Here is a 113,096-nt window from a genome sequence, read left to right on the forward strand (position 1 = left end):
CCGTTCCCGGCCAGACGGTGGCGGTGCGGCACGTCCTGCTGCATCCCTTCGTCGGCATCGCGCTGATCGACATCGCCCCGGATGCGGCGCATGGCGCCGAGCCGGCACTGCGCGCGCGACTCGATGCGGCGCACTTCAGCGCCATCTTCCCGGGCCATCTGCCGGTGGTGCATCTGCAGGTGACGCCGCAGGAGCTGCGTCTGCTCGACACCATCCTGCCGGCCGCCTTCGCCAACCTGCCGCCGATCAGCCTGCCGGGGGGCGATGGCTGGGTCAGCGTGGTGCGGCGCGCGCTGACGCCGCGCAGCCCCGGCCGTGGTCCCTCCCCGGCGGCGCCGGGCCGGGCCGGCCGGGCGCCGATGCTGAACCGCGAGGTCGCGGCCCAGCGCGTCGGCCTGCCGCCGGCCTCCGTCCGCCTGCCCATGCAGCCCTATGGAGCCGGCGGCTCGCGGCGGTCCGGCTTGCTGGTGGCGCTCGCCCTCGGCAGCGTCGCCGCCGTCACCGCGGCGGTCGCCGTGCTCTGGGGTGGCACGCCGGCCACCGAGCCGGCCCCTGCCCCTCTCGCGGCGGCGCCCGCGCCGCAAGCCGCGACCCCACCAGGCGCGACGCTGGGCGCGTCTCAGGGCACGACCCAGGGCACGACGCAGGCCGGCGCGCCGGGCATCGCATCGGCGCCGAGCTCGGCCGGCGGCGCAGCCACCAACCCGGCGACGGCCACCGCGCCCGCGGCGCCGACCGGGCCCGCGCCGGCCGCCGAGCGCCCGGCCACGGCCGCAGCAACGCCGGCGCCCGCCCCGGCCCCCTTCCCGGCCCAGGCCTTGCGCGACCGCGCCCCCGCCCCCGCGGCACCGGCCCGCGAGCAGCTCGCCACCGCCGCGCCGGCGGAGACCGCCGGGCCCGGATGGGTGACGCCGCGCACCGGCACCAACCTGCGCACCGCGCCGAACAACAGGGCCAGCGTCCTGCGCACCGTGCCGGCCGGCGAGGTGATGCAGGAGCTGGAGCGCAGCGCCGATGGCTGGGTGCATGTCAGCAATGCCCGGTCGCAGGGCTGGATGTTCGGGAAGTTCCTGGTCCCGGCGAAACCCTGAGCCCTGAACCCTGGCGGCCTCAGCCCTCAGGGGCCAGCGCCGCCGCGATGCCACGGGTCCAGGCGCCGGCGCCGGCGAGCAGCAGGCCGAGATCGGTCTGGGTGGTGAGGAAGCGGGCGCCGCGCCGGATCATCGCCGCCTGCGCCGCCGGGTCGCGCTGCCCGCCGCAGCCGACATGCCGGCCATGCGCGTGGCAGGCGGCGAAGACCCGGTCGAGCGCCACTTGGAAACCCGCATCCTCGTAGCGTCCCGGCATGCCCATATCGGTCAGCAGGTCGTTCATGCCGACATGGATGACGTCGATGCCGGGCACCGCGGCGATCGCCTCGATCGCCTCGACGCCGGCACGGGTCTCGATCATGCAGACGAGCAGCGTCGACGCCTCGACCGCCGGCAGCGCCTCGGCCGGCGGCACGGCGGCATAGTCGAAATGCGGATAGCCGCCGGTCACGCTGCGCCGGCCGAGCGGCGCGAAGCGCACCGCCTCCACCGCCGCCCGCGCCTCCGCCGCGCTGCCGATATCCGGGAAGACGATGCCGGTAACGCCGTTGTCGAGCAGCGCCTGCACGTCCGGGTCGCGCACCGAGCGCAGCCGCGCGACCGGTGCGACGCCGAGCGCCGCCGCCGCCTGCGCGATATGGCCGATGGTGGCGAGGTCGTAGAGCCCGTGCTGCACGTCGATGAACAGGAAGTCGTGCCCGGTGGCGCGGGCGATGCGCGCGATCTCCGCCGAGCGCATCAGCCGCAGCCCGAGCCCGAGCGCGGTGCCGCCGGAGGCCAGCTTCTCCTTCACCGGATTGCCGATGCGTGGCGTCACCATGCGCCGTTCCCTCCCCCGATCCCGGCGGACATGCCAGCATCGCCGCGGGCGCGCCGCAAGGCAGCCAATGGGGGAAACAGCGATGCGCGTGACGGTGCTTCGCGCGGGGCAGTCGGCGGCAGGCCGGCGGCGAGGCTGGCGCGCGCCGGCCTGTCGGTCGCGGTGCTGGCCGGCCTCCACGGGCTGGTCCGGCTGCTTGCGGCGAAGGCGGTCGGTCGGATTAGAGCGTGATCGCTCGAGGTGAAAACACCGAAAAGCGTGACTCACGCGATCAAGCAACGGCCTGGACCATGATCCGTGACCCTGTGTGAGCGGATCATGGTCCAGGCCCGCCTTCGAGCGAAGCGGTTCACCGACCGCTGCTTGCGATCAGCGTTCCTGCTCGACCACCGGTGCCTCGGGATCGCGCGGCGTGCCGGTGCTGCCGGGCGGCGCGGGCGCATCCTCGGCCGGCGTGACGACCATGGGCTCGGCGGGAGGCTTGCCGGGCGCGGCGCGGCCCGGATCGTCGGGGGCCTCGCCCGGACGGATGGGCTTCGGTGCGGTGCTGTCGGTCATGCCGGGGCAACGCCGCCCGACCGGGCCGGGTTCGCCGCCTTGACCCGGCGGCGAGGGCTGCGGAGGCTGCGTCTCCCGCTGGGAGGATAACGCCATGCTCGAACTCCGCCCCTGCTGCGAGTGTTGCGGCACCGACCTGCCGCCCGCCAGCCTCGCGGCGCGCATCTGCTCCTTCGAATGCACCTTCTGCACCGCCTGCGCCGAGGGCGTCTTGCAGGGTCGTTGCCCGAATTGCAGCGGGGAGCTGGTGCGGCGGCCGGTGCGCCCGGCCGACCGGCTGGCGAAATTCCCCGCCAGCACGGCGCGGAAGGTCAAGCCGCAGGGCTGCGTCGCGGCCTGATGGCGCCGAGGGCCGAGCAGCGGCGCCCGGCGCCTCCTGCCGCTACAGGCCGGCGAGCGGCGTCGCGCCGAGGCCGAGCGCGGCGCGCAGCCGCGTCGCGGCTAGGCGCTGCGCCTCGACCGCATCCGGCACCACCGGGGCGAGGCCGAAGAACTCATGCGTCGCGCCCGGCCAGGTGCGCTGCTCCGCGGCCACGCCGGCCGCCCGCAGCTTCTCCGCCAGCATCTCGCCATCCGAGCGCAGCGGGTCGATCCCGGCATTGATGATCGTCGCCGGCGGCAGGCCGCGCAGATCGGCCTTGCCGATGACGTCGAGGCGCGGGTCCTGCAGGTCGAGCGGCGAGCGGGTCAGCTTGTCGACGAACCACAGGATGTCGGCGCGGCCGAGCGGCACGGCGGCCGTGTTCTCGAGATAGGAGGGCGTGCGGGTATCGGTCCCCGCCACCGGATAGACCAGCAGCATGTGCGCCGGCATCGGCATGCGCTGGTCGCGCGCCCCGAGCGCCGTAGCGATGGCGAGGTTGCCGCCGGCGCTCTCCCCCGCCACGGCCACGCGCCCACGATCGGCGCCGAGCCGTTCGGCATGGCCCACCGCCCAGGCATAGGCGGCGAGCGCGTCGTCATGCGCGGCGGGGAATTTGTGCTCAGGCGCCTGGCGGTAATGGCAGGAGAGCACGATGGCGCCGGTCTCGGCGGCGAGCGCGCGGGCCGAGGCGTCGTAGGTGTCGAGATCCGCGATCACCCAGCCGCCGCCATGCCAGTAGACAATGAGCGGCAGCCGCTCCCGGCCGGCGCCGCCCGGATTGTAGAGGCGGGCCGGGATGCGCCCCTTCGGCCCGGGGATCATCAGCTCGGCCACCTGGGCCACCGGTCGCGGCGTGATCGGCATGCCTTTCTGCTGCATCACCCGGCGGGCCGCATCAGCCATGCTCGGCTGCCGCCGCGCCTGCTCGACGGTCAGGGTGGAGACCGGCTTGGCGCCGAGATCGATCAGCGCCTGCACAACCTGGCCCATCGGCTGGTCGGCCTTGTTGGCCGAGAGCAGGGCGGCGGGCCTGCCGGCCCCGCTGCTGGCACCGGCGACGGTGCCGGTTCCGGAAAGATCCATGGCCGTGGTCTGGCAACCCGCGAGGGCGAGGGCGCCGAGCAGCGTGCCGCGACGCGAGAGGCGGGGATGAGTCATGCAGGCTCCGAGAGGGTTCGGCGGGAGCAACGCCGCGTCTTCGGTCCGGTTCGGCATCGGCTCCGTCACGCGCCCGCGGCCATTCGGTTGCCGTGACGGTGGTTGGATCGTCAGCGCAGGATGCGCCGCACCAACCGTCGCGCCGACGCGCCACGCGGCGGGTCGAGCAGCCGCGCCAGGCTCCAGCGGCCATGCGCCACCCGGCTGCGCAGCAGGCTGAACTCGCGGAAGCCGGCCTCGCCGTTGCGCCGGCCGAAGCCAGAGGCGCCGCTGCCGCCGAAGGGCAGGTCCGGGAAGGCGGCGAAGTCCAGGCACTGGCCGTGGAGGATGGCGCCGCTGCGCGTGCCGGCGGCGACCGCGTCCTCCTCCGCCCGCGTGGCGCCGAACAGGGAGATGGCGAGCGGGCGCGGCCGGGCGGCGATCCAGGCGATGGCCGCCGTAAGGTCCGGCACGGGCTGCAGGGCGAGCGCCGGGCCGAAGATCTCGGCCGCATGCAGGGGATGCCCGGGCGGCGCCTCGGCGAGGACCAGCCCGCGCCGGCGGCCGGGTCCGTCGGCGGCGAGCGGCGTCAGCGCCGCCCCGGCCAGCAGCCCGTCCAGCCGTGCCGCCTGCCGGTCGTTCACCAGCGCCGTCTCCGGCTGTCCGAGGCCGCTGGCGCGGCAGGCCGCGACGAAATCGGCTGCCGCATGCCCGACCAGCAGCACGGTGTCGGGCGCGATGCAGGTCTGCCCGGCATTCACCTGCTTGCCGGCGAGGATGGCCCGCGCCGCCGCGGCGAGGTCGGCGCCGGGCAGGACCAGGGCCGGACATTTGCCGCCGAGCTCGAGGGTCAGCGGCACCAGATGCTCGGCCGCCGCTCGCATCACCCGCCGCCCTGTCTCGGTGCCGCCGGTGAAGACCAGATGGTCCCAGGGCTGCGCGGCGAAATCCGCCGCGACGGCGGGCCCGCCCTGCACCACCCGGGCGATGCCCTCGCCCCAGGCCTCGGCCAGCAGATCGGCGAGCAGCGCGGCGGTGCGCGGCACGGCTTCCGAGGGCTTGATCGCCACGCGGTTGCCGGCCCCGAGCGCATCCACCGCCGGCCAGAGGGCGAGCTGCAGCGGGTAATTCCAGGGCGCCATGATGCCGACGACGCCCTTCGGCACCGGTTCCACACGGGCGCGGGCCGGGCGGAAGGGCAGGGGCACGCCGGCGCGGCGCGGCCTCGCCCAGCGCGGCAGATGCGCCGCGGCGTGGCGGGCGGCATCGACCACCAGCTTCACCTCGGCGAGCAGGGTTTCCTCGGCGCAGCGCCCGCCGAAATCGGCATCGACCGCGGCGGCGGCCGCCTCGGCGCGACGCAGCAGCACCGCCGCCAGGGCGCGCAGCAGCGCCTGCCGGCGGGCGAGATCGAGCATGCCCTCGCGCGCCTCGGCAGCGCGCAGCCCGGCGAGGGCGGCGGCGGGGTCGTCCTCCGGCGGGGCGAGGCCCGGCAAGGCCTAGCCCGCCGCCAGCAGCGCCTGCGCCGCCGCCTCGCCGCTGCGCACCGAAGCTTCGATGGTCGCGGGCAGCGGCGGGTCGGTCCAGTCACCGGCGAGGGCAAGGTTGCCGAGCGGCAGGCGCGGCGGGCGCAGCGCCGTACCCGGCCGGTGGCGCGGCGTCGCCCGCCGCTCCTTCACCACCCGGCAGGGTGGCGCCGCCTCCGGCCAATCGCCGGGGAGCCCGAAGGCGAGCGCCGCCCGGCGCAGCTCGGCCCAGGCGCGCGGGCCAAGCGTCTCGGCCTCCTCGCGCACCGCGGCATCGCCGGCGCTGACCGTGACGCTGACGCCAGCCGGGCGCACCAGCACCCATTGGCAGAGCGCCTCCAGCATCCCGAGGAAGCGCAGCGGCCCCGGCGTGGGATGGGCGAAATGCAGGTTGACGATCGGCACATGCGCCGCCGGCGTCTCGAGATGCGGCAGCAGGCGCTGCGATTCCCAGGGCGGCGTCGCCAGCACCGCCGCATCCCCCGCCCCGAGGGCGATGGCGTCCTCGCCGAAATCGAGCCCGGTCAGGCGCCCCTCCGCGCTCTCCAGCCGGCGCAGCCGGGCGCCGAAGCGGATCGTCGCCCGCAGCCGGGCCAACCGGGCCAGCGCCGGCGCCACCAGATCCGGCCCGAGGCCGCGCCGCGCCACCAGCAGCCGCGTCGCGCCGCGGCCGCCGAGGCGGCGCAGCACGGCGCCGAGCCGCTGCGCCGAGGCGTCCTCGCTCGGCGTGTTCAGCGCGGCGATGACCAGCGGCTCGACGAAGCCACGATGGAATTCCGGATAACCCGCCATGGCGGCGCCGACCGCGCGGTCCCGCCCCGGCAGGGCAAGGCGCGCCAGCGCCAGCAGCGCCCCGGCGGAGAGGCCGGGCGGGCGCAGCGCCGGATTGCCCCAGGCGAGCGGAGAGAGGGCGACGCGGAAGGCGCGGCCGTCGCGGAGGTCGAGCACCGGCAGCCCTTCCGGCTCCGGCTCCACCCAGCCCCCGCGCGCACCGATGCGGGCGAGGAAGCCGAGCGCCGCATGGTTGGCGCCGAGCAGCGCATGGGTGCCGTTGTCGGTGCCGTCCGGCAGGGCGCGGCAGCGGCCGCCGGCGACCGGCGCCGCCTCGTGCAGGGCGACCGCCCGGCCGGCCTCGGCCAGCGTCAGCGCCGCGGCGAGGCCCGCGACGCCGGCGCCGATCACATGGATGGTCATGGCGCGGCGACGGTCTCCCCGGCGGGCAGGGCTGCCGTCATGCCGCCCGTCCGAAGCCGAGCGCCATCCAGGCCATGCGCAGCTTCTCGGCCTTGCCGAGGCTCGGCCGCGGCCTCTCCCCCGCCCAGCCGCGCGCCCGCATGCGGTCGAGCAGCCGGCCATAGCCCCACATCATCACCGCCGCCGGCAGCAGCGCCTGGCGGTCGAAGCGGGCGATGTCGCGCCGGGCGCGGGCGAAGCCGGCCTCGGCCCGCTCGCCGAGCCGGGCGCAGATGGCGGCGAAGCGCGGATGCGCGACGATCTCCCGCGCCGGCCCGTCCGGGATGCCCTCCGCCGCCAGCAGGTCGCGCGGGATGTAGACCCGCTCGCGCAGCGCATCCTCGTCCACGTCGCGCAGGATGTTGGTGAGCTGGAAGGTGTGGCCGAGATCGAGGCCGAAGCCCTCGGCCTCCGGCGCCCCGAAGATGCGCACGCTCATCGCCCCGACGCTGCCGGCGACGCGGCGGCAATAGAGGTCGAGATCGGCCTCGGTCGCCAGCCGCAGCCGGTCGGCGCTGTCGGTCTCCATGCCGGCGATCATCGCCTCGCATTCGGCGAGCGGCACGCCGTAGGCGGCGCGCGCCCAGGCGAGCTCGCGCGAGAGGATGCAGTCCGGCCGCTGCAGCTTGCCGCGCCAATCGGCGAGGAAGCGGCGCTTCTCGGCCTCGGGCATGGCGCCGTCGGCGATGTCGTCCACCGCGCGGCAGAAGGCATAGACCGCCCAGAGCGCCCGCCGCCGCTCGCCGCGCAGCGCCGCCATGCCGCGGGCGAAGGAGGAACCGGCGCGGGAGACGCGGCCGGCGACCACCGCCGCATCGGCGGGGCCGCGCCGCAGCGCGCCGGCGAGCGCCCCGGACAGTGCCTGGGCGAAATCCGCCTTGCCGAGGGCGACGCGGCCGGTGACCGGATCGCCGCGCCGCAGCCGCGCCAGCAGCCGGCGGGCACAGCGGATGGTCATGGCGCTCTGCACGGCGAGCCGGCGCGAGCGCAGCAGCCGCGGCAGGATGGCGGCGCGGTCGAGCTGCTCCTCCACCCGGTCGAGCGCGGCGTCCAGCACCTCGCGCCGCCGTGCGGCATTGGCCGGGTCGAAGAAGCCCGCCTCGCCGCCGGCGAGCGCCATCCAGCATTGCGGCAGGTAGATGCGGTCGAGCGCGTCGCGGTCCGGCACCAGGTCCTGCAGGTGGTTCAGGACCTGCAGCGCGGTGCAGAGCGCGTCGGCCGCCGCCTCGGCCGGGACATTGCCGCCATCGCCGTGCAGCCGCAGCAGCATCCGCCCGACCGGATCGGCCGAGCGGCGGCAGTAATCGACCAGCTCCTCCCAATCGGCATAGCGCCGCTTCACCGCATCCTGGCGGAAGGCGGAGAGCATGCGCCGCGCCTCCTCGGTGCCGGTGCCGGCGCGGTGCAGGGCGGCGGCCTCGGGCACTGCGGTCGCCGGGTCGTCGAGCGCAAGCTCCATCGCATCCAGCCGGCGCAACTTCTCCTCGGGCGCGAGGTCCGGGCTGTCGCCTATGTCGTCGGCGGTGCGGACGAAGCGGTAGAACGCCATGACCTGGGCCCGCACCGGCCGGGCGAGCAGCAGCGAGGCGGTCGGGAAGTTCTCCGTGTCATGGTCACGGGTCGGCGCCGCGGAGACGGCCAGACTCGATCCCCCAGGAGGGGTGGGCGCAACGGGGGCGTTCATGCCGCCTTTGTGGCGGGATATGCGCGACCTTTCCAGCCCGCCGGCCGCCCCAGCAGCCAGCGGCCGAGCGCCCAGTACTGGATGGCCAGGGCCACCAGCATGGTCGCCGGGTGCAGCGGCACGGTCCACCAGGGCTCCCGCGCCCGGCGTGTGACGGCGATCCGCAGCCCGAAGCCGAGCAGCAGGGCGAGGGCCGCCGGCCAGGCGGGCAGCAGCGCCCAGGGCCAGAGATGTGCGCCGCCCAGCATCACCGTCCAGACCGGCAGGCCGAGCGGGGTCGCCATTCCCTCCCGGGCATTCTTCAGGAAGCCGGCCCAGCACTCGGCGAAGCCACGATACATGCGGCATTCGGCGAGCGGGGCGCCGTCCACCACCTCGGTCCGGTGCCCGGCGGCGCGAAAGCGGCGGGCCAGGGCCAGCCCCTCATGCAGCACGCCGCGCACCGCCCCATGGCCGCCGACCGCAGCGTAGGCACGGGCCTCGCAGAGCAGGAGCTGGCCGCAGGCGGCGGCGAGGCCGGGCTGCCGGGTCTCCGCCCTGCCGCCGCCGGGGAGATAGCCGAGGAGGAGGAAGTTGATGGCTGGCACGGTCAGCGCCTCGCCGAGCGAGCCGATCCGCTGCCGCGGCACGGCGCTCGCCATGGCCAGGCGGTGGCGGGCGGCATGCGCGGCCAGCGCCGCCGCCGCCTCCGGGGCGAGGCGGACATCGGCATCGAGGAAGAGCAGCCAGTCGCCCCGGGCCGCCTCGGCCAGCCGGGCGCAGGCATGCACCTTGCCCGTCCATCCCGGCGGCAGCGGCGGCGCGGCGAGCAACCGCAGGCGCGGGTCGGCCGCGGCGCGGCGGCGGACGATCTCCGGCGTGCCGTCGGTCGAGCCGTCATCCATCACCACCACCTCGATGGCGACGCCCCGGCTGGCCAGGGCGGCATCCAGGCAGGCCTCGATATTGGCCGCCTCGTCGCGGGCGGGGATCAGGATGGAGACCAGCCCCGCCGCCCCCTCCGCCCGCGGCCGGGGAAGCCGCCAGAGGTTGTGGGCGCCGAGCGCCGCGGGCAGCGCGGCGAGGCCGAGGCTGATCAGGCCCCATTCCATCAGCCCGCCTCCCCCGCCGAGGGATCGTGGCGCGGGTCGAAGCGCCGGCCGCGCAGCAGGGCCCCGGCATGCCGCCAATGCTGGTAGAGGCCGCCCATGCCGGCGCGGCCCCGCAGCAGCGGCTGGAAGCGCGCCGGGTCGCGCGCCATGGCATCGCCGGCGAGCCGGTCCATCGCCGCCTCCAGCGCCCGGGCCAGGCTCTCCGCCCGCGCCTCGCGCGGCTGGCCGGCGAGCGCCGCGCCCTCGAGCGGCGGACCGAAGCCGGCCAGCATCTCGGGCGCCCGTTCCGACCAGAAGGGATATTCCAGCGCCAGCGGCAGGAAGCGCGCCCGCGGCGCCAGCTCGGCGAGGCGGACGAGGCCGGGCGCCACCGGCACCGGCCGCTCCCGCACATCCATGAAGCGGCCGGGCGCGTTCATCCAGAGCATGTGCGAGGGCTCGGCCAGCACCGCCCCGGCGGCGCGGAGAAAGGCGACGGCGCCGCGCGGCGAATCCCGCTCCACCCCGAAGACGCCGAGGCGGCACATGAAGCGGTAGCGCGCCAGCGCCGCCGCCTCCATCGGGATGAACATGCGCCGGCCCGGAAACAGCGCCGTCGCGTAGAGCATGAAGGCGACGCCGTCCCACCAGGAGGGGTGGTTAGCATAGACGACGAGCGGCCGGCCCGGCTCCTCGGGCGGCGGCGCGCCCCAGCGGGCGAGGCGCACCGCCCGCAGGTGGCGTCGGGCGAAGCGGGCGAAGATGAAGTGGAAGAAGGCGTGGCGCGCCGGCGAGAAGAGCTCGACCGGCGATGCCTCGGCCGCCGCCACCGCGCTACTCGGCCGCGAGGCGGGGGCGCAGCGCGTCGCGCTGGCCGGCCTGCTCCGCCGCCTCGCCCATGCCGCGGCCGCCGAGGTCGCGGTCCAGCGCATCGGCGGCGATCCAGCCGCTCATCATCACCATCGGCATGCCCGGCCCGGGATGCGCCGCGCCGCCGGCGAGATAGAGGCCGCGCACCGCCTTGGAGCGGTTGCCCGGCTTGAAGGCGCCGGTCCAGCGGCCATGGCTGGCGAGGCCGTAGATGGCGCCGTCCAGCACCTTGTAGCGGGCATGGATGTCGGCCGGGGTCAGCGCCCGCTCCACCACGATGCGCTCCTCGATATCCTCCATGCCGGCGCAGCGCTTCAGCTTGTCGAGGATCACCTGCCGGTAGGGGGCCAGCATGCGCGACCAGTCGTGGTGCGGCCGCAGCCAGGGGGTGTGGACCAGCACGTAGAGCGCCTCGCCGCCCTCCGGCGCGACCTCGGGATCGGTCGCCGAGGGCGCGGCGAGATAGGCGGTCGGGTCGGCGGCCGGCTCGCCGCGGCGGTAGATGGCGTTGAACTCCTCCTCGGCATCGCGGGAGAAGACGAAGTCGTGGTGCGCCAGATGCTCGTAGCGGCGGCTGAGGCCGAGATAGAGCACCACGCCGGAGCAGGCGGGTTCGTAGCCCTTGCGGGCATAGCGGCGCCCGGGCGCGCCGCCGACCAGCTCGGCATAGGTGCGGATGGCGTCCATGTTGGAGATGACGGCGTCGCAGGCGATCCGCTCGCCCGCCGTGGTGCGCACCGCCCGGACGGCGCCATCCTCGATGTCGAAGCCGTCCACCTCCACCCCGGTGCGGAGATCGGCGCCGAGCCCGGCCGCGAGCTCCGCCAGGCCGAGCGCCACGGCGCGGGTGCCGCCGACCGGGTACCAGACGCCCTCGCTCGCCTGCATGTCGCCGATGGAGCAGAGCACCGCCGGGGCGAGATAGGGGCTGGAGCCGACATACTGGCAGAAATGGTCGAGCATCTGCGCCAGCCGCGCATCGGGCACATGGCCGCGGATCACCTTCGCCACCGTCCGGCCCATGCGCAGCGCCAGCACGTCGCGCATGGTCGAGGGGTCGAAATTGGCGCGCAGGTCCATGGTGTCGGCGATGCTCTCGACCGACTTCCAGAAGAAGAACTTCTCCGAGATGCCGTGCAGCGTCTCCGCCACCTGCTGGAAGCGGCGATAGCCCTCGCCCTGGCCGGTGCCGGGCGCGAACGCGTCCATCGCCCGCGCCATCGCCGCGACGTCCTGGCACAGGTCGATCCGCGTGCCGTCCGCGAAGAAGCAGCGCCATTGCGGGTCGAGCCGGATCAGCGGCAACTCCCGCGCCTGGTCGCGCCCGGCCTCGGCATAGATGCGGCGCAGCACCCGCGGCATGGTGAGGATGGTCGGGCCCATGTCGAAGCGGAAGCCCTGGTTGCCGCGAGGGCGTGAGGGATCCTCGAGCCGCAGCTCCGCCGCCTTGCCGCCGAGCCAGGGATTCTTGTCGAGCAGCGTCACCCGGTGGCCGCGCGCCGCCGCCGTCGCCGCCGCGGCGAGGCCGCCGAGGCCGCCGCCCACCACCACCACATGCGAGGTCATGGTCATGTCCTCCGCTCCCCCGTCATGCCGATGGCGTTGCCTGCAGGGCCGGCGACAGCCCGCCGAGCGGCTGCGGCGTCGCGCCCGGGCGCAGGCCGAGATCCTGCGCCAGCAGCCGGGCGGTGATGCGCGCGCCCTCGTAGATCACCGGCAGGCCGCTGCCGGGATGCGTGCCGCCGCCGACGAGATAGACGCCCTCCGCCCCGGCGAAGCGGTTCTGCGGCCGGAAGCAGAGCATCTGCCCCAGGTCGTGGCTGAGGTTGAAGGTGGCGCCATGGCCGACGGCGTAGCGGTCCCGCCAGTCCTGCGGCGTGACCATGCGCTCGTAGCGGATGCGCGGCTCGATATCGCCGAGGCCGAGCTGCGCCAGCCGATCGAGCACCAGCCGGCGGAAGCGCGGCGCCTCCTCCTCCCAGTCGAGCCCGCCCTGCCGCCGCGCATCGCGCAGGTTCGGCACCGGGACAAGGAGGTAGAGGGCGGAATGGCCGGGCGGCGCCATGCTGCGGTCGAGCAGGCTCGGATTGTGCAGGTAGAGGCTGGGCTCGTCCGGCAGGATGCCGGTCTCGAGCTGGCGGATGTTCCGCGCATAGCCACGGGAGAGCATCACCGTGTGATGCGCGAGCGTCGGGCAGTCGCCCTCGATGCCGAGATAGAGCATGAAGGTGGAGCAGGAATAGCGCGCGCCGGCGATCTTGCGGTCGTTCCAGCGCGGCCGCAGCGCCTCGGGCACCAGCCCCGGCATGGCATGCGCGAAATCGGCGTTGACGATGACGGCCTCGGCCGGGTGCCGCCGCCCGCCGGCCTCGACGCCGCGCGCCCGGCGCCCCTCGAAGGCGATGCGCTCGACCGTGGTGCCGAGGCGAAGCTCGACGCCGAGCCGCTCCGCGACGCGCGCCATCGCCTCCGAGATGGCGCCGCAGCCGCCCTCGATATGCCAGATGCCGTGCTCGTATTCGAGGAAGCTGAGGATGGTGAAGAGGCTGGGGCAGCGGAAGGGACTCATCCCCAGGTATTTCGTCTGGAAAGAGAAGGCGAGCCGCACCAGCGGATGCCGGAAATGCCGCGCCAGGTCGCGGTCTACCGTGCTGTGCGGCCGCAGCAGCGGCAAGGCCCGCACCATCTCGGGATGCAGGAAGCGGAGGACGGAATCGAAGGGCTTCTCGAGCGCCGGGCGGAAGGCGGCGAGCTTGGCGCGGTTCTCGGCGAGGAAGGGCCGGAAGCCAGCAGCATCGGCGGGGCAGAGCCGGGCGATCTCTGCCTCCATCCGCTCCGGCTCGGCCGAGGCGTCGATGCGGCCCGCCCCCTCGAAGACGAGGCGGTAGAGCGGGTCGACCCGCATCAGCCGCACCTCCTCCTCCAGCCGCGCGCCGACGCTCTCGAAGATCTCGGAGATGACGCGGGGATAAAGGAAGAAGGTCGGGCCGAGGTCGAAGCGGTAGCCCTCGGGCGTCGCCAGGGTGCGGGTGCGGCCGCCGACCACCGAGTCCTTCTCGATGATGGTGACCTGCGCGCCCTGCGCGGCAAGGATGATGGCGGCAGCGAGGCCGCCTGGACCGGCCCCGACGATGATGATGCGGGGACGGCCGGTCCTGAATGCAGGGGCGGCAAGCGGGGCGTTCATGCGCGTCGTGCGGTCCTGCACTTTAGTAGGATGTAGCGCAGATATGGCCGAACCGGTTTCGCGCAAGGCGCACCGCCGGTGCGGCATTCGACCGTTCCGGCGGCGGCCGGCGCGGGCCGCGCCGCATCAGGCACAGGGGGCAGGCACCGGGGTCAGGCGCCGGGCATGAGGGCGAGCAGGCTGTCGGCCGCCTCGATCTCGGCGAGCCGCGCCGAGGCCCGCGGCAGCAGCCGGGCCAGGTAGAAGCCGGCGAGCGGCGCGTAGCGCGGCTCGGCCGCGGCGGCGCGCGCCAGCATCCAGCCGCCGAGCGTCCAGCCAGCCGCATCGAGATAGGCGGCGGCCGAGGCTTCGGCCGCCGCGGCATCCCGCAGGCCGCGATCGAGCATCCAGTCGGTCGCGCGCGCCATGGCCGCGACGGCGGGCTCGAGGCGTGGATCGGCCGCCGCCACTTCGGCGAGCAGGCCGCGCATGGCCGCGCCGCCGTCGCGGAAGAGCTTGCGGCCGACGAGGTCGAGCGCCTGGATGCCGTTGGTGCCCTCGTAGATCGGCGCGATGCGGGCATCCCGCAGCACCTGCGCGGCGCCGGTCTCCTCGACGAAGCCCATGCCGCCATGCACTTGGATGCCGAGCGAGGCGCAGTCGACGCCCCGATCGGTGCACCAGGCCTTGACGATCGGTGTCAGCAGCGCCACGCGCGCCTCGGCCGCCGCGTCGCCGAGCAGCCGGGCGCGGTCGAGCGCCGCGCCGGCCTCGAGCGCCAGCAGCCGCCCGGCCAGGGTGATGGCGCGGATCTCCGCCAGCATGCGCGCGACATCCGGGTGGCGGGCGATGGGCTGGCCGCCCTGGCTGCGCTCGGCGGCGAAGGGCTCGGCCAGGGCCAGCGCCCGCGCGCCCTGCGCCACGCCCTCGACGCCGACGCCGAGCCGGGCGGCGTTCATCATGGCGAACATGGCATTGAGGCCGCGATTGGGCTCGCCGATCAGCTCCGCCTCGGCGCCCTCAAAGAGCATCACGCAGGTCGGCGAGGCGTGGATGCCGAGCTTCTTCTCGATGCCGCCGCAGCGCAACGCGTTGCGGCTGCCATCGGCCAAGCGCTTCGGCGCGGCGAAGAGGGAGATGCCGCGAGTGCCCGGCGGCGCATCCGGCAGCCGCGCCAGCACCAGGTGCAGCGTATTCTCGGCGAGGTCGTGCTCACCCCAGGTGATGTAGATCTTCTGGCCGGTGAGGCGGTAGATCCCCTCCCCCACCGGCTCGGCGCGGGTCCGCACCTGCGAGAGGTCGCTGCCGGCCTGCGGCTCGGTGAGGCACATGGTGCCGGTCCAGGCGCCGGAGACGAGCGAGGGCAGCCAAGCCCGCTGCTGCGACGGCGAGGCGAAGCGGGCAATGGCCTCGATCGCCCCGGCCGAGAGCAGCGGGCAGAGGCTGAAGGACATGTCGCCGGCGGTGACGAGCTCGGAGACCGCCATCCACAGCGCCTGCGGCAGCTCCTGCCCGCCGGTCTCGACGCCGTTCACCTCGGCCGGCGCGGCCAGGCCCTGCCAGCCGCCCTCGCGCCAGGCTTGGTAGGCGGCGCGGTAGCTTTCCGGCACCCGCACCACGCCATTCTCATAGACCGCGCCCTCGCGGTCGGCGGCCTGGGCATGCGGCCAGAGCAGCTCGCGGGCGAAGCGATCCGCCTCGCCGATGATGGCGGCGATGTCCTCGGCCGAAAGCGGCGCCCCGCCCGCCGCGGTCAGCCCCGGCAGGTCGATGACGCGGGTAAGGCCGAAGACGAGATCCTCGGCTTGGGTGGTGGCGGCCATGATAGTGTCTCGACCCCTCCAGCGGACGATCCCGGGGCCGGACGGCCCGGGCGGGCGCCCACCATGCCTCTTCGGCCCCGAGGTGCCAATGCGGCAGCAGGGGCCGGAGGGAAGGCAATTGAGGGGGCGCCCGCGGCCGGGCCGGCCGCGGGCGCCCCTCGCCTATTTGCGGCTGCGGCTGGTCGTGCCGCGCCGCGTCCCACTTGAGCGGCCGCCCTTGGCCGCCGCCGAGGTGCGGCCGGCGGCGCCGCGCTTGCGGGTCGCGCCGGTGGCGCGCTTGGCCGCGGTGCCGGTGGCGCGCTTCGCCGTCGCGCCGGTGGTGCGCTTGGCTGCCGTGCCCGTGGCGCGCTTCGCGGCCGCGCCGGTCGCCCGCTTGGCGGTGGCACCCGTGGTCCGCTTCGCAGCCGTGCCGCTGGCGCGCTTGGCGGTGGCGCCCGTCGCGCGCTTGGTCGTGCTGCGCGTCGTCCGCTTGGCGGCCGTGCCGGTCGAGCGCTTGGCGGTCGCGCCGGTGGCGCGCTTGGTGGTCGCACCGGTGGTGCGTCTGGTCGCGGTTCCCGTCGCGCGCGCCGTGGTGCTGCGGGTCGTGCGCTTCGCGGCGGCGCCCGTCGCGCGCGTCGTGCGCTTCGCGGCGGTGCCGCTGGCGCGCTTGCTGGCGGTGCCGCGCGTCGCCGTGCTCTTGCCGGCGGCGTTGCGGGTGGTCTTGCGAGCCGTTCCCGTGGCCCGGCCCGTCGCCGCCCGCTTGGCGCCCGTGCCCCGGCTCGCGGTACCACGGCTGGAGGCGCGACCGCCCTTGGCGGCGGCGGCGGTGCGGCCGGCGGCGCCGCGCTTGGGCGCCGCCTTGGCCGCCGTCGTGCGGCGCGGGCGCCGGGCCGGCGCCTCCTCGTCGTCCGACTCCGTCGTCGCGGCGCTGCGGCGTTGGCTGCTGCGCGGCTTGGTCTCGCCATCCGTCGCCGCCGTGCTGCGGCGGCTGCGGCTCGGGCTGGCGCGGCGGCGGCGCGGCGCCTCCTCGGCGGCCGGCTCCTCCACGGGGGTGTTCTCGGGGCTTTCATCCTGCATGGCATGTTCCTCCTCGGCCTGATCGTCATCCCGGCCGGCTTTGTCGTCCTCGCTGCTGCCGCGCCCCGCGCTGTCCTGCAGCGGGTCATGGCCCCAGTTCATCAGCGAATAGCGCCAGCGCGTCTCGCTGACATCGCCCTCGGGCCGCTGCGCGAGATGACGCCGGATGTAGCCGACCACCTTCTCCAGGAAGTCGGCATCCTCCGCATCCGGCGCGCCGCGCTCCAGGATCTCGAGGATCTTCCGGCCGGACTGGTGCCCGACCGCCTCATCCTCTCCCTCATGCGTCCAGCCGACGCTCCGACTGTCCTCCGTCTCGAGCCAGTCGCGCAGTGCCGCGGCGCGCATGTTCACCAGTTCGCGGAACGCGCGCGCGGTCGTATCCTCCTGTTCGTCCATACCGTGTCCTTTCGCCTGCTGGGCGCGCCCGCGCCGCTGCTTGCGTGCCGCCGCCGCCTTCGCGGCGACGTCGTCGGGCTGCGCCGAGTATTGCCGCCCCTGCCGCAGGTCGCGGCGCTTGGCGGCCGTGCTCCGGTCGTATTCCTCCGGCGAGAGCGCTGCGCGCGCGGCCTGCGGCAGGTAGCGCTCGCCGCTCTCGAGCGAGTCCTGGCCCGAGCGCGTGCCCCACGCCTCGTCGGTCCATGCGTCTAGATGGTTGTCCGCCGCCTTGCGGCCGACATAGCCGCCGCCGCAGCGCTGGTATTCCTGCGCGGCCATCTGCGCCTTGCGCGCCGACCATTGCCCCGGCTTGCCGCCCTTGTCGCCTTCGGTGATCTCGGACTTCACGCGGTCCCACAGCGCAGGATCGGATTTGCGTGCAATGCCGGCCATGCTGGGTTCCGTGTCGGGCGGTTGCGGCAGGGAACGTCACGACACGGCAAGCGTTCCCGCGCGCCGCCCGATGCGGCACGGCACCGCCTCAGCCGTTGCGCGCGATCCGCAGCGCGGCATCGAGCGACTCGCCGGGCGCGAGCAAGGCCAGCGGACCGAAGCGCGCGAAGTCGGGTCGGTTCGGCGCATCGGGCACATGGCTCACCGGCTCGACGCAGAGGATGGAGCTGCCGGCAGGCGCGAAGACCTGCAGGTTGCCCGCCCAGGCGCCGCGCGCGACGAGGCGGAGTGCGAGATCAGGCCGGAGGATCTCGGCGATGCCGTCCCAGCCGGCGAAATGCGTGTCGAGTCCCTCATAGGCGGACTCGTCGCCATCCAGCCCGCCGCAGGGCTGCGCCGCGATGGGCAGGGTGCGGGCATCGCGCGCGAAGCGCGTGGTCGCGGCGAAGCGCAGCCGCGTGCCGGCAGGCCGCAGGAAGAAGGGGTGCCAGCCGCAGCCGAAGGGAAAGGGCATGTCGCTGCGGTTCGTCAGCGTCAGCGCGATCGCCAGGCCCGCCGCGTCGAGCCCGACCTCGAGTCGCGCCTGCCAGCGCCAGGGCACGCCGACCGCCGCCGCATCGCCGGCTTGCGTCAGCACGACGCGCGCCGGCGCGGCCTCCTGCACCTCCCAGGCGGCGTCGCGGACGAGCCCGTGGATGGCGGTGTCGTCGATCGGGCGGTTGATCGGCAGGCGATAGACGGTGCCGCCGACCGGCAGCCTTCCGCCATCCAGCCGGTTGGTCCAGGGCGCCATGAAAAAGGCGCCGGCGAAGCTCGCATTCGGATCGGCGCCGAGCGGCAGCGGCGTCAGCACCTCGATGCCGTCGCAGGCGAGGCGGGCGAAGGCGGCGCCGTGCCCGGGCAGCAGCACTGCCTCCCAGCCGCCCTGCGCCAGCGCCAGCCCGCCGGGCACCCCATTGGGCACCCCATTGGGCGGCGCCATGGCTGCCGGGCCGTCCATCAGTCGAGCGCGAAGGCGTCGCGGGGCGAGGGCGTGTCGCGCGAATAGTCCTTCGCCGTGTAGCCGCCGCCCTGGTAGCGCTCGGTGACCGGATTGCCGGAGGTGATGCCGCCGACCTTGTCGCGCCAGGCTTCGGCGCTGTCCTGCGGCTGCCAGCCGATACGCGCGCGGTGGTCGGCGCCCCAGAAGCTCGCGGGGTTGTCGGAACAGGCCCAGATGACGCAATGGCCGGTACGCGGCGCGGTGACCGCCGCCTCGCAGAGCCGCAGCAGATCGGCATAGGACAGCCAGGTGGAGAGCATCCGCGCATCGGTCGGCTCGGGGAAGCAGGAGCCGATGCGGAGATTGACGTTCTCGACCCCGTGCTTGTCCCAGTAGAGCCGGCCCATCAGCTCGCCATAGGCCTTGGAGAGGCCGTAGAAGCTGTCCGGGCGGAAGGTGCAATCGGCCTCCAGCCGGTCATTCGCCTGGCCCGGCCGTTCGTGGAAGCCGATGGAATGGTTGGAGGAGGCGAAGACGACACGCGCCCCCTCCCGCCGCGCCGCCTCGTAGACATGGTGAAGGCCCTGGAGGTTGGGGCCGAGCACGGTGTTGAAGGGCTGGTCGGTGCTGACGCCGCCGAAATGCAGGATGGCGCCGCAGCCCTCGGCGAGATGCAGCAGGTCGACGCCCTCGGCGAGATCCATGCGCTCGAAGCGCGCCCGCTCGGGCAGCGGATCCGGGAAGGGCGCGATATCGGTCAGGCGAAGCGTCCAGCCGCGCTCGGCCAGCCCGCGCGCCAGGGCGCGGCCGAGATTGCCGGAGGCGCCGGTGAGAAGCACCGGCCGGGCGGGGGCTGCTGGCATCGAATCGTCTCCCTGAATGGCTGCTAGACTGACTCCCGCGCGCCGTGGGGAGAAGGGCAACCGGCGCTCAGCCGGCACGCCCGGCGAAGGCCGCGGCCAGGGCATGCCACATCGGCTTGCGACGCCCTTCGGCATCCAGCGGCAGGCCGCGATGCGCGGCGCCATCGCGTCGCGCCACCTCCTTGTCCCGCACCAGCCAGCTATCCTTGTCCGACAGCCCCCAGGTGAGGACGGTGCGGCAGCCCGCCTGCAGCGCGGTGCCGACCACGGCCTGCACCCGGGCCGCCACCAGCGCGTCGCGCGCCGCCAGATCGGCCGGGATGGTCTTGGCCTCGCGCAGGTCGAGCTCGGTGATCAGCACGGCGAGGCCGAGGCCGCGCACCTCCTTCAGGAAGGCGGCGAAGGGCTCGGGCCGGAAGGGCTCGTCGAGCTGCAGATGCGCCTGCAGGCCGAGCGCGTCGACCGGCACCTGCGCCTCCACCATGCGCCGCAGCAGGCGCAGCACCCGCCGGCGCTTCTCCTCGGCGAAGGGATTGTCGCCCTCGAGCCCGTAGTCGTTGTAGGTGAGGCGGAGCGTCGGGTCGCGCTCGCGCGCCAGGCGGAAGACCAGATGCACGTAATCCGGCCCGAGCGCTCGCAGCCAGGGCGTGTCGCGCAGATCCCCCACCGCCGGCGTCTGGTCCAGGAAGGGGCCGCCGGGATTGGCGACCGCTTCGTTCACCACGTCCCAGTCGCGGATCACCGGGGCGGTGCGGGAGAGCACCACGTCCAGATGCGCGATCAGCGCGCCATGCGAGCGCGCGGGGCCGGAGGCGAGGGCGGCGGTCAGCCAGGCCGGCATGGCCTGGTGCCAGACCAGCGCATGGCCGCGGAGCTGCTGGCCGTGCCGGCCGGCGAAGTCGATCAGCGTCTCCAGCGGGGCGAAGTCGAAGCGCCCCTCCTCCGGCTGCAGCGCCGCCCACTTGCCCTCCCATTCCGGGACCAGCAGCCGCGCCTCGCTGCGGACCTGCCGGGCATAGGCGGCGTCCTGCAGCCTGCCGCTATCGACCGCGGTGCCGAAGAGGATGCCGGATTTCCAGGCCAGGGCGCCGAGCCCCTCGCTCGCCTCGGCCGGAGGGGCGGGCCACAGGGCGCCGGCCCCGGCCATCCCGGCCAGCAGCGCGCGCCGCGGAAGGGAAAGCAGGGTCAGGCCGCCCGCGCCAGGACCGGCGCCGCATCCTGCGCCAGCGCCGCACGGAAGCGGTCGCGCCGCCAGCACAGGAGCCGCCAGGCGCCGCGCGCCGCGAGATCGGAAAGCCGGCCGCGAGGCTCGAGCCCCACCGCCTTGAAGACCATGCCCATGCCCCGCTCGATATGCCGGAAGCGGTAAAAATTCATGGCACGTCCCATATAGCCGGCGATGCAGCGCTGATGGCTGTAGGGGGTGGCGGGGTCCTCGTTGGAGCAGTGATAGGCAAAGGCGAGCTCGTCATCCTCCGACTCGCCGATGCGCCCGGCCGCCACCCGGAGCCGTTGCAGGAAGGAGAGATCCTCCCGCGCCAGGTAGCGCTTCATGTGGTCGTAGAAGAGCTTGAAGTGCCGGTACTCGTCGGCGGCGATGAGGCGGCAGATCTCCTTCAGCACCGGCTCGGCGGTCGCCTCGCCGAGGGCGGTGTAGTAGCTGCTGGTCCCGGTCTCGACCATGCAGCGGGCGATCAGCTCGCCGGTGCGGGAGCCGCGGATCGAGGCATTGGCGTCGAGGTCGATCTTGTAGCCGGCGCGATAGCGGGCGAAGGCCTCGGCATAGTCCCAGCCGGGATCGGCGAGCTCGCCCCAGCGGCCGAGCGCGTCGCCGTGCTGGATCTCCTCCACCGCCCAATTCTCGGCCGCCGCCTGGAAATCCGGATCGTCGCCGAAGACGCGCTTGAGATAGATGGCGTAGTCATCGCCGTTGCGCTCGACCATGGCGGCCGACTTCACCAGCGGGATGATCTCGGAGTCCAGTTTCGACGGATCGAAGCGGTCCCAACTCACCTGCTCGACGCGCCAGTGCTTCATGCTGTCCCCGCGGCCGGCCATCGGCCAGACCGTTCCTGTTCCGTGATGGCGATCCTCGCCACCAGGATCGCGGGCAATGTCGCCCGGCCGTGCATGTTCGCCGCTGCGGCGCTGGATTCAAGGCATGTGTCGCCCCGGACACAGCATGGCGCGCAAAAAGGCAGGGCTGTGGCAAACAGGCATCGCCCGGCCTGCAACGCGCAAGGCCGGAGCGTCGCCGCCCCGGCCCATCCTCCGCCGTGCCGTGAGGCTCTCAGGCGGCCTGGGCGGCGTCCAGCATGGCACGGGCCGAGAGCACGCGCTCCAGTGCCGCGTCGCGCCGGGTCTCGGTATCCGCCGCGGTGACCTCGCGCAGCGCCGCCTCGGCCTCGGCGATGCGGCGCTCCGCCTCCGCGCGCGACAGGTTGGCGAGCGGCGTCGCCTCGTCGGCCAGCACGGTCACGCGCTCCGGCGACACCTCGGCGAAGCCGCCGCCGACGAAGAGGCGCTCGGTCTCGGCGCCGTTCTCGCGCACCCGGATGACGCCGCCGCGAAGGGTGACGATCATCGGCGCATGGCCGGGCAGCACGCCCATCTCGCCCTCGGCGGCGGGAATGGTCGCCATCTCCACCTGGCGGGAGAGCAGCAGCCGCTCCGGCGAGACGAGTTCGAGCAGGAAGGTGGCCATCAGTCAGATCCTTGGGCTACCGGACGCATCCTGCGGCACGGGCCGTGGCCCGTGCCGAGGCCGCTTCTGCGGCCCGCCGCCAGTGCGGCGAGAGCCAAGGGCGCGGATGCGCCCGCCCGGCGTTTGAGGGCACCGAACAGTGCAAGGCCGCCGCTTAAGCGGCGGCCTTGAGCGTCTCGCCCTTCTTCACGGCCTCCTCGATGGTGCCGACCATGTAGAAGGCGGCCTCCGGCAGGTGGTCGTATTCGCCGGTGGTGATGGCGGCGAAGCTGCGGATCGTGTCCTCGAGCTTCACGAAGACGCCCGGCGTGCCGGTGAAGACCTCGGCGACATGGAAGGGCTGGCTGAGGAAGCGCTGGATCTTGCGGGCGCGCGCCACGACCAGCTTGTCCTCCTCCGAGAGCTCGTCCATGCCGAGAATGGCGATGATGTCCTGCAGCGACTTGTAGGTCTGCAGGATGCGCTGCACCTCGCGGGCGACCCGGTAGTGCTCCTCGCCGACGATCCGCGGATCGAGGGCGCGCGAGGTGGAGTCGAGCGGATCGACCGCCGGGAAGATGCCGAGTTCGGCGATCGAGCGCGAGAGCACCGTCGTGGCGTCGAGATGGGCGAAGGAGGTGGCCGGCGCCGGGTCGGTCAGGTCGTCGGCCGGCACGTAGATGGCCTGGACCGAGGTGATCGAGCCCTTCTTGGTCGAGGTGATCCGCTCCTGCAGCGCGCCCATGTCGGTGGCCAGCGTCGGCTGGTAGCCCACCGCCGAGGGGATGCGGCCGAGCAGCGCCGAGACCTCGGCGCCCGCCTGGGTGAAGCGGAAGATGTTGTCGATGAAGAAGAGCACGTCCTGGCCCTGCTCGTCGCGGAAGTATTCCGCCACCGAGAGGCCGGAGAGGGCGACGCGGGCGCGGGCGCCCGGCGGCTCGTTCATCTGGCCATAGACCAGCGCCACCTTGGAGCCTTCGGTGTTGCCCTCGTTCAGCTTGATGACGCCGGCATCGACCATCTCGTGGTAGAGGTCGTTGCCCTCGCGCGTCCGCTCGCCGACGCCGGCGAAGACCGAGACGCCGCCATGCGCCTTGGCGACGTTGTTGATCAGCTCCTGGATGGTGACGGTCTTGCCGACGCCGGCGCCGCCGAAGAGGCCGATCTTGCCGCCCTTCAGGTAGGGGGCGAGGAGGTCGATGACCTTGATGCCGGTGACGAGGATCTCGGCCGAGGTCGCCTGCTCCTCGAAGGCCGGGGCCTCGCGGTGGATGGTGTAGGTCTTGTCGTGCGGCACCGCGCCGCGCTCGTCGATCGGCTCGCCGATGACGTTGAGGATGCGACCGAGCGTGCCGTTGCCGACCGGCACCGCGATGCCCTTGCCGGTGTCCACCACCTCATGCCCACGGACCAGGCCATCGGTCGTGTCCATGGCGATGCAGCGGACGGTGCGCTCGCCGAGATGCTGCGCCACCTCGAGCACCAGCGTGTTGTCGCCGTTCTTGGTGGTGAGCGCGTTCAGGATGGCCGGCAGCTCGCCCGGGAACTGCACGTCCACGACGGCGCCGAGAACCTGGGCGATCTGCCCAACATTGTTCTTCATGGTTCCTAGCTCCTCAATCGGTTCGGGTGATGCGATTCACGCTCCGCGCGACAAGCGCGCTCCGCGATCGCACACCATGCGTCAGAGTGATGCGATTCACGCTCCGCGCGACAAGCGCGCTCCGCGATCGCATCACACAGCCTCCGCCCCGGAGATGATCTCGATCAGCTCCTTGGTGATGTTGGCCTGCCGCGTGCGGTTGTAGTTGAGCGTCAGTCGATTGATCATGTCACCGGCGTTCCGCGTGGCGTTGTCCATCGCGGTCATCTGGCTGCCATAGAAGCCGGCGGTGCTCTCGAGCACGGCGCGGTAGATCTGGATCGCCAGGTTGCGCGGCAGCAGCGTGGCGAGGATGGTCTCCTCGGCCGGCTCGTATTCGTACTGGGCCTGCGGGCCGGCGGCGGCCGGGGCCGTCACCTGGCCCTCGGGCAGCGGCGCCGGGATCAGGCGCTGATCCGTCGGGATCTGGCTGATCACGCTGCGGAAGCGGTTGTAGAGCAGCGAGCAGACGTCGAACTCGCCTTCCTCCAGCATCTCGGTCACCCGGACCGCGACCGCCTCGGCATCCGAGAACTCGACCCGCTTCTTGCCCATGAAGGTGATCTCGCCGACGATACGGCTGGCGAAGTCGCGCCGCAGATAGGCCGCGCCCTTGCGCCCCACCGTCAGCACCTTCACCACCTTGCCCTCAGCCTCGAGCGCGCGGATGCGGGCGCGCGCCAGACGGCCGACATTGGTGTTGAAGCCGCCAGCAAGGCCGCGATCCGCGGTCACCACCACCAGCAGGTGCACCCGGTCCTCGCCGGTGCCGACCAGCATCGGCGGGGCGCCCGGGGTGCTCGCCACGGCCGCGCCGAGGGAGGCGAGGATCGCCTCCATCCGCTCGGCATAGGGGCGCGCCGCCTCGGCCTGCGCTTGCGCGCGGCGCAGCTTCGCCGCCGCCACCATCTTCATTGCCTGGGTGATCTTCCGCGTGTTCTTCACGCTGTTGATCCGCCCACGCAGGTCCTTCAGGCTCGCCATCGGCTGCTCCCCCTAGCTTCGCTGCCTCAGGCCGCGAAGGACTTGGCGAAGCTGTCGAGGAAGGCGACCAGCTTGTCCTCGACCGGCTTCTTGATCTCGCGGTCGGTGCGGATCGATTCCAGGATATCCGGCTGCGAGGCCTTGATCTCGCCGAGCAGCCGCCGCTCGAACTCGCCGACCGAGTTCACCGGCAGCTTGTCCAGATAGCCGCGGGTGCCGGCGAAGATCGCCACCACCTGCTCCTCGACCGGCACCGGCCGGAACTGCGGCTGCTTCAGCAGCTCGGTCAGCCGCGCGCCGCGGGCGAGCAGCGCCTGGGTCGAGGCATCGAGGTCGGAGGAGAACTGCGCGAAGGCCGCCATCTCGCGGTACTGCGCCAGCTCGAGCTTGATGCGCCCCGCCACCTGCTTCATTGCCTTGATCTGCGCCGCCGAGCCGACGCGCGAGACCGAGAGGCCGACATTCACCGCCGGGCGGATGCCCTTGAAGAACAGCTCCGTCTCCAGGAAGATCTGGCCGTCGGTGATCGAGATGACGTTGGTCGGGATGTAGGCCGAGACGTCGCCCGCCTGGGTCTCGATGACCGGCAGCGCGGTCAGCGAGCCGGCGCCGAAATCGTCGTTCATCTTCGCCGCGCGCTCGAGCAGGCGCGAATGCAGGTAGAAGACGTCGCCCGGATAGGCCTCGCGTCCCGGCGGGCGGCGCAGCAGCAGCGACATCTGGCGATAGGCGACGGCCTGCTTCGACAGATCGTCGTAGAAGATGACCGCATGCATGCCGTTGTCGCGGAAGAACTCGCCCATGGTGCAGCCGGTATAGGGGGCGAGGAACTGCATCGGCGCCGGGTCGGAGGCGGTGGCGGCGACGATGATCGAGTATTCGAGCGCGCCATTCTCCTCGAGCGTGCGCACCAGCTGCGCCACGGTGGAGCGCTTCTGCCCGACCGCGACATAGATGGTGTAGAGCTTCTTGCTCTCGTCGCCCGAGGCGTTGATGGGCTTCTGGTTGATGATCGTGTCGACGATCACCGCCGTCTTGCCGGTCTGCCGGTCGCCGATGATCAGCTCGCGCTGGCCACGGCCGATCGGGATCAGGGCGTCGATCGCCTTGATGCCGGTCTGCATCGGCTCATGCACCGACTTGCGCGGGATGATGCCCGGCGCCTTCACCTCGACGCGGCGGCGCTCGACATTCTGCAGCGGGCCCTTGCCGTCGATCGGGTTGCCGAGCCCGTCCACCACGCGGCCGAGCAGGCCCTTGCCGACCGGCGCGTCCACGATGGTGCCGGTGCGCTGCACCGTGTCGCCCTCGCGGATATGCTCGTCCGGGCCGAAAATCACGATGCCGACATTGTCGTGCTCGAGATTCAGCGCCATGCCCTTGAGGCCGGCGGAAGGGAACTCCACCAGCTCGCCGGCCATGACGTTCTGCAGGCCGTAGACGCGGGCGATGCCGTCACCGATCGTCAGCACGGTGCCGACCTCGGCCACGTTCGCCTCGGTGTCGAAGCCGGCGATCTGCTGCTTCAGGATCTCCGAGATCTCGGCGGGACGGATGTCCATCAGGCGGCCCCCTTCATGGCGTACTGCAGGCGCTGCAGCTTGGATTTGATGCTGTTGTCGTAGAGCCGCGACCCGATCCGCAGGATCAGCCCGCCGAGGATCGAGGGATCGACCTGCTCGGTGAGCTTGACGCCGGAATAGCCGGCTTCGGTGAGCCGCGCGCTGATCTGGGCGCGCTGGGTGTCGTTCAGCGGATGCGCGCTGGTGACGAAGGCCGTCTGCTGGCCGCGGCGCGTGGCGAGCAGCGCGCCGAAGGCCTGCGCCACCTGCGGCAGCTGCGACAGCCGGCGGTTGGCGACCAGCACGCCGACGAGGTTGCGCACCTCGCCGCTGATGCCGGCGCGGTCGAGGACGGCGAAGGCGCCCTTCTTCTGCGAGGCGCTGTCGAGGCGCGGATCGGCCACGAAGGCACGGAAGGACTCGTCCTCGCGCCACAGCGCGAAGAGGCGGTCGAGATCGTTGGCGATGCGGTCCACCGCCCCGGGATCCGTCTTGCGACGGTCATCGGCAAGGCCGAGCAAGGCCTGCGCATAGCGCTCGGCGAGGCCGGAGGGGGTGGACGCAGAGGAGGAAATGGTCTCGGCGGAGGCCACGGGCGTTCCGGGTCCTGTTCCTGAAGATGCGCGTGCGCGGGTCCCGCCACCAAGCTTCCGCCGGCGCGGCGCAGGGCCTTTACCATGGGGTTTACGGCCCCGCAATCTGGCCCGGCCGGATCGGTTCGGGCCCGGCCGAAGCCGGAAAAGCCATGAAACGGCGAGGATCCGGGACGCGACGCGCCGCGCCGGGCGGCAACGGCGGGGAGGACAGGCCGGAATGCGGGTGGGCGCGCGGGTTTTCTTCGGCTGGCAGGTGGTCGCGGCCGCCTTCGTCATTGCCGTGTGCAGCTGGGGAATCAACTTCTACGGCCCCTCGGTCTATCTGCATGCCCTGCATGCGCGCGAGGGCTGGGCGCCCTCCCTGATCTCCGCGGCGATCACCCTGCATTTCCTGGCCAGCGGCGCGCTGGTGACGCGGCTGCCGGCGCTGCACCGGCGCTATGGCCTGGTCGCGGTGACGCGGGCCGGGATGCTCGCCTGCGCCGCCGGCGCGCTCGCCTGGGGCCATGCCACCGCGCCCTGGCACATGCTGCCCGCCGCGCTGCTGACCGCCCTCGGCTGGGCGCTGACCAGCGGCGTCGCCATCAATGCCATGGTCGCCCCCTGGTTCGACCGCCGGCGCGGCGCCGCCCTCTCCATGGCCTTCAACGGGGCGAGCCTGGGCGGCGTGCTCTTCACCCCGCTCTGGGCCCTGTTGATCGACGCCTTCGGCTTCGCCGGCGCCTCGGTCGGCATCGCCCTGCTGGTCGCCGCGGTGAGCTGGCCGATCGCCGGCCGCTGGCTCGGCCGGGTGCCGGCCGATCTCGGCCTGCATCCGGATGGCGCGGCCAGCCCGCCGCCGCCGCGCCCGGCCGCCGCCCCGGCCGGGCCGCTCTGGCGACAGGCGCGGTTCCGCAGCCTGTCGCTGGCCTTCGCCCTCGGCCTCGTCGCCCAGATGGGGCTGTTGACGACCCTGTTCTCCATCCTCGCCCCGGTGCTCGGCGAGGCCGGCGCCGGGATCGCCATGAGCCTGGCCACCGCCTGCGCGGTGATCGGCCGCACCGTGGTCGGCATGGCCCTGCCGCCGGGCCTCGACCGGCGCCTCGCCGGCAGCGCCAATTTCCTGCTGCAGGCGACGGGCTGCGCCCTGCTCGCCGCCGCGCCCCAGAGCGGCGCGGCGCTGCTGGCGGGGGTGCTGCTCTTCGGCCTCGGGATCGGCAACCTGCTCTCCCTGCCGCCGCTCATCGCCCAGGTGGAGTGGCCGGCGGAGCAGGTGACGGCGGTGCTCGCCCTGCTGACCGCGGTGAACCAGGGCTTCTACGCCTTCGGCCCGGCGCTCTTCGGCAGCGCGCTCGAGGCCTGGGGGCCGGCGGCGCCGCCCGGCCTCGCCCTGGCGCTGCAGATCGCCGCCGCGGCGGTGCTGCTGACCGGCCGGCGGGGCCTCACGGCGCGGGCCGGGGGCTGAGGCGCGGGATCTCAGGTCGCGGGGTCAGAGGAACCCGACCGGGTCCACATCCACCTGCACCCGGACATGGTTCGGCACCTCCACCCGCGCCAGCCAGTCGCGCAGGATCGGCTGCACCGCGATGTCGCGCCGGGTCTTCAGCAGCAGCCGGCGGCGATGCCGGCCGCGCAGCAGGGCGAGCGGCGCCGGGGCCGGGCCGAGCACCTGCACCCCCTCCCCGCCCGGCGCGGCGAGGCCGAGGTCGCGCGCCGTGCGGTCCGCCTCCCGCTCCTCCTCGGAGGAGACGATCAGCGCCGCCAGCCGGCCGAAGGGCGGCCAGTGGCCGGGCCGGCGCATCGCCGCCTCCTCCTGCATGAAGGCCTCGAGGTCGCCGGAGACGAGCGCCCGCATCACCGGATGGTCGGGCGAGAAGCTCTGCAGCAGCACCCGCCCCGGCGCCTCCGCCCGGCCGGCGCGGCCGGCCACCTGGTGCAGCAGTTGCACCGTGCGCTCGGCCGCACGCAGGTCGCCGCCCGCCAGGCCAAGATCGGCATCCACCACGCCAACCAGGGTGAGGTGCGGGAAATGCCAGCCCTTGGCGACGATCTGCGTGCCGATGATGAGGTCCACCTCGCGGTCCTGGATGGCGCGCGCCGCCTCCGCCGCCGCGGCCGGGCCCGGCAGGGTGTCGGAGGCCATGACCAGCCGCCGCGCCTCCGGCCAGAGCGCGGCCGTCTCCTCCAGCACCCGCTCCACCCCGGGGCCGACCGCGGTCAGGCTGTTGGCGGTGCCGCATTCCGGGCATTCGGCCGGCGGCGGCTCGGCATGGCCGCAATGGTGGCATTGCAACCGCCGCTGCGCCCGGTGCTCGACCAGCCAGGCAGTGCAGTTCGGACAGCGCATCCGGTGCCCGCAATGGCGGCAGAGGGTGAGCGGCGCATAGCCCCGGCGGTTGAGGAACAGCATGGCCTGCTCGCCGCGTCCGATCGTCTCGCCGACCGCCTCGACCAGCGGCGGCGCCAGGAAGCGGCCGCGCTCGGGCGGCGTCCGCCGCAGGTCGAGCACCTCGACTGCCGGAAGCCGCGCCCCGCCATGCCGCTCCGGCAGGTGCAGCAGCGCGTAGCGGCCGGTCTCGGCATTGGTCAGGCTCTCGAGCGAGGGCGTCGCCGAGACCAGTACGCAGGCGGCCTGCGACAAACGCGCCCGCACCACCGCCATGTCGCGGGCGTGGTAGACCACGCCGTCCTCCTGCTTGAAGGCGGTCTCGTGCTCCTCGTCGACGATGACCAGGCCGAGATCGGGAAAGGGCAGGAAGAGCGCGCTGCGGGCGCCGACCACGACCGGCGCCTCCCCCTCCGCCACCGCCCGCCAGGTGTCGCGGCGGGTGCGCGAGGTCACCTCGGAATGCCACAGCGCCGGCGCCACGCCGAAGCGCGCCCGGAAGCGGTCGAGCCACTGCGCCGAGAGCGCGATCTCCGGCAGCAGCACCAGCGCCTGCCGGCCCTGGACGAGGCATTCGGCGACGGCATCGAGATAGACCTCGGTCTTGCCCGAGCCGGTAACCCCGGTCAGCAGCGTCACCCCGAAGCGGCGCGCCGCCACCGCCTCCCGCAGCGCGGCGCCGGCGGCCTGCTGGTCGGCGGCGAGCGCCGGGCCGGGATGCGCCGGATCAGGCCAGGCGAAGCGGCGGCGATGCGGCAGCAGCGCCGGGCGGATCAGCCCGTTCTCGGCCATGCCGCGCAGCACGCCGAGCGAAACCCGTGCCGCCTCGGCCAGCGGCGCGCCGGCCTGCGGCTCGCCCGGCCGCATGGCGTCCAGCACCCGCTGCCGTTCCGGCGTGATGCGCGGCCGGCTGTTGCCGCCGGGCGGCGCCAGCACCCAGCCGGCCTGCGGCGTCGGCGGCTCGAGCGCCGCCGGCACGCTCATCGCCATGCGCAGCACGGCGCCGGGCGGGCTCAGCGTATAGGCGGCCACCCAGTCGACGAAGCGCCGCAGGCTCTCGGTCATGGGCGGGACCGGCAGGGTGGCGGAGATCGGACGCAACCGGCGGTCGGGGACGGGGTTCGGCTCGGGGATGGCCGGTGGATCCCAGACGACGCCAACCAACTCTCTTTGGTTGAGTGGAACGGAGACAAATTCCCCTAGACGTATGGGTATGGAAGAGGGCACAGCATAGTCGTAGGCCCCTGCCAGCGGCAGCGGGAGCAGGACCGAAACCCGTGTCCGCGCGGCCACAATGGCCGTGTCTTTCGTACCGCGGCGCTTTTCCGACCCGGACAAAATCGGCTATCCTTGTTCAGAAAATTGCACAACGTGTTGCCGGGACCTCGGCCGTTGCGCGCCATCGAAGGATCCCCTTGCCCATGAAGTTCTTCGTGGACACCGCCGAGGTGGCGGAGATCCGATCCCTCGCCGAGGCAGGCTTAGTGGACGGTGTCACCACCAATCCAAGCCTCATCGCCAAGGCCGGACGGCCGATGGCCGAGGTGATCCGGGAAATCTGCTCCATTACCCCCGGCCCCGTCTCCGCTGAGGTGACCGCCATCGAATACGAGCAGATGCTGGCGGAAGGCCGGCACCTGCGCGAGATCGCGCCCAATGTCGCGGTGAAGGTGCCGCTGACCGAGGCCGGGCTGCGCACCTGCCGCGCCCTCTCGGCCGAGGGCACGCTGGTCAACGTCACCCTCTGCTTCTCCCCTGCGCAGGCGCTGCTGGCCGCCAAGGCCGGCGCGACCTTCATCTCGCCCTTCGTCGGCCGCCTCGACGACATCGCTACCGATGGCATGCGGCTCATCGAAGACATCGTGAAAATATACCGCAATTACCCACATCTTAAGACAGAAGTCCTGGTGGCGTCCATCCGCCATCCGCTGCACCTGATCGAGGCCGCCAAGCTCGGCGCCGAGGTAGCGACCCTGCCGCCCGCCGTCATCCGCCAGCTCCTCAAGCATCCGCTGACCGACCGGGGGCTCGAGGCCTTCCTGGCCGATTGGCGCAAGTCGGGCCAGAGCATCCTGTGAGCGCGATCCTCCCCGGCGCCAGTGCCGAGGCCATGGCCGAGCCCGACTTCCCGAGCCCGGATGCGGTCGCCGCCTTCCTGCGATCCCATCCGGACTTCCTCGCCGAGCGGCCGGAGCTGTTCCGCAGCCTCTCGCCGCCCCGGCGCATCCATGGCGAGCGCATCGCCGACCACATGGCGGCGATGCTGGCCGCCGAGCGGCGCCGCGTCCGCAGCCTCGAGGCCGAGGTGGATGCCGCCGTCATCGCTGGCCGCGCCGGCTACGGCCTGACCATTCGCGTCCGCCTCGCCGTGCTGGCGCTGATGCGCAGCACCGACGTGATCGAGACGGTCACGCAGGAGCTGCCGGCCCTGCTCGGCATTGAGACCTGCACCTTGCTGAGCGAGAAGCCGGACCGCCGCGGCGTCCTCGCCCTGCCGCGCGGCAGCGTGGCGCGGCTGATGGGGCCGGGCCGCGACGCCCTGGTGCGGCAGGCGCCGACCGAGACCGAGACCCTGCACGAGGAGGCGGCGCCGCTGGTTGCCCGCGACGCGCTGGTCCGGGTGCCGGTCTGGACCGGCACGCCGACCCTGCTCGCCCTCGGCGCCCGCGATCCGCAGGCGCTGCCGAACAAGCAGGCGATCGCCACCCTCGCCTTCCTCGGCCGCGCCGTCGCGGCCGCCCTGGCGCGCTAGCGCCGCCGGACGGCCCCCATGCCGGGCGGCGCGCGGCGAGGCCCGTCCCGGGCCGCCATCCGGCGCCCCGCGGCGGCGGCGGCCATCCCGCAGGGCGCCGCCACCGGCCCGACCACGACCGGCGAGGCGGCCCGCTGGCACTATCTCGACTGGCTGGCCCGCGAGCGCCGCGCCGCCGCCAACACCATCGAGGCCTATGGTCGCGACCTTGCCGATTTCCTGCACTTCCTGACCGGCCATCTCGGCGAGGAGCCGGACCCGGCCGTCCTCGGCGCCCTGCGCGCCGCCGATCTCCGTGCCTTCCTCGCCGCCCGGGCCAATGCCGGGGCCGGCGCCGCCACCCGGGCGCGGCAACTCGCAGCCATCCGCGGCTTCCTCCGCTGGCTCGCCCGCGCCGAGGCGATGGAGCCCACCGCCCTCGCCGCCATCCGTGGCCCGCGCCTGCCGCCGCCGGTGCCGCGCGCCCTCACGCCGGAACAGGCGCTGGAGGCCGCCACCGGGGTGGGGCAGGTGCACGACCCGGCGCGGGCCGAGCGCCCGGCCGAGCAGGCGGCGCGCGACGTCGCCCTCCTCACCCTGCTCTATGGCTGCGGGCTGCGCATCGCCGAGGCGCTCGCCCTCGATATTCGCGACGCGCCATTGCCCGGCAGCGAGGCGGCGCTGCGCGTCACCGGCAAGGGCGGCAAGCCGCGGCTGGTGCCGGTGCTGCCGGCGGTGCGGCAGGCGATCGCCGCCTATCTGGCGCTGCGCCCCGGCGCGCCGCCGGAGGCGCCGCTCTTCCTCGGCGCCCGCGGCGGCCGGCTGGACCCGGCGGTGGCGCAGAAGGCGCTGCGCGACTGGCGCCGCCTCGCCGGCCTGCCGGAGCATGCGACGCCGCATGCGCTGCGGCACTCCTTCGCCACGCATCTGCTCGGCGGCGGCGCCGATCTGCGGGCGATCCAGGAGTTGCTGGGCCATGCCAGCCTCTCGACCACGCAGCGCTACACCGCTGTCGATGCCGCCGGGCTGCTGGCCACCTGGAAGAAGGCGCATCCGCGAGCGGACTAGATCCCCGCGACGTCGCCGCGCGCCGTCGCGGAGGCCCCGCTCATTCGCGTCGGAGCCCAGGCGCGTCACAGCCTGCCGCGGCGAAGCAACGGGAGGCGACGGGCGGGGGCGCCCCCTCGGCCCCCTCCCCGTCGCGGCCCCCCGTCGCGCCCCCCCGTCGCGCCCTGGGGCGTTCTGGACTATGCTGGGCCATCCCATGCCCCAGACTGCGAGGACGCCCCGATGCGCGACGGCAAACTGACCGGCTATGCGCCGAAGCCCATCCCGGGCATCACGCCCGAGCAGCAGATCGAGGTAGAGAGCCGCGCCGTGCCCTGCGACGGCGATATCGGCCTTGCCGCCCTCGGCCATCCGCGGGTCTGGCTGCGCATGTCGCCCGGCGAGGACCATGTCACCTGCCCCTACTGCTCCATCACCTACGTCCTGAAGCCGGGCGCCGGGGATGACGGCCATCACTGACGAGGCCGCATCGCCCGCCGAGGCCGACGAGGCGGGCGCGGGCCGGTCCGGACCGCCGCGCGGCAACGCCCTCGCCACGGCGACCGCTGCCGCCGAGGCGGTCCCCGTCACCCCGCCCGGGGCGCGGCACCTCGTGCTCGTCGACGGCTCGGGCTACATCTTCCGCGCCTTCCACGCCCTGCCGCCGATGACCCGGCCGGACGGCACGCCGGTGAACGCCGTCTACGGCTTCACCCAGATGCTGAGCCGCTTCCTCACCGACCATCGCGGCAGCCATCTCGCCGTGGTCTTCGACGCCAGCCGCAGCACCTTCCGCAACGAGATCTTCCCCGACTACAAGGCGCACCGGCCGGAGCCGCCGCCCGAGCTGGTGCCGCAATTCGCCCTGATCCGCGAGGCGACCGCCGCCTTCGGCGTCGCCTGCGTCGAGCAGCAGGGCTTCGAGGCGGATGACATGATCGCCGCCTATGCCCGACATTTCACCGAGGCGGGCGGCGAGGTGACGATCGTCTCCTCCGACAAGGACCTGATGCAGCTCGTCCGGCCGGGCGTGCAGATGCTCGACCCGATCAAGCAGAAGCCGATCCGGGAGGCCGAGGTCGAGGAGAAATTCGGCGTCCCGCCCGCCAAGGTGCCCGACGTCCAGGCGCTGGCCGGCGACCCGACCGACAACGTCCCCGGCGTGCCCGGCATCGGCATCAAGACCGCGGCGCAGCTCATCACCGAATACGGCGACCTCGAGACGCTGCTCGAGAAGGCGGGCGGCATCAGGCAGCCGAAGCGGCGCGAGGCGCTGGTCGGCAACGCCGAGAAGGCCCGCCTCTCGAAGCGCCTGGTCACGCTGGATGCCGATGCGGCGCTGACCGAGCCGATCGACGCCCTGGCCGTGAAGCCGCCCGAGCCGGCGCGGCTCGCGCAATTCCTGCAGCAGCAGGGCTTCCGCAGCGTCCTCGCCCGCATGGGCCTCGGCGAGGCGGCGGGCGATGCCGGGACGCGCGCCCGCAACAGCGCCGTCGCCGCGCATGTCGCGGCCCAGGCGGCGGCCCAGGGGACGACAACTGCGCCGGCGACACCCGATGCCGGCAAGGCCCCCTTCGGCCCCTATGAGACGGTGACCACCCTCGCCGCCCTCGAGCCCTGGATCGCCGAGGCGCGGGCGGCCGGCGTCGTCGGGCTGGATACCGAGACCGACAGCCTGAACGCGCTCCGCGCCCGCCTGGTCGGGATTTGCCTGGCCACCGCGCCGGGCCGCGCCTGCTATATCCCGCTCCGGCATGTCGCGCCCGGCGCCCAGCAGGCCGACATGCTGGCCGAGCCGGCGGCGGCGCCCGAGCAGATCCCCTTCGATCAGGCGATCGAGGCGCTGCGGCCGCTGCTGACCGACCGCAGCGTGCTGAAGGTGCTGCAGAACGCCAAATACGATCTCGAAGTGCTCTGCCGGGCCGAGAATGGCGGCATCGCCGTCGCCCCGGTCGACGACACCATGCTCATCTCCTATGCCCTGGAGGCGGGGCGGCACGGGCATGGCATGGACGAGCTCTCCGTGCTGCATCTCGGCCACAAGCCGATGGGCTTCGACGAGGTGACCGGCACCGGCCGCGCCCGCATCAGCTTCGACCGCGTGCCGCTCGACCGCGCCACTGCCTATGCCGCCGAGGATGCCGATGTCACGCTGCGGCTCTGGCAGGTGCTGCGGCCACGGCTGCTGCCCGAGGGGGCGCTCGCCCTCTACGAGCAGGTGGAGCGGCGCATGGTCGCGGTGCTGCGCGACATGGAGCTCGCCGGCATCAAGGTGGACGGCGCCGAGCTGGCCCGCATCGGCGAGGACTTCTCCGGCCGCATGGCGGCGCTGGAGCAGGAGATCCACGGCCTCGCCGGGCGGCCCTTCAATGTCGGCTCGCCGAAGCAGCTCGGCGAGATCCTGTTCGACGAGATGAAGCTGCCCGGCGGCAAGCGCAGCAAGGCCTCGGGCGCCTGGGGCACCGATGCCAGCGTGCTGGAGGAGCTCTCGGCCCAGGGCGTGCCGCTGGCGCGCAAGGTGCTCGACTGGCGGCAGCTCTCGAAGCTGAAATCCACCTATGTCGACGGGTTGACCGCGGCGATCGACCCGCGCGACGGCCGGGTGCACACGGATTTCGCCATGGCCGTCGCCGCCACCGGCCGTCTCTCCTCGACCGAGCCGAACCTGCAGAACATCCCGATCCGCACCGAGGAGGGCGCGCGCATCCGCCGCGCCTTCGTCGCCGAGGCCGGGCACGTGCTGCTCTCGGCCGATTACAGCCAGATCGAGCTGCGGCTGCTGGCGCATCTCGCCGATGTCCCGGCGCTGCGCGAGGCCTTCGAGAAGGGCGAGGACATCCACGCCCGCACCGCCGCCGACATCTTCCGCCTCGCCCCCGGCGCGGTGGACCGCGAGGCGCGGCGGCGGGCCAAGACGATCAATTTCGGCATCATCTACGGCATGTCCGCCTTCGGCCTGGCCTCCCGCCTCGGCATCCCGCCGGTCGAGGCGCGCGGCATCATCGACGCCTATTTCGGCCAGTATCCCGGCATCCGCGACGCCATGGAGCGGCTGAAGGAGGAGGCGCGGCTGCAGGGCTATGTCTCCACCTCCTTCGGGCGGAAGCTCTGGATCCCCGATATCGGCGCCCGCGACATGGTGCGCCGCGCCGGCGCCGAGCGCGCCGCCATCAACGCCCCCTTCCAGGGCGGCGCGGCGGAGATCATCAAGCGCGCCATGGTGCGCGTGCCGGGGGCGCTGCGGGCCGCGGGCCTCGCCGGCCGCATGCTGCTGCAGGTGCATGACGAGCTGGTCTTCGAGGTACCGGAGGCGGAGGTGGAGGCCACCGCCGCGCTGGTCCGCGAGGTGATGGAGGGGGTGGTGACGCTGCGCGTGCCGCTCGCGGTCGAGGTCGGCACCGGCCGGAGCTGGGCGGAGGCGCATTAGGTCATCCCCGCGACGTCGCTGCGCGCCGTCGCGGGGGCCCCGTGGGGTTCCTCCCGCGCAGCATCCGTCACAGCCTGCCGCGGCGGAGCCGCGGCAGGGCAACGGGCAGCGACGGTTGCGATAGGCGTTTCGAGGCCTTCCCGGGGACGTCCCCCACGGTGCCGATCAGCTCAGCGGCGCGGGACCTGCGCCTCGACGCCGCCCGGCGGGCCGAGGCCATGGGCGGCGAGGCAGTTGCGGTAGGCGTGGTTCTCCGCCCGCCGCACCTCGCCCGCCAACCGGTCGACATTCCACTGGTTGGACGGGTTCATCTGCCGGTTCAGCGCCAGCACCTCGGGGCTGTTGCGCGCCTCGGCCCGGCAGGCCTCGTGCTGCGGCGTGTCCTCGTCGCGCGGAACCGGCGGGCCCGGCGGGCCGAACAGGCCGCAGGCGCCCAGCAGGACCAGACCCGGCAGCACGAGGCCCGCCAGGGCCGGCCGCCGCATGGCAGCCGATGTCATGCCTGGGCGATCCAGTCCTCGATCAGCCGCCGGGCGATCGAATCGGCACGCGGCAGGGCGAAGCCATGGGCGGACGGGTTGCGGATCTCCTCCCGGCTGAACCAGCGGGCGTCGCGCAGCTCGGTCTCGTCGATGGCGATCGCCTCGGAGAGCCCCTCGGCATGGAAGCCGAGCATGATCGAGGAGGGAAAGGGCCAGGGCTGCGAGGAGTGGTAGTGCACCTCGCCCACCACGATGCCCGTCTCCTCCAGCACCTCGCGGCGCACCGCCTCCTCCAGGCTCTCGCCCGGCTCCACGAAGCCGGCGAGGGTCGAGTACATGGTGCTGTTCGGGAAGCGCTGCGAATGCCCGAGCAGGCAGGCATCCTCCCGCACCACCAGCATGATCACCGCCGGATCGGTGCGTGGGAAATGCTGCGCGTTGCAATTGCTGCAGACCATGACGTGGCCGGCCGAGCGCGGCTCGCAGCCATGGCCGCAGATGCCGCAGAAGCGGTGCTTGGTGCGCCAGTGCATCAGCCCGCGGGCATGGGCGAGAACACTCGCCTCCCCCGGCGGCAGCAGCCCGGCGACGGCGCGGAGATCGGTGAAGCTGCCGAAGCCCTCGGGCAGCAGCGGCAGCGGGTCATCCGCCTGCGAGCAATCCACGGCGAAGACCGGCCGTCCCTCCCACAGGCCGAGGAAGGCCCAGGGGCCGCCCGCCATGCGCACCGCCTCGGCGGCGGCGCCGGTGATGAGCATCGCCTCGGGCTGCCCCTCCGGCACGCCCTTCATCAGGCTGCGGCTGCGCCAGACCGGGGCGAAGAGGGTTCCGGGATCGGTCAGGGCGGCGGCGATCCAGGCGGCGTCCTCGCGCCGGAGCGCGGCGCGGTCGAGAGGGCTGCCCGAATAGGCATTGGGCCGGCTGGCGGGAATGGAGAGCATGGCAGCCGGACCCTGCCATGCGCGACCCCGGCCGGCAACCGGGGCGCGTGGCGGCCGGGCTCGCCCAACCGGCCGATCGTTCCGCCCCCCTCCATTGTGTTGGGGGTGGGGGGGTATGATATGGTGCCCTCGGAAGGTCGGCGCGGACGGGCTCCTCGCCAACCCGGTCAGGTCCGGAAGGAAGCAGCCGTAACGGGTTCTTGCCCGGGTCGCTTGTCGGCCTTCCACCGCCATAGCGGGGCGCGCGCCGCCCCGGCCTTGCCTCGGCCCGGCAGGCCGCCGGCCAGCAGGAACCCGCCGCCTCGATGTCTTCCTCCCTCTTCGGCCAACCCGGGACGTCGGATGCACCGGCCGAGGACGCGCTGCCCGAGCCGCCGCCGCCGGAGGGCCCCGGCCTGTTCGGCGATGCGCTGGCCCCAGCCCCGACCGCGGCCCCAATCCCGGCGGCGCCCGCAGCCCCATCCGCACCGCCGCCGCCCGCGCCCAGGCCCGCCTCGGAGCCCGCCGCGACGTCCTATCGGGTGCTGGCCCGCAAGTACCGCCCGAGCAGCTTCGCCGAGCTGATCGGCCAGGAGGCGCTGGTCCGCACGCTGCGCAACGCCTTCGCGCAGAACCGCGTGGCGCATGCCTTCATGCTCACCGGCGTGCGCGGCGTGGGCAAGACCACCACTGCCCGCATCATCGCCCGGGCGCTCAACTGCATCGGGCCGGACGGCCAGGGCGGCCCGACGCCCGAGCCCTGCGGCGTCTGCGCCGAATGCCGCGCCATCCTCGCCGACCGCCATCCGGACGTGCAGGAGCTCGACGCCGCCTCCAACAACGGCATCGAGGATGTGCGGGAGCTGCGCGAGCGCCTGCGCTACCGCCCTGCCCAGGGCCGCTTCAAGGTCATCATCCTGGACGAGGTCCACATGCTGTCCAACGCGGCGTTCAACGCGCTGCTGAAGACGCTGGAGGAGCCGCCGGCGCAGGTGAAGTTCATGCTGGCGACCACCGAGTTGCGGAAGGTCCCGGCGACCATCCTCTCGCGCTGCCAGACTTTCCACCTCAAGCGGGTGCCGCAGGAGGTGCTGCGGGCGCATTTCGCCGGCATTGCCGAGAAGGAGGGCGTCGCGGTCGAGGCCGAGGCGCTGGCCATGTTGGGGCGCGCCGCCGATGGCTCGGTGCGCGATGGCCTCTCCCTGCTCGACCAGGCGATCGCCCTGGGCGGGCCGGAGGGCAGCGTCACCGCCGAGGCGGTGCGCGACATGCTCGGCCTCGCCGACCGCGCCCTGGTGCTCGACCTGATGGAGGCGCTGATGGCTGGTGACACCGCCGCCGCCCTCGGCCTGATGGACCGGGCGCATGAGCGGGGCGCCGATCCGGCGGTGGTGCTGCAGGACCTGCTGGAGCTGACCCATACCCTGACGCGGCTGCGCAGCGTTCCCGCCCTGCGCGACGACCCCTCCCTCACCGAGGGCGAGCGGACCCGCGGCGCGGCGCTGGCCGACAAGCTATCGGTCCCGGTGCTCGGCCGGGCCTGGCAGATGCTGCTGAAGGGACTCGGCGAGGTGAACGAGGCGCCGGACCGCCGCGCCGCGGCCGAGATGGTGCTGCTTCGCCTGGCGCATGTCGCCGAGCTGCCGACGCCGGGCGAGCTGGTGCGGCGCCTCGCCGAGGGCGGCGCCGTGCCGGCCGGCGCCCCCCGCCCCGCCGGGCCACCGAACGGCCATGGCGGCGGGCTGCGCGCGATCGGCGGCGGCGCCCTGGCCACGGCGGTGGCCGCGCCGGCCGATGCCGCGCCGACCTCCTGGCGCGAGGTCGTCGCCCTAGCCTCCGGCCGCAAGCCGATGCTGCACGCGCATCTGGTGCACAGCGTGCATCCGGTGCGGGTGACGCCAGGGCGCCTCGAGCTGCGCCCCCTCCCCGCCGCGCCGCGCGACCTCGCCGGGCAGCTCGGCGCCCTGCTGCAGGAGGCGACCGGCCAGCGCTGGACCATCGCCCTCAGCCAGGCCGAGGGCGAGCCGACGCTCGCCGATCAGGGCCGCGCCGCCGAGGCCAGCCGCCGCGCCGTGGCGCAGAGCCACCCGCTGGTGCAGGCGGTGCTCGCCGCCTTCCCCGGCAGCAGCATCGAGGCGGTGCGGGACGCGACGGCGGATGCCTATGGGCTGGGCGGCGCCATGACCCCGGCGGCCGCCCCCGAGGAGCTGCCGGAGGCCGAGCCCGGCGACATCCCGCCGACCGAGCTGGAAGAACCGGCCGGCTATGACGATGTTCCACCTCCTGACGAAGAACGGTAGGCCGACGCCATGAAGAACCTGGGCAACATGCTGAAGCAGGCGCAGCAGATGCAGACGCGCATGCAGGAGATGCAGGCCAAGCTGGAGGCCACCGTGGTCGAGGGCCAGTCGGGCGGCGGCATGGTCAAGGTCTCGCTCTCCGGCAAGGGCGACCTGAAGCGCGTCGCCATCGATCCGGGCCTGATGAGCGCCGATGAGCGCGAGGTGTTGGAGGACCTGCTGGTGGCGGCGCATGCCGATGCCAAGCAGAAGGTCGAGGCGCAGATGGCCGAGGAGATGCAGAAGGCGACCGCCGGGCTGAACCTCCCGGGCGGGCTGCCCGGCGGCCTCAAGCTGCCCTTCTGACCCGCCCCTGATCCAGCCGGGCGGGCCGGCAGCGGCATGGCCACCGACCCCAACCCCATCGAGCACCTGATCGGCCTGCTGGCGCGGCTGCCCGGACTTGGCCGGCGCAGCGCCCGGCGGGCCGTGCTGCGCATGCTGATGCAGCCCGAGCAGGCGATGTTGCCGCTCGCCGAGGCGCTGCGGGCGGCGGCGGCGGCGGTGCAGCCCTGCCAGATCTGCGGCAATCTCGATGCGACCAATCCCTGCGGCATCTGCCGCGATTCGCAGCGTGACCAGGGCCTGATCTGCGTTGTGGAGGGCGTCTCCGAGCTCTGGGCGCTGGAGCGGGCGCATGCGCATCGCGGCCTCTACCACGTGCTGGGCGGGACGCTCTCGGCGCTGGGAGGTATCGGGCCCGAGGACCTCGCCGTGCAGCCGCTGCTGGCGCGGATCGAGGGCGCGGCCGAGCCGGTGCGGGAGGTAATCCTCGCCCTGCCGGCGACGGTCGACGGCGCGACGACGGCGCATTACCTGACCGACCGGCTGCGGCCGACCGGCGCCCAGGTGACGCGGCTGGCGCAGGGCGTGCCGATCGGCGGCGCGCTCGACGTGCTGGATGAGGGGACGCTGGCGGCGGCGCTGAAGGCGCGACGGGTGGTGTAGAACTCCCACAAAGCCGCTTTGCGGCTTTGTGGTGGCCCGGGTCCCCTCCTGCCGCGGCGAAGCCGCGACAGGACGACGGGCAGTGACGGTTCTGATAGGCGCTCGAGGGCTGCCAGCATGGCTGCGGCGGGATCCGTTGCACCTCCGAGCCGGCTCTATGCCGCAACATCGCGCATGAAATGAGCAATCATTTCCGGCTCTACCGATAGGCCATTCACCAACTGAGATGGCCGGTGCCGCGCCCCGCTCGTCGCGCCGCCCATGCGAAAGGGCCAGGTTGCTGCGAATGCGTCCCGAGAATTTCGATCCCTCCCCCTATGCCAGCTTCCTGATGCGCAAGCTGTTGCGCTCCTGCGGCAGCAGCCTAAGCGGGTCAATCCAGGCCATCGCCGAGACCGAGTTGCAGATGGATGGCGACACCTGGGTCTGGACCGACGACAACGCCAAAGTGGTTGAGATGCTCACGCGGCCGGCCTTCTGGCGCAGCTACCCGCGCGAATCGCTGGAGATCCTGCGCTTCCTGCATGGCATGTGCGAGGCGCCGTTCGTCTTCCGCCGGATCAGCGCGCCACGGCTGTCGCGCGTCTCCGGCACGGCGGAGGACGGTCGCTACGTGCATTCCATGATGCATGTCGGCGTCCGGCTGAAGCAGGGCGCGGTCATGCTCGGCATCCGCTTCCATGATGCGCGGACCGCGGAAAACCTGTTCCTGACCGGGAACTACGTGCATTTCCGCCATCGCGGGAAGCCCTATACGCTCGATGTCGAGGATGCCATTGCCGAGGTCAGCGGCCATGAGGAGAACGGCGTCCTCATCGCCCGCCATGGCAGCGAGCTGACTTTCTCGCCCGATGGCGCGGAGCAACGCCTCGGCCGCATCAGCTACACCTACCGCATCGACGCCCGCACGATGCTCGTACAGGTCGAGGCTGCGCTCGAGATCGCGCCAGGCGTCGAGATCGAGGATGTCATCCTTACCATCGGTCATGACAATCTCAGCCACGGCCGCAACAACGTGCATTACGGCCGCGTCGGCGTGCTCGCGCCGGCGGGATCGGTCGCCTGGCATGTCGCCGACAAGGATGGCAATATCACCCTACCCGCCGCTGGCGCCGAGTATTACAGCCTGGCACAGGAGGAGATGCGGGGCTTCGCCCTCGGCGTGCACACCCGCTCCCTCACGCCGGACCGCCTGCACGAGTTGCGGGTGGTGCAGAAGCAGAACCGCTTGCACTGGGTGGTCGCCGCCTACCGCTTTCCCGGCACGCATAGCGGCACCCGCTTGGTCGCGGCCGAGCACAAACTCCTCACTGCGGGCGGCTTCTACGACGAGGCGACCGCCTATCTGCGCCTGATGCGGCAGGAAGCCGACATGCCGCCTGATGCCTGGCCTCGCGACCTCTCGATTTCTTACGATTATGGCGTGGAGATCAACGCCTTCGCCAAGGCCTATGCGATGTTCGCGGCCGGTGAGGTCGAGGCGCCGCCGGGTCTCGCGGACGAAATGCGGCGCATGACCGACCGCTATCTCGAAGTCTATGATGCGCAATTCGTGAGCGCCTTCTGGGCCGGCAAGAACACGGTGTTCTGTCGTCAGCTCGCCTTCGTCATCCTGGCGGTTGCGACCATGCTGCGAGCAACCGGCGACGAGGGATACCGCAAGCGCCTTGCCGATCTGGTCGAAGTGCTGTTGCAGTTCCAGGTGACGCTGCCGGGCGACATCGCCGGTCCGGAATCCGGCTTCCTGATGGGCGTACGCAGCGTCCGCGACATGCATGTCGATTGCCAGAGCGCTGCGCTCCTCGCGCTCATTCACGCGGCGCCCTGGTTGCAGGACGAGCGGATTGAGGCGGCCATCGATCGCGGGCTCAATGCCTATTCGCTGGTGACTGGCCGCTTCCTTTGGGCGAACCAGCCTCGCAAGGTCGATACCATCGGCATTCACTGGAAGGATGCCGGCGGGAAGCCACGCTTGAGCATGACCTTCTGGAATTTCCACGCCGGCCTCACCCTGCGCATGATGCGAGCGCTGCGGCGGAGTCCGGTCGCGGCGCTGCGCGCTATCGAGACGCGCCATGCCGACCGGCTGGATATGATCGAGACCGTGCTGCTGCGGCAGCTCGCGCGCGCCACGCAGACGCGCGATGAAGGGCTCGAGGTCCGCTGCTCGTCGCTCTCGGCAGAGACCAATTCCGAAACCCAGCCCTGGGTCGTGCTTGGCTTTGTCGGACATCCTCATGATTAGGATTCCGTAAGCCGGAGACTGCGCATCCTGTTCCATCCTGCAGGCCACCGGCTCCGCGAGGGTCGCCCATCACGGCGCAGCTCGCGGATCGGACTCGCGGGGTGTGGACAACAGCGCCAGGACACGCAGGCAGATGAGCTTCAGCCCCAATCTTGATCTGGACGACGCCGTCCGGCAGCAGGGCGGCAAGGTGCCGCTCACCTGGGCGCGCGTGGTCACCAAAGGCGTTGCCAATTTCGGCGATGTCGCCAGTCCTGTCGTCGTAGGGGCGATGAGCGGCTGCGCATCGCTCCACACGCCGCATGGCAGCCATGGGACGCGGCTCGCTGCGATCGGCACGATCGGCCAGGATGCGAAATGGGGCACGGTGCACTTCTGGGGCACCGGCGTCGATGCCAAGATCCGTAGCTTCGGCAACCGCTCAGCCGGTTTCGCGGCCGCGCCTCATACGCGCTATGTCGTGCATGCGACGCGTGGCCCGCATAGCCGCCGCACGCTTTTGCAGGCGGGAATCCAAGCACCGCCGGTCTATGGCGATGGTGCCTGGTTCCTGCCACGCATCCTCCCCCGCCCTTCGCGGGAGCCAAAATACGAACTCGGCGTCATCACGCATATCTCCGAGCTCAGTAAGATTGGCCTGGACGCACAGACGGACCATGTCCGCTATCGTGGCGGCCAGGCAGACGGCGTCCGCATCATCTCCACCCTGCACGAGGCGAGCTGGGCCGGTTTCCACAGCAAGCTGCTTGAGATCCTGTCCTGCCGCCGAATCGTCAGCGTCAGCCTGCACGGGCTCATCATCGCGGAGACCTATGGCATTCCCTGTCTGCCCTTCCCGTTCACCGGGCAAGGCGAGATCCGATCTGATCTCGAGGCAGGCGAAGTCGATCATCGTTTCGCCGATTTCTATCGCGGCGCTGGACGTACGCATCTGCCTGGCTTCGCGCAGCAGCGGCACGAGGAAACGCGCTGGGAGCAGGTGATGCGGTCGGTCGATCGGCTCTGGTCCCCGCTGGTACCGAAACAGCTTGAAAGCTTCTTCGAGGCCTTCCCGCTCACACATAAGGTTGGCTTCAGCCAAACGGAATGGCCCATGCCAGAAGAGCTGCAGATGCAGCTGACCTGGCAGTAAAGGCGTTCGACAAGAAAGCTAGAACAAGTAGCGCCGCTGACCATGAAGGTCAGCGGCGCTACTACCAATAGGATGTGATCGCTACGTCAAAGCGTAGCCATCTTCCGGCCTGCTGCTGTGTCGCTCAGCGATCCGTGTCGGTCGCGTCCCGCACCTTGTCCTTGGCGCCGCCGACGGTGTTCTGCACCTTGCCTTCGGCCTTGTCGGCCTTGCCTTCGGCCTGCAGCTTGGTGTCGCCGGTGACCTTGCCGGCCATGTCCTTCACGGCGCCCTTCACCTGCTTGGCAGCGCCTTCGATCCGGTCCTTGTCCATGGCAGATCCTCCTGTCGCACCACCGCGAACCGCGGCAGCTTCTGGCTGGTAGCAACGCCGCGAGTGACAGGACGGTTGCCGGCAGCGCCCGGGCGCATCGATATCGAAATGTCGCGACAGGTATCGCGCCGCAAAATGCGGCCGCGTCACAGCAACCAGGCGAAGGCCTGGCGCAGCCGCGCCGCGCCGTCCTCGGCGTACCAGGCGCCATGGGCGAAGATCACCCGCCGCGGTGCAAGTCCCAGCAGCCGCTGCACGGCGGCGCGGTTGCGGCGACGGTGCCGGAGCAGCAGCAGCCGGACATGCAGCGGCGTTCCGCCCTCCGGCGCGGCCGCGCCGAGCAGCCGCGGCAGCGCGCCGAGGCCGCGCGGCATCTGCGCCGGTGCCATGGCCTGGATCGTGTCGGTGAGGATGAGGCTGCCGCTCGCCCGGTGATGGAAGGCGATCTCGACGAAGCCGAGGCCGCGCAGAACCTCCTGCGCAACCTGCCCCGCCCAGTCGGGCGGCGGCCCGGCACCCAGCTCGCCATGCGCGCGCAAGGCGACCCCCTGCCGCGCCGCCCGCGCCACCACACCCGGCGCCGCCCAGAGGCGCGCCTCGGGGTAGGCCGCTTGCCAACCGGGCAGATGCGTCCAATGCGCCGTGGCGGGCGCGACGAGATGCCGCACCGGCCCGATCGCCCGCAATGCCGCCGCGAGATCCGGCCCATGGGGCACCGGCGAGTGCAGCCAGAGCCCGCCATCGGCGAGGCGCAGCACGGTCATCCGCAGCGGAATGGGCAGGCCGAGCACGCGCTGCGGCCCGCCCTCGACCAGCCAGAGATCGGTGGCGACCGGGTGCAGCGGCATCGCGCTCCCTCTCCCCATCAGGGCGCCGTCAGCACGCCGACCGTGGCGCCCGCCATGCAGCAGGCGATGCTGGCGGCGACGAGGCTCGGCAGGCCGAGCGTGGTGATCTCCGCCCGCCGCTCCGGGCAGAGCGCCGCCATGCCGGTCACCATGATCCCGACCGAGGCGAAATTGCTGAAGCCGCACAACGCATAGGTGAGAATGATGCGCGAGCGCTCGGAAAGCCCGGCGCCGCCGGTGCTGGCCAGCTCCAGGTAGCTGACGAACTCGTTCACCACCACCTTGATGCCGAGGCTGCGGCCGACCGCCGCGCATTCCTCGGCCGGCACGCCCATCGCCCAGGCCAGCGGCCAGAAGAGGAAGCCCGCGATCCGCTCCAGCGTCAGGCCGGTCAGCGGCGCCAGCATCGCGTTCAGCAGCGCGACCAGCGCCACGAAGACGATGAGCGAGGCCATGATGCCGAGCAGCAATTGCAGCCCGTCGGCGGTGCCGCGCACCAGCGCGTCCATGGTGCTGTCGTAGAGGCGCGGCATGGCGCCCTCCGGCGCCGCGGCGGTCGACGCGGCCTCCTCGGGATGCATCAGCAGGGCGGCGAGGATGGCGGCCGGGGCGGCGATCAGGCTCGCCGTCAGCAACTGCCCCGCCGCATCGGGGACCACCGGCGCGATCATGGTGGCATAGACCACCAGCATGTTGCCCGAGATGGTGGCGAGGCCGGCGACCATGGTGACGAAGAGCTCAGCCCGGGTCAGCGTGCCGAGCCAGGGGCGGATCAGCAGCGGCGCCTCCACCATGCCGACGAAGACATTGGCGGCGACGGAGAGGTTGCAGGCGCCGGACAGGCCGAAGAGGCGCCGCAGCCCGCCCGCCAGCAGGTCGACCACCCAGGGCAGCACCCGCCAGTGATAGAGCACCGCCGAGAGCGCTCCGACCAGCAGGATCAGCGGCAGCGCCTGGAAGAAGAGGATGAAGCTGCCGCCCGGCACGGTCTCGGCGAAGGGCAGCGGCCCGCCGCCGAGATAGCCGAAGACCAGGGTGGTGCCAGCCCGCGTCGCCCGCGCCAGCGCCTCCACCGCATCGCCCGCCGCGGCGAAGCCGGCGCGCAGCGGCGGGATGTGCAGCAGCGCCCCGGCGAGCAGCAGCTGGCCGAGCAGCCCCGCCACCACCACCCGCGCCCGCACGCCGCGCCGGCAGCCGCCGCAGGTCCAGGCCAGCAGGCAGAGCAGCGGCAGGCCGAGCAGCGCCTGGAGCTGCAGCAGGCTCACTCGGCGGCGCGCGGCACCGGCGCCTCCGCCAGCTCCACCGCCTCGATCCGCCCCCCGGCGGCGGTGATCTTCTGCGCGGTGATCTCGATGCCCTGCACATCCGCCTGCATCTCGGCGAAATGCCGCTTCAGGCTGGCGACGCGGCGGTCGAGCCGGCCGGTCTCCTCGGCCAGCCGCGCCACCTCGCGCCGGAGCTGCTGCGCCTCCGAGCGCAGCCGAACATCGCGCATCAGCGCCCGCATGGCGCCGAGCACCGCCCAGAGCGTGCCGGGCGAGACGAGATAGACGCCGCGCCGCGCCGCCTCGGCGACCAGCGGGCCGAAAAGGGCGTGCAGGTCGGCATGCAGCGCCTCGGAGGGCAGGAAGATCAGCGCCCCCTCGGCGGTCTCGCCGGGGCAGACATATTTGCGGGCGACGTCGTCGACATGCTTGCGGATATCGGCCGCCATGCGGCGCTCGGCGGCGATGCGCGCCGTCTCGTCCGGGGCGCGGCGCAGCGATTGCCAGGCCTCGAGCGGGAATTTGCTGTCGATGGCGATCGGCCCCGGCGGGAAGGGCAGGCGGATCAGCGCGTCGCAGCGCGTGCCATTGGCCAGGCTGTGCTGCCAGGCCCAGCCCTCGGCCGGCAGCCGGTCGGCCAGCATGTCGCGGAGCTGCACCTCGCCGAAGGCGCCGCGCGCCTGCTTGTTGCCGAGGATGCCGGCCAGCGTCGTCACCTGCCCGCCCAGCGCCTCGATATTGGCGCGCGCCGCGTCGATCACCGCCAGCCGCTCATGGATGCGGCGGGCGCTCTCCTGGGTGCGCTCGGCGCTGTCGGCGAGCGCCCGGCCGAGCCGCTCGTTCTGCGCCGCGACAGCCTGGTCCAGCCGGTCGGACAGCGCCTCCATCCGCTCGGCGAGCAGCAGCACCGCCTCGCCTCCCCCTCCCCCTCCCTGCAGCCGGAAGGCAAGGGCGATGGCGCCGGCCAGCAGCGCGCCGGCGAGGCCGGCCGCCAGCGGCACCAGCAATGGCAGCAGCCAATCGGGCAAGCGGCCCTCCCCCGGTGATCCCTGCGGCCGCGCCCCCGAGTCGCGGCCCCGAGCACTGTCGCATCGCGCGAAGGTCCGGGGCCAGCCTCGCGGCGCTGTCCCGGCTCAGGGGGGCGGGGCGAAGCGGCCATCCGGCTGCAGCAGCACGAGCTGGCCGGTCGCCACGCCGAAATGCGCCCCGTGCAGGGCGAGGCGCCCCTCCGCCACCGCCTCCGCCACCCAGGGGAAGGTCATCAGGTTGGCGAGGGAGATGCGCACCGCCTCATGCTCGCAGGCCTCCTGCCGCGCCTCCGGCGTGTCGCAGGCGAGCGCCACCTGCCGGGCGCGGTCGGCGATGCTGATCCAGCCGGCGACGAAATCCCCGGCCGCCGGCGGCACCCCTTCCAGCAGCGCCCGGACGCCGCCGCAAAGCGCGTGGCCCATGACCACCAGATCCCGCACGCCGAGGACGCGCACCGCGAATTCCACCGCGGCGCTGGTGCCGTGGAAGGCGGCATCCGGCATGTAGGGCGGCACGAGGTTGGCGACGTTGCGCACCACGAAAAGCTCGCCCGGCCCGGCCGAGAAGATCATCTGCGGATCGACCCGGCTGTCGGAGCAGGCGATCACCATGGTCCGCGGCCGCTGCCCCTGCTCGGCCAGTTCCTCGAAGCGCGCCTTCTCGCGCGGCCAGGTCTCGGCGCGGAACCGCCGGTAGCCCCCGATCAGCCTCTCCATGCCCTGCCCTCATCGCCCGGTCCGCCCGATGCCAGGCTCGCCGCTCCTTGCCAGAAGAATGCCGCGCAACGACCGCCGCCCTCGCCCGGTTCCGCCCCCCTCGTTTCCATACCGCCACCCGTTGCCCTGCCGCGGCTCCGCCGCGACAGGCTGTGACGCATCTTGGGTCCAGGGCGATCACGGGGCCTCCGCGACAGCGCGCAGCAACGTCGTGGGGATAGCATCAGTGTCGGAAATGCCGCATGCCGGTGAAGACCATGGCGAGCCCCGCCTTGTCGGCGGCCTCGATCACCTCGGCATCACGGATGCTGCCGCCCGGCTGGATCACCGCCGTGACGCCCGCCGCCGCCGCCGTCTCGAGCCCGTCGGCGAAGGGGAAGAAGGCGTCCGAGGCGACGACCGAGCCCTTGGCCAGCGGCTCCGGCAGCCCCGCCGCCCTGGCCGCCGCCTCCGATTTCCAGGCGGCGATGCGGCTGCTCTCGACCCGGTTCATCTGCCCCGCGCCGATGCCGACCGTCGCCAGCCCCTTGGCATAGACGATGGCGTTCGACTTCACATGCTTGCAGACGCGGAAGGCGAAGAGCAGGTCCTCCAGCTCCTGCGGCGTCGGGGCGCGCCGCGTCGCCACCTTCAACGCCTCGGCCGTGACGCGGCCGGCATCGCGCGATTGCGCCAGGAAGCCACCGGCGACCGAGCGGAAGGTGAGGCCCGGCGCCGCCGGATCGGGCATGGCGCCGGTCAGCAGCAGGCGCAGGTTCTTCTTCCGGGCGAAGACCGCCTGCGCCGCCGCGTCGGCATCGGGGGCCACCACCACCTCGGTGAAGATCGCCGCGATCTTCTCCGCCGCGGCGGCGTCGAGCGGCCGGTTGGCGGCGACGATGCCGCCGAAGGCCGAGACCGGGTCGCAGCGCAGCGCCGCGTCCCAGGCGCTGGCGAGATCGTCGGCGATGGCGACGCCGCAGGGATTGGCGTGCTTGACGATGACGATCGCCGGGCGTTCGAACTCGGCGACGCATTCGAAGGCGGCGTCGGTGTCGTTCAGGTTGTTGTAGGAGAGCTCCTTGCCCTGCACCTGCCGCGCCGTGGCGATGCCGGGCCGATCGCTGCCATCGAGGTAGAAGCCCGCCTGCTGGTGCGGGTTCTCGCCATAGCGGAGCGTCTGCTTCAGGATGCCGGCGAAGGCGAGGCGCGGCGGGAATTCCTCGCCGAGCTGGCCGGCGAACCAGCGGCTGATGGCCGCGTCATAGGCGGCCGTGCGGGCATAGGCGGCGGCGGCGAGGCGCCGGCGGGTCGCCAGGCGGGTGCCGCCCTGCGCCGCGATCTCCGCCTGCACCTCGGCGAATTGCGCGGGCTCGGTCAGCACCGTGACATGCGCATGGTTCTTCGCCGCCGAGCGGATCATCGCCGGGCCGCCGATATCGATGTTTTCGATGCAATCCTCGAAGCCGGCGCCCTTCGCCACCGTCGCCTCGAAGGGGTAGAGGTTCACCGCCACCAGATCGATCGGCGCGATGGCATGCTGCCGCATCTGCGCCTGGTGCTCCTCCAGGTCGCGCCGGCCGAGCAGCCCGCCATGCACCTGCGGCACCAGCGTCTTCACCCGCCCGTCCAGGATCTCCGGGAAGCCGGTATGCTCGGAGACATCCTTCACCGGGATGCCCGCCTCGCGCAGCGCCTTCGCGGTGCCGCCGGTCGAGAGGATCTCGGTTCCCCGCCCGGCGAGGAAGCGGGCGAATTCCACCAGCCCGGTCTTGTCGGAGACGGATAGCAGCGCGCGGCGGACGGGGACGGGATCGGTCATTGGGGGGCACTCCGGATCGGGCGCGGCATACTGCCGGAGCCCGCGCCTCGGCAACCTCGCCCCCCCGCCATCCTCCCCTGCACCCATGGCAGGTCAGGGTGTCGGCGCCTCCGGCGGCAGCAGCCCCGCCTCACGCATCTCCTGCCAGAGCGCCGGCGGGATCGGGGTGCGCATCAGCGCCGCATTCGCCCGCACCTGCGCCGGCTCGACCGCGCCCGGGATGACGGCGGCGACGGCGGGATGCGCGGCGGCGAATTGCAGCGCCGCGGCGCGCAGGTCGACGCCGTGGCGGGCGCAGAGCGCGGCCAGCCGGTCCCGGGCCGCGACGCGCTCAGGCGGCGCCTCGCGGTAGTCGAAGGTCCCGCCGCCGGCGAGCAGGCCGGAATTATACGGCCCGCCGATGATGACGGCGACGCCGCGCCGCAGGCAGGCCGGCAGCAGAGCGGCGAGCGCCCCCTGGTCGAGCAGGGTGTAGCGGCCGGCGATGAGGAAGAGGTCGGGATCAGCCCGTTCCAGCGCCCACAGGCAGGCCTCGGGCCGGTTCACGCCGAGCCCCCAGGCGCGGATGACGCCCTCCTCGCGCAGCCGGGTCAGGGCAGGCGCGGCGCCGGCCATCGCCGCGTCGAAGACCCGCTCCCACTCCGCGCCATGCGTGTCCTCGGCGATGTCGTGGATCAGGGCGATGTCGATGCGGGCGAGGCCGAGGCGCTGCAGGCTGTCCTCCACGGAGCGCAGGGCCGCATCGGCGGAATAGTCGTACTCGACCCGGAAGGGCAGCGGGTCGCGGAACATGCGGTATTCGCGCGGCGCGGCGGGGTCGGGGCGCAGCATCCGGCCGACCTTGGTCGAGAGCACGTAGTCCTCGCGCGGGCGCTGCCGCAGCATATGGCCGAAGCGGTGCTCGGAGAGCCCGGCGCCGTAATGCGGGGCGGTGTCGTAGAAGCGGATGCCGCTCTCCCAGGCGGCTTCGAGCACCGCCTCGGCGGTCGCCTCCGGGATCGGGGCGAACATGTTGCCGAGCGGCGCGCCGCCGAAGCCGAGCGGCCCCGGCGGGCGGAAGCGGGCGGTGTCGGGCATCGGACGTTCCTCGTTCCTTCTCCGCCGAGGGGAGGCCGCTTCGCGCCCGGTCGCAAGCCCCGCCCTACCCTGCCGCCCGGCTTCCTGGCGCCATGTCGGCGTGATATCGCCCCATCTCCCCCCAACCGGAAGGCAACGCGCCGCGTGAAGGTCGCCCAGGTCGTCAATGTCGATTTCGCCCTGCGGCATTTCCTCTTGCCGCTGATGCGCGGCGCGCGCGAGCGCGGGCATGAGGTGGTGGGGCTCTGCGCGGAAGGGCCGCTGCTCGACCTGCCGCGGCAGGAGGGATTCCGCATCATCCCGGTGCCGATGGCGCGCTCGCTGAACCCGCTCGCCCAGCTCCGCGCCTTCCGCGCCCTGCTGCGCATCCTGCGGGAGGAGCGCTTCGACCTGGTGCACGGCCATATGCCGATCAGCGGCTTGCTGGCGCGCTTCGCCGCCCGGCTCGCGCGCCGGGGCGATGGCCGGCCACGCATCGCCTATACCTGCCACGGATTCCTCTTCAACCAGCCCGGCCCGGCCTGGCGGCGCAGCCTCTCCCTGGCTCTGGAACGCGCGGCGGGGCGGATCACCGACATCTTCCTCACCGTCAGCGAGGAGGAGGCGGCGGATGCGAAGCGGCGCGGCATCCACCCGCACCCGGTCGCCGTCGGCAATGGCCGCGACCCGTCCCGCTTCCATCCCGACGCCGCGGCCCGCGCCGCGCTGCGGGCCGAGCTCGGCGCCGCGCCCGGGGATTGCGTCACCATCGCCGTCTCGCGGCTGGTGCGGCACAAGGGCTATCACGAGCTGCTGGCGGCGCTGCGCGACACGCCGCCGCATTGCCTGCTCTGGGTGGTGGGCGAGCGGCTGCCCACCGATCATGGCGAGGACCTCGAGCCGCTCTTCGCCGCGGCCGAGGCGGAATTCGGCCCGCGCCTGCGTCGCCTCGGCTACCGCACCGACGTGGCGCGGCTGCTGGCGGCGGCGGATGTCTTCGCCCTGCCCTCGCATTTCGAGGGGCTGCCGATGTCGGTGATCGAGGCGATGCTCTGCGGCCTGCCGGTGGTCAGCACCGATGTCAGCGGCCCGCGGGAGATGGTGGTGCCGGGCGAGACCGGGCTGCTCGTGCCGCCGGCCGAGGCGGCGCCGCTGGCGGCCGCGCTGCGCCGCCTCGCCGCCGATCCGGCGGAACGGGCCCGCATGGGCGCCGCCGGCCGCGCCCGGGCGCTCGCGCGCTACACCGAGGCGAAGGTGGTGGCGCGAACCCTCGACCTGCTGGGCCTCTGACGGGAGGCCGGCCCCCTCAGCTATCCGCGGGGTCGCCGCCCTGGATCTGGGCGCGGCCGATCGCCCATTGCACCGTCGTGGTCTGCGGCTCGGCGGTGAGGACGATCTGGGTAGTTTTGCGCGGCTCGCTGCCGCCGAGATAGAGGCTGTCCTCGAGGGCGACCTTCGCGCCCTTGACGCGCAGCCGCCAGAGCTGGCCGGAAGGCAGCTTCAGCAGCGCCGCCTGCTCCTCGGCCTGCAGCGTGGCGGTGACGGCGGGATGCAGGTGGAAGCGGATCAGGTAGCCGGGCGCTGGCGCATCGGCCTCCGCCATCTCGACCAGGTCCTCGCCGCGCAGGTCGTTGCCCTCGCGGTCGAGATAGAGGCGGCGGCGATGCGTGGCGGCGAAGGGCTTGCGCCAGCCGTCATGCGTCGCATCCAGCCATTGCGCGCCGTCGGCCTCCTGCCGGTCGGCCTCGACCCGCTCGGGCCGGCGGCCGAGGCCCTCCTCCTTCAGCTCGCTGCTGTTGGTATCGGCGAGCACCAGGGTGGAATGCGCCGCCGTCGCCCGCAGCGCGTCGCGCCAATCGGCCTCGGCGGCCGGCGCGGCGCCGCAATTGACGATGACCCGGTCGCGCCCGACCGACATCTCGAAGGAGAGCGTGCCGGCATGGGCGAAGCGGTCGGCGCCGCGCGGCAGGCCGGTCTGCGCGTCTCGCGCCCGGCCGGGCGGCGGCGGCCCGGCATCGGCGATGACCAGGGTGCGGCCGGCCTGCAGCCGGTGGAAGCCGCTCTCCTCGAGCAGCAGCGGCGCCCGGCCGCGCGCCTGGCCCTGGGTGAGGACGAGGTCGACCAGGCCGGCCCCCTCCTCCCGCGTGCCGTTGAACTGGGCGAGGCCGCCATCGCCGTGGCGGAAGAGGCGCAGCGCCTGGCCGGCGCGCTCCAGCACCGTCGAGAGCAGGGCCGGGGCGTTGATGCCCGCGCCGTGCAGCAGGTTGCGGATCTCGATCAGGTCCTGCAGCGCCTGCAGGAGCTGCGTCGGGGAGCGCTCGACATGGCCGCCATCGGGGTGGAATTGCCGCTCCAGCTCGCCGGGCAGGAAGCGGAGCGCCCGGGTCATCCAGGCCTCCTCCTCCAGCGCCACGGCGGCGGCGATCGCGCCCTTCAGCGTCACCAGCGCGCCGCGATGCAGCGCCTCGGCCGGCAGGCCGCCGACGACGCCGCGCGCATCCTGGGCGAGGCGGACCAGCAGCTTGCGGCGGAAGCCGTCCTCGGCCGTCGCCGCCAGGAAGTCCCAGTGGCCGAGCCAGGCGGAGACGCGGGCTGCCGCCACCTCGGGCGCCACGGCGAGGATCTCCTGGCCGCCGCGCAGCAGCCAGTCCTCGGAGAGGTCGCGGGCGCGCAGCCGGGCGGTGTCGGTGCCGAGTGCCCGCAGGTCGCGCAGCCAGGCGAAGCCATGCGCCGCCGCCCGCCAGGTGACCGGGCCGGCCTCGGCCTCCCAGCCCTCCCCGCCCGGCTCCAGCGGCCGAATGGTGCCCTGCACCTCGTACTCGCCGCGGAGCAGCCGGGCGGCGCGGCCGGGATCGCCCGGCCAGAGGTCGCGGAAGGAGCGCGCCGGCGCCTCCGGCACGCGGACCGGCTTCAGCCCGGCGATGAAGCGGCGGGTGCCGCGAATCAGGTCACGCATCGGCAGCCCCCGCCAGCCGCATCAGGCAGCACTCCGGATATCCGCAATTGCCCGCGCATAATCGGCGGCGCCGAAGACGGCGGTGCCGGCGACGAGCACATCCGCGCCGGCCTCCACGCAGCGCCCGGCGGTCCGCGCCGTCACGCCGCCATCGACCTGCAGCGCGATCAGCTGGCCGCCGCGGGCGACATGCGCATCGATCATCCGCCGCAGGGTGGCGATCTTGCCGAGCTGGCTGTCGAGGAAGGACTGGCCGCCGAAGCCCGGATTGACCGACATCACCAGGATCAGGTCGCAGAGATCGAGGACGTTCTCCGCCGCCGAGACCGGCGTCGCCGGGTTCAGCACCAGCCCGGCCTGCTTGCCGAGGCCGCGGATGGTCTGCAGCGTCCGGTGCAGGTGCGGTCCCGCCTCGGGATGCACGCTGATGAGGTCGGCGCCCGCCTCGGCGAAGGCGACGAGATAGGGATCGGCCGGGGCGATCATCAGATGGACGTCGAAGGGGATGTCGACCTGCCCGCGCAGCGCCTTCACCACCACCGGCCCGAAGCTGATATTCGGCACAAAATGGCCGTCCATGATGTCGAGATGCAGCCAGTCCGCCCCGGCCGCGGCCACGGCCCGCGCCTCCTCGCCGAGGCGGGCGAAGTCGGCGGCAAGCAGGGAGGGCGCGATGCGGATCGGACGGGAGGGCATTGCAACAGCTTCTAGCGGCGGCGCCAGAGGCCGGGCAAGGCACGGCGGCCAGGCATCGGCCCCCCGGCGATGCCGGAAGCGTGAGGTTCCGCCGGCTTCCGCCGGCCGGCCTCGGGCCCGGGGTCCCTCTTCCCGGGGCGCCCATGCCGGCGCGGCGCCGTCGCGGGGCGCTCAAAAATAGGCTGGGGCCTCGGCGCGGATGCGCTCGATATCGGCGAAGGTGCCGGAGAGATGGCGCCGCAGATGCCGCTCCGCCGCCGCCGGCTCGCCGGCGATGATCGCATCCGCGAGGGCCGCATGGTCGGCGACGATCTGGTCCGCTTTGCCCGGGCTCGGCAGATGCAGCCGACGCAGCCGGTCGAGATGGCCGCTGCGGCTGCGGATGAGATCGCGCAGGCGCGGCACCCCGGCGGCGCCGTAGAGCAGGCCGTGGAAGGCCTCGTCGGCCTCGGCGAAGCCCGCCTGCTCGTCCTGCAGGCGCAGCTCCTTCAGCCGGGCCACCTCGGCGCGCAGCCCGCCGGCCAGCACCGGGGAGGGCGCGGCGGCGAGGCGGCGGACGATCTCGACCTCCAGAGCGAGGCGCAGGAAATTCGCTTCCCGCGCGCTGGCCATGTCGATCTTCGCCACCCGCGTCGCCGAATGCGGGACGACGTCGATCAGCCCCTCCTCCTGCAGCCGCAGCAGGGCCTCGCGCACCGGGGTCTGGCTGACGCCAAGCCGGGCGGCGAGGGCCGTCCGGGAGAGGACGGTCCCGGGCGGCAGGGCCAGGGTGATCACCGCCGCGCGCAGGCGCTCATAGGCGATCTCGGCCGCCGAGCGGCGCGGCGCGAGCGGCGCGATGGCCGGAAATCCGGCATCGGCGGAGGCGAGATCGGTCGCGGTCATGGAAGTCGAGGGCATACCAGACGCAGCCCCAACAGCCAATATCTTGCCGGATGTCTGAAATCTGATATATGGGATCTCAGAGAAGATAGGGCCGGCTCCCGGCCTCGGAGGAAACCCATGCCGCTACCGACCCGCCGCGTCGCCCTCGCCGCGCTCGCCGCCCTTCCCCTCTGCGCCCCCGCCGGTCCCGCTGCCCGGGCCCAGCCGGCCTGGCCGAGCCAGCCGGTCCGGCTGATCGTCCCCTTCTCGGCCGGCGTCTCCGACACCATCGCCCGGCTGGTGAGCACCGAGATGAGCAAGTCGCTCGGCCAGCCCATCGTGGTCGAGAACAAGGCCGGCGCCGGCGGCAATATCGGCTCCGAGGCCTGCGCCCGGGCGGTGCCGGATGGCTACACGCTCTGCCTCGGCACCATCAGCAGCCATGCCATCAACCCGGCGATCACGCCGAAGATGCCCTATGACGCGGCGCGCGACTTCGCGCCCATCACCCAGCTCGCGGCGCAGCCCAACGCCATCGCCGTCGCCAACGACTTCCCGCCGAAGAGCATCGCCGAGCTCATCGCCTTCCTGAAGAAGAAGCCCGGCGACACCGCCTTCGGCACCTCGGGCGTCGGCACCTCGGTGCATCTCGCCGGGGCGCTCTTCATGCAGATGACCGGCACGCAGATCGAGCATGTGCCCTATCGCGGCAGCGGCCAGGTGACGACGGCGCTGATGACGGGCGAGCTGCCCATGGCCTTCGACAATCTCTCCTCGGTCCTGCCCTTCGCGCGGGAAGGCAAGTTCCGCATCCTCGGCGTCACCACCCCGCAACGCAGCCCGGCGGCGCCCGACATCCCGGCGGTCGCCGAGACCGTGCCGGGCTTCGAGAGCCTTTCCTGGCACGGGTTCTTCGCACCCGCGAAGGTGCCGCCGGCGATCATCGCCCGGCTGCACAGGGAGGCGGTGGCGGCGCTGGCCAGCCCCGGCGTCGCGGCCCGCTTCCAGGAGCTCGGCATCACCCCGGTCGGCAACACGCCGGAGGAATTCGGCCGCTTCGTCGCCAGCGAGACCGCTCGCTGGGGCGAGGTCGCCCGCCGGGCGAAGATCCAGCTCGACTGACCCGGCGCGGCCCCCGCGACGCCGCCCGGGCCCTGCGTTAGACAAAGGTGCCGACCCGCCGGAAGGCCGGCGTTCCCCCCGTGATCGCCTGACAGGACATGTCCCGATGACCAAGCTCCCGCCCCGCAAGCAGGCCGCCGATCTGCGTTCCGCCCGCTGGTTCGGCCCGGCCGATCTCCGCAGCTTCGGCCACCGCTCCCGCGCCATGCAGATGGGCTACGCGCCGGAGGAGTGGCAGGGCAAGCCGGTAATCGCCATCGTCAACACCTGGTCCGACCTCAACCCCTGCCACACGCATCTGCGACAGCGGGCCGAGGACGTGAAGCGCGGCATCCTGATGGCCGGCGGCTTCCCGGTGGAGCTGCCCGCGATCAGCGTCTCGGAGAGCTACGTCAAGCCGACGACGATGATGTACCGCAACATGCTGGCCATGGAGACGGAGGAGCTGCTGCGCTCCCACCCCGTCGACGGCGCGGTGCTGATGGGCGGCTGCGACAAGACCACGCCCGGCCTGCTGCTGGGCGCGACCAGCATGAACATCCCGGCGATCTTCGTGCCCGCAGGGCCGATGCTGCGGGGCAACTGGCAGGGCAAGGTGCTCGGCTCCGGCTCCGACAGCTGGAAGTACTGGGACGAGCTGCGGGCGGGCAAGATCACCGAGCAGGACTGGCTCGGCGTCGAGGCGGGCATCGCCCGCAGCCATGGCACCTGCATGACCATGGGCACCGCCTCCACCATGACCGCGATCGCCGAGGCGGTCGGCATGGTGCTGCCGGGCGGTTCCTCCGTCCCCGCCGCCGATGCCGGGCACATCCGCCTCTGCTCCGAGAGCGGCCGGCGCATCGTCGAGATGGTCTGGGAGGACCTGACGCCGCAGCGCATCCAGACCCGCGAGGCCTTCGGGAATGCCATCGCCGTCGCCATGGCCATGGGCTGCTCGACCAACGCCATCATCCACCTGATCGCCATGGCGCGCCGCGCCGGCCAGGATATCGGCCTCGACGATTTCGAGCGCTACAGCCGCAAGGTCCCGGTCATCGGCAATGTCCGCCCCTCGGGCGACAAGTACCTGATGGAGGACTTCTTCTATGCCGGCGGCATCCGGGCGCTGATGGGCCGGATCGCGCCGCATCTGCACCTCGGCTGCGTCACCTGCACCGGCCGCACGGTGGCCGAGAACATCGAGGGCGCACGGGTCTACAACGACGACGTCATCCGCAGCCTCGACAACCCGATCTATGGCGAGGGTTCGCTCGCCGTGCTGAAGGGCAACCTCGCCCCCGATGGCTGCGTCATCAAGCCGGCGGCGATGGACCAGAAATTCCTGAAGCATTCCGGCCCGGCCTTCGTCTTCGACGACTACCCCGCGATGAAGAAGGCGGTGGAGGACGAGAGCTTCCCCTTCACGCCCGACAGCGTGCTGGTGCTGCGCAATGCCGGGCCGCGGGGCGGGCCGGGCATGCCGGAATGGGGCATGCTGCCGATGCCGAAGAAGCTGCTGAAGATGGGCCTGCGCGACATGCTGCGGCTCTCCGACGCCCGCATGTCCGGCACCTCCTACGGTGCCTGCGTGCTGCACGTGGCGCCCGAGAGCTATGTCGGCGGGCCGCTGGCGCTGCTGAAGACCGGCGACATCGTCAGCGTCGACGTCGATGCCCGCTCCATCCGCATGGAGGTGAGCGAGGAGGAGCTGGCGCGGCGCCGCGCCGAATGGGTGCCGCCGCCGGTGCGCTTCGAGCGCGGCTATGGCTGGATGTTCACCAAGCACATCCAGCAGGCCAACGAGGGCTGCGACTTCGACTTCCTGCGCACCGATTTCGGCGCCCCCGTCGCCGAGCCGGTCATCTACTGAGCCATCTGCAAGGAGAGGATACGCCATGGCCCTCAGCCCCGAGACCCGCGACAAGCTCAGGCGGGTCAGCACCGCGACCCTCGCCACCGCGCTCTACAAGCGCGGGCTGCGCGGCCAGATGATCCAGGGCGTGCTGCCGCTGCACCGCCCGGCCGAGAGCATGGTGGGCGAGGCCTTCACCGTCCGCTACATCCCGGCACGCGAGGACCTGAACGGGCTCGAGGTATTCCGCGACCCGACGCATCCGCAGCGCAAGGCGATCGAGGAATGCCCACCCGGCGCGGTGATGGTCTTCGACAGCCGCAAGGATGCCCGCGCCGCCTCGGCCGGCGGCATCCTGGTGGGACGGCTGAAGGCGCGCGGCGCCGCTGGCGTCGTCACCGATGGCGGCTTCCGCGACAGCGCGGAGATCGCGACCCTCGGCATTCCGGCCTTCCACCAGCGTCCCTCGGCACCGACCAACCTGACCCTGAACCAGGCGATCGGCATCAACGAGCCGATCGCCTGCGGCGACGCGCCGGTCTTCCCGGGCGACGTGCTGGTGGGCGATGCCGATGGCGTCATCGTGCTGCCCGCGCATCTCGCCGATGAGCTCGCGGCCGAGGCGACCGAGATGACCGCCTACGAGGATTTCGTCACCGAGAAGGTGGCCGAGGGACGCAGCATCCGCGGCCTCTACCCGGCGACCGATCCGAAGAGTCTCGAGGAATTCGCCGCCTGGCGGAAGGCCAAGGGTCGCTGAGGCGAACCGGGGCCGGCGGGCCTTCGCCGGCCGGTCCCGGCCCGCATCCTGTCGTTGAGGGAGAACACCGGGACATGCATCGCCGCAGCCTGTTCGGAGCCGCCGCCCTGCTCGCCATGCCAGCGCTGCGCGCCCGCGCGCAGGAGGACTGGCCGTCGCGCACCGTGACCATCATCGTGCCCTTCGCCGCCGGCAGCTCCTCCGACATCATCGCCCGCGCCATCGCGCAGTCGCTGCAGCAGAGCAGCGGCAAGCCCTTCGTGGTCGAGAACCGCCCGGGCGCGACCGGCGAGGTGGGTGCGCGGCAGGTGATCCGCTCGGCGCCGGACGGCACCACCCTGCTGCACGCCCCGATCAGCACCTGGGCGATCAACGTCGCGCTGCGGCCCAATCTCGGCTACGACCCGGTGACGCAGCTCGCCCGCGTCACCCAGACCGTGCGCACGCCGAACGTGCTGGTGGTGAACCCGCAGAAGGTGCCGGCCAAGGACCTGAAGGAGCTGATCGCCTGGCTGCGGGCGCAGAAGGGCAAGGCCGCCTATTCCACCAGCGGCGTCGGCTCCTCCGACCACCTGACCATGGAGATGTTCAAGCAGGCGACGGGGACGGACATCACCCATATCCCCTATTCCGGCGGCGCGCCGGCGACGACCAGCCTGATCGCCGGCGACACCCAGCTCTCCTTCCAGAATCTCGGCTCCATCATCGGCCAGATCCAGGACGGGCGGGTGCGGCCGCTGCTGATCACCGCCGAGGCGCGCAGCCCGCTGCTGCCCGCCGTGCCGACCGCGGCGGAGGCGGGGCTCGCCGATTTCGTGGTCTATTCCTGGCAAGGCTTCGGCGGCCCGGCCACGCTGCCGCCGCCGCTGCTGCAACGCATCCACGACGCCGTCGCCGGGGCGCTGCGCAGCGAGGCGGTGACGGGCAAGCTGGCCGAGATGGGCTTCGAGGTGGTGGCGAACAGCCCGGAGGAATTCGCCGCCTTTCAGGGAAGGGAGATCACCCGCTGGCGGCATGTGGTGCAGGTCGGCAACATCACGCCGGACTGAGGCCCCCCGGCGCCAGGGACCCTAGCCGGGGGATCCTAGCTGAATACCACCGTCTTGCTGCCGTTCAGGATCACCCGGCTCTCCAGCACCCAGCGCAGCGCCCGCGACAGCACCCGCCGCTCGATGTCGCGGCCGTTGCGCACCAGGTCGTCCGGGCTGTCGCGATGCGTCACCCGCTCAACGTCCTGCTCGATGATCGGCCCCTCGTCGAGATCGGCGGTCACGTAATGCGCCGTGGCGCCGATCAGCTTCACCCCCCGGGCATGCGCCTGGTGATAGGGCCGGGCGCCCTTGAAGCCGGGCAGGAAGGAATGGTGGATGTTGATGCAGCGCCCGACAAGCTTCGCCGCCAGCCCGTCCGAGAGCACTTGCATGTAGCGCGCGAGGATGACGAGCTCGCTCCGCGTCTCCTGCACCAGCGCCCAGATCGCCGCCTCCTGCTCCAGCTTGGTCTGCTTCGTCACCGGCAGGTGATGGAAGGGGATATCGGCGAAGTCGAGATGCGCGAAGGTCTCTCGCGGGTGGTTGGAGACGATGGCCGAGGGCACCATCGGCAGTTCGCCGATCCGCCAGCGATAGAGGATATCGGCCAGGCAATGGTCGAATTTCGAGACCAGCAGCATCACCCGCGGCTTGTCCGCCAGGTCGCGCAGGGCCCAGCGCATGGCGAAGCGCTCGGCGATGGGCGCCAGCCCGGCCCGCAGCGCCGCCTCGTCCGGCACGCCCCGCGGATGGTCGAAGACGATCCGGGCGAAGAAGCGCGTCGTCTCGGCATCGTCGTATTGCTGCGCCTCGGCGATGTTCGCGCCGGCCTCGAACAGGAAGGTCGAGACCGCGGCGACGATGCCGGGGCGGTTCGGGCAGGAGAGCGTCAGGACGTGCCGGATCGCCGACATGGTCGGGCCTCCCGCTCAGGCCTCGGGAGGGGCGTCGCGGAGATAGGGCTCGACCGTGCCCTGCAGCTTCATCGTCATTGGCCGGCCGCGCCGGTCCGTCGTCTTGCCGACCGAGAGCCGCACCCAGCCCTCGGAGACGCAGTATTCCTCGACATTGGTTTTCTCGACGCCCTTGAAGCGGATGCCGACGCCCCGCTGCAGCAGCGCCTCGTCGTAGTAGGGGCTGGCGGGATCGGTGGAGAGGCGGTCGGGCAGGGTCTCGGTCATGGCGGCAACTCACGCTTCGGGCGCGGAGCAGGGCCGCGCGACACCCGGTCCTAACCAGCCGCGGCGCGTCTGCCAATCCGCCCATTGGTCCTTTCGTCCGACAGGCGCAACGAGTGCCGCTGCCGCCCAACGGCGGCAGCCTTGCCGCGTTGTCGCCGCGAGCGGCCCGGCCCGGTCTCGCGACCGGGGCCGGTGGACGCTGCCAGGAGATTTGTTCCATGCCTGCAGACCCGAATACCGACCCGCTGACCCCTGCCCGGATCGCCGATGCCGAGATCCTGCGTGGCCAGGGCGGCGAGACGCACCAGGTCGCCGGCGGCAAGGTTGCGACCCTGACGACCCAGCAGGGCATCCCCGTCGCCGACGACCAGAACTCGCTGCGCCCCGGCCCGCGTGGCCCGACGCTGCTCGAGGATTTCCACTTCCGCGAGAAGATCTTCCATTTCGACCACGAGCGCATCCCGGAGCGGGTGGTGCATGCCCGCGGCTTCGGCGTGCACGGGACCTTCGAGACCACGGACTCCCTCTCCGACCTCACCTGCGCCGATCTCTTCCAGCGCAAGGGTGAGAAGACGCCGGTCTTCGTCCGCTTCTCGACCGTCGCGGGCAACAAGGGCTCGCCCGACCTCGCGCGCGACGTGCGCGGCTTCGCAGTGAAGTTCTACACCAAGGAGGGGAATTGGGACTTGGTCGGGAACAACATCCCGGTCTTCTTCATCCAGGATGCCATCAAATTCCCCGACCTGATCCATGCGGCGAAGCAGGAGCCGGATCGCGGCTTCCCGCAGGCCCAGACGGCGCACGACAATTTCTGGGACTTCGTCTCGCTGTCGCCCGAATCGGTCAACATGCTGCTCTGGATCATGTCCGACCGGACCATCCCCCGCTCCTTCCGCTTCATGGAGGGGTTCGGCGTCCACACTTTCCGGCTGGTCAACTCCAAAGGCCAGTCGAGCTTCGTGAAATTCCACTGGAAGCCGAAGCTCGGCCTGCAATCGGTGGTCTGGAACGAGGCGGTGAAGATCAACGGCGCCGATCCCGACTTCCATCGTCGCGACCTCTGGGACGCCATCCAGACCGGCGACTTTCCGGAATGGGAGCTGGGCCTGCAGGTCTTCGACGAGGCCTTCGCGGACAAGTTCGATTTCGATGTGCTGGACGCGACCAAGATCATCCCGGAGGAGCTGGTGCCGGTGCGCATCGTCGGCCGGATGGTGCTCGACCGCACGGTGGACAATTTCTTCGCCGAGACCGAGCAGGTCGCCTTCTGCACCCAGAACATCGTGCGCGGCATCGACTTCACCAATGACCCGCTGCTGCAGGGCCGCAACTTCTCCTATCTCGACACCCAGCTGAAGCGGCTCGGTAGCCCGAACTTCACCCATATCCCGGTGAACGCGCCGAAATCCCCGGTCACGCATTTCCAGCAGGATGGCCATATGGCCATGCGCAACCCGCGCGGCCGCGCCAATTACGAGCCGAATTCCTGGGGCGCCGAGAATGGCGGGCCGCGCGAATCGCGCGAGCGGAGCTTCCAGACCTATCCGGCCGCCGAATCCGGGGAGAAGCGGCGGATTCGCGCCGAGCTCTTCGCCGACCATTACAGCCAGGCCCGGCAATTCTACATCAGCCAGACGCCGGTCGAGCAGACGCACATCAAGGACGCCTTCGTCTTCGAGCTCAGCAAGGTCGAGACCCCGGCGATCCGCGCCCGCGTCGTCGCGCATCTGATGAATGTCGACGAGGACCTCGCCAGGAAGGTCGCCACGGGCCTCGGCCTCCCCACCATGCCGGAGGCCGCGCCCCCGGCCCGGCCGGTTATCACCACCCTGCCGCCCTCGCCCGCCCTCAGCATCCAGCGCAACGGGCCGAAGAGCATGCAAGGCCGCAAGATCGGCGTGCTGGTGACCGATGGCGCAGATGCCGGGCTGCTCGCCGCGTTGCAGGCGGCGGCCAAGGCCGAGGGCGCGCTGCTCGAGCTCGTCGCGCCGAAGGTCGGCGGCGTGACCACCAGCGACGGCAAGACCGTGCCGGCGAAGCAGAAGGTGAATGGCGGCCCCTCCGTCCTCTACGATGCGGTGGCGGTGCTGCCCTCGGCCGAGGGCGCGGCGCTGCTGGCCAGGGAGGCGACGGCGAAGGATTTCGTCAACGACGCCTACGCCCATGCCAAGTTCATCGGCTACGCCGAGACGGCGCAGCCGCTGTTTCAGAAGGCCGGCCTGACGGAGATGGATGGCGGCTTCGTCGCCCTGCGCAAGCCGACCGATGCCAAGGCCTTCCTCGAGGCCTGCCGCGGCGTCCGCTTCTGGGAGCGGGAGGCGCAGGTGCACGCGGTCTGACATCAACGGCCCTCAGTCGCCGGGCGCAAACCTCCGGTTTGCTTGGCTTCGCCGCGTCGCGCCGAAGGGCACGGCCGGCGAGCCCGTTCGGGGCCTCGGATCGGCCAAGAGGCCGGTCCATTGGCACATGAACCCGTCCTCTCCCCTCCCTCTGGCCCGACCGGCCCCGGCGCGCCATCCTGCGCCCGGGAGATCGTCGCATGTCGCATCCAGGACCGTCCCTGACCGCCACCGCCTGGCTTCGCTGCCTCCTTGGCATCGTGCGGCGGGAGGCGCTGCGCTTCATCCATCAGCGCAGCCGCTTCTTCTCGGCCCTGGTGCGTCCGCTGGTCTGGCTGGCGATCTTCGCCGCCGGCTTCCGCTTCGTCCTCGGCGTCTCGATCAGCCCGCCCTACGAGACCTATGTGCTCTACGAGGTCTACATCGTCCCCGGCCTCGCCGGCATGGTCCTGCTGTTCCAGGGCATGCAGAGCAGCCTGTCCCTGGTCTATGACCGCGAGGTCGGCAGCATGCGGGTGCTGCTGACCAGCCCCCTGCCGCGCTGGTGGTTGCTCTTCTGCAAGCTGCTGGCCTCGGTCCTCGTGGGCGTGGCGCAGGTCTATGTCTTCCTGATCGTCGCCCGCTTCTGGGAGGTGGAGCCGCCGCCCATCGGCTACCTCACCGTGCTGCCGGCCCTGGTCCTGGCGGGGATGATGCTCGGCGCGCTCGGCCTGCTGCTGTCTTCCTGGATCAAGCAGCTCGAGAATTTCGCCGGGGTGATGAATTTCGTCATCTTCCCGATGTTCTTCGCCTCCTCCGCCCTCTATCCGCTCTGGCGGGTGCAGGAGGCGAGCCTGACGCTCTACTGGATCTGCCAGGCCAACCCCTTCACCCAGGCGGTGGAGCTGATCCGCTTCGCCCTCTATGCGAAGTTCGATCCGGTCTCCTTCGCGGCCGTGACCCTGGCCTTGCTGATCTTCGGCGGCGCCGCCGTCCTCGGCTACGACCCGCAGCGGGGCATGCTGGCGCGCCGCGCCGCCGCCTGAAGCGGGGATGGCGGCCGTCCGGGCCGCCGCACCCGGCTCCGTTGCGGCGGCCCGGCGCAATCCGCATAATGCCGCCCACCGGGCGCGGCACCGGCGGGGAAACGGCTTTGCGAGGCATGCGCCCGGAGTCCAGGACAGGGGCCAGGATGCACGTCTCGGGCGTGCTGACGCTCTGGAGCGCGGCCGGAACGGCAGAGGCGGCCGTGGCGGCCTTTGAGACGCGGATCGATCCCGGCCTCTACGGGCAGCTGCTGGTCTTCTTCGCGCCGAGCATCGATGCCGATGCGCTCGCCAGCGGCCTCGCCGCCGCCTTCCCGGGCCTGCCGGTCGCTGGCTGCAGCACCGCCGGGGAGATCACCCCGGACGGCGTCGCGCATGACACCGTTGTCGCCATGGCCCTGCCGCGCGAGGGCTTTCGCGTCGTCACCGACGTCATCCCCGATGTGCGCGGCCTGACGGTCGAGAGCGGCGCCGCCGTGGCGCGCCGGCTGCGCGCCGCGCTGGAACGCCGCTGCGGCGAGCGCGCCGCGGCGCCCGGCCACCGCTTCGGCCTCATCTTCATCGACGGCATGTCCTACCGCGAGGAGATGTGCGTCTCCACCGTGGCCATGGCGCTCGACGACATCCCGATCGTCGGCGGCTCGGCTGGCGACGGCCTCAGCTTCGGCGTGACCTCCCAGCTGTATGGCGGCCAAGTCTATCACCATGCCGCGGTGATCGTCCTGGTCGACACCGACCATCTGGCGGAGGTGTTCCGCAACGACAATTTCGTGCCGACCGACCGCAAGCTGGTGGTGACGCGCTGCGATCCGGAGCGGCGGATCGTCCATGAGCTGAATGCCGAGCCGGCCGCCGAGGAATACGCCGCCGCGGTCGGGGTCACGCCGGGCGAGCTGACGCCGATGCTCTTCGCCTCGCACCCCGTCGTCGTGCGCATCGGCGGCAGCCATTACTGCCGCTCGATCCAGCGGGTGAATCCGGATGGCTCCCTCTCCTTCTTCTGCGCCATCGACGACGGCGTGGTGCTCACCATCGCCCGGCCGCGCGACCTCATCAGCTCGGCCGAGGCGGAGCTGGCGCGGCTCGACCAGTCGCTCGGCGGCATCGACCTGGTGATCGGCTTCGACTGCGTCCTGCGGCGCCTGGATGCGGCGCGCCGCCGGCTGCGGCCGCGGATCGAGGATCTCTACCGCCGGCATGGCGTGGTCGGCTTCTTCACCTATGGCGAGCAGTTCGGCGGCATGCACCTGAACCAGACCTTCTCGGGTGTCGCCATCGGCCGGCCCCGCCTCGGCTGATGGCCGCGCGCCCCGGCCCGCCGAGGGAGAGCCGCGAGGCGCTCGAACGCCGGATCGCCAAGCTCGAGCGCATCAATGCCGTGCTGATCGAGCGCGTCGAGCGCTCGATCGACCGCCAGGGCAGCGCCTTCTCCCTGTTCCAGACCGCGATCGGTCTCGAGGCGCAGGTGCGCAGCCGCACCCAGGAGCTGACCGAGGCCCTGCGCAAGCTGGAACGCAGCAACGCCGCCCTCGCGGCCGCGAAGGAGGAGGCGGAGCAGGCCAATCGCAGCAAGACCCGCTTCCTCGCCGCCGCCAGCCACGACCTGCTGCAGCCGCTGAACGCCGCCCGGCTCTTCATGTCGACCCTGGTCGACCTGCAGGCGGAGGCCGAGGCACGCCGCGTCGCCCTGCGCGTCGAGCGTTCGCTGCAGACGATCGAGGACCTGATCCGCACTCTGCTCGACATCTCGAAGCTGGATGCCGGGCTGGTCAGGCCGAGCCTGCAGGACTTCGCGCTCGATGGCTGCTTCGCCGCGCTCGAGGCGACCTTCCGCCCGCTCGCCGAGCGCAAGGGCCTGCGGCTGCGGGTACGGCCCGGCACGGTGGCGGTCCGCAGCGATCCGGTGATGCTGCAACGGATCCTGCAGAACCTGCTCTCCAACGCCATCCGCTACACGCGGCGCGGCGGTGTCCTGCTCGGCACCCGGCGCCACGGCGGGGACTGCGTCATCGTGGTGGCCGATACCGGCATTGGCATCCCGGAGCGGGACCGCGAGCTGATCTTCGAGGAGTTCCACCGGGGCGCCATGGCCGGGGGCGAGGAGGTCGCGCTCGGCCTCGGCCTCGCCATCGTCCGCCGGCAATCGCGCGCGCTCGGTCACCGGCTCGACTTCCGCTCGAAGCCCGGCGCCGGCTCGGTGTTCAGCCTGTCCCTGCCGCGTGCGGCCGCCCCGGCGTTGCCGGCGGAGCCCGCCCCCTCCCCCGGCGCTGATGACGGTCTCGACGGCATCGCCGGGGCGCTCGTCATCCTGGTCGAGAATGACGATGCGACGCTCGCGGCGATGGCCCGGCTGCTCGAGCGCTGGGGCTGCCACGTGCTGGCGGCCCGCAGCCCCGCCGCGCTCCGCCGGCTGGTCGGCCGGCTGGAACGCCGCCCCGACCTGCTCGTCACCGACTTCCACCTCGATGACCATGTCGACGGCGTCTCGGTCATCGCCCGACTGCGGCGGCGCTTCGGCCATGGCCTGCCCGCCATCGTCGTCAGCGCCGATCATTCGGAGGAGGTGGCGACGGCGGTGCGCGGCGCCGCCTGCGAGCTGCTGCGCAAGCCGGTGCGGCCCGCCGCCCTGCGGGCGCTGATGGCGCATCTCCTCGCCCACGCTCCGGCTGCGTGATGCCGGCGTCGCTTTCGGCAGGTTGGCCGTCCGGCGTCACGCCTCCGGGCGCTCGCGCCCTCCCGCGATCCGCCATCCGCCCCCGACGCGGAGCGGATTCACGCGTCCGGGCGCTCGCGCCCTCCCGCGATCCGCCATCCGCCCCTGACGCGGAGCGGATTCACGCGTCCGGGCGCTCGCGCCCTCCCGCGATCCGCTCCAGCGCCGAAAGGTCGAGCTTGGCCGTCTCGATCACCGCCTGGGTGCGGCTGACCACCTTCAGCTTGCGCAGCACCTCGGAAACATGCGCCTTCACCGTCGTCTCGCCGATCCCGAGCTCATGCGCGATCTGCTTGTTCAGCAGCCCCTGGCGGATCATCTGCAGCACGCGAAGCTGCTGCGGCGTCAGCTCGGCGAGCCGCGCGGCGATCCCCTCGCCCCGCGCCTCGCCGGCGGGAGCCGCCGGGGTGCCGGCGGGCATGTAGACCTCGCCGTTCAGCACCGCCCGCAGCGCCTCGGCGAGGACCGGTCGCTCGATGCTCTTCGGCACGAAGCCCGCGGCGCCCAGGCGGATCGCCTCGCGCATCACCCGCGGATCCTCATGGCCCGAGACGATCACCACCGGCACCCGCGGGAAGCGGGAGCGCAGCGCGATCATCCCCTCGAAGCCGGCGACGCCCGGCATGCCGAGATCGAGCAGCACGAGGTCGAGATTGCGCTGCCGCTCCAGCACCCGGCAGGCCGCATCGACCCCGTCCGCCTCCTCCACCTCGGCGCCGTCGAGCACCGCGGTCACCGCGCCGCGCAGCGCCTCCCGGAACAGCGGATGGTCGTCGACGATCAGAATCTGGACCACGGCGGCGACACCTATCTGCGGCGGAGCGGCGGGGGCGGCATGGGCCCGGTCGGTGCCGCGCCTCATCCGCGATAATGGGCCCGGCCCGGCGCTTTGCCACCGGTCGCCAGGCGGGATGGCGGATGGACCGGCATGGCGGCCCGGCTGTCGTGCATCCTGGATGCCTTGGCTCCTCGGGATCGGGCGGCGATGCGGACCGGGGCGCCCGTCAGCGGCCCTGCCGGTCACGCTAGCGCTCTTCCACCGCGCGCCCCATTGCCCTTTGGTGCCAGCCGCTGCCGCTCAGCCGGCGAGCGCCGCGCGCAGCCCGGCCAGGTCGCCGCGCGGCACCGTCACCAGCCGCTGCAGCCGGGCCGGCCGCGGCGTCAGCACGGCGATGCGGTCGGCGAGCGCCGCCGCATCCTCGAGCGCATGCGTGACCAGCACCGCCGTGATACGCCGTTCCGCCAGCACGGCGCCGACCAGCGCCCGCAGCTGCACCGCCGTCGTCTCGTCGAGCGAGACGAAGGGCTCGTCGAGCACCAGCAGCTCGGGCTCCACCGCCAGCGCGCGGGCGAGCGCCGCCCGCCGCGCCATGCCGAGGGAGAGCTCGCGCGGGTAGCGCGCGGCCCAGCCGGCCAGGCCGACCCGGGACAGCAGCGCCTCCACCGGCGGCTCCGGCAGTCCGGCGGCACGGGCGACGATGCGGAGATTCTCGCCGAGGCTGCGCCAGGGCAGCAGGCGCGGCTCCTGGAACACCACGCCGAGTCGCGGCGGGCGATGCCGCACCTCGCCCTCGAAATCCGGGTCGAGCCCCATCAGGATGCGCAGCGCCGTCGTCTTGCCGCAGCCGGAGGGGCCGAACAGCGCGGTGACGGAGCCGACGGGAAAGTCGAGCGCGAGGTCGCGCACCGCCTCCACCGGCACGGCGCCGGCCCGGCGGTACAGCTTGCGCCGGATGCTCAGCTCAAGCGGCGGCACCGCGCCATGCCCGCGCCCGCCGCTCCACGGGTTGCATCACGAAGCCCTCGATCGCCAGCATCACCGCGGCGAAGGCCAGGGAATAGGCCAGCAGCCCCGGCACGTCGAAGAGCTGGAAGCGCATGTTCATCTCGAAGCCGACGCCGCTCGGTCGGCCGAGCAGCTCCACCACCAGCACGATCTTCCAGAGGATGGCGAGGCCTGAGCGCGCCGCCGCCGCCAGGAAGGGGCCGAGCTGCGGCAGCACCACCTCCCGCAGCCGCATCCAGGGGGTGAGGCGATAGGCGGTCGCCACCTCGTCGAGCGCGGGGTCGAGGGCGCGTGCCCCCTCCCGCACCACCACCACCACATTCGGCAGCTTGGCCAGCGCCACCGCGCCGATCGCCGCCGCCTCGGTCTGGCCGAACCAGATATAGGCGAGGAGGATGATGACCAGCGCCGGGATGTTCAGCAGCAGCAGCACCCAGGGATCGAGCGCGGCATCGGCGATGCCGTTCCGCCCCATGGCGTAGCCGAGCGCGCTGCCGAGTCCCATGGCGAGGACGAAGGCGGCGGCGACGCGGGCGAGGGTCGCCAGCAGCGCCGGCAGCAGCGCCCCGGCGGCGAGCTCCGAGCGCAGCGCGGCCAGCACCGCAGGCGGCCCCGGCAGCGCCCGGTCATCCGCCATCGCCGCCGCCGCCCACCACAGCGCCACCAGCAGCAGCGCCGAGACGAGGCGCAGCGCCGGCAGGCTCAGCCGCCGCATCGTGGCCGTCTCACGCCGCCGGCTGCCAGAAGGTGCCGGGCGCGAGGGCGGCGGCGTGGCCCACCAGCCGCGGCCCGCCGAGCTCGGCCAGCACGGCGTAGAGCCGCGCGGCATCCGCTTCCTCCGCCGCGACGGCGCGGCGCGGGATGCCGGCGCGGAAGCGGTCGCGCAGCCGCAGGGCCATCGCCTCGGAGGAGGCGCGCAGCAGCGGCTGCAGAGCCTGCCATTCCGCGTCGCTCTCGGCGAGGATCCGCTTCGCCGCGGCGCTGGCGCGCAGGAAGCCGTCGATGGCCGGGCGGTTCGCCCCGGCCCAGGGCTCGCCGAAGACATGGCCGATCATGGCGACCGGGGCGGTCGCGCCGAGGGATCGCTCCACCGCCTCGATCGGCAGCAGCTCGCGGTGGCCCTCCGCCTCCAGCGCCGCGGCGAAATTCCAGAAGAGCAGCGCCGCATCCAGCTCGCCGCGCCGCATCCGCTCGACCAGCAGCGGCGGGGCGCCGTAGACCGGCTCGGCCTCGGCGGCGAGATCGATGCCCTGCCGGCGCCCCTCGGCCAGCAGCAGCAGCCAGGCCTTGTCGAGCGGCCCGCCCGAGACGCCGATCCGGCGGCCGCGCAGGTCGCCCAGCGCCGTCGCCGTGGAGCGCGGCGGTACCAGCAGCGCCGCGATCGCCGTGGAGAAGGCTGCGAAGACGAGCGGCTGGCCCTCCGTCCGCTGGCGCGAGACGAAGAGCCAGTCCGCGACGATCAGGTCCACGGTGCCGGCCTGCAGCGCCACCCGCGTCGCCTCGTTGCCGGCGAATTCGAAGGTCTCGATGCGGATCCCCTCGGCCCTGTCGAGGCCGTGCCGCGCGATGACCGCTAGCTCCCAGGCGACGGTGCCGAATTTCAGGATGCCGATGCGGATCCGCGGCGGCTCGGCCGCCCGCGCGACGAAGGGCAGGCCGGCGAGCAGCCACGCGCAGTCCCGTCTTCGCATCTCCATCCCTCCCCGGTTCCGCGCAAGAACGTCCCGGCTCCAGGGATGGCTTATCCCACTTCCGCCGGCGCATCCATGCCCGGACCCGACGCCGCGCCGGCCGCGCGCAGGGGCGCGGAGCGGGGCGGCGCCCTGTGGGCTCACTGCATCGCGCCAGGGCAGAATCGATGCCGGCGCGGCACCGGACCGGAGAGGGACCGCCTCCTTCCCATTGCGCCGCTGCGGCTTTGCCAGACCTTCCCGTCGGGCGCAGCATGCGGCACCGGGTACGCCCGCAGCCAAGACCGCGGCAGGGAGGATGGAGACGGCATGGCAGGACGGCCCGACAGGCCGCAGGGCTGGCGACTGACCTGGTCGCGCTTCGGCTGGGCCGCCGTCGCCTCGCTCGCCCTGCATGCCGCGGCCGGGGCCGGCATCGCCCTTGGCCTCGCCTGGCGCGCAGCCCCGCCGGCGGCGCTGCCGGAAGCCGCCGTCTCGCTCGTCTGGCAGGATGCACCGGAGGCCAGCCAGCCCGCGCCGGCCAGTCCCACGCTGCTCCCGGCCTCTCCCGCCCCGGCGGAGCCGACGCCGCTCGCGCCGCAGCCAGCCGAGGGGCTGGAACCGGAGGATGCGCTGGCCACCATGGCCGATGCGATGATGCCCCCGCCTCCCCTGTCCTTGGGCCCCCTGTCCTCGGCCTCCCCGGCCTCGGCCTCCCTGGCCTCGGCCCCCATGCCCTCGCCCAGCCTTGTGCCGCCCGCAGAATCGCCGCCGGCCGAGGCGCCGAGCCAGGTCGCCGCCCTGCCGATCCCGCCGCTGCCGGCACCGCCGCCCATGGCGGCCGAGGCCGGGCCGGAGACGGAGGAGATGCTGCCCCTGCCGCCGCCCGAACCGCCCGCGGCGCCGCAGCGCAGCCCGCCGGCCCGCAGCACCGAGCCCCGCCGCAGCGAGCCCCACCGCAGCGAGCCCCACCGCAGCGAGCCACGTCCCGCCGAGCCACGTCCCACCGAGGCGCGCCCGCCTCGCCAGCCGCAGCCGGCGGCCCTTGCCACCCCGGCGCCGGCCGCGCCGGCCTCGCCCGCCGCCATCCCGGTGCTGACCGGCGCGCCGCGCTTCCGGCGCCCGCCGGCCCCGCCGCGTTATCCCGAACAGGCGCGCGATGCCGGGATCGAGGGCACCGCCCTGCTCCGCCTGCGCGTCGCAGCGGACGGCACGACACGGGACATCCGGCTGCTGCGCAGCACCGGCAACCGCGAGCTCGACGCCGCCGCCGAAGCCGCGGCGCGCCGCTGGGAGATCGCCCCGGCGCTGGAGAATGGCCGGCCGATCGAGGCCTGGGTGGATATCCCGGTCCGCTTCCGGATCGACGATTGAAGCCGGCATGGCGGCCGGTTCATGCCGGGCACTGCCGCCGCGCGGTGGGCTTGCCGCAACAGGGGTGCCGCGGGATGGTGCGGCAACGGGAAGCGGCCAGGGAGGACGCGCCAGACCGATGCAGCCGAACCGACAGAGCGCCGCCGCGCCCGCCGCCCACCCTGCCGCGCCGGCCCTCGAGGTCGCGCGCCTGTCCTTCGCCTATGGCGCGCGCGAGGTGCTGCACGACGTGAGCTTCCGGGTCATGCCGGGCGAGTTCGCCGTGCTGCTCGGCCCGAACGGCGCCGGCAAGAGCACCCTCTTCGCCCTGATCACCCGCCTGTTCGACGCGCGGAAGCCGGGCAGCGTGCGCATCTTCGGCGCCGAGATGCGGGAGGCGCCGGGCGCCGCCCTGGCCCGGCTCGGCGTGGTGTTCCAGCAGCCGACCCTCGATCCCGACATCTCGGTGATCGAGAACCTGCTCTATCACGGCGCGCTGCATGGCCTGCCGCGCGGCGAATCGCGGCAGCGGGCGATGCATGAGCTGACCCGGGTCGAACTCGCCGACCGCGCCGGCAGCACGGTGCGGGCGCTCTCCGGCGGCCAGCGCCGCCGCGCCGAGGTGGCCCGCGCCCTGCTGACCCGCCCCTCGCTGCTGCTGCTCGACGAGGCGACAACCGGACTCGACCTGCCGAGCCGCATGGCGGTGCGCCGGCATGTGCGCGGCCTCTGCGCGAAGGAGGGCCTCGCCGTGCTCTGGGCGACGCATCTGATCGAGGAGGTGCCGGAGGAGGCGCGGGTGATCATGCTCGCCGCCGGGCGCGTGCAGGCGGAGGGCGGCGTGGCCGAGGTGCTGGCGCAGGCGGGCGCGCCGGACCTGCCGGCGGCCTTCGCCCGGCTCACCGCCGCGCCCGCTCCCGGCTGAACGACGTCCCCGGAACCGCCAAGCGACTCAGATGCTCAGGTCGAGCAGGTTGTAATCCTTCATCCCGACCTTCGCCGCCGCGTCCCAGCGCCAGGTCTCGCCGGCCTCGGCATGCGGCCGGTAGACATAGGGCGTCTCGCCGGGGAAGCGCTGGCGGCGAGCATCGATGGCATAGCCGATCACCCGCGCCCTCTCCCGGATCCGCGCCGCGTCATAGACCGCGCGCGCATTGTGCACGCCGCCGGCCTCGACGCCGAGGACGGAGCGGCGGCGGTGGAAGCCGAAGTTCAGCGTCACCCGCCAGTCCGGGCTGGTATTGGCGAAGGAGCCGTGCACGGTCTGGCGGTTGGTGATGGCGACGTCGCCCGGCTTGCAGACGATCGGCACCGCATCCGGCAGCCGCTCCGTCCCCACCGCGGCGATCCGCGCCTTGATGTCGATCTTGCCGAGCTTGTGCGAGCCGGGCACCACCCAGACGCCATTGGCCGGGGTGCAGCCATAGAGCTGCGCCATGAAATTGAAGCCGTGCGTGCCCTCATCCCAGTCCGGGCTGCCCCAATGGGTGACGCCGTCCTGGTGCCAGGCGACCGAGGCGCCGCGGCCCGGCTCCTTGATGAAGAGCGCCTCGTTGAAGGGCACGAAGTCGTCGCCGTTCACCGCCGCCGCCATGGCGAGCAGGCCGGGATGGCCATAGACGCGCAGATGCGCCTCGGAGAATTGCAGCGAGCCGAGGATGAGATAGACGATCTCGCGCGGCGCGTCGGAGGAGGCCTTGGGCTCGAACATCTTCACCGGGTGGCGGCCGTTCGCCGCCGCCGTGCCGCCCATCGGGTCGCCGAGCGGCTTGGCCCAGAACAGCGTCGGCGCCTCGCAGTCGGCGGCGAGCGCCGGGCGGCCCTGCGCGTCCAGCGGCGCGCCGCGCTCCACCGGCAGGCGGTCGAGGATGGCGTGGATGTCGGCCTCGATATCGGCCAGTTCCTCGGCTGGCAGCACGCCCTCGAAGACGTAGAAGCCGCAGCGCCAATAGGCTTCGAGGATCTCGGGATGGATGCGGCCATCGGGGCCGAGGCGCAGCGGCCCCCGATTGCCGAGGGCGAAGGCGCGCGCCTCGCCTTGCCGCAGATAGGCCTGCATCGCCGCCTCTTCCGGGCCGTAATCGACGCCGAGCTTCGTCACCGGCTTGTTCATGGCGTTTCCTTCCTGCCGCCGCGCGGGTCGGTCGGGGAGCATAGGGCGCCGCGGGCGCGGATGACAATCGACCGACCAAGCCAGGCGGGGCGCCTTGCCGGAACGGAGGCGGGGCGGTCTAATCGCCGCCTCGACGGGGAGGAACAGCCATGATGCGGCGCCGCATCCTGCCGGCCATGCTCGCCTCCGGCCTGCTCCCCGCCCCGCCCGCCCGGGCCCAACCGTCGCGGGCGCCATCCCCAGGCAACGGAACGCCGCGCATGTCCCCCGAGATCACCTCCCAACTCGCCCCGACCGGCGTGCTGCGCGCCGGCATCAATCTCGGCAATTTCCTGCTCGTCACCGGCCGCACGCCGGAGGGCGACCCCGACGGCGTCTCGCCCGACATGGCGCGCACCATCGCCGGGCGGCTCGGCGTGCCGGTGAAGCTCGTGCCCTTCGCACGGCCGAGCGAGATCGCCGATGCCGCCGGCACCGGCGCCTGGGACATCGCGCTCATCGGCGCCGAGCCGCAGCGCGCGGCGAAGATCGCCTTCACCGCCGCCTATTGCGAGATCGAGGCGACCTATCTGGTGCCGCCCGGCTCGTCGATCACCGCCATGGAGCAGGTGGATCGCAAGGGCCTGCGCATCTGCAGCAGCGCCGGCGCCGCCTACACGCTCTGGCTCGAGCGCAACATCAAGCAGGCCGAGCTGGTGCTGGTGCCGGGCGGCGGCGCCGCCGCCTTCCAGAAATTCCGCGACGACAAGATGGAGGTCTATGCCGGGCTGCGGCCGGGCCTCATCTCCGATGTCGAGGCGCTGCCCGGCGCGCGCATCCTGGACGGCCAGTTCATGGCGGTGCAGCAGGCGATCGGCACAGCGCGGGAGAATGCGGCCGGCGCCGCCTTCCTGCGCGACTTCGTCGAGGAGGCGAAATCCTCCGGCCTGGTCGCGCGGCTGATCGAGATGCACAAGGTGCGCGGCCTCTCGGTGGCGCCGGCGGCCTGAACCCAGACTGGCTTATCGTGGCGACACGGCCTCGCGCAGCACGCGCGCGAGGCGGTCGGCCCAGTCCTCCCAGCCCGCCGCATCGGCCAGCAGGTCCTGCCGCACCTCCAGCAGCACCGCATCCAGGCCGCGCGCATCGCCATGCACCGGCACCGTGTAGTCCATCGCCGCCTCGATGCGGTAAGGCTCGTTGTCGCCGATGACGAGGCCGGGCTCGGCGGCGAGGCCGCGCACCAGCGCGGCGCCGAAATCCCGCGCCGTGCCGTAGAGGATGCCGGCATGCCAGGGCCGGCGCAGCCCGAGATAGACCGGCGTGAAGCTGTGCACGCCGATGACCTTGGCGGGCCGCCCGGCGGCGGCGCGGGCATCGAGGAAGCCGGCGACGCGGTCGTGGAAGGGCGTGAACCAGGCCTCCTGGCGGCACGCCCGCTCGGCGGCGTCGATCCCCCGGTTGCCTGGGATCACCGTCGCCTCGCTGATCTCCGGGATGCTGGAGGGCGCCTGCAAGGGGCGGTTCAGGTCGATTAGCAGGCGCGAATAGCCGGCGAGGAAGAGCGGCGCGTCCAGCCGCGCGGCCAGCCGTCGCGCCAGCTCCGCCGCGCCGATGTCATAGGCGATGTGGCGCTGCAGCTCCGCCTCGGCGAGGCCGAGCCGGGCATAGCCGGGCGGGATGTGGTTCGAGGCATGCTCGCAGAGCAGCAGGATGGGCGAGCGCCCCTCGCCATTGACCAGGGTTACGGGCGCCGGCGCGTCGCTCATCCGAGCGTCTGCTTCATGGAGGCCGCGTCGTCGGGCGGCGGAACCTCGTCGGTGATCACCCGGAACCCGGCCAGGATGCAAGGGCCGAAGGTGGTGGCAATGGCGACATCGGTCGCGTCGCGGCCACGCGCCATCAGGATGCGGCCGATCCGCGGCGTGTTGTGACGCGCGTCGAAGGTGTGCCAGTGGCCGCCGAGATAGGCCTCGAACCAGGCGCTGAAATCCATCGGGTAGTCGACCGGCGGCACGCCGATATCGCCGAGATAGCCGGTGCAGTAGCGCGCCGGGATGTTCATGCAGCGGCACAGGGTGACGGCCAGATGCGCGAAATCGCGGCAGACGCCGTGCCGCTCGGCATGAGCGCCGGAGGCGGTGCGCCGCGGATCGGCGAATTCATAGCCGAAGGTGATGTGGTTGTGCACGTAGTCGCAGATGGCCTGCACCCGCGCCCAGCCCGGCGGCGTGCCGCCGAAGAGTGACCAGGCGGTGTCGGAGAGCCGGTCGGTGTCGCAGTAGCGGCTGCCGAGCAGGAAGACGAGCGCCTCGTCCGGCAGGTCCTGCACCGCATGCTGCGCCGCCTCCGGCACCACCGCGTCCGGCGTGCCCGGATCCTGCACCAGGAACTCCGCCGCCATGGTCAGCCGTCCCGGCGGCGCCAGGATGCGGGTGACGATGTTGCCGAAGGAATCGCGGTAATCCGTCGCGCCGATCGGCCTGTCGAAGGCGATGCGGTGCGGGCCGATCACGTCCGGCATGCGCGAGGGATGCACGCTGAGCGCGAGGAGCATCGGCGTCGGCTGCGGGCAGTCATAGGTGATCTCGAAGCCGGCGCGGATCTGCACGGCGCTGTCTCCTTCTCAGGGCGCCTCAGGGCGTGAGGACATGGGGGCGCGCCGGCGGCTCCGACGCCGCCTCGCTCGCGGATGGGGCAGGTGGGTCAGCGGGGGGAACAGCGGGGGAGATTGCCGTCGCCGGGGTCTCGCTGGTGACGGAGACCTCGACCGTCATGCCGAGGCTGTCCGCCGGGAAGCCGAACCAGGTGCCGTGCAGCGGCAGCGCCTGCGACGGGTCGCGGGCGATGGCGACGCGGATGAGGTCGCGGTTGCCGACGATGCCATTGGTCGGGTCGAACTCCACCCAACCCGCGCCCGGCAGGTAGACCCGCACCCAGGCATGGGTGTTGCCGCCCCCGACATGGCCCTCGCCGTCGCGGCCGGGGCTGTAGAGGTAGCCCGAGACGAAGCGCGCCGCGAGGCCGAGGGAGCGCGCCGCCTCCATCATCAGCACGGCGAAGTCGCGGCAGGTGCCGCTGCCGAGCTTCAGGGTCTTGACCGGGTCCTGGATGCCGCGTTCGTGTCGCGGGATGTAAGTGAGCTCTCGCCGGATGGCATGCGTCATCGCCTCGAGCAGCGGCAGGGTGGCGGCCGGCCCGTCCCGGCCCAGGAAGCGCCGCGCCCAGCGATCCACCACGCGCTCGGGATCCGGGTAGTGCCGCTCGATGGAGCGGGCGAGGTCCGGCATTTCCTCCATGCCATAGGCGAAGGGATAGGTCCGGGCATAGTCCTCGATCTGGAAGTCGAGGGCGTTCAGCGGGTGGTGGTCGAGGCGCACGACGCTCTCGAAGCACAATTCGCGCCACCGGCCGGAGAAGCGTGCGATGGCGACACTGTTGCCGAAGACATCGTGCAGCCAGCGCAATTCGGCGGGGGCTGGCGTGATGTTGAGCTGGGTCTCGAACAACCGCTGGTCGTGGCCCTCCCGCGGTCGCAGCATCATCCGATGCTCGCCGAAGGCAACCGGCTGCCGGTAGCGGTAGGTGGTGAGGTGGCGGACCTTGAGGATGGGCATGACGGGCAGACCTAACAGCCCGGAAACTTCCATGACGAGAGGAAACCGCAGCGGCGCAGGACACTCCCTCCTCGACCAGAGCCGTGACGCAGGGAGAACCGACAGGCAGGCGGAAAGTTCGCGGGCGCTGCAGCAAAGTCTGCCGCTGCCCCGACAGCGGTCTTGTGCGCAGCGGCACAGCAACCGGCGGGCCTGGGGCCTAGAAGGGTTATCGGGCGATATGCCCTTCCTCCCGTTCCCTCAAGTCAACTGCCCACCGGACCTTGTCCGGTGGGCCTTCTTGAGTCGCCGTGCCGCGGCTCAGCGCAGGCTGAAGCGGATCGGCACGCTGAGCTCGACCGGGTCGCCCGGCAGGTCGTCGGGCGGCGCGGGCAGCGGCGAGGCGCGCTGGATCATGGTGAGCACCGCCTCGTCGAGCGAGGAATCGCCGGTGCCGCGCACCAGCCGGTAGCTCACCACGCTGCCGTCGCGGCGCATGCCGAAGCGCAGCAGCGCGACGCCCTGGATCCGGCGCAGCCGCGCCTCCTGCGGGTAGTTCTTGTGTCGCTCCAGCGCCGCGAAGAGCCGCGAGATGTAGCTCGCCGAGGGTGCCGCGGCGGTGGCCCGCGCCGCCGGGGCGGGGGCCGGGGCGGCAACCGGCGGCGCCGAGGGCACGGCCGGGGCGGGCGGCGTCGGCGCCTGCGCCACCGGGCGCTGGGGCGGCGGGCGGCGCGGCGGAACGGGCGGCGGCGGCATCGGCGGCGGCGCCGGCAGGTCGGCGACCACCTGCTCGGGCGGCGGCTCGGGCGGTGGCTCCGGCGGCGGCTCGGCGACCGGCTCGGGCGGCGTCACCTCCTGCGGCGGCTCGGCCGGCGGCGGCTCGAGCGGCGCAGCGACGGGCTCCGGCGGCGCCTCCGCCTCCGGGCTGGCATCCTCGGCCAGCGGCACCTCCAGCGAGATGACGGTCTCCGGCGGCGGCGGCTCGGCGGGCCGGACGAAGAACAACGCCGCCCCGGCCGCGAGGTGCAGGGCGATCGATCCCATCCAGGCCAGGCTGCGGCCGGAGGGGCGCGAGCGCCGCTGCACCTCCCCCTGCCTGGCCGCCTCCAGGGCCATTCCGATCGCATTCATGGCCTAGCGCGCCGTCTCGGGCCGCGAGATCAGCGCGACGCGCTGGATGCCGGCCTTCTGCACCAGCCCCATGATGCGCAGCACCTCGCCATATTCGATCCCGCGATCGGCGCGCAGATGCACCGCGCGGTCCGGCGTCTCGGCATGCATCGCGGCGAGCCGCGGCTCGAGCGCGGCCTCCTCGACTTCCTCCTTGCCGAGGAAGATCTGCCCCTCGCGCGTCATGCCGAGCTCGAGCGGCGGCTCGGGCGGCGTGATGCGGGTGGCGGCGGCGCGCGGCACGTCCACCTGGATGCCGGCGGTCAGCATTGGCGCCGTCACCATGAAGATCACCAGCAGCACCAGCATCACGTCGACCAGCGGCGTGACGTTGATGTCGGCGACGGGGCGCGCGTCGTCCTCCTCGCCCCCGCCCGGCAGCAGCATCGCCATGGCGGCTCAGCCCAGCGCCGCGCTGCGGCCGCCCGCGACCAGCGCCGGCCGCCGCGCCATGCGCAGGGCGAGCGCCGAGGCCGCGGCCATCGACTCCTGGCGGATGCGGTGCAGCCGGGTGGTGCAGCGGTTGTAGGCGATGGTGGCCGGGATGGCGGCGACCAGGCCGATCGCAGTGGCGAAGAGCGCCTCGGCGATGCCCGGCGCCACGGTGGCGAGGCTGGTATCCTGCTGCGCGGCGATGCCGGCGAAGCTGTGCATGATGCCCCAGACCGTGCCGAACAGCCCGACGAAGGGGCTGACCGAGCCGATGGTCGCCAGCAGCGGCAGGCCGGGCTCGGCGCGCCGCAACGTCGCGCTGATCGCGGCCCGCATGGCGTGCTCCAGCCGGCCGCGGAACTCGCCGGCGGTCTCCGCCGGGTCGCGGCCCTCGCGCCATTCGGCCTGGCCGGCGCGGAGCGCGGCGGCGGCAAGGCCCTCGCCCTCCGCCTTGCCCTCGGCCGGGCCGGCCGCGAGCTGCCGCGCCTCGGCGGCGAGGCGGCGGAAGGTCACCGCCTTTTCCAGGATGATCGCCCAGCAGGCGAGCGAGGCCAGCAGCAGCAGCAGCATCACCCCCTGCACGATCGGATCGGCGTGCAGGATGAGGGTGACGGGCGAGAGGTCGGGCGCCGCGGTCGGGGCGGCGGCCATGGGGGCGGCGTCGGGGGTCATGCGATCCTTCCGGTGAGGGCGACGGCCCGCCGGGTCCGGCGCCGGTTGCGGCGGCGGAGAAGCCAGGCGGCCAGGCCGGTGACGAAGAGCACCAGCATGGCGAGGCCGGAGACGAAGACGAGAAGGCGGCCGGTCATGCCGAGCAGGGCGCCGCCATGCAGCCAGCGCTGCAGGGCCAGCGCCTCCTCGGCGAGGCTGCGGGTGCGCGGCCCGCGCTCCTCCAGCACCGCGCCGCTCCAGGGGTCGAGGGTGAGGAAGGTGCGGGCCCGCACCTCGGGGTCGCTGTCCTCGGGGCGGAGGGTCACGGTCCAGACCTGGCGCTGCCGGCTCGGCGGCATGATGCCGGTGACGACCTGGCCGGGCAGATGCGCCAGCGCCGCGGCGACCGCGGCATCGGCATCGAGGCGCATCGGCTCGCGGCGCGGCGGCTGCGGCGCGCCCGGCCCAGATTGTCCCGACATCGCCTGCCCCGACATCGCCTGTCCTGGCGGCCCACCAGGCGTGGGGGCGGCGATGCCGAGCAGGGGGCGGAACCAGTTGGGGAAGATGATGGCGACGCCCGAGACCGAGACCACCGCGAGGACCACCGCCATCCAGATGCCGATAACGCGGTGCAGGTCGAGGTTGAGCACCACCGAAGGGCGCCTGCGGATCTGCACCAGCGCCCGGCCGAAGGCGCCGTCGCGCGGCCACCAGATCCAGATGCCGGTGAGGCAGAAGAGCAGCGTCAGAACGCCGAGCCAGCCGACGATCTGCCGGCCGGACCATTCGCGCAGCAGCAGGTTCTCGTGCAACTGCCGCGTCACGCTGATGAAGCTGTCGCGCGTGTCGCGCTCGCCGAGCACCGTGCCGGTCGCCGGGTCGATATAGAGGGTGAGCGGCGCGGCCGGCGCGGCGGCGGGCCGGGCCATGCCCTCGGGACCGCGGCCCGCGCCGCCCCCCGCCCCTCCACCCTGGGTGCCGCCGCCTTGGGCACCGCCGCCCTGGGCACCGCCCTGGGCGCCGCCACCGCCGGGCCCCCGCGCCGGCGAGACCACCCAGACCGGCCAGACCGCATCCGGCGGGCGGATGGTGCCGGCCTGGGCGCCGCGCGCCTCGACGATGCGCTGGACCGCGCTCGCCGTGATGGCCGGGTCGGCCGGGCCGCTGGCGCGAAAGAGCGACGGGTACAGCGCCGCATCGATCTCGCGCTGGAAGGAGAGGATGCTGCCGGTCACGCCGATGAGCAGCAGCACCAGGCCGAGCAGCAGCCCGGTCCAGCGATGCGCGAGCAGCAGCCAGCGGCGAATGGCGGCGCTCATGCGTCGGTCCAGGGGCGAAGGAGGCTGGGGCGAAGGAGGCTGGGGCAAAGGGGGCCGGGGCGGGCCGCATTCAGGTCCGGCCCGGAAACGGCGGACCCGGACGGCTGCCGTGCTACAGGGTGGCGCTGCATCACGTGCGATGTCATCCGGAGAGGTTGCTGCGGTGCGGTAACCGACATGCGGTATCGTGATTGCAAATGACTCGCAAGTCCGAACGTCGGATGGCTGCCATGCGTCGGCGCCGTTCGCGATTTTGCTACAACGAAAGCCGCCGCGACCGGACCCGCATCAACCCACGCGTCGCGGCAGGCTGGCGGCGACCAGCAGGCCGAGCAGATTGCCGGCCGCCGCGATCAGCACCACCGCCGCATAGCTCCCGCTCAGGTCATAGAGCCGCCCGGCTACCACCGGCAGGGTGACGGCGGCGAGGCACCAGGCGGCGTAGAGCCGCCCCGCCAGCCGGCCATACTGCGCCGCGCCCCAGTAGATGCCGATCGCCGCCGCCGAACTGCCGCTGACCAGCCCGTAACCCATGCCGATCATGGCCAGCGCCGCGACCGCCAGCAGAGGCCCCGGGAAGAGCAGCAGCAGCGCATCGGCGAGCAGCGCCAGCGCATGCGCCGCCGCCAGCACCCGCGGCGCCGCGAAGCGGTCGGCCAGCCAGCCGCCGCCGATCCGCGCCCCGGCGACGCAGCCGGTGATTGCCGTCGTCGCCGAGAGGGCGAGCGCGGTGGTGCCGCCATAGGCCTCGACCATCCCGGCCGCCTGGCCGAGCACGGTCAGCCCGGCCGCGGCGGCGAGGAAGAAGATCATCCAGAGGCGGAGGAAGATGCCGAGGCGCCGCGGCGGCTTCGGGCCCGCCATCCCGGCCTGGGCGACCAGTCGCATGCCCGCCGCGGCCACCAGCAGCGCCGCCAGCACGGTCGCCAGGGCGAGCACCGCCGCCAGCCCGCCGAGCGTCGCCCGCAGCCCCCATTGCCCGATCGCCCAGCCGAAGACCGGGGCGCCGATCATGGCGCCGAGCGGGTAGAGGCTGACCATGAAGCCGTTCGCCAGCCCGCGCCGCTGGGTCAGCATCAGGTTCATGCCCTGCAGCAGCACCACATAGGCGACGCCACCGCCGAGGCCGAAGAGCAGCCCGTAGCCGAGGACGAGCTGCCCGAGCCCGGCCGCCTCCGCCGCCACCGCCATGCCCGCCGCCGAGACGGCGCCGGCCCCCGCCAGCAGCCAGGGCGCCGCGACATGCCGGTAGAGCAGCGGCCCGCCATTCATCCCGAGCGTGAAGCAGAGGATCGTCAGGCCGAAGACGAAGGAGAGCGAGGCCCGGCTGAGGCCGAGCGCCGCCTCCAGGGGCCGGATGAAGACGCTGTAGGCATAGACCGTGCCGAGCGGCAGGTTCATCACCACGACCGCGGCCATCGCCGCCAGCACCTGCCGCGCCGGGGGCGCCGGGCCGCTCTCCCGCGCCGGCACGGCTCAGTCGAGCTCGACCGCCACCTCGCCGAAGCCCACGAAGCCGCCGGTCACCCGCTGCCCGCCCTTCACGTAGATCAGGCCGGTGCAGCTGCCCGTGGTCACCACCTGCCCCGCCTCGAGCTGCAGCCCGACGCTCGGCAGGAAATTCGCCAGCCAGACCAGCGGCGTGAAGGGATCGCCCGAGGGGTTGCCGCCCCGCTGCTCCACCTGCACCACGCCGCCGCAGCTCTGCCGGACGGTGAGGGATCGCAGCTCCAGGTCGCGCCAGTTCGGCACGTCGCGGCCGAGCACCAGCCCGGCATGGGCGATGCTGTCGGCCATCGCCTCGAGCGGCGAGACCTTGGTCGGGTCGGCGTAGCGGCTCGCCACCATCTCGATCGCCGGGAAGGCGGCGGCGATCGCCTCCTCCACCTCGCCCTGCGAATAGGGCTCATCGCGCTTCGGCAGGTCGCGGCCGAGGCGGAAGGCGATCTCGGTCTCGATGCCGATCATGCCGCCCGGCGGCACCGGCCAGCGCGCCGGGCCGCCCGCGTCCGGCGGCCGGATGCCGGCGGCGTCGAGCATGGCGGCGGAATGCGGCTTGCCCGGCGGCGCGGCGCATTTCCAGCCGCCGACCCGGGCGCCGAGGCCCCGCAGCACCGCCGCCTGGACCGCGAAGGCGCCGGCCTCGTCGCGCGGCGCCGCCTCGCCGAGCCCGGCGATGGGCGGTCCGCCGCGGCGGACCGCCAGCAGCATCTCGGCCGCCTGTTGCGTGCTGGTCCCGGACATGCGCTGGCTCCCCTCCCTGCCCCGGCCCGCAGCATGGCCGCGGATGCCGCCGGGATGAAGCCCCCCGAGCTCCCCCTTTGGCGCGGCAGCGGGTGATTTCCGCCATCCGGCATCCGCTCTACTCTTCCGGCCAACCGGATGAGGGTGACGATCGTGGCAGACGGCATGGACCAGGGCATGGGGCGCTTCGGCAGCGGCCGGGCGGTGCGGCGGATCGAGGACCAGGCCCTGCTGAGCGGCGCCGGCCGCTTCACCGACGACGTCGCGCCGGAGGGGCAGACGCATCTGGTCTTCCTCCGGGCGCCGCATGCGCATGCGCGCATCCTCTCGATCGATCCCGGACCCGCCCTGGCGCTGCCCGGCGTCCTCGCCGTCATCACCGGCGAGGATCTGGCGGCGGCCGGCGCCAAGCCGATGCTGGTCACCCTGCCCTTCAAGCGCCCGGATGGCGGGGCGCTGACCGCGCCGCCGCGGCCGGTCCTGGCGCGAGGGCATGTGCGCTTCGTCGGCGAGCCGGTGGCGGCCGTCATCGCCGAGACGGCTGCGGCGGCGCGCGACGGCGCCGAGGCAGTGCTGGTCGATTACGAGGAGCTGCCCGCCGTGGTCGGCCTGGCCGAGGCCGCCGCGCCGGGCGCGCCGCTCGTCTGGGAGGCGGCGCCGGGCAATCTGGTGGCGGAGACGCGGTACGGCGACGCGGCCGCCGCCGAGGCCGGCTTCAAGGCGGCGGCGCATGTGGTCTCGCTCGACCTGGTCAACCAGCGCCTCGCCCCTGTCTCCATGGAGCCGCGCGTGGTGCTCGCCGATTACGACGGGGAGAGCGGCCGCTACACGGTGCGGATGAGCACGCAGATGCCCTCCTCGGCGCGGGATTCCATCGCCGAGGAGGTGCTCGGCATCCCCTCGGACAAGGTGCGGGTGCTGGTCGGCGATGTCGGCGGCGGCTTCGGCATGAAGACCGGCCTCTACCCGGAGGATGCGGTCGTCGCCTTCGCGGCGAAGCATGTGGGGCGGCCGGTGAAATGGGCGGCGACGCGGCTCGACGACTTCCTCTCGGCCCTGCATGGCCGCGACACCGAGAGCCGCGCCGAGCTGGCCCTCGATGCCGAGGGCAAGGTGCTCGCCTTCCGGGTGCGGACGCTGGCCAATATGGGAGCCTATCCGCGCAACCCGGGAGTCGCCATCCAGCTGCTGATCGGCCCCTGGGTCTCGACCAGCATCTACGACATCCGCACCATCGACCTGCAATTCACCGCGCTGATGACCAACACCGCGCCGACCGGCCCCTATCGCGGCGCCGGGCGGCCGGAGGCGATCTACCTGATCGAGCGGCTGATGGACACGGCGGCGCGGCAGATGCGGCTCGACCCGGCCGAGCTCCGGCGGCGCAACCTGATCGACCCGGCGCTGATGCCCTACACCAATGCCATGGGCCAGACCTATGACAGCGGCCGCTTCGGCCAGGTGATGGAGCAGGGCCTGACGCTCGCCGACTGGGACGGCTTCGCGGCGCGGGCCGAGGCCTCCCGCGCCCGCGGCCGGCTGCGCGGGCGGGGCATCGCCACCTTCCTCGAATGGACCGGCGGCAACGCCTTCGAGGAGCGGGTGACGGTCGCGGTGAAGGGCGAGGGCGAGATCGAGGTCTATGCGACGACCCAGGCCATGGGCCAGGGCATCGCCACCTCCTATGCCCAGCTCGCGGTCGACGTCTTCGGCGTGCCGATCGAGAAGATCCGCGTGGTGTTCGGCGACAGCGACCGCGGCACCGGCTTCGGCAGCGCCGGCTCGCGCTCGCTCTTCACCGCCGGCTCGGCGGTGAAGGTGGCCGCCGACCGGACGGTGGACCGGGCGAAGGACCTGGCCTCGGACGCGCTCGAGGCCGCGACCGCCGATCTCGAATACCGCGACGGCCGCATCCAGGTCGCCGGCACGGATCGCGGCATCGGCCTGTTCGAGCTGGCGGCGAAGCAGCCCGAGGGCCGCATCTTCATCGATTCCACCAGCACGGTCGGCGGCCCCACCTGGCCGAACGGCACGCATGTCTGCGAGGTGGAGATCGATCCCGATACCGGCGAGGTGGAGATCCTCTCCTATGTCTCGGCCAATGATGCCGGCCGGGTGGTGAACCCGCTGATCGTCGAGGGACAGATCGCCGGCGGCGCGCTGCAGGGCCTCGGCCAGGCGCTCTGCGAGCAGATCGTCTACGACCCCGGCTCGGGCCAGCCGCTCTCGGCGAGCTTCATGGACTACGCCATGCCGCGCGCCGACATGATCGCCGGCTATGTGACGGCGCTCGACCAGAGCATCCCCTGCACGACCAACCCGCTCGGGGTGAAGGGCGTCGGCGAGCTCGGCACGATCGGCGCGACGCCGGCGCTGGTGAATGCGGTGGCGGATGCGCTGGCGCGGGGCGGCCATGCCGCGGCGGCGGACCGCCTGCAGATGCCGCTGACGCCGCCGCGGGTCTGGGCGCTGCTGCACGAAGGAGCCTGATCGCGCCGGTGGCGGGCCTGCCCGGCCCGCCGCCCGGGCCGCGTCAGGCGGCCGCCGCGCCCGGCGGCGAGGCCGCCCCGAAGCGGTCGAGGATGTTGCGCGTGATCCGCTGCGTATAGGCGCAGCGGCGCTTCAGCCCCATCACCCATTCGCAGCTCGCGGCGGTCAGCACCTCGCCCGCGCCGCGCCGCATGGACACCATCATGCCGGCGCCGCGATAGGTCTTCGCCAGCGTCGCCTCATCGGCGACGCCGTGGATCATCTCGGCCTTCTCGTACCAGTCATGCGCGCCGACATAGGCGCGCAGGGTGTAGCTCTCGAGCGGCGCCTCGGCCATCACGGCCGGCGTCATGGCCAGGATCTCCACCGTCTCCGGCGTGCCGTCCCTGCCCGTCGGATAGGGCAGGCCGTCGCGGAAGGTGTAGTCGACGCCATCGACCTCGTAGCCGAAGATGCGCGCCTCGGCCCCGAAGACGTCGCCATAGGTCAGGTCGGTGCCGGCGAAGGCCCAGTGCTCCGGCCGGTAGAGGGTGAAGCCACGGCTGCCGCGCGGGGTGAAGCGCCCCCAATTCGCATAGACGCCGCCCAGCCCGTTCACCCCCACCGTGCTGGCGCCGGGCCAGCCGACATGCCGGTCCTCCCAGGCGCTGGTGAGCCGCGCGTCGTCGCCGGTCGCGCGGATGGGATCGGCCCTGGGGGCGTTGCTCTTGTAGCAGACCTGGCGCCGCCCCTCCTCCTCCAGCCGGACCTGCCAGGTGAAGTTGGCGCCGAACCGGGCGAGATGGCCGCCGCGCTCCACGTAGCGCTCGACGGCCAGGCGCATCTCCCGCGTCCAGTACTCGTCATGGCCGACGATGACGGCGCAGGCATAGCCGTCCAGCAGCTCCGGCCGCAGATGCAGGTCGGTCTGGGTGATGGTGTCGAGCGCATAGCCCTCGCCCTCCGCCCAGAGGACGAAATGCCGGTCGTACTGCGCCCAGCCCGTCGCGGCGTAGTAGTAGCTGAAGCCGTTGGCGTAGGACCATTCCTTGAAGTCGTAGCGCAGCGGCGTCATCGGCTCGGCGAGGGTGGCGCAGATGCGCGGCGCGTTCTCCGGCAGCTTCACCAGCCCGCGGGTCCAGGGCCGCTGCAGGCTGAGCAGCGGCGACATGGCGTTGCGCCCGGGGCCGTGGCTGCCGCCATAGTGGTTGGCGCCGCCCCAGTCGTTATAGGCGGTGTAGGTGCAGGTCGGGAGGATGTGCAGCAGCCGCCCCGGCTTCGCGCCGGGCGCCGGGCGGACGACGAAGAAATGGTGCTGCACGAAGCGGCCGCCCTGCCGCCGGGCGACGCTGGATTCGACCAGGTAGAAGCCCGAGGGCAGGTCCTCGGGCAGCGTCCAGCGATGCAGCACCGGCCAGCCGCAGCCGGCTTCATAGGCGTCGGCGGGCATGGGCGTGGCTCTGCCCGGCAAGCCCTCCTCCCGGTGCACCGGCGCGGGATGCAGCCCGTCGCGCACCACCTCGATCCTCCAGCGCTCGGCATTGGTGCTGCCGTGGAAGCACACCGTCTCGCCCGGCGCGTAGGAGATGGCGTCGGTATAGACATGGATCTCATGCCAGTCGGGGTCCCCGCGCGGCGCCTCGAAGGGGCGCATCTCCTGCCAGTGGTGGTCGCCGGAGGTCGGGTAGATGACACGCGGGCCGACATTGACGGTGCTGTCGGGCCGGGCGGTCGGGTCGTCGTAGAGCGGCATCGCGTCAGGATTTCTGCAGGTTGAAGAACAGCGGGAAGCCTTCGACGATTCCGGTGACATTGCTGCGGAAGGCGGTGGGCGGGGTGTAGGCGCCGGTCGGCAGGTAGGGGATGTCCTGGAAGGCCTGGAGCTGGATCTGCTCGGTGATCCGCTTCTGCTCGGCCAGGCCCTCGGCGGCCAGGAACTGGTCGCGCAGCGCCTCGATCTTCGGCAGGTCGGGCCAGCCGGAGGTGCCGCCCCTGCCCGGCCCGCGGACATAGGATTGCGTCGCCGGGTTCAGCGCGATGATGCCGGGGATGTAGTTGCACCAGGCGCTCCAGCCGCCCTTGTCCAGCCCGTCCCGGTTGTTCATCACGCGGGTTGCGACCGAGCCCCAGTCGGAGGCCTGGTAATCGAGGTTGATGCCGGTCCGGCGGAACATGTCGCCGGCGATCTCGCTCATCGCATTCAGCGAGGTGAGGTCGGTCGGCACGGCGAGCACCACCTTCTCGCCCTTGTAGCCCGCCGCCTCGAGGTTGCGCTTGACCTTGTCGTAGTCGGGCGCCCCGGCCATCGTCTCCAGCCCCGCTTCGGTCGCCAGCGCGGTGCCGGGCAGGAAGAAGCCGCAGCGGTCGTTCCAGAGCGTCCGGTCGTCGCCCATCACCGCCGTCATGTAGTCGGTCTGGTTGATGGCGGGCAGGAAGGCGCGGCGGATCGCCGGATTGTCGAAGGGCGGCTGCAGGTGGTTGAAGCGGATCATGCCCATCAACCCGGCCTTGTCCTTCACCTCCACCCGCAGGTTTCGCACGCGCTTCAGCCGCGGCACGAGGTCGGCGGTCGGCACCTCCCACCAGTCCACCTCGCCCTGCTGCAACGCCGCGCCGGCCGTCGCGGCGTCGGGGATGGTGTGCCACTCGACGCGATCGACCCGCGCCACCTTGCCGCCGGCCAGGAAGCTCACCGGCTCGTTGCGCGGCTTGTAGCCGGCGAAGCGCTCATACACCGCGCGGGAGCCCGTCATGCGCTCGCCCGCGATCCAGCGGAACGGGCCGCTGCCGACGATCTCCGTCACCTGGACGGAAGGCGGGTTCCTGGCGAAGCGCTCCTGCATCACCGGGCAATAGGAGGATGGCTTGGCCAGGGCGGTGGCCAACAGCGGGAAGGGCGTCTTCAGCTTCACCAGGAAGACGCGGTCGGAGACCACCACCATCTCGTTGGTGATGGCGCGGATGTTCTGCCCGAGCACATCGGCCTTGGTCCAGCGGTCGATGCTGGCGACGGCGTCGCGGGCCAGGATCGGCGTGCCGTCATGGAAGGTCGGGCCTTCGCGCAGGGTGATGCGCCAGGTGCGGCCGTCATCCTCGATGACATGGCCGTCGACCAGCTGGGGCCGGGCGACGTAGCTGGCATCCAGCCCGTAGAGCTGGTCGTAGACCATCATGCCGTGATTGCGCGTCACGAGCGCCGTGTTGAAGACGGGGTCGAGCAGCGTCAGGTCGGATTGGGGCACGAAGCGCAGCACGCTCGACGCGCCGGTGGTTCCCTGGGCCCGCAGGACGCCGGGCCGCGCGAGTGTCGATGACGACGCGCCGGCCGCCAGGGCCAGGAGAGAGCGACGCTTCATGATGGACCTCCGCCGGTTTCGCGGGGAGTGTGCGTCATGACGCCGGATGCCGCTAGGTCGGCCCGGCATCGGTGCAGGACCGGCGGCTGCCGGGCCATGCAGCTCAAAAGTCGAAGCTGGTGGAGAGCAGGAAGGTTCGGGGAACGCCCAGCGAGAGGCCATAGGTGGGGTTCGCCGCCGTCCAGCAGCCAGGATTGGCGATGTTGAGGATGTTGCCCCGGACGACGACCGGCTTGCCGCGCAGCTCGAGGGGCAAGGATGGTGGCCATTGATGGATCACCATCAATGGCCGCCCGTATCAGCAGAAAGCGCGCGCGATCCGGGCCCAGTCCTCGATGGCATCCTCCTCCCCCGGCGTGATGGGGAAGACGAGCTGCTTCCAGCCCGCATCGCGCAGCGCCTCGACGCGCTGCGTCAGCTCCTGCTCGGGTGCGGTGAAGGTGGTCCGGCGGATCAGCTCGGCAGTGACGAAGGGCCGTTCCTCCGGCTTCACGAAGAGGAAATGCCCGCGATGGTTCATCAGGTAGCGCGCATCGGCGGGCTCGAAGCCGCGCGCGACCTCGACATAGCCGTCGATGCTCGCCTGCGTCGAGGGCGGGACCTCGGAGGAGTTCTTCCATCCCTCCATGTCCAGATCGGCGGCGCGGTGCAGCAGCACGGCGGCGCGCGGCCCGGCCTGGCGCATCGCGCGCGGCGAATCCGCCGGCTCGCCCGGCTGCAGCACGCAGCCGCAGACCCAGGCCGTGGCATAGAGATCCTCCGCCGCGCGTCCCGCGGCGCCCCAGGCCCGCTGCATCTCCTCGATGGCCGCGAGGCCACCAGGCAGGTCGGCGATGAAGGTCTTCCAGGCGGCGCCGAGCCGCCCGACCATGGCCCGCGACTTCGGCCCATAGGCGGACAGGTGCAGCCGGATGGGATCCTTGAGATTGAACAGCCCGGCATCCGGATTGAGGAAGCGGATCTTGCGCGGCTTGCCCTCGATGACGGTCTCGACCGTCCTTTCGGCGAGGAGCTCGTAGACGACGCGGATGTAGTCCTCGAGCTCGGCCAGCCTGATCGCGCCGAGCCCCATGGCGCGGCGGGCCGAGAAGCCGGTGCCGACGCCGAAGTCGATGCGCCCCGGCGCCAACCCGTTCAGCGTCGCGAAGGCATTGGCGGTGACCGCGGCGATGCGGTTCGACGGCACCAGCACCCCGGTGCCGAGGCGGATGCGGCTGGTCTTCATCGCCGCCGCCCCCATGGCGACGAAGCAGTCCGCCGTGATCATCTGCGTGTCGTAGAACCAGGCATGGGTGAAGCCGAGTTCCTCGGCCCGCTGGGCGAGCCGCCACGATTCGCTCGAGGTTGGTATGCCGATGCCGAATTCCATGATGGCGTCGCTTCCTGGTTCGTTTCCCCTCGGGAGACGCTAGGAAGGAAGGACGGTCCCCGGCAAGCGCGGCGGGCATGGCGAGACCGGAAGGGCCAAGGCGCGCGCCCGTGCGCGGCCCGGCAGGTCCCGCCCGGCCGTGGCGCCGGATCGGGCGGGCGGCGCGCCGGCCCGGCCTTGTCGCGCGGTCAGCGCGCCGCGCCGGCGCTGCTCACCTGCTGCGCCTCGATCGTGTAGTTCGGGCAGAGCATCAGCAGCAGCTGCGCCTCGGTCTGCGCATCGGCGGCGTCGAACCAGCGCGCCTGCCAGCTATCGTTGGTCCAGATGACCTCGGTGTACTCGCCGTCATCCTTGTAGCCGACGAAAAAGTGCGGCTGGCCCGGATGCAGGTTCGTGGCGACGACAAGATGCTTGAACATCACAGGGGGCGCCTCTCGCAACGTCATGCAGGCCGTCCAGCGCGGGAGTCTCCGGAGCCGGGGGCTCCACGGATGCGCCGGGCTTCCTCTAGACGGAGTTAAACCGGTCCGGGCATTACGATCTCCCAACAAAACCGTGCGTCGTCATCACAGGCCCTTCAGCCTTTTCACCGCGCCGCGACAGCCGGCAGGCCAGGCACGGAGGATGGCAGCTCCACCAGGCCGGCCGCCCAACCCGAACGCCGGCGAGAGGGGGACGTTGCCGCCCTCCCTCCCTGGCGGGCGCGCCGGTCAGCCGGTGCCCAGGCGCGGCCCGACCAGGCTGAAATCCGCGCCCTGCGGATCCCGTCCCTGAAGGATGAACTGACCGCCCGGCACCTCCACCGGTCCAAGCTGGAGGCTGCCGCCCTGCGCGGCGACGGTCGCGGCCGCAGCGTCGATATCCGCCACGCCGAAATAGAACCGCCAGCCTGCCGGCGCCTGCGGCAGGCGCGGCATCACCGCGCCGATCACCTGGCCGCCCTGGACCAGGAAGCGGTACTCGCCGATCTCGCCCATCGGCATGGCATCGCCCGGCCGCCAGCCGAATTGCGCGCCGTAGAAGCCGAGTGCCGCAGCCGGATCGGGCGTCGCAAGCTCGTTCCATTGGCAATGCCCCGGCCGGCCCGGCGCGAAGGCGGCGCTGGTCCCGGCGCTGGCGCCGCGCATCAGGTAGAAGGAAACACCCTGGGGATCGGCGACCAGGGCGAAGCGGCCGACGCCCGGGATGTCGGTGGGCGGGACATGCTGCGCGCCGCCCGCCCGCAGCACCGCGGCGGCGGCCCGGTCGACATCCTCGACGCCGACATAGCCGAGCCAGCCCGGCCGCATCCCCTCCCCGCCCGCGCGGGGGATGGAAAGCAGCCCGGCGACCATCGTCTCGCCGCTGCCGAAAAGGCGGTAGCCGATGGGCGATCCCTCGACCGGCGCCGCCTGCCAGCCGAGCACGGCGCCGTAGAAGGCGGCGCCGCCGTCGGGGTCGGGTGTCAGCAGCTCGTACCAGATGAAGTCGCCATGCGGGTTCGCCATGGACGCGCCTTCCGGCTCAGACGTCGAGGATCGGCACGAACCCGCCGAAGATCATGCGGCGGCCGTCGAAGGGCATCTTCTCACCGATCGCCTGCATCCGGGGATCGCTGCGGATGCGCTGGTTGGCGGCGTCGCGCACCTCCTTCGACGGATACTCGACCCAGCTGAAAACCGCGACCTCGCCCGGCTCGGCCTGCACCGCCCGGCGGAAATCCGTGCGCTTGCCCTCGGGGACGTCGTCGCCCCAGCACTCCACCACGCGCGTCGCGCCGAACTCCTTGAAAATCGGCGCCGCCGCGGCGGCCTGTTGGAGAAAGACCTCCTTCTTGTCGTCCGGCACGGCGAGCACGAAGCCTTCCACATAGGGCATGCGACAGTTTCCTCTCCTTGTCCCGGCGGCCCGGCGCCGCCTTGACGAACAGGTTGATATCAACGTAACTTGCCGCATGTCAAGCCGCGCCGCCATCGAGCCGATCCCCTTCGAGACCACCCTCGCCGTGCGCGATACCTGCCTCTGCCTGCATGTGCAGCGCGCCGCGCGCGCGCTGGCGCGCCGCTTCGACGAGGCGCTGCGGCCGGCGGGGCTGACCAACGGGCAATTCTCGCTGCTGATGGCGCTCAACCGGCCGGAGGCGGCGACCATGGCGCCCGTCGCGCGGCTGCTGGCGATGGACCGCACCACCCTGACCGCGGCGCTGAAGCCGCTGGAGCGGCAGGGCCTCGTCTCGGTCGCGCCCGATCCGGCCGACCGGCGCAACCGCCAGCTTCGCCTCACCGCGGCCGGCCATGCCCGGCTGGCCGCGGCGCTGCCGATCTGGCGCGCCACCCATGCCGCGATCGAGGCCGGGCTGCAGGGCTGCGGGGCGGATGACCTCCGCACCGCCCTGCGTGGCCTCGGCTGAGAGAAGGCGAGGTGCCCGCCCTGGCCCCCGCCCTTACGCCGGATGGAAGAGCAGCGCGCGGATCTCGATGCTCTGCCGCGGCGGCGCGTCCGCCGGCGCGGTCGGGTCGGCGAAGGCGGTGTGCGGCGCGAAGCGCGCCACCCCGTCGCGCCGGCTGTCGTAGCATTTCAGCAGCAGCGCCTCCTCCGGCATCATCTCCGGCAGCCAGTACCAGCGATGCGCCGGGCTGAAGCGCACCTGGTAGGTCTCGCCGACGCGGTTACGGTAGATCAGGTCGCTCGCCACGAAATCCGCCGGCGCGGCGGTGCGGGCATCGGCGACCGCGAGCGGCATGTCCCGCACCGGCCCGGCCAGCGGCCGCCAGAGATTGACGATCTGCACCCGGCCGCGCAGCAGCGCCTCCGCTTCCTCGCCGAGCAGGTCGCGCACCCGCTGCGGCCCGGACCGCTCGGTATGGTCCACATGCACGCGCGAGACCGGCTGGCGTGGCACCGCGCCGCGATCCTCGGCGCCGGAGATTCGGCGGCGGATGGTGTGGTCGAAGATATGCACCCGCGCGGCGCCGGTCGCCGCTTGCAGGATGCGGGCGCTCTCCGGGTAGTAGACGGCGCGGATCGCCGCCTCGTCGCTGAAGTCGCGCAGCGCGCTAGCGCCGCGTGCCACCGCGAAGCCCTCGCGGTCGACCGAGGCGGTGGCGGCGAGCGGCCGCAGGTCGCGGATCGCCACCCGGTGCGGCGCGATGCCGATATTGCTGCGCGGCCGGCCCTCCGGCGGCTCGAAGGTGTAGGTGTAGGGGCGGCCCTCCACCGGACCGAGATAGTTCAGCTCCGCCTCGATGGTGGCGGGCGGCCGGGTGGCGAGGGGAGCTTCGGCAAGGTCGAGGCTCATGACGGGTATCCTCCGTGTCGTGGCAAGCAATGCGGCGGGCGTCTCAGCGCCGGCGCGGGGCGCGGGCCAGCGCCCAGGCCTCGGCCGGGGTGAGGCCGATATCGCGCAGCTCCCGCGGCTCGAGGGCGAGGAGCTGCCGGCGCTCGGCCCGACGGGCCAGCCGCGCCTCCAGCCAGGCCAGCCAATGGGGGGTGCGGGGCTGCGGGCGCGGCCCCGGGGCGAGGCGCGAGGCGAGGTCCGGGATGGCGGGTGCGGTCACGCGGGTGATGTGCATCGTCTGACCCTCTCGGCGGCGACGCGACGGTCGCCGGCCTTCCTGGGGTCAAGGTGGATCTGGTCGCGCGCGGCGATAATCCGGCAAGATGGACCGATACTCGTGACCCATCGTCAGCAATGGAGGCGTCAGCCTTGAGCCAACCCTCCGACATGGCCGCCTTCCTCCGGATCGTCGAGACCGGCAGCCTCGCCGCCGCCGCACGCGATCTCGGCCTCACCGCCTCGGCCATGTCGAAGCAGCTCACCCGGCTCGAGGCGCGGCTCGGCGTCCGCCTGCTCACCCGCACCACCCGCCGGCTCGGCCTGACGCCGGAGGGCGAGATCTACCTGGCGCGGTCGCGCGACATCCTCTCGCTCATCGAGGCCGCCGAGCAGGACGTGACCGCCTGCCGCGGCCGGCCGAGCGGCCTGCTGCGGGTTAATACCGGCACCGCCTTCGCCCGGCACCGGCTGATCCCGCTGCTGCCGGACTTCTTCGCCCGCTACCCGGCCATCACCCTCGACCTGACCGTGACCGACCGGCGGGTCGATCTCGTGGCGGAGCAGGTGGACGTGCTGCTGCGCACCGGGGCGCTGGGCGATTCCTCGCTGCTCGCGCGGCGGATCGCCGAGAGCCGGCGGGTGGTCTGCGCCGCGCCGGCCTATCTCGCCCGGCGCGGCCGGCCGGCGACGCCGGAGGCGCTGCTCGCGCATGACTGCCTGGTACTGCGCGGCGGGGCGCGGCTGACCGTCTGGCCCTTCCGCACCGCCTCCGGCCTGCAGAGCCTGACGGTGCGCGGCATCGCCACCACCGACAGCGCCGAGGCGCTGCGCGACATGGCGCTGGCCGGGCTCGGCATCATCCGGGTGAGCGCCTTCATCGTCGCCCGCGACATCGCCGAGGGGAGGCTGGTGGCGCTGTTCGAGGCCGAGCACGTCTCCGAGGAGGTACCGGTCTGGGCGGTCACAGCCCCCGGCCGGCATCGGCTGCCGCGGGTGCAGGCCTTCGTGGATTACGTCGCCCGGCACGCGGGCGGCTGAGGCGCGGGGGAGGCAGCCAGCGCCTCCAACCGCGCCAGGAACATCAACTTAAAGCTTTTTATTCCTCACTAAATTTTATCAAAACATGAAATCCTCAGCCAATTTGTGGTATTAAATGTCAGGATACAACCGTTCAGGTTGATGGCTCGATCGGACCGGTTTCCGGCCCATGCGGCGGAGACCGTCCGGCCGTGGCCGCAACACGGCCTGCGCCGGGAAGGAACCGCTCGCATGGATCAGGAGCCTGATATCGCCGCGGTGCTCGGCCGGCTGGGGCTGCGCCGCTTCGCCTATGTCAGCTTCCCCTTCGAGGAGGTGGTCTCGGCGCTGCACCTGCCGGCGGAAGCGGCCGCGCCGGCGCCGCCGGACGAGCCGCCGCCGGCCGCGCCAGAGCCAGCCGTGCCGCCCATTGCCGCCCCGGCGCCGCTCCCCGCCCTCGCCCACATCCTGGCCGAGCCGGCCATGCCCGCGCCGCCGCCCGTCGCCGCGCCGCGGTCCGGGATGCTGGCGGAGACGCTCGCCGCGCTGCGCCCGCCCGCGGCGCGACCGCTGCCGGCACGCCCGCCCGCCCCACCGCCACCTCTCCCGCCGCCGCCACTCGGCCATGGCCTGCTCGAGGAGGTGATGCAGGCGGTCGCCCGCCACCGCGCCGCCGCGCCGCAGGACAAGCCCGGCCAGTGACCCGCCGCCCCGCCCCGGAGAACGCCCCGTGCCGCTGATCTGCTTCGCCTCGCCCAAGGGCGGCGTCGGCAAGACCACGCTCTGCGCCAACATCGCCACGCTGCTGCAGCGGCATGGCCACCGCGTGCTCGCCATCGACTTCGACCCGCAGAACGCGCTGCGCCTGCATCTCGGCGTGCCGCTCGACTATGAGCCTGGCTTCGTCTCCGGCCTCGCCCAGGGCACGGACTGGCGGGAGACCATGGTCGAGACCGCCGGCGGCGTCCTGCTGCTGCCCTACGGCGCCGCCGATATGCGGGCGGCACTCGGCGTCACGCAGGCGCTCGACCAGTCCCCCGCCCTGCTCGCGGCCCCGCTGCAGGAGATGCTGGCCGATCCCACGCTGGTCGTGCTCGCCGACCTGCCGCCCGGCCCCTCCACCGCCCTGCACATCCTCGCCGGAATGGCGCAGACCGTGCTCGTCGTGCTGCTCGCCGATGCCGCGAGCGCCGCGCTGCTGCCCCGGCTCGCCGCCGGCGAGTATTTCGGCCGCGGCACCGTCGCCGCCCTGCGCAATGCCCGCGTGCAGGTGGTGCTGAACCAGGTGGAGGCAGAGGATCCGCTCTCCGCCGCCGTGCTCGGCTGCGCCGACCAGGCCCTCGGCATCCGGCTCATCGGCGCCGTGGCGCGCGACCGGCGGGTGCCCCGCGCCCTGGCCGAGCGCCAGCCGCTCGCCGCCCTGGCGGGAGAGGAGGCCGAGACCAGCCCGGCGCTCGAGGACATGCGGGTGCTCGCCGCCGCCCTCCTCGCCAGCCTTCCGGCGCCGCGGCCGCAGGGCGCCGCCGAGGCCGGCCAGCGCTTCCAGGTGGTGTCGTGAGCCGGGCGCGCGGATGGCGGGCGCTGCGGCGCTCCCGTCGACCGGGGCCGCGTTCGGGCTTCCGCCCGGGCGCGCCGCGCCTGCGGCCGCTGGATGCCCTCGCCGCCATCGCCGGCCTGCTGCTGGCGGCGGTCATCGTCATCGTGCCGCTCTCGCCCTGGCAGCAGGGCGCCTTCGCGCTGGCCGGCATCGCCACCCTGCTGCTGGTCGGCCGCCTGCCGGGCCGGCGCGTCACCCTCTTCCTCGCGGCCATCTCCTGCATCGTCTCGGTGCGCTACCTGGTCTGGCGGCTGACCGAGACGCTGGAATTCGAGACGCCGCTGCAGGTGCTGCTCGGCAGCGGCCTCTTCCTCGCCGAGACCTATGCGGTCGTCACCCTGGCGCTCGGCTACCTGCAGACGGTGCATCCGCTCGACCGCAAGCCGGTGCCGCTGCCCACCGATCCCGAGAGCTGGCCGGAGATCGACGTCTACATCCCGACCTACAACGAGGCGCTGGACCTGGTGCGGCCGACGGTGCTGGCGGCCCTGGCGATGGACTGGCCGCGGCACAAGCTGAAGGTCTACATCCTCGATGACGGCCGGCGGCCAGAATTCCGCGCCTTCGCCGCCGCGGCCGGCGCCGGCTACATCGTGCGGCCCGACAACAAGGGCGCCAAGGCCGGCAACATCAACCACGCGCTGAAGCTGACGCGCGGCGAATTCGTGACGATCTTCGACTGCGACCACATCCCGACGCGTGCCTTCCTGCAGATGACGGTGGGCTGGTTGGTGCGCGACCCGAAGATTTGCATGCTGCAGACGCCGCACCACTTCTACTCGCCCGACCCCTTCGAGCGGAACCTCGCCAACGGCCGCAAGGTGCCGAACGAGGGGCTGCTCTTCTACGGCCGCGTGCAGCAGGGCAACGACCTCTGGAACGCCTCCTTCTTCTGTGGCTCCTGCGCCGTCATCCGCCGCACCGCGCTGGAGCAGGTGGGCGGCGTGCCGACGGAGACGGTGACCGAGGACGCGCATTGCGCGCTGCGCATGCAGCGCCTCGGCTGGCGCACCGCCTATCTGCGCCTGCCGCTCGCCGCCGGCCTGGCGACGGAGCGGCTGATGCTGCATATCGGCCAGCGCATGCGCTGGGCGCGCGGCATGATCCAGATCCTGCGGATCGAGAACCCGCTCCTCGCCTCCGGCCTCACCCTCTGGCAGCGGCTCTGCTACTTCATGGCGGCGAGCAGCTTCCTGTTCAGCCTGCCGCGCCTGATCTTCCTCACCTCGCCGCTCGCCTACCTGCTGCTCGGCGTGAACATCATCGCCGCCTCGCCGCTGGCGATCCTCGCCTATGCCGGCCCGCACATGGTGCATTCCATCGTCACCAACAGCCGCATCACCGGCAACACCCGCCATTCCTTCTGGAGCGAGATCTACGAGACCTCGCTCGCGGTGCACCTGCTGCCGGTGACGATCATGACGCTGCTCTCGCCGCGCAAGGGTAAGTTCAACGTTACCGCCAAGGGCGGGACCATCGCCAACGGCTATCTCGACTTCCGCGCGGTGCTGCCGAACCTGATCATGGCGGCGCTGCTCGGCTGCGGCCTCGCCATTGGCATCCACGGCACCCTGACCAGCGGCTCCAACACGCTGCAGTTCCAGGCCTACCTGCTGAACTCGATCTGGGCGGCGCTCTGCCTGGTGCCGCTGCTCGCCAGCATCGCCGTCGGCCGCGAGCGCGCGCAGCTGCGCGAGAACGCCCGCGTGCCCGCCATCCTGCCCGCGGTGCTGCAGCTGCCTGACGGCCGCGAGGTCGAGGCGATGACGAGCGACCTCTCGCTCGGCGGCGGCGCGCTCACCGCCCTGCGCCCGACCGGGCTGCGGGACGGCGACCAGCTCCAGGCCCGCTTCGTGCTGCCGACCGAGCAGGTGAGCGTGCCGGCCAAGGTGGTGAAGTGGGAGGGTGAGGCGGTGCACCTGATCTTCACCCCTGCCTCGCTCGCCGACGAGGCCGCCATCGTGCGCACGGTCTTCGGCCGCGCCGATGCCTGGCTGGGCTGGGATGCCTTCCCGCTCGACCGGCCGCTGCGCGCCCTGCGGGCCGTGGTCGCCAGCACCTTCAACGTCTTCAGCGGCGGCCTCCGCTTCGACCTGCGCCGCAACGCCCCCGCCGGAAAGCCCACCCAAACCGAGACCAGGGATCGCATGTCCGACATCCTCCAGCCGCGCCTGGACCGGGCGAGCCGGATGAGCCCGGCCGCCGGCAAGGCGGCGGCGCTGCTGCTCTGCCTCGCCCTTCCCGCCGCCGCGGCGGCGCAGCAACCATCGCCGCCCGGCGCCGAGCCGCCCGCCGCCGCGGCGCTGCGCGACCAGGCGCGGCAGGTGACGCTGCGCCTCAACCAGCTCGGCCTGCGCGGCCCGATGCAGCTGCGCGGCATCTCCGACCTGCAGGGCCTGCTGTTCGGCCTGCGCGCCGAGGAGGTGGTGAGCGATGCCCGGCTCGTCGTCATCGGCGGCGCCTCGCCCGCCCTGCTGCCCGGGCAGAGCGAGGTCGCCATCACGCTGAACGAGCAGGTGGTCGGCTCGATTCGGCCGAACCCGGCGCAGGCGAGCTTCGGGCCGCTCGAATTCCCCCTCAACCCGCTCTTCTTCGCCGAGACAAACCGGCTGAATTTCCGCTTCGCCGGCCGCTACACGACGGAGTGCAACGACCCGCTCTCCGGGCTGCTCTGGGCCAATATCTCGGACCAGTCGACCCTGCAGCTCACCATCGAGCGGCTGCCGCCGGTGCGCGACCTGGCGCGGCTGCCGCAGCCGCTCTTCGATCCCCGGGTGACGCATGAGCCGCTGACCCTGCCGGTGGTGCTGCCGGCCGAGCCCGGCACCCCGGCGCTGCGCGCGGCGGCGATCGCCACCTCCTGGTTCGCGCAGCTCGCCGACTACCGCGGCGCCCGCTTCCCGGTGCGCAACGACCTGCCCGAGCGCGGCGATGCGCTGCTGCTCCTCTCCGGCACCGGCCAGGAGCCGGCCGGGCTGACGATGCCCCGCATCGACGGCCCGACGCTGGCCCTGCTGGCCAATCCGAACGACCCGATGGGCACGCTGCTCGTCGTCGCCGGCCGCAACGGCGCCGAGACGGCCGCCGCGGCGCTCGCCCTCGTCGCCGGCCGCGGCACGCTGGCCGGGCCGATCGCCCAGGTCGAGGCGCCGCGCCTCGCCGCCCGCCATCCCTATGACGCGCCCCGCTGGATCCGCACCGACCGCCCGGTGCGCTTCGGCGAGCTGGTCTCGGCCGGCGAACTGCAGGCCTCGGGCTATGCGCCCGGCCCGGTCCGCATCCCCTTCCGCACCGCGCCCGACCTCGTCACCTTCCGCAACCGCCCGCTCGGCGTCGACATCGCCTTCCGCAACCCGCCTGCGCCGGTCATCGACCTCGCCGCGGCGCGGCTCGACGTCTCCATCGGCGACACCTACCTGCGCAGCTTCCGGCTGGCCGACACGGCGGGCTGGTCCCCCTGGCGCTGGCTGATGTCGCAGGCCAGCGCCGATGCCGGCGCCGCCAGCGGGCATCTCGGCCTGCCGCCCTATCTCGTCTTCGGCCAGAACGAGCTGCAGCTCCGCTTCGACATGCGGCCGCTCAGCCGGGGCGAATGCGGCGCGACGCCCGGCGACATCCGCGCCAGCATCGACCCGGAGAGCACCATCGACCTCTCGCGCGCGCATCGCTTCGCGCGTCTGCCAAACCTCGCGCATTTCGCCAGCGCCGGCTTCCCCTACACCCGCCTCGCCGATCTCTCCGACACCGGCTTCATCCTGCCGGACCGGCCGAACCCGGTGGAGATCTCGGCCTTCCTCAACCTCGTCGGCCAGCTCGCCACCCAGGTCGGCATCCCGGCGACCGGGATCGCGGTGGCCAGCGCCAGCCAGATGCAGCAGGTGGCGACGCGCGAGCTGATCGCCATCGGCGCGCTCGGCCAGCTCGGCGCGCTGCGCCCGCTGCTGCGCGACACCGCGGTGCGGCTGGAGGGCGAGCGGCTGACCGTCACCGTGCCGGATGCGCTGCAGACCGCGCGCGCCATCGTCCTCGGCGGCCCCTCGCGGGCCGAGCGGGTCAGCGCCTCCGCCATGCTCGCCCATGCGCATGAGGGCATGGGCACGCTGATGGGCCTGGAATCGCCATTGCAGCCGGGCAAGTCGCTGCTCGTCGTCACCGGCGCCACCCCGGCGGCGGTGGAGGCCATGGTCGCCGTGCTGCGCGACCCGGCGCAACTGCCCCGCATCCAGGGCGACCTGGCGCTGCTGAACGGCGACCAGATCGCCAGCTTCCGCACCGGCCCGACCTATGACTCGGGCGCCCTCCCCTTCTGGCTCTGGCCGCAGCGCTGGTTCGGCAACAGCCCGTTCCGCCTGATGCTGCTCCTGCTGGCGAGCGGGCTGCTGCTGGGCCTGACCGTGCATGCGGCGCTCCGCCGGCGCGCCATCCTTCGCCTGCGGGGGAAGATCTGATGCCGCCTCGCCCGCCTGGCCGCCCGCCGGGCCGTCCCCCTGGCCGCGGCCACCTCGCCGCCGCCGCGCTCTCCACCGCGCTTGGCCTCGGCCCCGCGGCGGCCCATGCCCAGGGCGGGGCCGTCGCCACCCTGCTGCGCCAGGCGGAGTTCTGGCAGGAGCAGAGCCGCTTCGACATGGCCCTTGGCGGCTATGAGCGCGTGCTCGCCGTCGCGCCCGACAATGCCGCGGCGCTGGCCGGCGCGGCGCGGGCGGCCGCCCGCATGGGCAATGCCCAGCGCGCCGGCGGCTATCTCGCCCGGCTCCGGCAGCGCGACGCGGCCGATCCGCGCCTCGCCGAGGTCGAGGCCGCGCTGCGCGCCAACCGCATCGACCCGGCGGCGCTGGCCGAGGCGCGGCGCCTCGGCCGCGACGGCCGCGCCGCCGATGCCGTCGCCCGCTACCGGACGATCTTCGGTGCCGAGGGGCCGCCGCCCGAGAATGCGGTCGAGTACTACCAGACCCTGGCCGGCACGCCGGCCGGCTTCGAGGAGGCGCGCAACCGGCTGACCGCCCTCGCCGCGCGCTCGCCCAATGATGCCCGGCTGCAGCTCGCCCTGGCCGAGGTGCTGACCTACCGCGCCGGCAGCCGCGCCGAGGGGATCGAGCGGCTGCGCACCCTCGCCGACCGGCCGGAGCTGGCCGAGGCGGCGACCCGCGCCTGGCGGCAGGCGGTGCTCTGGCAGGGCACCGACCCGGCCGCGCGGCCAGCGGTCGAGGCCTTCCTCGCCCGCTTCCCCGAGGATGATGCGATGCGCCGCCGCCTCGCCGAGCTGCGCGAGGCTCGCCCGGCCATCACCCAGGGCGACCAGGCGCGCATCCGCGGCTTCGAGGAGCTGAACGGCAACCGGCTGCGCGAGGCCGAGCGCGGCTTCGCCGACGCCCTGGCGGTGAAGCCCGAGGATGCCGATGCCCTCGCCGGTCTCGGCGTGGTGCGGCTGCGCGAGGGCCGCGCCGCCGAGGCGAAGACCCTGATCGAGCGCGCCTTGGCCATCGCGCCGGAGCAGCGGCTGCATTGGGGCGCGGCGCTGGATGGCGCGAGCTACGCAGTCGGCCTGCAGGAGGGCCGCGCCGCGCTTGCCCGCAACGATCTCGACGCGGCGGAGAAGGCGCTGCGCGAGGCGATCGGCCGCGAGGTGCCGGACCGCGCCGATGCCGAGGCGCTGCTCGGCGAGGTGCTGCTGCGCCGCGGCGACGCCACGGCCGCCGAGACCCGCTTCCGCGCCGCCCTGACCCGGCGGCCGGATTTCGGCGCCGCCACGGCCGGGCTGCAGCGCGCGCTCCGCGCCCAGGGCCGGGTCGCCGAGGCCGATCGGCTGCGGCCGCCAAGCGGCCCCGCCAGCCCCGGCGCGGCGCGGGCCGCCTCGCTGCGCGCCAGCGCCGAACGCACCACCGACCTCGCCGACAAGGCGGCGCTGCTGCGCCAGGCCATGGAGGCCGAGCCGGGCAACCCTTGGGTACGGCTCGACCTGGCGCGGATCATGACGCGCCAGGGCGAGGCCGCCGCGGCGCGGTCGCTGGTGGAGGACCGGCTCGCCGGCCGCGCGGATGCCGATTCGCTGCATGCCGCGGCGCTGCTCGCCGAGGAGCAGGGGCGCAGCGGCGATGTCGTGGCCCTGCTCGGCCGGGTGCCGGCCGGACAACGCTCGGCGGCGATGAACGCCCTGCTCGCCCGCGCCCGCACCGTCGACGAGGTGCAGCAGGTCGCCGGATCCGCCGACGCGCTGCGCAGCCCGGAGATCCGCCAGCGCCTGCTGGCGATGGCCAGCCGGCGCGACCCGAGCGGCGCCACCGCCGCCGCGGTCATCCGCGCCTTCGGCGCGACCGGGAATGCCAATGGCGCGGCGGAGGCCGCCCGGCTGGCGCTCGCGGTAAATGCCGATGCCTCGCCGACGGCGCGGCTGGCGATCGCCGGCGCCCTGCTCGCCGCCGGCAACAGCGCCGAGGCGGAGACCCAGGCGCGGCTGCTCGGCGCCGATCCGCGACTGACCGCGGAGCAGCGGCGCGAGCTCGCCGCGCTGCGGGCGGGCAGCGCCATCCGCACCGCCGACCGGCTGAACGAGGAGGGCCAGCAGGCGCAGGCCTATGACCAGCTCACCCCGCTGCTCGCCGCCGATCCGGAGAATCCCAGCATCCGCCTCGCCCTGGCGCGGCTGCACAACGGCGCGCGGCAGCCGGAGGAGGCGCGGCGCATCGCCGAGGCGGTGTTGGCGCGCGACCCGCGCAACCTCGAGGCGCGGATGACCGCGGCCGATGCCGCGATCCTCGCCGGCGACCGGGCGCGGGCGGAATCGCTGCTGGAGGAGGCGCTCGCCCTGCATCCGATGGATGCGCGGGTGAAGCTGATGGAGGCGCGCATCGCCCGTGCCTCGGGCAATGACCGGCGGGCGATGCGGGCGCTGCGCGAGGCGCAGGAGCTGCGCCGCATCCAGCTCGGCCAGGCGGCGGGCGGCGGTGCGGAGGCGGCCGGCCTCGCCGCGCCCAACCCTTTCCTGCGCCAGGTCTCCTTCGGCAGCAGCGCCACCGCGCCTTCGAGCGCCGGGCTCGGCGCGCCACCGCTGCGCGACCAGGTCTCGATCGACATCGCGCGCGAGCTCGCCTCGGTGCAGGAGGAGGGGGCGAGCCGGCTGCAGGGAGGCGTCGCGCTGCGCAGCCGCTCCGGCACGTCCGGCCTCGATCGGCTGCAGGAATTCTCGACGCCGCTCGAGGCCTCGATCCGCTCCGAGACGCTGAACGGGCGCATCGTGGCGCGGGTCACGCCGGTGACGGTCAGCACCGGCAGCCTCAGCACCGACACCGACAGCCTGCGGCGCTTCGGCAGCAACGCGCTCAATCCCGGCGCGGCGGCGCGGCCGCGCGAGGATGCCAGCGGCGTCGGCCTCGGCCTCGCCTATCAGCGGCCGAATTTCACCCTCGATGCCGGCACCACGCCGCTCGGCTTCCTCAAGGAGAACATGCTGGGCGGCGTGGAGCTCGCGCCGCTGCTGAACGACAGCCTGCGGCTGCGGGTGACCGGCGAGCGGCGCGCGGTGACCGACAGCCTGCTCTCCTGGGGCGGCCAGCGCGACCCGCTGAGCGGCCGCAGCTGGGGCGGCGTGACGCGCACCGGCGGGCGGGCGCAGCTCGAATACACGACCGGTCCCGTCACCCTCTATGGCGGCGGCGGCTGGTCGAGCTTCGATGGCAGCGGCGTCGCCGACAACAGCCGCGTCGAGGCCGGCGCCGGCTTCTCCTACGCCGTGCTGCGCAAGCCGGGCGAGGAGCTGACCACCGGACTTGACCTGGTGTATTTCGGCTACGACAAGAACCTGCGCTACTTCACGCTCGGCCAGGGCGGGTATTTCAGCCCGCAATCCTTCACCGCCGTGAACATCCCGGTCGATTATCGCGGGCGCTGGGGCGAGCTCGACTACCGGATCGGCGGCTCGCTCGGCTACACCAACTGGCACGAGAGCAGCTCGCCGCTCTATCCGAAGGACCCTGGCCTGCAGCGCTCGCTCGAGGCGCAGGCGGCCGGCGACCCGACGCTCAGCACGCAATACAACGGGCAGACGCGCAACGGCGTCATCGGCGGCGTACGGCTCGACGGCAGCTATCCGCTGACCGATTCGCTGCAGATCGGCGGCACGCTGCGCTACGACCGGGCAGCGAATTGGAACGAGACGCGGGCCATGGTCTATCTGCGCCAGCGCCTGGGGCCATAAGGGTATTCCCCACGACGTCGCTGCGCGCCGTCGCGGGGTCCCCGTCAGGCGCTCGAGGCCCAAGATGCGTCACAGCCTGCCGCGGCGAAGCCGCCGGCAGGGCAGCGGGAGGCGACAGGCCCGGGCGGCGCCGCTAGCCGTGCAGCTCGGCGGCGAGCTGGCGCGCCGCCTCGACAAGCAGCGCCGCCACCGGCCCGGCCGGATCGACATTGAGGCGGCCGACGCGGCCGAAGACGGTGAGCGCGAGGCGCAGCCGCCGGCCATCTGCCTCGAAGACTGGTGCCGAGACGGCGGAGAGGCCACCCTCCCCCTCATTGGCGACGGTGGCGAAGCCCCGCGCCCGCACCGTCTCCGCCAGCCGGTCCAGCGCGGCCAGGCTGGTCGGCGCGCCGGGCCGCGCCATGGCCCGGTTCTGCGCCACCTCCTGCGCGGCGAGCGCACGCGTCTGCGCGGCATCGCCGAAGGCGCAGAAGACCAGCCCGGAGGCGGAGAAGGTCAGCGGGCAGACATGCCCGGGCGGCACGCTCGCCGCCAGCTCGTGCCGCGCCTCGACGAGCCGCACATGCGTCGGCCCATGCGTGCCCCAGACGGCCGCCGCCGCCGTCTCCCCGGTGCGCGCGGCCAGCGTCTCCAGCACCCGCTCCGCCCGCTTCAGCGCATCGGACCGCCCGAGCGCGGCGAGGCCGGCGCGCAGCATCAGCGGGCCGAGCTCGTAGCGCGCGGTGGTCGCGTCCTGCTCGACCAGCCCGGCCCGGGCCAGGCTCACCAGGTAGCGATGCGCCTTGGCCGAGGGCATGGCGGCGGCGCGCGAGAGATCGGCGAGGCGCATCGGGCCGCCGGCCTCGGCCAGCAGCCGCAGCAGCAGGCCGGCGACCTCGACGGAATTGACGCCGCCGCGCGCATCCGTCCCCGCCTCGGCCCGGCTTCCGCGACTCACGGCTGCTTGAGAATCCATTGCTTGACTCCCGCCTCCCCAATTTTGCTACATCATACATAGCGAATTACATAATACGTAGCAAGCGCGGGCAACACGCTGGATCATGGCGCATCCGGCGCCGGGACCGCGGCGAAGGGCGGCCGAACGAGCCGCCGGGGGGAAGGAAGGGCATGGACGGCAGCGCGGCCAGGCAGGTGGACTACCAGGCACTCGTCCTGGATTACGTCCGGTCGCCGGACCAGGATGCGGCGCGTCCCGTCCGGCATCCTGTCGTCATCGTCGGCGCCGGCCCGGTCGGGCTCACCGCGGCGATCGACCTGGCGCAGCAGGGGGTCCCGGTGGTCCTGCTCGACGAGGACGACCGCCTCTCCACCGGCTCGCGCGCCATCTGCTTCGCCAAGCGCACGCTCGAGATCTGGGACCGGCTCGGCTGCGGCGAGCGCATGGTCGAGACCGGCGTGACCTGGAATCTCGGCAAGGTCTTCTTCCGCGACGAGCCGGTCTACAGCTTCAACCTGCTGCCCGAGGCCGGGCATCGCCGCCCCGCCTTCGTCAACCTGCAGCAATACTATGCCGAGGGCTTCCTGCTGGAGCGCGCCCGGGCGCTGGCCAATATCGACCTCCGCTGGAAGAACCGGGTCACCGGCCTGGAGACGGGGCCGGAGGGCATCGCGCTCACCGTCGAGACACCCGAGGGCGAATACCGCCTCGGCTGCGACTGGCTCGTCGCCGCCGACGGCGCCCGCAGCCCGACCCGCCGGGCGATGGGGCTGGAGAGCCGCGGCCGCAGCTTCCGCGACCGCTTCCTCATCGCCGATATCCGCCTGGAGGCCGAGGCCGCCGCCGCCTTTCCGACCGAGCGCTGGTTCTGGTTCGACCCGCCCTTCCATCCCGGCCAGTCGGTCCTGCTGCACCGGCAGCCGGACGGTGTCTGGCGCATCGACTTCCAGCTCGGCTGGGAAGCCGACCCGGTGGCCGAGCGGCAGCCCGAGCGGGTGATCCCGCGCATCCAGGCGCTGCTCGGCCGCGACACGCGCTTCACCCTCGAATGGGTCAGCGTCTACACCTTCGCCTGCCTGCGGATGGAGCGCTTCCGGCACGGCCGCGTGCTCTTCGCCGGCGATGCGGCGCATGGCGTCTCGCCCTTCGGCGCGCGCGGCGCGAACAGCGGCATCCAGGACGCCGAGAACCTGGCCTGGAAGCTGCGCCTGGTGCTGGCCGGCCAGGCGCCCGAGGGCCTGCTCGACAGCTACGATGCCGAGCGGGTCCTCGCCGCGGAGGAGAACATCCGCAACTCCACCCGCAGCACCGACTTCATCACCCCGAAGAACGAGGCGAGCCGCGCCTTCCGCGACGCGACCCTGGACCTCGCCAGGGATTGCGGCTTCGCCCGCAGCCTGGTGAACAGCGGCCGCCTCTCGCTGCCGAGCACCTACCGGGATTCGCCGCTGAACACGCCCGACACGGATGCCTTCCTCGGCGCGATGCTCCCCGGCGCGCCCGCCGCGGATGCGCCGGTGCGGCGGCAGGGGGAGCCGGGCTGGCTGCTCGCCAGCCTTGGCGGCAGCGGCTTCACGGGCCTTTGTTTCGGCGATGGCGGCGCGCTGCCCCCGGCCCGGCTGGAGGCGCTGCGCGGCCTGGCGCGGGGCGCGGTGCCGGTGCAGCCGCTGCTGGTGCTGCCGCCCGGGGCCGCAGCGGCCGAGTGGCCGGGCATCGCCTGCATCGAGGACAGCGAGGGGCTGCTCGCCCGGCGCTACGATGCGACGCCCGGCACCTTCTACCTGTTGCGGCCGGACCAGCATGTCGCCGCCCGCTGGCGGCAATTCGATCCGGCGCTGGTGCGGGCGGCGCTGGCCCGCGCCATCGGGCAAGGGTGAAGGGATGCCATGCTGAACACCGAGCTGAACCTCGCCGCCCCCGACGACGTCTACGAGGCGCTGGTCGCGCTGCACCGCGACCTGACGCCGGCGCAGAGCCGGCTGGTCAATGCCAGGCTGATCCTGCTGCTGGCCAACCATATCGGCGATGCCGAGGTGCTGCGGCAGGCGATGGCCAGGGCCCGCGCCGGGATCGAGCCGGAAGGGCGGGACGACACGCCGCAGGTCGTCGCCTGAAGCAGGCCCGACCGACCCAGATCGAGAGGAAGAGACCCATGTCAGGCTTCGCTAGCAGCAACGACCTCGCCGACAAGCAGATCTCCTTCGAGGAGCTCGGCCCCGGCCTCTATGGCTGGACCGCGGAGGGCGACCCGAATTCCGGTATCGTGGTCGGCGAGGACAGCGTGCTGGTCGTCGACGCCCAGGCGACGCCGGCCATGGCGCGCGACGTCATCGCCCGCATCCGCGAGGTGACGGACAAGCCGGTGAAGCACGTGGTGCTGAGCCACTACCACGCCGTCCGCGTGCTCGGCGCCTCGGGCTATGAGGGCGCGGAGATCATCGCCTCGGACGTCACGCGCGACCTGATCGTCGAGCGCGGCCAGCAGGACATGGACAGCGAGATCGGTCGCTTCCCGCGCCTGTTCCGCGGCAAGGAGAGCATCCCCGGCCTCACCTGGCCGCATGTTACCTTCCACAGGAAGATGACGCTGTGGATGGGCAGGCGCGAGGTGCAGATCATCCATATCGGCCGCAGCCACACCGCGGGCGACACGGTGGTCTGGCTGCCGAAGGAGAAGGTCTGCTTCGCCGGCGACACGGTGGAGTTCGGCGCCACGCCCTATTGCGGCGACGCGCATTTCGCCGACTGGCCGGGCACGCTGGCGGCGATCCGCACCCTTGGCCCGGAGAAGCTGGTCCCCGGCCGCGGCCGCAGCCTGCTGACCAAGGCGGAGGTGGAGGAAGGCCTGCAGGGCACCGCCGCCTTCACCGCCGATCTCTTCGGCATCGCCAGGGCCGGCGTCGCCAAGGGCGCGACGCTGAAGCAGGTCTATGACGAGGCGATGGCGGCGATGCGCCCGAAATACGGGCATTGGGTGATCTTCGAGCACTGCATGCCCTTCGACGTCTCCCGCGCCTATGACGAGGCCAAGGGCATCGACCATCCGCGCATCTGGACCGCCGAGCGCGATGTCGAGATGTGGCGGGCGCTGGAGCATGGCGCCGAGATGAAGTCGGCCGAGCTGAAATCCTGAGACGGGAGGAGCCACAGCCATGAACGTCGTGCAGCCGCTCACCGCGTCGCAGCCTGGCCTCGGCGGCGACGCGCCCGCCTATCTCTCCGGCTTCGGCAACCAGTTCGAGACGGAGGCGCTGCCCGGCGCGCTGCCGGTGGGGCGCAACTCGCCGCAGCGCTGCGCCTACGGCCTCTATGCCGAGCAGCTCAGCGGCTCGCCCTTCACCGCGCCGCGCGCCACGAACGAGCGCAGCTGGCTCTACCGCATCCGCCCCACGGTGGCGAACTGGGGCCGCTTCCGCAAGGCCGAGGCGCGGCTCTGGCGCAGCGCCCCCTGCCTCGAGGTCGAGCTGCCACCGGCGCCGATGCGCTGGAGCCCGGTGCCGATCCCCCCCGAGGGTCTCTCCTTCGTCGAGGGGGTGCGCACCCTGACCACCGCCGGCGACGCCGCGAGCCAGGCCGGCATGGCCGCCTCGCTCTACTTCGTCACCCGCTCGATGCAGGACGAGTACTTCTACAACGCCGATGCCGAGATGCTGCTGGTGCCGCAGCAGGGCGGGCTGCGCCTGGCGACCGAGTTCGGCCGCATCGACATCGCCCCCGGCGAGATCGCGGTGATCCCGCGCGGCGTCAAGCTCCGCGTCGCGCTGACGGACGGCCCGGCGCGCGGCTATCTCTGCGAGAACTACGGCGGCGCCTTCACCCTGCCCGAGCGCGGGCCGATCGGCGCCAACTGCCTCGCCAATCCGCGCGACTTCCTCACCCCCACCGCCGCCTATGAGGACCGCGAGGCGCCGAGCCGCCTGACGGTGAAATGGGGCGGCGCGCTGTGGGAGACCGAGATCGCCCATTCGCCGCTCGACGTCGTCGCCTGGCACGGCAACTACGCGCCCTACAAATACGACCTCCGGCGCTACTCGCCGGTCGGCCCGATCCTCTTCGACCATGCCGATCCGAGCATCTTCACCGTGCTGACCGCGCCCTCCGAGACGCCCGGCACCGCCAATATCGACTTCGTCATCTTCCCCGACCGCTGGATGGTCGCCGAGAACACCTTCCGCCCGCCCTGGTACCACATGAACGTCATGAGCGAGTTCATGGGCCTGATCTACGGCGTCTACGACGCCAAGCCGGGCGGCGGCTTCGAGCCGGGCGGCGTCTCGCTGCACAACACCATGCTGCCGCACGGGCCCGACGCCGCCGCCTTCGAGGGGGCGAGCCAGGCCGAGCTCAGGCCGCACAAGCAGGAGGGCACCATGGCCTTCATGTTCGAGACCCGCTTCCTGCAGCGCGTCACCGCCTGGGCCGCCGGCCTGCCCGAGCTGCAGCAGGATTACGGCGAGTACGGCCGCCCGCTGCGGCGGCATTTCGACCCGAGCCGGCGCTAATGGTGAGCGAGGCCATGAGCAGGATCGACGAGACCCACGACCCGAAGCGCCGGAGCTGGGTGGCCTCGGCCAACGGCCATCCGGACTTCCCGATCCAGAACCTGCCGCTCGGCGTCGTCTCGCCGCCGGGCGGGGCGCCGCGCGCCGGGGTCGCGATCGGCGACCGCATCCTCGACCTGCCGGCGCTGCTCGCCGCCGGGCTGCTGAGCGGCGAGGCGGCGCGCGCGGCGGCGGCGGCGGACGGCGCGACGCTGAACGCGCTGCTCGGCCTCGGCGCCGGGCCGCGCCGGGCGCTGCGGACGCAGCTCTCGGCGCTGCTCGCCGAGGGCAGCGCCGAGCGCGGCCGGGTCGAGCCCTGCCTGCACGCGGCGGCCGACTGCGCCCTGCACCTGCCGGCCCGCATCGGCGACTACACCGACTTCTATGTCGGCATCCACCACGCGACCAATGTCGGCCGGGTGTTCCGGCCCGACAATCCGCTGCTGCCGAATTACAAGCATGTGCCCATCGGCTATCACGGCCGCGCCTCCTCCATCGTGCCCTCCGGCACGCCGATCCGCCGGCCGAACGGCCAGCGGCCGCGCCCCGAAGGGCCGAGCTTCGGCCCCTGCGAGCGGCTGGACTACGAGCTGGAACTCGGCCTCTGGATCGGTCCCGGCAACGACCTGGGCGCGCCGATCCCGATCGGCGAGGCGGCTTCGCACATCGCCGGCTACTGCCTGCTGAACGACTGGTCGGCGCGCGACATCCAGGCCTGGGAGTACCAGCCGCTCGGCCCCTTCCTGGCGAAGAGCTTCGCCAGCACCATCAGCCCCTGGATCATCACGCCCGAGGCGCTCGCCCCCTTCCGCGCCGCGCAGCCGCCGCGGCCGGAGGGCGATCCCCAACCCCTGCCCTACCTGCTGGACGCGGCGGACCAGGCGGAGGGCGGGCTCGACCTCGCGCTCGAGGTGCTGCTGGCGACGCCGGGGATGCGCGAGAAGGGCCTGCCGCCGCACCGCCTGGCGCGGAGCAGCGCGCGGCACATGTACTGGACCGCGGCGCAGATGGTCGCGCATCACAGCAGCAACGGCTGCAACCTGCGGCCGGGCGACCTGCTCGGCTCGGGCACCCTCTCCGCCCCCGACCCGGAGGGCTGCGGCAGCCTGCTCGAGACCACGCGCGGCTGGCAGCAGCCGGTGCGCCTCGCCTCGGGCGAGGAGCGCCGCGCGCTCGAGGACGGCGACGAGATCCTCCTGCTCGCCCGCGCCGAACGCCAGGGCTGCACCAGCATCGGATTCGGCGAGTGCCGCGGCTGCGTCCTGCCCGCCCACGGCAGCTGAGCCGCGACCAGACCCGACCGGAGGAAACATCCTTGAACGACGTCCGCCTGCCGCGCCGCGCGGCCCTCGCCGCCGGCCTTGCCGCAGCCTGGCCCGGCATCGCCCGCGCCGAGGCCTATCCCGATCGCCCGATCAAGTGGATCGTCGCCTATGCCGCGGGCGGCGGCACCGATACGCTGGCGCGGATCCTCGGCACGGCGATGGCGACGACGCTCGGCCAGCCCCTGGTCATCGACAACCGCCCCGGCGCCGCGACCAATATCGGCGCCGAGGCCACCGCCAAGTCGCCGCCGGACGGCTACACGGTCTTCTCGGCCGATAACGGCACGCTGGTCTTCAACCCGGCCCTCTTCCGCAGCCTGCCCTACGATCCGCGCCGGGACTTCCGGCGGATCGGGCTGATGGCGCGCTTCCCGCTGGTGCTGACCGTCCGGCAGGGCTCGGCCTTCCGCGACGCGGCGGGTTTCTTCGCCGCGGCCAAGGCGAAGCCGGGCGAGCACGACTACGCCTCGGCCGGCATTGGCTCGCCGCATCACCTGACGATGGAGCGGCTGTCGAAGGAGACCGGGACGCGGCTGAACCATGTCCCCTATCGCGGGGCCGCGCCGGCGCTGAACGACCTGCTGGCGGGCAATGTCGAGGCGATGATCCTCGACCTTCCCTCCGGCGCGGAATACCTGCGCTCCGGCCGGGTGACGCCGCTCGCCCTCTGCTCGGCGGCCCGGCATCCCGACCTGCCCGCAGTGCCGACGGTGCAGG

Annotated in this window: 98 protein-coding genes and 1 other RNA gene (2 of these 99 running past the window's edge); 39 read left to right on the forward strand and 60 right to left on the reverse strand. The window is 72.8% G+C overall.

Features of this window, described 5'->3' with window-relative positions:
- Positions 1-1,091: the 3' portion of an SH3 domain-containing protein gene (locus HJG45_RS17185; RefSeq protein WP_171613334.1), read on the forward strand. 139 nt of this gene lie to the left of the window's left edge; only the last 1,091 of its 1,230 coding nucleotides appear in the window; its start codon lies beyond the left edge, outside the window; the stop codon is at positions 1,089-1,091.
- 19 nt (positions 1,092-1,110) lie between these two features.
- On the opposite strand, the gene HJG45_RS17190 is transcribed toward HJG45_RS17185, so the two are convergent.
- Positions 1,111-1,911: an HpcH/HpaI aldolase/citrate lyase family protein gene (locus HJG45_RS17190; protein ID WP_171613335.1), complete on the reverse strand. Its 801-nt coding sequence runs from the start codon at positions 1,909-1,911 to the stop codon at positions 1,111-1,113.
- A 369-nt stretch (positions 1,912-2,280) separates the two neighbouring features.
- Positions 2,281-2,469 (reverse strand): hypothetical protein, encoded by a 189-nt coding sequence (locus HJG45_RS17195; protein WP_171613336.1) that lies wholly within the window; start codon positions 2,467-2,469, stop codon positions 2,281-2,283.
- Positions 2,470-2,563: 94 nt separating this feature from the next.
- Between HJG45_RS17195 and HJG45_RS17200 the strand changes: the two genes are divergently transcribed.
- Positions 2,564-2,809, forward strand: a complete 246-nt coding sequence (locus tag HJG45_RS17200) for a DUF1272 domain-containing protein (protein WP_171613337.1) — start codon at positions 2,564-2,566, stop codon at positions 2,807-2,809.
- Positions 2,810-2,851: 42 nt separating this feature from the next.
- Here HJG45_RS17200 and HJG45_RS17205 read toward each other — a convergent pair whose 3' ends face one another.
- The 19 genes from HJG45_RS17205 to HJG45_RS17295 form a co-directional block, all read right to left on the reverse strand.
- Positions 2,852-3,991, reverse strand: a complete 1,140-nt coding sequence (locus tag HJG45_RS17205) for an alpha/beta hydrolase (RefSeq protein ID WP_171613338.1) — start codon at positions 3,989-3,991, stop codon at positions 2,852-2,854.
- Positions 3,992-4,101: 110 nt separating this feature from the next.
- Positions 4,102-5,466 carry an aldehyde dehydrogenase family protein gene (locus HJG45_RS17210; RefSeq protein WP_171613339.1) on the reverse strand — a complete coding sequence of 455 codons (1,365 nt, stop codon included), beginning with the start codon at positions 5,464-5,466 and terminating at the stop codon, positions 4,102-4,104.
- Between the two features lie 3 nt (positions 5,467-5,469).
- On the reverse strand, positions 5,470-6,690 hold the full coding sequence (locus HJG45_RS17215) for an FAD-dependent oxidoreductase (RefSeq protein WP_171613340.1): 1,221 nt from the start codon (positions 6,688-6,690) through the stop codon (positions 5,470-5,472).
- 37 nt (positions 6,691-6,727) lie between these two features.
- A complete protein-coding gene (locus tag HJG45_RS17220; protein ID WP_171613341.1) occupies positions 6,728-8,413 on the reverse strand; it encodes a squalene/phytoene synthase family protein in 1,686 nt (561 codons plus the stop codon).
- Positions 8,410-9,504, reverse strand: coding sequence for a glycosyltransferase family 2 protein (locus HJG45_RS17225; RefSeq protein WP_171613342.1), 1,095 nt, complete (start codon positions 9,502-9,504; stop codon positions 8,410-8,412). Before HJG45_RS17225 ends, HJG45_RS17220 begins: the two co-directional genes overlap by 4 nt.
- Complete coding sequence (locus tag HJG45_RS17230) at positions 9,504-10,313, reverse strand: lysophospholipid acyltransferase family protein (protein ID WP_254452587.1); 810 nt, start codon at positions 10,311-10,313, stop codon at positions 9,504-9,506. Before HJG45_RS17230 ends, HJG45_RS17225 begins: the two co-directional genes overlap by 1 nt.
- Before the next feature lie 4 nt (positions 10,314-10,317).
- On the reverse strand, positions 10,318-11,919 hold the full coding sequence (locus tag HJG45_RS17235) for an NAD(P)/FAD-dependent oxidoreductase (RefSeq protein WP_217362964.1): 1,602 nt from the start codon (positions 11,917-11,919) through the stop codon (positions 10,318-10,320).
- A gap of 22 nt (positions 11,920-11,941) precedes the next feature.
- Positions 11,942-13,540, reverse strand: a complete 1,599-nt coding sequence (gene crtI, locus HJG45_RS17240) for a phytoene desaturase family protein (protein ID WP_171613344.1) — start codon at positions 13,538-13,540, stop codon at positions 11,942-11,944.
- A gap of 152 nt (positions 13,541-13,692) precedes the next feature.
- On the reverse strand, positions 13,693-15,342 hold the full coding sequence (locus tag HJG45_RS17245) for an acyl-CoA dehydrogenase family protein (RefSeq protein ID WP_171613345.1): 1,650 nt from the start codon (positions 15,340-15,342) through the stop codon (positions 13,693-13,695).
- A 162-nt stretch (positions 15,343-15,504) separates the two neighbouring features.
- Entirely contained in the window at positions 15,505-17,229 is a 1,725-nt protein-coding gene (locus tag HJG45_RS28430) for a DUF3140 domain-containing protein (protein ID WP_254452588.1), read from the reverse strand.
- Between the two features lie 88 nt (positions 17,230-17,317).
- Positions 17,318-18,211, reverse strand: a complete 894-nt coding sequence (locus HJG45_RS17255) for an aldose epimerase (protein ID WP_171613346.1) — start codon at positions 18,209-18,211, stop codon at positions 17,318-17,320.
- Positions 18,212-18,228: 17 nt separating this feature from the next.
- Entirely contained in the window at positions 18,229-19,074 is an 846-nt protein-coding gene (locus tag HJG45_RS17260) for an NAD(P)-dependent oxidoreductase (RefSeq protein ID WP_171613347.1), read from the reverse strand.
- Between the two features lie 67 nt (positions 19,075-19,141).
- On the reverse strand, positions 19,142-20,221 hold the full coding sequence (locus HJG45_RS17265; protein WP_171613348.1) for an endo-1,4-beta-xylanase: 1,080 nt from the start codon (positions 20,219-20,221) through the stop codon (positions 19,142-19,144).
- A gap of 38 nt (positions 20,222-20,259) precedes the next feature.
- A complete protein-coding gene (locus tag HJG45_RS17270) occupies positions 20,260-21,111 on the reverse strand; it encodes a ferritin-like domain-containing protein (protein WP_171613437.1) in 852 nt (283 codons plus the stop codon).
- 253 nt (positions 21,112-21,364) lie between these two features.
- Positions 21,365-21,778 (reverse strand): F0F1 ATP synthase subunit epsilon, encoded by a 414-nt coding sequence (locus tag HJG45_RS17275; protein WP_171613349.1) that lies wholly within the window; start codon positions 21,776-21,778, stop codon positions 21,365-21,367.
- 154 nt (positions 21,779-21,932) lie between these two features.
- Positions 21,933-23,360: a F0F1 ATP synthase subunit beta gene (gene atpD, locus HJG45_RS17280; RefSeq protein WP_171613350.1), complete on the reverse strand. Its 1,428-nt coding sequence runs from the start codon at positions 23,358-23,360 to the stop codon at positions 21,933-21,935.
- A gap of 132 nt (positions 23,361-23,492) precedes the next feature.
- The gene (locus tag HJG45_RS17285) at positions 23,493-24,383 is read right to left on the reverse strand and encodes a F0F1 ATP synthase subunit gamma (RefSeq protein WP_171613351.1); all 891 of its coding nucleotides are present in this window, start codon (positions 24,381-24,383) and stop codon (positions 23,493-23,495) included.
- A gap of 26 nt (positions 24,384-24,409) precedes the next feature.
- On the reverse strand, positions 24,410-25,945 hold the full coding sequence (atpA, locus tag HJG45_RS17290) for a F0F1 ATP synthase subunit alpha (RefSeq protein ID WP_171613352.1): 1,536 nt from the start codon (positions 25,943-25,945) through the stop codon (positions 24,410-24,412).
- A complete protein-coding gene (locus HJG45_RS17295) occupies positions 25,945-26,538 on the reverse strand; it encodes a F0F1 ATP synthase subunit delta (protein WP_368040621.1) in 594 nt (197 codons plus the stop codon). Before HJG45_RS17295 ends, atpA begins: the two co-directional genes overlap by 1 nt.
- Before the next feature lie 220 nt (positions 26,539-26,758).
- Between HJG45_RS17295 and HJG45_RS17300 the strand changes: the two genes are divergently transcribed.
- A complete protein-coding gene (locus HJG45_RS17300) occupies positions 26,759-27,985 on the forward strand; it encodes an MFS transporter (RefSeq protein ID WP_171613354.1) in 1,227 nt (408 codons plus the stop codon).
- Between the two features lie 24 nt (positions 27,986-28,009).
- Here HJG45_RS17300 and HJG45_RS17305 read toward each other — a convergent pair whose 3' ends face one another.
- Complete coding sequence (locus HJG45_RS17305) at positions 28,010-30,199, reverse strand: primosomal protein N' (RefSeq protein WP_368040622.1); 2,190 nt, start codon at positions 30,197-30,199, stop codon at positions 28,010-28,012.
- A 128-nt stretch (positions 30,200-30,327) separates the two neighbouring features.
- Here HJG45_RS17305 and fsa point away from each other — a divergent pair, with 128 nt between their 5' ends.
- The 5 genes from fsa (at position 30,328) to polA (ending at position 36,111) form a co-directional block, all read left to right on the forward strand.
- Positions 30,328-30,984 (forward strand): fructose-6-phosphate aldolase, encoded by a 657-nt coding sequence (fsa, locus tag HJG45_RS17310; RefSeq protein WP_171613355.1) that lies wholly within the window; start codon positions 30,328-30,330, stop codon positions 30,982-30,984.
- The gene (locus tag HJG45_RS17315) at positions 30,981-31,658 is read left to right on the forward strand and encodes a DUF484 family protein (protein ID WP_171613356.1); all 678 of its coding nucleotides are present in this window, start codon (positions 30,981-30,983) and stop codon (positions 31,656-31,658) included. Before fsa ends, HJG45_RS17315 begins: the two co-directional genes overlap by 4 nt.
- An 18-nt stretch (positions 31,659-31,676) precedes the next feature.
- On the forward strand, positions 31,677-32,705 hold the full coding sequence (locus HJG45_RS17320; protein ID WP_171613357.1) for a tyrosine recombinase XerC: 1,029 nt from the start codon (positions 31,677-31,679) through the stop codon (positions 32,703-32,705).
- Positions 32,706-32,927: 222 nt separating this feature from the next.
- On the forward strand, positions 32,928-33,164 hold the full coding sequence (locus tag HJG45_RS17325; protein WP_171613358.1) for a zinc-finger domain-containing protein: 237 nt from the start codon (positions 32,928-32,930) through the stop codon (positions 33,162-33,164).
- Complete coding sequence (polA, locus tag HJG45_RS17330; protein WP_171613359.1) at positions 33,148-36,111, forward strand: DNA polymerase I; 2,964 nt, start codon at positions 33,148-33,150, stop codon at positions 36,109-36,111. The genes HJG45_RS17325 and polA overlap by 17 nt, the downstream gene beginning before the upstream one ends.
- Positions 36,112-36,281: 170 nt before the next feature.
- Here polA and HJG45_RS17335 read toward each other — a convergent pair whose 3' ends face one another.
- Both HJG45_RS17335 and nudC read right to left on the reverse strand, forming a co-directional pair.
- Positions 36,282-36,611, reverse strand: a complete 330-nt coding sequence (locus HJG45_RS17335; protein ID WP_171613360.1) for a phosphoribosylamine--glycine ligase — start codon at positions 36,609-36,611, stop codon at positions 36,282-36,284.
- Positions 36,608-37,534 carry an NAD(+) diphosphatase gene (nudC, locus tag HJG45_RS17340; RefSeq protein WP_171613361.1) on the reverse strand — a complete coding sequence of 309 codons (927 nt, stop codon included), beginning with the start codon at positions 37,532-37,534 and terminating at the stop codon, positions 36,608-36,610. Before nudC ends, HJG45_RS17335 begins: the two co-directional genes overlap by 4 nt.
- A gap of 131 nt (positions 37,535-37,665) precedes the next feature.
- Between nudC and ffs the strand changes: the two genes are divergently transcribed.
- The 6 genes from ffs to HJG45_RS17370 all read left to right on the forward strand — a co-directional run bounded on the left by ffs (position 37,666) and on the right by HJG45_RS17370 (position 44,177).
- Positions 37,666-37,763: signal recognition particle sRNA small type (ffs, locus tag HJG45_RS17345), an RNA gene on the forward strand.
- Between the two features lie 76 nt (positions 37,764-37,839).
- Positions 37,840-39,813: a DNA polymerase III subunit gamma/tau gene (locus tag HJG45_RS17350; protein ID WP_171613362.1), complete on the forward strand. Its 1,974-nt coding sequence runs from the start codon at positions 37,840-37,842 to the stop codon at positions 39,811-39,813.
- Positions 39,814-39,822: 9 nt separating this feature from the next.
- The gene (locus HJG45_RS17355; protein ID WP_171613363.1) at positions 39,823-40,158 is read left to right on the forward strand and encodes a YbaB/EbfC family nucleoid-associated protein; all 336 of its coding nucleotides are present in this window, start codon (positions 39,823-39,825) and stop codon (positions 40,156-40,158) included.
- A gap of 36 nt (positions 40,159-40,194) precedes the next feature.
- Positions 40,195-40,800 (forward strand): recombination mediator RecR, encoded by a 606-nt coding sequence (recR, locus tag HJG45_RS17360; protein ID WP_171613364.1) that lies wholly within the window; start codon positions 40,195-40,197, stop codon positions 40,798-40,800.
- A gap of 331 nt (positions 40,801-41,131) precedes the next feature.
- Entirely contained in the window at positions 41,132-43,045 is a 1,914-nt protein-coding gene (locus HJG45_RS17365; RefSeq protein ID WP_171613365.1) for a hypothetical protein, read from the forward strand.
- A 133-nt stretch (positions 43,046-43,178) separates the two neighbouring features.
- Positions 43,179-44,177 carry a polysaccharide pyruvyl transferase family protein gene (locus HJG45_RS17370; protein ID WP_171613366.1) on the forward strand — a complete coding sequence of 333 codons (999 nt, stop codon included), beginning with the start codon at positions 43,179-43,181 and terminating at the stop codon, positions 44,175-44,177.
- A 124-nt stretch (positions 44,178-44,301) separates the two neighbouring features.
- Here HJG45_RS17370 and HJG45_RS17375 read toward each other — a convergent pair whose 3' ends face one another.
- From HJG45_RS17375 to HJG45_RS17405, 7 genes are all read right to left on the reverse strand, one after another.
- Positions 44,302-44,490 carry a CsbD family protein gene (locus HJG45_RS17375; protein WP_171613367.1) on the reverse strand — a complete coding sequence of 63 codons (189 nt, stop codon included), beginning with the start codon at positions 44,488-44,490 and terminating at the stop codon, positions 44,302-44,304.
- A 146-nt stretch (positions 44,491-44,636) separates the two neighbouring features.
- On the reverse strand, positions 44,637-45,338 hold the full coding sequence (locus HJG45_RS17380) for a DUF4336 domain-containing protein (RefSeq protein ID WP_217362957.1): 702 nt from the start codon (positions 45,336-45,338) through the stop codon (positions 44,637-44,639).
- Positions 45,339-45,355: 17 nt separating this feature from the next.
- The gene (locus tag HJG45_RS17385) at positions 45,356-46,603 is read right to left on the reverse strand and encodes a nucleoside transporter C-terminal domain-containing protein (RefSeq protein WP_171613369.1); all 1,248 of its coding nucleotides are present in this window, start codon (positions 46,601-46,603) and stop codon (positions 45,356-45,358) included.
- Positions 46,600-47,631 (reverse strand): DNA recombination protein RmuC, encoded by a 1,032-nt coding sequence (locus HJG45_RS17390; RefSeq protein ID WP_254452589.1) that lies wholly within the window; start codon positions 47,629-47,631, stop codon positions 46,600-46,602. The genes HJG45_RS17385 and HJG45_RS17390 overlap by 4 nt, the downstream gene beginning before the upstream one ends.
- A gap of 105 nt (positions 47,632-47,736) precedes the next feature.
- Positions 47,737-48,348: a carbonic anhydrase gene (locus tag HJG45_RS17395; RefSeq protein ID WP_171613370.1), complete on the reverse strand. Its 612-nt coding sequence runs from the start codon at positions 48,346-48,348 to the stop codon at positions 47,737-47,739.
- A gap of 223 nt (positions 48,349-48,571) precedes the next feature.
- Positions 48,572-50,149 carry a bifunctional phosphoribosylaminoimidazolecarboxamide formyltransferase/IMP cyclohydrolase gene (gene purH, locus HJG45_RS17400; protein WP_171613371.1) on the reverse strand — a complete coding sequence of 526 codons (1,578 nt, stop codon included), beginning with the start codon at positions 50,147-50,149 and terminating at the stop codon, positions 48,572-48,574.
- A gap of 93 nt (positions 50,150-50,242) precedes the next feature.
- Positions 50,243-51,226: an aldo/keto reductase gene (locus tag HJG45_RS17405; protein WP_171613372.1), complete on the reverse strand. Its 984-nt coding sequence runs from the start codon at positions 51,224-51,226 to the stop codon at positions 50,243-50,245.
- Positions 51,227-51,370: 144 nt separating this feature from the next.
- Between HJG45_RS17405 and HJG45_RS17410 the strand changes: the two genes are divergently transcribed.
- Positions 51,371-52,495 (forward strand): glycosyltransferase, encoded by a 1,125-nt coding sequence (locus HJG45_RS17410; RefSeq protein ID WP_171613373.1) that lies wholly within the window; start codon positions 51,371-51,373, stop codon positions 52,493-52,495.
- Between the two features lie 16 nt (positions 52,496-52,511).
- On the opposite strand, the gene HJG45_RS17415 is transcribed toward HJG45_RS17410, so the two are convergent.
- The 3 genes from HJG45_RS17415 to HJG45_RS17425 form a co-directional block, all read right to left on the reverse strand.
- The gene (locus HJG45_RS17415) at positions 52,512-54,161 is read right to left on the reverse strand and encodes a heparinase II/III family protein (protein ID WP_171613374.1); all 1,650 of its coding nucleotides are present in this window, start codon (positions 54,159-54,161) and stop codon (positions 52,512-52,514) included.
- 21 nt (positions 54,162-54,182) lie between these two features.
- On the reverse strand, positions 54,183-54,857 hold the full coding sequence (gene rpe / locus HJG45_RS17420) for a ribulose-phosphate 3-epimerase (protein WP_171613375.1): 675 nt from the start codon (positions 54,855-54,857) through the stop codon (positions 54,183-54,185).
- A 171-nt stretch (positions 54,858-55,028) separates the two neighbouring features.
- Complete coding sequence (locus HJG45_RS17425; protein ID WP_171613376.1) at positions 55,029-55,742, reverse strand: GntR family transcriptional regulator; 714 nt, start codon at positions 55,740-55,742, stop codon at positions 55,029-55,031.
- 117 nt (positions 55,743-55,859) lie between these two features.
- On the opposite strand from HJG45_RS17425, the gene HJG45_RS17430 reads away from it, so the two are divergent.
- The 4 genes from HJG45_RS17430 to HJG45_RS17445 all read left to right on the forward strand — a co-directional run bounded on the left by HJG45_RS17430 (position 55,860) and on the right by HJG45_RS17445 (position 60,486).
- A complete protein-coding gene (locus tag HJG45_RS17430) occupies positions 55,860-56,843 on the forward strand; it encodes a tripartite tricarboxylate transporter substrate binding protein (protein WP_171613377.1) in 984 nt (327 codons plus the stop codon).
- Positions 56,844-56,949: 106 nt separating this feature from the next.
- Positions 56,950-58,695: an L-arabinonate dehydratase gene (gene araD / locus HJG45_RS17435; RefSeq protein ID WP_171613378.1), complete on the forward strand. Its 1,746-nt coding sequence runs from the start codon at positions 56,950-56,952 to the stop codon at positions 58,693-58,695.
- Positions 58,696-58,720: 25 nt separating this feature from the next.
- Positions 58,721-59,437: a ribonuclease activity regulator RraA gene (locus tag HJG45_RS17440; protein WP_171613379.1), complete on the forward strand. Its 717-nt coding sequence runs from the start codon at positions 58,721-58,723 to the stop codon at positions 59,435-59,437.
- 74 nt (positions 59,438-59,511) lie between these two features.
- Complete coding sequence (locus HJG45_RS17445; protein WP_171613380.1) at positions 59,512-60,486, forward strand: tripartite tricarboxylate transporter substrate binding protein; 975 nt, start codon at positions 59,512-59,514, stop codon at positions 60,484-60,486.
- 35 nt (positions 60,487-60,521) lie between these two features.
- Here the strand turns inward: HJG45_RS17445 and purU are convergent, their stop codons facing one another.
- Both purU and HJG45_RS17455 read right to left on the reverse strand, forming a co-directional pair.
- Complete coding sequence (gene purU, locus HJG45_RS17450) at positions 60,522-61,382, reverse strand: formyltetrahydrofolate deformylase (protein WP_171613381.1); 861 nt, start codon at positions 61,380-61,382, stop codon at positions 60,522-60,524.
- Positions 61,383-61,397: 15 nt separating this feature from the next.
- Positions 61,398-61,649 carry a DUF3297 family protein gene (locus HJG45_RS17455; protein WP_171613382.1) on the reverse strand — a complete coding sequence of 84 codons (252 nt, stop codon included), beginning with the start codon at positions 61,647-61,649 and terminating at the stop codon, positions 61,398-61,400.
- 218 nt (positions 61,650-61,867) lie between these two features.
- On the opposite strand from HJG45_RS17455, the gene HJG45_RS17460 reads away from it, so the two are divergent.
- From HJG45_RS17460 to HJG45_RS17475, 4 genes are all read left to right on the forward strand, one after another.
- Positions 61,868-63,988 (forward strand): catalase, encoded by a 2,121-nt coding sequence (locus HJG45_RS17460; RefSeq protein ID WP_171613383.1) that lies wholly within the window; start codon positions 61,868-61,870, stop codon positions 63,986-63,988.
- A gap of 200 nt (positions 63,989-64,188) precedes the next feature.
- Positions 64,189-65,013, forward strand: a complete 825-nt coding sequence (locus HJG45_RS17465) for an ABC transporter permease (RefSeq protein ID WP_171613384.1) — start codon at positions 64,189-64,191, stop codon at positions 65,011-65,013.
- Positions 65,014-65,159: 146 nt separating this feature from the next.
- The gene (locus HJG45_RS17470; RefSeq protein ID WP_217362958.1) at positions 65,160-66,311 is read left to right on the forward strand and encodes an FIST N-terminal domain-containing protein; all 1,152 of its coding nucleotides are present in this window, start codon (positions 65,160-65,162) and stop codon (positions 66,309-66,311) included.
- The gene (locus HJG45_RS17475) at positions 66,311-67,687 is read left to right on the forward strand and encodes a hybrid sensor histidine kinase/response regulator (protein WP_171613386.1); all 1,377 of its coding nucleotides are present in this window, start codon (positions 66,311-66,313) and stop codon (positions 67,685-67,687) included. Before HJG45_RS17470 ends, HJG45_RS17475 begins: the two co-directional genes overlap by 1 nt.
- A 160-nt stretch (positions 67,688-67,847) precedes the next feature.
- Here HJG45_RS17475 and HJG45_RS17480 read toward each other — a convergent pair whose 3' ends face one another.
- The 4 genes from HJG45_RS17480 to HJG45_RS17495 form a co-directional block, all read right to left on the reverse strand.
- A complete protein-coding gene (locus HJG45_RS17480; RefSeq protein WP_368040623.1) occupies positions 67,848-68,522 on the reverse strand; it encodes a response regulator in 675 nt (224 codons plus the stop codon).
- A 282-nt stretch (positions 68,523-68,804) separates the two neighbouring features.
- Positions 68,805-69,482, reverse strand: a complete 678-nt coding sequence (locus HJG45_RS17485) for an ATP-binding cassette domain-containing protein (protein ID WP_171613388.1) — start codon at positions 69,480-69,482, stop codon at positions 68,805-68,807.
- Positions 69,469-70,227: an ABC transporter permease gene (locus HJG45_RS17490; protein ID WP_171613389.1), complete on the reverse strand. Its 759-nt coding sequence runs from the start codon at positions 70,225-70,227 to the stop codon at positions 69,469-69,471. The genes HJG45_RS17485 and HJG45_RS17490 overlap by 14 nt, the downstream gene beginning before the upstream one ends.
- 10 nt (positions 70,228-70,237) lie before the next feature.
- Positions 70,238-71,203, reverse strand: a complete 966-nt coding sequence (locus HJG45_RS17495; protein WP_254452590.1) for an ABC transporter substrate-binding protein — start codon at positions 71,201-71,203, stop codon at positions 70,238-70,240.
- A gap of 309 nt (positions 71,204-71,512) precedes the next feature.
- Between HJG45_RS17495 and HJG45_RS29250 the strand changes: the two genes are divergently transcribed.
- Entirely contained in the window at positions 71,513-72,556 is a 1,044-nt protein-coding gene (locus HJG45_RS29250; protein ID WP_171613391.1) for an energy transducer TonB, read from the forward strand.
- A 118-nt stretch (positions 72,557-72,674) separates the two neighbouring features.
- On the forward strand, positions 72,675-73,460 hold the full coding sequence (locus tag HJG45_RS17505; RefSeq protein ID WP_171613392.1) for an ATP-binding cassette domain-containing protein: 786 nt from the start codon (positions 72,675-72,677) through the stop codon (positions 73,458-73,460).
- 27 nt (positions 73,461-73,487) lie between these two features.
- On the opposite strand, the gene HJG45_RS17510 is transcribed toward HJG45_RS17505, so the two are convergent.
- The gene (locus HJG45_RS17510; protein ID WP_171613393.1) at positions 73,488-74,648 is read right to left on the reverse strand and encodes a phytanoyl-CoA dioxygenase family protein; all 1,161 of its coding nucleotides are present in this window, start codon (positions 74,646-74,648) and stop codon (positions 73,488-73,490) included.
- A gap of 260 nt (positions 74,649-74,908) precedes the next feature.
- Here HJG45_RS17510 and HJG45_RS17515 point away from each other — a divergent pair, with 260 nt between their 5' ends.
- On the forward strand, positions 74,909-75,637 hold the full coding sequence (locus HJG45_RS17515) for a transporter substrate-binding domain-containing protein (RefSeq protein ID WP_171613394.1): 729 nt from the start codon (positions 74,909-74,911) through the stop codon (positions 75,635-75,637).
- 12 nt (positions 75,638-75,649) lie between these two features.
- Here the strand turns inward: HJG45_RS17515 and HJG45_RS17520 are convergent, their stop codons facing one another.
- From HJG45_RS17520 to HJG45_RS17560, 9 genes are all read right to left on the reverse strand, one after another.
- Positions 75,650-76,396 carry an N-formylglutamate amidohydrolase gene (locus HJG45_RS17520; RefSeq protein ID WP_171613395.1) on the reverse strand — a complete coding sequence of 249 codons (747 nt, stop codon included), beginning with the start codon at positions 76,394-76,396 and terminating at the stop codon, positions 75,650-75,652.
- Complete coding sequence (locus HJG45_RS17525) at positions 76,393-77,238, reverse strand: transglutaminase family protein (protein WP_171613396.1); 846 nt, start codon at positions 77,236-77,238, stop codon at positions 76,393-76,395. Before HJG45_RS17525 ends, HJG45_RS17520 begins: the two co-directional genes overlap by 4 nt.
- A 25-nt stretch (positions 77,239-77,263) precedes the next feature.
- Entirely contained in the window at positions 77,264-78,244 is a 981-nt protein-coding gene (locus HJG45_RS17530) for a transglutaminase family protein (RefSeq protein ID WP_171613397.1), read from the reverse strand.
- A gap of 300 nt (positions 78,245-78,544) precedes the next feature.
- A complete protein-coding gene (locus HJG45_RS17535; protein ID WP_171613398.1) occupies positions 78,545-79,354 on the reverse strand; it encodes an energy transducer TonB in 810 nt (269 codons plus the stop codon).
- 3 nt (positions 79,355-79,357) lie between these two features.
- Positions 79,358-79,786 (reverse strand): biopolymer transporter ExbD, encoded by a 429-nt coding sequence (locus HJG45_RS17540; protein ID WP_171613399.1) that lies wholly within the window; start codon positions 79,784-79,786, stop codon positions 79,358-79,360.
- Between the two features lie 6 nt (positions 79,787-79,792).
- The gene (locus HJG45_RS17545) at positions 79,793-80,497 is read right to left on the reverse strand and encodes a MotA/TolQ/ExbB proton channel family protein (protein WP_171613400.1); all 705 of its coding nucleotides are present in this window, start codon (positions 80,495-80,497) and stop codon (positions 79,793-79,795) included.
- The gene (locus tag HJG45_RS17550) at positions 80,494-81,798 is read right to left on the reverse strand and encodes a PepSY domain-containing protein (RefSeq protein WP_171613401.1); all 1,305 of its coding nucleotides are present in this window, start codon (positions 81,796-81,798) and stop codon (positions 80,494-80,496) included. The genes HJG45_RS17545 and HJG45_RS17550 overlap by 4 nt, the downstream gene beginning before the upstream one ends.
- Before the next feature lie 288 nt (positions 81,799-82,086).
- Complete coding sequence (locus HJG45_RS17555) at positions 82,087-83,271, reverse strand: MFS transporter (RefSeq protein ID WP_171613402.1); 1,185 nt, start codon at positions 83,269-83,271, stop codon at positions 82,087-82,089.
- Between the two features lie 3 nt (positions 83,272-83,274).
- Complete coding sequence (locus HJG45_RS17560) at positions 83,275-84,042, reverse strand: 2-keto-4-pentenoate hydratase (protein WP_171613403.1); 768 nt, start codon at positions 84,040-84,042, stop codon at positions 83,275-83,277.
- A 153-nt stretch (positions 84,043-84,195) separates the two neighbouring features.
- Between HJG45_RS17560 and HJG45_RS17565 the strand changes: the two genes are divergently transcribed.
- Positions 84,196-86,532 (forward strand): xanthine dehydrogenase family protein molybdopterin-binding subunit, encoded by a 2,337-nt coding sequence (locus HJG45_RS17565; RefSeq protein ID WP_368040624.1) that lies wholly within the window; start codon positions 84,196-84,198, stop codon positions 86,530-86,532.
- 43 nt (positions 86,533-86,575) lie between these two features.
- Here HJG45_RS17565 and HJG45_RS17570 read toward each other — a convergent pair whose 3' ends face one another.
- The 7 genes from HJG45_RS17570 to HJG45_RS17600 form a co-directional block, all read right to left on the reverse strand.
- The gene (locus HJG45_RS17570) at positions 86,576-88,264 is read right to left on the reverse strand and encodes a N,N-dimethylformamidase beta subunit family domain-containing protein (RefSeq protein ID WP_171613404.1); all 1,689 of its coding nucleotides are present in this window, start codon (positions 88,262-88,264) and stop codon (positions 86,576-86,578) included.
- Positions 88,265-88,268: 4 nt separating this feature from the next.
- Positions 88,269-89,867 carry an ABC transporter substrate-binding protein gene (locus tag HJG45_RS17575; protein WP_171613405.1) on the reverse strand — a complete coding sequence of 533 codons (1,599 nt, stop codon included), beginning with the start codon at positions 89,865-89,867 and terminating at the stop codon, positions 88,269-88,271.
- Positions 89,868-89,970: 103 nt separating this feature from the next.
- Complete coding sequence (locus tag HJG45_RS17580; RefSeq protein ID WP_171613406.1) at positions 89,971-90,123, reverse strand: hypothetical protein; 153 nt, start codon at positions 90,121-90,123, stop codon at positions 89,971-89,973.
- Positions 90,124-90,165: 42 nt separating this feature from the next.
- Positions 90,166-91,236 carry an LLM class flavin-dependent oxidoreductase gene (locus HJG45_RS17585; RefSeq protein WP_171613407.1) on the reverse strand — a complete coding sequence of 357 codons (1,071 nt, stop codon included), beginning with the start codon at positions 91,234-91,236 and terminating at the stop codon, positions 90,166-90,168.
- A 188-nt stretch (positions 91,237-91,424) separates the two neighbouring features.
- Entirely contained in the window at positions 91,425-91,655 is a 231-nt protein-coding gene (locus HJG45_RS17590) for a hypothetical protein (RefSeq protein ID WP_171613408.1), read from the reverse strand.
- Positions 91,656-91,946: 291 nt separating this feature from the next.
- Entirely contained in the window at positions 91,947-92,723 is a 777-nt protein-coding gene (locus HJG45_RS17595) for a VOC family protein (RefSeq protein WP_171613409.1), read from the reverse strand.
- Between the two features lie 16 nt (positions 92,724-92,739).
- Positions 92,740-93,093: a DUF1428 domain-containing protein gene (locus HJG45_RS17600; protein ID WP_171613410.1), complete on the reverse strand. Its 354-nt coding sequence runs from the start codon at positions 93,091-93,093 to the stop codon at positions 92,740-92,742.
- Between the two features lie 76 nt (positions 93,094-93,169).
- Between HJG45_RS17600 and HJG45_RS17605 the strand changes: the two genes are divergently transcribed.
- A complete protein-coding gene (locus HJG45_RS17605; protein ID WP_171613411.1) occupies positions 93,170-93,625 on the forward strand; it encodes a MarR family winged helix-turn-helix transcriptional regulator in 456 nt (151 codons plus the stop codon).
- 33 nt (positions 93,626-93,658) lie between these two features.
- On the opposite strand, the gene HJG45_RS17610 is transcribed toward HJG45_RS17605, so the two are convergent.
- Both HJG45_RS17610 and HJG45_RS17615 read right to left on the reverse strand, forming a co-directional pair.
- Complete coding sequence (locus HJG45_RS17610; RefSeq protein WP_171613412.1) at positions 93,659-94,513, reverse strand: CmcJ/NvfI family oxidoreductase; 855 nt, start codon at positions 94,511-94,513, stop codon at positions 93,659-93,661.
- A gap of 43 nt (positions 94,514-94,556) precedes the next feature.
- On the reverse strand, positions 94,557-94,787 hold the full coding sequence (locus HJG45_RS17615) for a DUF1127 domain-containing protein (protein WP_171613413.1): 231 nt from the start codon (positions 94,785-94,787) through the stop codon (positions 94,557-94,559).
- Between the two features lie 134 nt (positions 94,788-94,921).
- On the opposite strand from HJG45_RS17615, the gene HJG45_RS17620 reads away from it, so the two are divergent.
- From HJG45_RS17620 to HJG45_RS17640, 5 genes are all read left to right on the forward strand, one after another.
- Positions 94,922-95,809 carry a LysR family transcriptional regulator gene (locus HJG45_RS17620; protein ID WP_171613414.1) on the forward strand — a complete coding sequence of 296 codons (888 nt, stop codon included), beginning with the start codon at positions 94,922-94,924 and terminating at the stop codon, positions 95,807-95,809.
- 231 nt (positions 95,810-96,040) lie between these two features.
- Positions 96,041-96,490, forward strand: coding sequence for a hypothetical protein (locus HJG45_RS17625; protein WP_171613415.1), 450 nt, complete (start codon positions 96,041-96,043; stop codon positions 96,488-96,490).
- A gap of 28 nt (positions 96,491-96,518) precedes the next feature.
- Positions 96,519-97,346 (forward strand): cellulose synthase operon protein YhjQ/BcsQ, encoded by an 828-nt coding sequence (locus HJG45_RS17630; protein ID WP_171613416.1) that lies wholly within the window; start codon positions 96,519-96,521, stop codon positions 97,344-97,346.
- Positions 97,343-101,833, forward strand: a complete 4,491-nt coding sequence (gene bcsA / locus HJG45_RS17635; protein WP_171613417.1) for a UDP-forming cellulose synthase catalytic subunit — start codon at positions 97,343-97,345, stop codon at positions 101,831-101,833. Before HJG45_RS17630 ends, bcsA begins: the two co-directional genes overlap by 4 nt.
- Complete coding sequence (locus HJG45_RS17640) at positions 101,833-105,576, forward strand: cellulose biosynthesis protein BcsC (RefSeq protein WP_171613418.1); 3,744 nt, start codon at positions 101,833-101,835, stop codon at positions 105,574-105,576. The genes bcsA and HJG45_RS17640 overlap by 1 nt, the downstream gene beginning before the upstream one ends.
- Before the next feature lie 133 nt (positions 105,577-105,709).
- On the opposite strand, the gene HJG45_RS17645 is transcribed toward HJG45_RS17640, so the two are convergent.
- Complete coding sequence (locus HJG45_RS17645; RefSeq protein ID WP_171613419.1) at positions 105,710-106,513, reverse strand: IclR family transcriptional regulator; 804 nt, start codon at positions 106,511-106,513, stop codon at positions 105,710-105,712.
- 170 nt (positions 106,514-106,683) lie between these two features.
- Here HJG45_RS17645 and HJG45_RS17650 point away from each other — a divergent pair, with 170 nt between their 5' ends.
- The 6 genes in view from HJG45_RS17650 to HJG45_RS17675 are tightly spaced (at most 38 nt apart) and all read left to right on the forward strand, a layout consistent with a single transcriptional unit that may run on beyond the window.
- Positions 106,684-108,390, forward strand: a complete 1,707-nt coding sequence (locus HJG45_RS17650) for an FAD-dependent oxidoreductase (RefSeq protein ID WP_171613420.1) — start codon at positions 106,684-106,686, stop codon at positions 108,388-108,390.
- Positions 108,391-108,399: 9 nt separating this feature from the next.
- Positions 108,400-108,627, forward strand: a complete 228-nt coding sequence (locus tag HJG45_RS17655) for a DUF2783 domain-containing protein (RefSeq protein ID WP_171613421.1) — start codon at positions 108,400-108,402, stop codon at positions 108,625-108,627.
- 38 nt (positions 108,628-108,665) lie between these two features.
- Positions 108,666-109,646: an MBL fold metallo-hydrolase gene (locus HJG45_RS17660; RefSeq protein WP_171613422.1), complete on the forward strand. Its 981-nt coding sequence runs from the start codon at positions 108,666-108,668 to the stop codon at positions 109,644-109,646.
- 19 nt (positions 109,647-109,665) lie between these two features.
- The gene (gene hmgA, locus HJG45_RS17665; protein ID WP_171613423.1) at positions 109,666-111,015 is read left to right on the forward strand and encodes a homogentisate 1,2-dioxygenase; all 1,350 of its coding nucleotides are present in this window, start codon (positions 109,666-109,668) and stop codon (positions 111,013-111,015) included.
- Positions 111,016-111,029: 14 nt separating this feature from the next.
- Positions 111,030-112,337: a fumarylacetoacetase gene (gene fahA / locus HJG45_RS17670; protein WP_171613424.1), complete on the forward strand. Its 1,308-nt coding sequence runs from the start codon at positions 111,030-111,032 to the stop codon at positions 112,335-112,337.
- Between the two features lie 32 nt (positions 112,338-112,369).
- A protein-coding gene (locus tag HJG45_RS17675; protein ID WP_171613425.1) for a tripartite tricarboxylate transporter substrate binding protein crosses the window boundary here: on the forward strand, positions 112,370-113,096 show its 5' portion. It continues 257 nt past the right edge of the window; 727 of the gene's 984 nt are visible here — the first part of the coding sequence; its start codon is at positions 112,370-112,372; its stop codon lies beyond the right edge, outside the window.

The organism is Roseicella sp. DB1501 (assembly GCF_013112485.1).
Lineage (GTDB): Bacteria > Pseudomonadota > Alphaproteobacteria > Acetobacterales > Acetobacteraceae > Paracraurococcus.

What these genes read in the sequence shown, in the direction of transcription:
- HJG45_RS17375 (WP_171613367.1), bottom strand. Translation starts at nt 44,490, where the DNA reads ATGGACAAGGACCGGATCGAAGGCGCTGCCAAGCAGGTGAAGGGCGCC.
- HJG45_RS17270 (WP_171613437.1), bottom strand. Translation starts at nt 21,111, where the DNA reads ATGAAGCACTGGCGCGTCGAGCAGGTGAGTTGGGACCGCTTCGATCCG.
- HJG45_RS17585 (WP_171613407.1), bottom strand. Translation starts at nt 91,236, where the DNA reads ATGGAATTCGGCATCGGCATACCAACCTCGAGCGAATCGTGGCGGCTC.
- hmgA (WP_171613423.1), top strand. Translation starts at nt 109,666, where the DNA reads ATGAACGTCGTGCAGCCGCTCACCGCGTCGCAGCCTGGCCTCGGCGGC.
- HJG45_RS17610 (WP_171613412.1), bottom strand. Translation starts at nt 94,513, where the DNA reads ATGAGCCTCGACCTTGCCGAAGCTCCCCTCGCCACCCGGCCGCCCGCC.
- HJG45_RS17465 (WP_171613384.1), top strand. Translation starts at nt 64,189, where the DNA reads ATGTCGCATCCAGGACCGTCCCTGACCGCCACCGCCTGGCTTCGCTGC.
- HJG45_RS17470 (WP_217362958.1), top strand. Translation starts at nt 65,160, where the DNA reads ATGCACGTCTCGGGCGTGCTGACGCTCTGGAGCGCGGCCGGAACGGCA.
- HJG45_RS17190 (WP_171613335.1), bottom strand. Translation starts at nt 1,911, where the DNA reads ATGGTGACGCCACGCATCGGCAATCCGGTGAAGGAGAAGCTGGCCTCC.
- HJG45_RS17660 (WP_171613422.1), top strand. Translation starts at nt 108,666, where the DNA reads ATGTCAGGCTTCGCTAGCAGCAACGACCTCGCCGACAAGCAGATCTCC.
- HJG45_RS17440 (WP_171613379.1), top strand. Translation starts at nt 58,721, where the DNA reads ATGGCCCTCAGCCCCGAGACCCGCGACAAGCTCAGGCGGGTCAGCACC.
- HJG45_RS17505 (WP_171613392.1), top strand. Translation starts at nt 72,675, where the DNA reads ATGCAGCCGAACCGACAGAGCGCCGCCGCGCCCGCCGCCCACCCTGCC.
- HJG45_RS17430 (WP_171613377.1), top strand. Translation starts at nt 55,860, where the DNA reads ATGCCGCTACCGACCCGCCGCGTCGCCCTCGCCGCGCTCGCCGCCCTT.
- HJG45_RS17570 (WP_171613404.1), bottom strand. Translation starts at nt 88,264, where the DNA reads ATGCCGCTCTACGACGACCCGACCGCCCGGCCCGACAGCACCGTCAAT.
- HJG45_RS17265 (WP_171613348.1), bottom strand. Translation starts at nt 20,221, where the DNA reads ATGGCCGGGGCCGGCGCCCTGTGGCCCGCCCCTCCGGCCGAGGCGAGC.
- HJG45_RS17495 (WP_254452590.1), bottom strand. Translation starts at nt 71,203, where the DNA reads ATGCGAAGACGGGACTGCGCGTGGCTGCTCGCCGGCCTGCCCTTCGTC.
- HJG45_RS28430 (WP_254452588.1), bottom strand. Translation starts at nt 17,229, where the DNA reads ATGGCCGGCATTGCACGCAAATCCGATCCTGCGCTGTGGGACCGCGTG.
- HJG45_RS17225 (WP_171613342.1), bottom strand. Translation starts at nt 9,504, where the DNA reads ATGGAATGGGGCCTGATCAGCCTCGGCCTCGCCGCGCTGCCCGCGGCG.
- HJG45_RS17255 (WP_171613346.1), bottom strand. Translation starts at nt 18,211, where the DNA reads ATGGCGCCGCCCAATGGGGTGCCCAATGGGGTGCCCGGCGGGCTGGCG.
- HJG45_RS17415 (WP_171613374.1), bottom strand. Translation starts at nt 54,161, where the DNA reads ATGCGTGACCTGATTCGCGGCACCCGCCGCTTCATCGCCGGGCTGAAG.
- HJG45_RS17300 (WP_171613354.1), top strand. Translation starts at nt 26,759, where the DNA reads ATGCGGGTGGGCGCGCGGGTTTTCTTCGGCTGGCAGGTGGTCGCGGCC.
- rpe (WP_171613375.1), bottom strand. Translation starts at nt 54,857, where the DNA reads ATGCCCTCCCGTCCGATCCGCATCGCGCCCTCCCTGCTTGCCGCCGAC.
- HJG45_RS17365 (WP_171613365.1), top strand. Translation starts at nt 41,132, where the DNA reads ATGCGCAAGCTGTTGCGCTCCTGCGGCAGCAGCCTAAGCGGGTCAATC.
- HJG45_RS17595 (WP_171613409.1), bottom strand. Translation starts at nt 92,723, where the DNA reads ATGGCGAACCCGCATGGCGACTTCATCTGGTACGAGCTGCTGACACCC.
- HJG45_RS29250 (WP_171613391.1), top strand. Translation starts at nt 71,513, where the DNA reads ATGGCAGGACGGCCCGACAGGCCGCAGGGCTGGCGACTGACCTGGTCG.
- HJG45_RS17195 (WP_171613336.1), bottom strand. Translation starts at nt 2,469, where the DNA reads ATGACCGACAGCACCGCACCGAAGCCCATCCGTCCGGGCGAGGCCCCC.
- HJG45_RS17260 (WP_171613347.1), bottom strand. Translation starts at nt 19,074, where the DNA reads ATGCCAGCAGCCCCCGCCCGGCCGGTGCTTCTCACCGGCGCCTCCGGC.
- HJG45_RS17335 (WP_171613360.1), bottom strand. Translation starts at nt 36,611, where the DNA reads ATGACATCGGCTGCCATGCGGCGGCCGGCCCTGGCGGGCCTCGTGCTG.
- HJG45_RS17515 (WP_171613394.1), top strand. Translation starts at nt 74,909, where the DNA reads ATGTCCCCCGAGATCACCTCCCAACTCGCCCCGACCGGCGTGCTGCGC.
- purH (WP_171613371.1), bottom strand. Translation starts at nt 50,149, where the DNA reads ATGACCGATCCCGTCCCCGTCCGCCGCGCGCTGCTATCCGTCTCCGAC.
- HJG45_RS17235 (WP_217362964.1), bottom strand. Translation starts at nt 11,919, where the DNA reads ATGACCTCGCATGTGGTGGTGGTGGGCGGCGGCCTCGGCGGCCTCGCC.
- HJG45_RS17350 (WP_171613362.1), top strand. Translation starts at nt 37,840, where the DNA reads ATGTCTTCCTCCCTCTTCGGCCAACCCGGGACGTCGGATGCACCGGCC.
- atpA (WP_171613352.1), bottom strand. Translation starts at nt 25,945, where the DNA reads ATGGACATCCGTCCCGCCGAGATCTCGGAGATCCTGAAGCAGCAGATC.
- HJG45_RS17205 (WP_171613338.1), bottom strand. Translation starts at nt 3,991, where the DNA reads ATGACTCATCCCCGCCTCTCGCGTCGCGGCACGCTGCTCGGCGCCCTC.
- HJG45_RS17650 (WP_171613420.1), top strand. Translation starts at nt 106,684, where the DNA reads ATGGACGGCAGCGCGGCCAGGCAGGTGGACTACCAGGCACTCGTCCTG.
- araD (WP_171613378.1), top strand. Translation starts at nt 56,950, where the DNA reads ATGACCAAGCTCCCGCCCCGCAAGCAGGCCGCCGATCTGCGTTCCGCC.
- HJG45_RS17200 (WP_171613337.1), top strand. Translation starts at nt 2,564, where the DNA reads ATGCTCGAACTCCGCCCCTGCTGCGAGTGTTGCGGCACCGACCTGCCG.
- HJG45_RS17600 (WP_171613410.1), bottom strand. Translation starts at nt 93,093, where the DNA reads ATGCCCTATGTGGAAGGCTTCGTGCTCGCCGTGCCGGACGACAAGAAG.
- HJG45_RS17380 (WP_217362957.1), bottom strand. Translation starts at nt 45,338, where the DNA reads ATGCCGCTGCACCCGGTCGCCACCGATCTCTGGCTGGTCGAGGGCGGG.
- HJG45_RS17475 (WP_171613386.1), top strand. Translation starts at nt 66,311, where the DNA reads ATGGCCGCGCGCCCCGGCCCGCCGAGGGAGAGCCGCGAGGCGCTCGAA.
- HJG45_RS17560 (WP_171613403.1), bottom strand. Translation starts at nt 84,042, where the DNA reads ATGTCCGGGACCAGCACGCAACAGGCGGCCGAGATGCTGCTGGCGGTC.
- crtI (WP_171613344.1), bottom strand. Translation starts at nt 13,540, where the DNA reads ATGAACGCCCCGCTTGCCGCCCCTGCATTCAGGACCGGCCGTCCCCGC.
- fahA (WP_171613424.1), top strand. Translation starts at nt 111,030, where the DNA reads ATGAGCAGGATCGACGAGACCCACGACCCGAAGCGCCGGAGCTGGGTG.
- HJG45_RS17640 (WP_171613418.1), top strand. Translation starts at nt 101,833, where the DNA reads ATGCCGCCTCGCCCGCCTGGCCGCCCGCCGGGCCGTCCCCCTGGCCGC.
- polA (WP_171613359.1), top strand. Translation starts at nt 33,148, where the DNA reads ATGACGGCCATCACTGACGAGGCCGCATCGCCCGCCGAGGCCGACGAG.
- HJG45_RS17455 (WP_171613382.1), bottom strand. Translation starts at nt 61,649, where the DNA reads ATGACCGAGACCCTGCCCGACCGCCTCTCCACCGATCCCGCCAGCCCC.
- HJG45_RS17460 (WP_171613383.1), top strand. Translation starts at nt 61,868, where the DNA reads ATGCCTGCAGACCCGAATACCGACCCGCTGACCCCTGCCCGGATCGCC.
- HJG45_RS17445 (WP_171613380.1), top strand. Translation starts at nt 59,512, where the DNA reads ATGCATCGCCGCAGCCTGTTCGGAGCCGCCGCCCTGCTCGCCATGCCA.
- HJG45_RS17575 (WP_171613405.1), bottom strand. Translation starts at nt 89,867, where the DNA reads ATGAAGCGTCGCTCTCTCCTGGCCCTGGCGGCCGGCGCGTCGTCATCG.
- HJG45_RS17325 (WP_171613358.1), top strand. Translation starts at nt 32,928, where the DNA reads ATGCGCGACGGCAAACTGACCGGCTATGCGCCGAAGCCCATCCCGGGC.
- HJG45_RS17550 (WP_171613401.1), bottom strand. Translation starts at nt 81,798, where the DNA reads ATGAGCGCCGCCATTCGCCGCTGGCTGCTGCTCGCGCATCGCTGGACC.
- HJG45_RS17395 (WP_171613370.1), bottom strand. Translation starts at nt 48,348, where the DNA reads ATGGAGAGGCTGATCGGGGGCTACCGGCGGTTCCGCGCCGAGACCTGG.
- HJG45_RS17605 (WP_171613411.1), top strand. Translation starts at nt 93,170, where the DNA reads ATGTCAAGCCGCGCCGCCATCGAGCCGATCCCCTTCGAGACCACCCTC.
- HJG45_RS17545 (WP_171613400.1), bottom strand. Translation starts at nt 80,497, where the DNA reads ATGACCCCCGACGCCGCCCCCATGGCCGCCGCCCCGACCGCGGCGCCC.
- HJG45_RS17275 (WP_171613349.1), bottom strand. Translation starts at nt 21,778, where the DNA reads ATGGCCACCTTCCTGCTCGAACTCGTCTCGCCGGAGCGGCTGCTGCTC.
- HJG45_RS17535 (WP_171613398.1), bottom strand. Translation starts at nt 79,354, where the DNA reads ATGAATGCGATCGGAATGGCCCTGGAGGCGGCCAGGCAGGGGGAGGTG.
- fsa (WP_171613355.1), top strand. Translation starts at nt 30,328, where the DNA reads ATGAAGTTCTTCGTGGACACCGCCGAGGTGGCGGAGATCCGATCCCTC.
- HJG45_RS17405 (WP_171613372.1), bottom strand. Translation starts at nt 51,226, where the DNA reads ATGCCCGACACCGCCCGCTTCCGCCCGCCGGGGCCGCTCGGCTTCGGC.
- purU (WP_171613381.1), bottom strand. Translation starts at nt 61,382, where the DNA reads ATGTCGGCGATCCGGCACGTCCTGACGCTCTCCTGCCCGAACCGCCCC.
- HJG45_RS17590 (WP_171613408.1), bottom strand. Translation starts at nt 91,655, where the DNA reads ATGTTCAAGCATCTTGTCGTCGCCACGAACCTGCATCCGGGCCAGCCG.
- HJG45_RS17425 (WP_171613376.1), bottom strand. Translation starts at nt 55,742, where the DNA reads ATGACCGCGACCGATCTCGCCTCCGCCGATGCCGGATTTCCGGCCATC.
- HJG45_RS17245 (WP_171613345.1), bottom strand. Translation starts at nt 15,342, where the DNA reads ATGGCCGCCACCACCCAAGCCGAGGATCTCGTCTTCGGCCTTACCCGC.
- HJG45_RS17220 (WP_171613341.1), bottom strand. Translation starts at nt 8,413, where the DNA reads ATGAACGCCCCCGTTGCGCCCACCCCTCCTGGGGGATCGAGTCTGGCC.
- HJG45_RS17320 (WP_171613357.1), top strand. Translation starts at nt 31,677, where the DNA reads ATGCCGGGCGGCGCGCGGCGAGGCCCGTCCCGGGCCGCCATCCGGCGC.
- atpD (WP_171613350.1), bottom strand. Translation starts at nt 23,360, where the DNA reads ATGAAGAACAATGTTGGGCAGATCGCCCAGGTTCTCGGCGCCGTCGTG.
- HJG45_RS17285 (WP_171613351.1), bottom strand. Translation starts at nt 24,383, where the DNA reads ATGGCGAGCCTGAAGGACCTGCGTGGGCGGATCAACAGCGTGAAGAAC.
- HJG45_RS17625 (WP_171613415.1), top strand. Translation starts at nt 96,041, where the DNA reads ATGGATCAGGAGCCTGATATCGCCGCGGTGCTCGGCCGGCTGGGGCTG.
- HJG45_RS17215 (WP_171613340.1), bottom strand. Translation starts at nt 6,690, where the DNA reads ATGACCATCCATGTGATCGGCGCCGGCGTCGCGGGCCTCGCCGCGGCG.
- HJG45_RS17490 (WP_171613389.1), bottom strand. Translation starts at nt 70,227, where the DNA reads ATGCGGCGGCTGAGCCTGCCGGCGCTGCGCCTCGTCTCGGCGCTGCTG.
- HJG45_RS17615 (WP_171613413.1), bottom strand. Translation starts at nt 94,787, where the DNA reads ATGCACATCACCCGCGTGACCGCACCCGCCATCCCGGACCTCGCCTCG.
- HJG45_RS17355 (WP_171613363.1), top strand. Translation starts at nt 39,823, where the DNA reads ATGAAGAACCTGGGCAACATGCTGAAGCAGGCGCAGCAGATGCAGACG.
- HJG45_RS17530 (WP_171613397.1), bottom strand. Translation starts at nt 78,244, where the DNA reads ATGCCCATCCTCAAGGTCCGCCACCTCACCACCTACCGCTACCGGCAG.
- HJG45_RS17370 (WP_171613366.1), top strand. Translation starts at nt 43,179, where the DNA reads ATGAGCTTCAGCCCCAATCTTGATCTGGACGACGCCGTCCGGCAGCAG.
- HJG45_RS17510 (WP_171613393.1), bottom strand. Translation starts at nt 74,648, where the DNA reads ATGAACAAGCCGGTGACGAAGCTCGGCGTCGATTACGGCCCGGAAGAG.
- HJG45_RS17655 (WP_171613421.1), top strand. Translation starts at nt 108,400, where the DNA reads ATGCTGAACACCGAGCTGAACCTCGCCGCCCCCGACGACGTCTACGAG.
- recR (WP_171613364.1), top strand. Translation starts at nt 40,195, where the DNA reads ATGGCCACCGACCCCAACCCCATCGAGCACCTGATCGGCCTGCTGGCG.
- HJG45_RS17540 (WP_171613399.1), bottom strand. Translation starts at nt 79,786, where the DNA reads ATGGCGATGCTGCTGCCGGGCGGGGGCGAGGAGGACGACGCGCGCCCC.
- HJG45_RS17520 (WP_171613395.1), bottom strand. Translation starts at nt 76,396, where the DNA reads ATGAGCGACGCGCCGGCGCCCGTAACCCTGGTCAATGGCGAGGGGCGC.
- nudC (WP_171613361.1), bottom strand. Translation starts at nt 37,534, where the DNA reads ATGCTCTCCATTCCCGCCAGCCGGCCCAATGCCTATTCGGGCAGCCCT.